Here is an 83,700-nt window from a genome sequence, read left to right as displayed (position 1 = left end):
TGATCTCGGCATTGTCATCGGCCTTGGCCTGATCGATGTACTTGGCCAGTTTGTCAAAGGACCCTTCGTGGATCACAGCGGTGATAAAATTGCCCATGTCCTCCGGGGAACCCGGTTTGTTGAAGGAGGCGATGTCCTTTTTGACCAGTTCCAGAATCTCATCGGCAGTGGACTTTGGCAGGTACACCCGTGATGCCGCACTACATTTCTGTCCCTGGAACTCAAAGGCCCCACGGCTGATGGCCGTGGCCACTTGTTGCGGTTTGGCCGTCGGGTGCCCGATAATGAAATCCTTCCCGCCGGTCTCGCCTACGATCCGCGGATAAGTTTTGTACTTATGGATGTTGTTCCCGATCTGCTTCCAAAGGTTCTTGAACACGTTGGTGGAACCGGTAAAATGTATGCCCGTAAAGTCGGGGCTGTCCAGAACGGTATCGGATATCATAACGGGGTCCCCGTAGACCACGTTGATCACGCCGTCGGGCAGTCCTGCCTCCTTGAAGACATCGACGATCACCTTGGCGGAATAGATCTGGCTGTCGCTGGGCTTCCAGACCACCACGTTGCCCATCATGGCCGCACTTGCGGGAAGGTTCCCCGCAATGGCGGTAAAGTTGAACGGGGTGATGGCATATACGAAACCTTCCAATGGACGGTACTCGACCCTGTTCCATATCCCTTCGGAGGATTCCGGCTGTTCGCCATAGATCTGTGCCATGTACTCAACGTTGAACCGTAGAAAGTCCACGATCTCACAAGCGGAATCGATTTCGGCCTGATAAATGTTTTTGGACTGGGCCAGCATGGTGGCGGCGTTCATCTTTTGGCGGTATGGCCCCGCGATGAGCTCGGCGGCCTTAAGGAAGATGGCGCATCGCTGTTCCCAAGTGATGTTCGCCCAGGCTTCCCTGGCTTCCAGACAGTTGGCGATGGCCTGTTCCACGTGGGTCTTCTCGGCCAAGTGGTAGTGTCCCAGAATGTGCTTGTGGTCGTGCGGGGGCGACATGGGCCTGGTGTTGCCCGTTCTTATTTCTTCGCTTCCGATGTAAAGCGGGATATCCACTTCACTGTCGTAAAACGCCTTGTATTGTTTTAGTACTTCTTCTCGCTCGGGAGTGCCCGGTGCGTAGCTTTTGACCGGCTCATTTATAGCGGTCGGAACATGAAAAAATCCTTTTCCCATACTTGATTAAATTAATTTTTAAATATTTATTTTACAGTTGAAGCAAAGTTACTAAAAGGGATATCCAAATTAAACTTTATAGGGCATCAATTGAAGGTCAAAGTCTTTATTTTTAGCGGAAAATCGGGGATGCAATGAATTTATTTTGTAATTTGTTGGTGTAATAAATTATGACAGTAAAAACCTTTCAATTGATTGGCCTCAATTGGTTTTTTCGGTCAGGGTAAATCGAAATCAAACTAAATATGACACTGCAGAAAAACACCACCTAAGAATATTCTTTTACTTAGGGTATTCAAATTTTAAAAAATAAAGGTTTAGATGTCACAATACTTATGTATTGATGAATCATTACTTGGTGCTTTGTACCTCCGTATTGCATCAAGTTTGCAATGCCGATGTTCGGTACTTGGTAACTTGTGAAAAATTTTAAAAAACCAACCAAAATTCAACCTTATCAAATGAAAAATCAATTTTTGATATTGCTCTGTATGGCAATATCCTTTTCGTCCTTTGGACAACGAAAAAAGCCGGGCAGCGGTATAAATGAGCGCCTCTACGAGTCGATGGAATATAGAAATATTGGGCCCTTCCGTGGAGGAAGAGCAACAACGATAGAAGGCATTCCCGACGACATATTCACCTATTACATGGGGGCCACTGGAGGTGGTGTATGGAAAACCGAGGATGGTGGCGAAACTTGGGGTAACATTTCCGATGGCTACTTCAATACTACCGGAATCGGTGATATTACCGTAGCTCCATCTGACCATAATATAATCTATGTAGGAACGGGTGAATCCTGTATTCGGGGTGTAAAAACATCTCATGGAGATGGTATGTACAAATCCTTGGACGCGGGAAAAACATGGGAACATATTGGCCTTAAAGAGACACGGCATATTGGAGAAGTTTATGTTCACCCTACCAATCCGGACAAAGTTTATGTCGCCGCACAAGGTAATCCATGGGGAACGGATGAATATCGGGGATTGTACCTATCAGAAGATGGCGGGAAGTCCTGGGAAAAAATTCTGTATGTTGATGATCATTCAGGAATTGTGGATATGACGGTTAGTGAATCCGACCCCAATTTTATGATGGTAACCTCTTGGGATTTCCAAAGAAAACCTTGGGTTGTACAGAGTGGCGGCGCTGGAAGTAAAGTTTTTAAAACTACCGATGGTGGCAAAACTTGGAAGGAAATCAATAAAGGATTGCCAAAGCTCAAGGGAAAAATGGGCATCGATATTAGTCCGGCCAATCCAAACGTGGTATACATGGCCATTGAGGCTAAAGAACGCGAAGGTGGGGTGTATCGCTCCAACGATGCAGGTGAAACATTTACGCAGACCACGAACGATGCAACTACCTATGCCAGGGCATGGTACTACATGCACATAATTGCCGACCCCAATGATGAGGATGAGCTATGGGTAATGAACAGTCATGCCATGAAATCCATTGATGGGGGTAAAACCTTTACTGGTAACCCGGGGAGCCATGTAGACCATCACGATATGTGGATCAACCCAAACAACAGCGCCGTGATGGCCAATGCCAATGATGGTGGAGCATCCATAACTTTCAATGGGGGAAAAACCTGGTCTACCGTAATGAATCAACCCACTGGACAATTTTACAGGGCCATAACGGATAATGGTTATCCTTATAGGGTATATTCAGGGCAACAGGACAATAGTACCATTGCCATTGACAGTCGTGTTATGGACAATGGTATTGGACAGATGCACTGGGATATTATGCGAGCGGGTGAATCGGCCACTGTAGCGTTGGACCCGAACAATCCACGTTACGTGTACTCAACCTATTTTGCAAGTAATTTTGTGGAATGGGACCGTGATATCGACAATACACGGATGGTTCGCCCGTATCCGGAAAGAATAAGCGGGGAACAGCCCAAAAACCTTAAACTTAGGGCCAATTGGAATGGACCGGTAATGGTTTCTCCCCACAATCCAAATGTAATTTATTATGGTTCCCAATACATTATGAAATCCACCGATAGGGGGGTAACATGGGAAACCGTAAGTGAAGATCTTACCAGAAACAATAAGGACCATCAAGGAAAAGGTGGAATACCCATTTCCAACGAACAGATTACCGCGGAGAGCTATAACAATATATTCAATATTGAAGAATCTCCTGTTAGGGAAGGTGTGGTCTGGGCAGGTTCCGATTGTGGCCTGGTGCACGTAACCCAAGATGGGGGCGCTACATGGACCAATGTCACGCCAAAAGGTTTGGAGGAAGGTATCATAAATGTAGTGGAACCCTCGCCTCACGATGCCGGCACAGCTTATTTTGCTATGGCCGGTTATAAGATGAACAATTTTACCCCACAGATATATAAAACTACTGACTACGGAGCATCCTGGGAAAAAATTGTAAATGGAATCCCGGAGGACACTTTTGCCAGAACGGTTAGAGAGGATCCGGACAGAAAAGGATTGCTGTATGCTGGCACGGAAACAGGAATGTTCGTGTCCTTTAACGATGGTAAACAATGGCATTCGCTACAGAACAACCTCCCAGAAGTACCTATAACCGATTTGAGGGTACAACGTAAGGATTTGGTGGTCACCACACAAGGTAGGGCCATTTGGATTTTGGACGACCTTACACCCTTGCATCAAATTTCTGAAGATATGGCCACCGCAGATCACTTTTTGTACCGACCCAACGATACCCACGCCGAATTATCGGTTGCTTATAGTTCCGATGGCAGTGGTCAAAACCCTCCAAAAGGAGTTCAAATCCATTACGTGAACAACAAAGAAGTTTCTGCGGATACAAAAATGTCCTTGGAGATACTGGACAGCAAAGGCAAGGTAATCCATGCTGAATTCACCAATGTTGAAAGAACTGAATGCGAGAGCCTGATTAAGCCACAATTAAAAAAGTCAATCGGAACACACCGATATAAGTGGAACATGCGGAAAGGAATGTTCGATTGCCTAACTGAACTGTATACCACCAATCGAGATTTAAGTGCTTATGATGCGGCTCCCGGTGATTATAAAGTAAGATTGACCATTGGTGATGTTGTTATGACCCAAGATTTTGCCATCACTATTGACCCACGAATAAAGATGAGTATTGATAATGTGGAAGAGGCATATGTGGAACGCGACGGAATTTTCAAATCAATTTATAGAGCAGGTACCGAAATGACCCAAGGGGTAAGGGACCTAAGAAAGGTAAAGCAACAGTTGAAATTTGTGATGGAAGAATCGGATTCGCCGGAATTAAATGCCAAAGGAAAACTCCTCGAAGAGCGAATTGATGACTGGATAGCGAAAATCCTGCAAAAGGAAATGCGGACCTATCAAAGCAATTATATGTTCGAGGCCAGATTGTTGATCAAATACAAAGACTTTCTAAACCGTATTGGGAAAGGAAACCTGCCCGTTACCGAAGGGGTTAGAGATGTGACTAAAGATTATCTTGATCAATGGAACAAACTAAAAACCGATTTACAGTTTATAAAGAGCAAAGAAGTTGCTGAATTCAACCAGCTTATTGCAAATACAGGGCTTCCCCAGATTTATACCCCTTAATCAATTTTTGCTTCATAGTTGTGTGTTTAGTCGAGAAGGCCCCTTTGTTGGGCCTTCTTTTTTGTTTTGTATACATTCTGATGATTGTTTTGGATAGAATGGAATGTTTTGATAAGGTTATTAAACCAGTTTAAGTAAAATCTGTTGCGATAACCGTAATTTTGAATAAAAGGTTATTGGAATGGAAAACAAGCAAAAAGTTGTGGTCGTAGGAGGGGGATTTGCAGGTCTTGAACTTATCAAGGGATTGGGCAATTCCAAAAAATACGATGTCATTTTGGTGGACGTAAACAACTACAATTTTTTTCCTCCATTGATTTATCAAGTATCAACAGGTTTCATGGAACCTTCCGCAATAAGTTATCCGTTTCGAAGAATCCTTCGAGATAAAAAAAATGTTCGTTTTCGATTGGGCAGTTTGGAAAAAGTAGTGCCTTTGGAGAACAAAATAATCTTGAGCAATGGCGAGTTGCATTATGATATTCTGGTGATGGCCACTGGGGCGGAAAGCAACTTCTTTGGAAACAGGAATATCGAAAAATATAGTCTTCCGATGAAGACTATCAGCGATGCATTATCCTTACGTAATACTATTCTAACACGATTAGATCGTGCCACCCGTTTGCAAAAAGCAGAGGCGCGTAAACATTTGTTGACCTTTGTAATTGCAGGGGCAGGCCCTACGGGTGTTGAATTATCAGGAATTTTAGCTGAGATGAGTTCTTCAATCCTAAAAAAAGACTATCCTGAACTAGATAGGGAAGATCTAGGAGGTATTTATTTGATCGATGGTCAAAACGCAGTATTATCGGCTATGTCCATCAAATCACAGAAATACACGCATAAAAAGCTTGAACAATATGGAGTTAAAATTAAATTGAACACCTTCGTAAAAGACTTTGACAATGAAAAAGTATTGTTGTCCGACGATACAGAAATCTTTACCAAGAACCTGATTTGGGCCGCAGGAGTCTCCGCAAAGACTTTTGATGGATTCCACAAAGAAAGTTATGGCAAGGGCAATCGTTTAAAAACAAATGGGATCAATCTGGTAGAAGGCTATACAAACGTTTATGCTTTGGGAGACTGTGCGCTAGTATCGGGCGACGAGGCATTTCCTAATGGACATCCGCAATTGGCGCAACCAGCAATACAACAGGCCGAAAACTTGGCCAAGAACTTGGAAAGGAAAGATGGGAGTTGGCAGAATTTTACCTATAAGGATAAGGGGTCTTTGGCCATTATAGGCAGAAACAAGGCCGTTTTGGACATTCCTGGTCAAAATTATTCCGTCAAAGGATTTTTGGCTTGGCTTATTTGGATATTTGTCCATATCATGGGCTTGGTCAATTTTAAGAACCGAATGCGTGCGTTTGTTGACTGGATCGGATATTATATCCACAGAGATCAATACTTCAGAATGATCATTAAACCTAAGGAGCGAGAAGTTTAAAAGTCGCATAGCATTTAAAATGCTTTCGCTTAGTGCTCGAGCCAAGGGGTCTTAATTCATCATACGGTACTCATTGGGCGAGTATCCTACCTTGTTCTTAAACAAGCGAGAGAAATGTTGAGGATGTTTAAACCCGAGTTCGTAAGCAATCTCACTTACTGTTTTTGAAGGATCAAAAATACGTTCCTTGGCCACTTCGATTAACTTGGCCTGGATTATCTCCAAAGCACTTTTGCCCGTTTCCTTTTTGATGAGGTCTCCAAAATAATTCGGGGATAGGTGCTGCTCTTTGGCAAAGTAGCCAACAGACGGGCATCCCAATTCTCGGGCTTTACCTGAATGGATGTAGTTGTGCAGGGACTTTTTAAATTGATAAACCACACCATCGTTCACCGCATCACGGGTGATAAATTGGCGGTCATAAAAGCGTGAACAGTAGCGAAGAAACAGTTCAATGTTGGATACGATAAGTTCTTTGCTATGCTTATCTATATCTCTTTCCAGTTCAAATCGGATTTTTTCCAGGCAGTCGATAATAATTTGACGCTCTCGTTGAGATAAGTGGAGCGCCTCGCTCAATTCGTAAGAAAAGAAAGAGTATTTAGAAATGAATTGTCCAAGATTGGTTTTGAGCAATAAATCGGGATGGAACAATAGGGCATGGCCAGATGGTGTATAATCATCACTATTTTCAATTTGGACAATCTGACCGGGACCTATGAACACCAAAGTGCCTTCTTGAAAATCATAATACTTTCTACCGTACTTTAGAATACAATCGGGGTTTTGCTTTAAGAATATCCCATAAAAATTAAAGCGAAGGGCCTCTATCCCATGCTGGGAGTTTCTTACTAGGTCGTGGAGATTCATAACACTGACCAATGGATGTTGGGAGACTTGATTGAAGCGATTGCAATAATCGTTCACTGTTTCCAAATTGATGACCTTGCTCATAGCCTAACAATGTAGGCAAAACAACCAATAGAAACAATGGTTCTCTTACATCAGATGAGTGAAACCGTAAAAAAGGTAGGCGTTTCTGTAAAATGGGTAAGAGCAGATGCTTTTCTACTGAATATCTTTGAGGTGAGCGGTGGAAAGACAAACGAAAAAATGTGGATGATGATTAAAGCTGAAAACGAAGCCGTATTTTAGATTAAAACAAAATATATTTTATTGAAGACAATGAACATTTTTGAAAGAATGATGCAAGGAGAGGAGATTCTCATGAACGACCCTGATTATACAAAAATTGGCATTGAGGTCAACAATACCATTGCGTTGTCCACAAAATTGAACGCTTCTCAGAATGTAAACGAAACTAGAGAAATATTGAGCAAGATTATTGGTTCTCCTGTTGATGCGAGTACCACGTTGTTCACACCTTTTTATACCAACTATGGAAAGAACATTTCATTGGGAAAAAATGTGTTTATCAACCATGCCTGCAGTTTTTTGGACCTTGGGGGAATTACTATAGAAGATGACGTTATGATCGGCCCGCGTGTAAGCATCACTTCGGAAAACCATCCAACCGACATCAAAACCAGAAAGACCATGGTGCCGAGCTCCGTTCTGATTAAAAGGAATGTTTGGATAGGAGCAAGCGCCACGATTCTCCCAGGCGTAACCGTTGGAGAAAATTCCGTAGTGGCAGCAGGAGCGTTGGTCAATAAGGATGTGCCTCCCAATACAGTTGTTGCCGGAATCCCAGCTAAAGTTATCAAGCATTTGGATAATTAACAGTACCTAAAGTGAAAACGTAATCTTTAATTACTATTTTCAAGAAAATAAGGCCAGTCAAGACATGTTAAGGGATTGATTGGCCGTATAAACCTTTAAAAACTATACCATGGCTACTACCAGTACTCAAATGAACAGACGTTTATTCTTAAAATCATCCACTTTGGCCGGAGGTGGATTGATGATGGGTTTTAGCTGGATAATGTCTTGCAAGGACCAAAAGAAGGCGGTAGGACAGCTAATGCCCGAGGATTGGATAGAGGTTAACGGGTATATTAAAATAGCAGAGAACGGTATGGTCACCATAATGTCCCCCAACCCCGAAGGCGGCCAAAATGTGAAGACTTCCATGCCCATGATCGTGGCAGATGAGTTGGATGCCGATTGGGATATGGTAGTGGTAGAACAGGCTCCCTTGGATACGGATAAGTATACCCGTCAGTTTATCGGGGGTAGTCAGGCCATTCACCAAAGTTGGAAAACTTTGAGACAGGCAGGGGCATCGGCCAAATATATGTTGATACAGGCCGCCGCGGAAAGCTGGGGAGTACCCTTTGATGAAATAGTGACCTCAAAAGGACAATTGTCCCATTCCGGAAGTGGTAAAAAGGCAAGTTATGGGGAGTTTGCCACGGCGGCATCACAGTTGGAAGTTCCCGACCCCGAGACCATCACACTAAAACAGTTATCCGATTTCACCATAATAGGTACCTCTAAAAAGAATGTGGACACCCAAAAAATTATCACGGGAAAACCATTGTTCGGACTGGACCATATTCAAGAAGGTATACTCTCGGCCATGATAGTACACCCGCCTGCCTTTGGTTTAATGTTAAAGGATTTTGATGCGTCTTCTGTCAAAAATATGCCAGGTATAAAAGATGTTTTTGCCATCAATACCTATACGGACGATTACGAATGGCAGTTTTTTGATACCAATTCGTTTTTGGATTTGGTCGTCGTGGTTGGTGACTCCACTTGGGAGGTGATGAACGCAAAAAAAGCATTGGTCCCTAAAATTGAATGGGAATCTAGACCTGATTTGGAAGTGGCACAAGACATGTTTGGTCGCAAGACCTCTACAAAGTTTCCTGCAGGCTTGGAAAGCACCTCGGACCATGACAGAAAGATGAAGGAGATGTCCAATCAAAAAGGAAACGAACGTAGAAAGGACGGTAATCCTGAAAAGGCATTGCGAGAAGCGAGCCATGTTCTGGAACGTTCGTACACAGCACCTTTTCTGGCCCACAACTGTATGGAACCGATGAACTTTTTTGCACACGTGACTCGAGAGAAAGCAGAGTTTGCAGGGCCATTGCAAAAACCGGAATTCACTGAAAAAACATTGTCCGCCAGATTGGATATTCCCTTGGAGAAGATTGATATAAAAATGACCCGTTTGGGCGGGGGATATGGACGCAGATCATACGCCCACTGGTTGGTCGAGGCCGGGATAATTTCCCAAAAGATGAACGCACCGGTAAAACTGATGTATAGCCGGGAAGATGATATGACTTCAGGAATTTATAGACCGGCCTACAGGGCTACTTACAAGGCAGCTTTGGATGCCGACAAAAACCTTACCGGACTGCATTTGAACGCAGGCGGGGTTCCGCAAAGCCCCTTGTATGCCGATAGATTTCCGGCAGGGGCCTTGGATAATTATCTGGCCGAAGATTGGACGATACCTTCCAATATTACAGTGGGTTCTTTTAGGGCTCCCAGCTCCAATTTTATGGCCTGTGCGGAGCAGTCGTTTTTGGACGAACTTGCAGAAGAAATGGACCAAGACCCTATTGAAATGCGATTGGAACTGTTAAGAAGGGCCGAGAAAGGCCCCGTTGGCGATAGAAACGATTACGACCCCACAAGGTACAAAGGAGTTTTGGAGTTGGTCAGGGATAAATCGAATTGGGGCGAGGAAAAACCTGGTATCCATAGGGGAGTGGCAGCATATTTTTGCCATAATTCCTATGTGGCCCAAGTTCTCGATCTGGTGATGGAGGACGGAAAACCAAAAGTGGAAAAAGTATATTGTGCCGTGGATTGTGGCATTGTTATCAATCCCGATGCTGCCAAGAACCTCTTGGAAGGTGCAGTTGTGGATGGGATAGGAAATGCAATGTTCGGTTCCCTGAGCTTTGAGAACGGTAAACCCAACAAGGAAAATTTTGATGACTACCGGATGATTCGAATGAGCGAAGCACCCAAAGATATAGAGGTGTATTTTGTGGACAATCAAGCGGATCCGACAGGGTTGGGCGAACCTGCCTTTCCGCCAATTTTTCCGGCCTTGGCCAATGCAATGTACAAAGCGACGGGAAAACGCTATTACGACCAACCTTTTTTGTAGTTCAAAATATAGCTGCATTTACGATTGGTCAAAATAAAATGATGTGGCTTGATTTGAATTTCTTAATTTTGTCCCATGCAAACAAAAACAGAGAGATCCGTATCCCCGTTCAATCAAGAGCTGAAATTGAAAGGTTTCAATGTATTTAAGATTGAAGAGGACAGTAGTGCTACCAAAATCTACAGCCGTAAGGATTTCTACAAGATATGTTTGACGACCGGGAAAAGTATCATTAACTATTCGGATAGAAGTTTTGAACAGGAAGGCACCATTTTATTTTTTGGGAATCCACATATCCCATATTCTTGGGAGACCATTTCAACCACCTATATTGGTTATACTTGTTTGTTCTCGGAGGAGTTTTTAAATATGTCGGAACGTTCCGATAGTATCCTTAAATCCCCTCTTTTTAGTCTTGGTGGTACACCTGTTTTAAAAATAACTGAAGATCAAAGGTTATTTTTGAATAGTATTTTTGATAAAATGATGGAGGAACAACATACTGATTATTCCTTTAAGGATGATTTGATTAGAAACTATATACACCTGATTCTTCACGAAGCCCTTAAGATGCAGCCGTCCGAAAAATATACGCAGCATCAAAGTGCAGCATCTCGTTTGACCAATGTATTCTTGGAACTATTGGAAAGACAATTCCCTATTGAAACAGCGGATAATCCATTGCGGTTAAGAAGTCCTCAAGACTATGCGGACAATCTTTCTGTACACGTAAATTATCTCAATAAATCCATTAAGGAAGTAACGGGCAAATCTACAAGTGCGCACATTTCCGAAAGAATAGTCACCGAGGCCAAAGCTTTGTTACAGCATACCAATTGGAACGTAAGTGAAATCGCATATGCCCTAGGATTTGACTACCCGACCTACTTTAATAACTACTTTAAAAGATTAACAGGGACAACTCCCAAAGCTATTCGATCATAATATTTGATTTTCTTAATTTTTGATGTGATTATCGTTATTCGAGGAGTCAACCCTCTCAATACCTTTGTGCCATATTCTTTAAACAATAAAGAAAATGAAACGCATATTATTTTTTTCAATCACAGCGATGCTTGTGTTCGGCACGGTGGTCGGTCAATCAAGATCAAATCAAAAATCAAGTAAAATGAGTGGAATAGCAGAAGAATATACCTTTGAGTTGAGCGATAAGGTATCTAGACAAAGTGTAACATTTACCAATCGTTACGGGATAGCACTAGCAGGAGATTTATACGTTCCCAAGGCTTCGGAAAGTAAAAAGTTGCCTGCCTTGGCCATTAGTGGTCCATTTGGAGCAGTAAAAGAACAGGCGTCTGGATTATATGCCAATCAAATGGCGGAAAGAGGGTTTGTGGTTTTGGCATTCGACCCTTCTTACACTGGAGAAAGCGGTGGTGAGCCAAGGCATGTGGCATCGCCCGACATTAATACGGAAGACTTTAGTGCCGCCATCGACTTTTTAGGACTACAGGAAAATGTAGACCGTGAAAAGGTGGGAATCATCGGAATCTGTGGTTTTGGTGGTTTTGCCTTGAACGCAACAGCAGTGGACAAACGTGTAAAGGCCGTTGCTACGACCAGTATGTACGATATGTCCAGAGTGAACACCAAAGGCTATTTTGATTCCACCACACAGGAAGAACGTACACAAATGTTGGAGCAAATGAGCCAACAACGCTGGATAGATGCCGAAAATGGAACACCAACGCTTTCAGGAGCAGGTTTGCCGAATGAAATCAACGGAGATGAACCAGAATTTGTACAAGGCTACTTTGATTATTATAAAACCGATAGAGGCTTTCACCCAAGGTCAATTAACTCCAATAGTTCATGGACAGTTACAACTCCGATTTCTTTAATGAATATGCCCATAATGTCGTATATTAAAGAGATTTCACCACGACCTATATTGATCATTGCCGGAGAGAACGCCCACTCCAAATATTTTAGTGAGGATGCGTATGAAGCTGCTAGTGAACCTAAGGAACTGATGATTATTCCAGGAAAGGTCCATACAGATTTATATGATCAATTGGATGTAATTCCTTTTGATAAATTGGATACATTTTTTTCAGAAAACTTATAATTTGAAAAGGGATTGGTTGCTGGTGCCACGGTCGGGTTTATACCGTGGCACTTATTCGCATTCAAACCAGTATCACACGGGCCATTCTATAAAAAATGAATTAAAGAAACATGAAAATATTCTTTATTACAGCAATTGTTTTGGTTTTTGGATGGATGTACTGGTTGTCAATCGATTCTAACAAATCAACAATTAAAGCACAGGATCAAATTATGGATACGAAATTGAAAATATCATTTGGCGAAACCCAACTTACCGCCACTTTGTTCGATAACCCCACATCACGGGATTTTATCTCCATGCTTCCTATTACCACGGAATTGGAGGACTACGCCAGTAATGAGAAGATATTTTATCCAGAACATAAATTGGCAGATAGTGGGGCTCCGGCCGGATACAATCCTTCCAAGGGAGATATCACCTATTATGCCCCATGGGGAGATGTAGCTATTTTCTATAAAGATTTTAGTTATTCAACTGGACTCATTAGCCTAGGGAAGATTGATGAAAATGGTGTTGATAAACTAAAAAATGCGGATGGCCCAGTGACCTTTGCTTTGATGCAAGAATAGTATTTAGGTCAAAACTTTATCCAAACCGGCTAAACTCATTAAAAGAAGAATACTAATTTTAAAGGTAAAGTAGTTTAAAAACAAGTCCTTATGAAAAATCTTTTAAAGGTTACAATATGGTCCATAGGTATTGTTTTGATGTTGGTAATGCAACAATCCTGTGGTTTGGATGATGGGACAGACCCAACTATAGAGGGGCCTGAAGGTTCTGAACAGGGAAGTGATGATGAGGAACCGGAAGCTCCAGAGGAAACGTTGGACCCGGTGGAGACCAATGAACCCAATACGGATTATTCACCGGCCTTTGAGGGACAAACACGCGTTTCAGGTGTTCTTACGGAAGCAACGTTTACAACTACGATTTTTGCAACCGGATTGTCCAGTCCTTGGGGGATGGCGAATCTTCCTGATGGTAGAATTTTAGTGACGGAAAAATCAGGAACCATGCGATTGGTATCTGCTTCCGGAACGGTAAGCGGTCCGATTATGGGTGCCCCCGCGGTAAATAGCTCTGGTCAGGGAGGTCTTTTGGATGTGGCAGTAGACCCAGATTTTGAGGAAAATAGAATGGTGTACTGGACATTTTCCCAAAATGGGCCCGATGGTACGGCAACTGCTGTAGCCAAGGGAAGATTATCGGATAGTGAGGACGAACTGGAAAACGTTGAAGTGATCTACACCGCCATTCCAGAATTTGAAAGTACGGCGCATTATGGTTCACGGCTGGCATGGGATGGGCAAGGAAATTTGTTCGTGAGTACAGGCGATAGGTCAAGTGCGGTTACTAGACCAGAAGCACAAGAACTTGATGCTGCTTTGGGCAAGGTGTTACGGATAACCACCAATGGAGAACCCGTTGCCGACAACCCGTTCGTCTCACAAGCTGGAGTTTTACCGGAAATTTATTCTTACGGACATCGAAACGTTCAAGGTCTGGCCATTCACCCTGTAACCGGTGACCTTTGGGAGTCCGAACTCGGACCAAGGGGAGGGGATGAGGTGAACTTGATTGAAGCAGGAGTAAATTACGGTTGGCCGACCATTTCATATGGTTTAGAGTACAACGGTGAAGCTATTGGTTCGGGAATCACCCAGCAAAATGGAATGGAACAGCCTGTCTATTATTGGGACCCTGTGGTATCACCAAGCGGAATCGATTTTTACTCGGGCAATGCAATTCCTGAATGGACAAACAATCTGTTTTTGGGAGCACTCAGCGGTCAGCATATAGTTAGGTTGGTGATAGAGGATAACATTGTGGTAGGTGAAGAGCGACTGCTGGAAGATGAGGGTCAACGGTTTAGAGATGTTCTTGACGGTCCAGATGGTGCACTTTATGCCCTAACCGATGGTGATAATGCAGTGATTTACCGCATAGGTCTCTGATAAAAAACTGAAAAAAATAAATTGTAAAAGGAAAAAGAAGAAATGAAAGTAATTATAATAGGAGCAAACGGGAAAATAGGAAGATTGATAGCGCAAAAAATGAGCGCATCCGATGAATTTGAACCCACAGCTCTTATACGAAAGGAAGAACAGAAAGCATATTTCGATTCGATAGAAGTTCCGGTAATCGTGGAAAGCATAGAAAATTCAGAAGAAAAGATCGCAACGGCCATTAAGGGATTTGATGCTGTAGTATTTTCCGCAGGTTCTGGAGGTTCCACAGGACCCGACAAGACGATAGAGGTTGATTTGTTTGGCGCTGTCAAAACCATTGAGGCTGCCAAAGCGAACAATATCTCACGTTTTGTAATGGTAAGTGCGGCATTATCGGATGATCCTTCAAGCTGGACAGCGCAGGGTATGAAGCCTTACTATATTGCCAAACATATGGCGGACAAAGAGTTGAAGCGAAGCGGTTTGGACTACACGATTCTCCGTCCGGTAATGTTAACGGATTATGAGGATGCAGGTAAAATAACCATTCAATCCGACCCTCATCAGTTAAATAAAGAAATTCCAAGAGCTGCCGTAGCTGAGACAGTTCTTAAAGTTCTTCCTAACAGCAATACCCATTCAAAGATTTTTGAAATGAGCATGGGCTCTTTAGGTATTGGCGAAGCAATAACAGAATTTGTCGCCTAGTCAACCCATATGAATCATGGTGCCCCTGTTGATCCGAAGTTTGATGCTCCTAACTTTTGATTGGATTTTAATGAATCTTTTTAATCGAGGGAGGACATACCCATTGAACTTTGATTTAGGAATACCGGTCCACAATCATGTAAGTCGTTTGAGCAGTTCCTCCTTACGTCTTATTGCGACCTCTATCTGGTTGCCATCGATTAAGGTAATGTGGCCACCTTTCCCCTTACTATAGGACTCAACAAATTTCAAGTTCACCAAATGTGATTTATGAACTCTGAAAAAGTCATTGCCCTCAAGCATTGATTCAAAAAATTTTATGGTTTTGGAAGCGGTTATTTTTTTTCCTGCTGAGGTATATATATTCGTGTAGTTGACATCCGATTGAAGGCGTATGATGTCCTTGGCATCTAGCATGGTATATCCATCAACAGTTGGAATGGCTATTCTTTTGGATGTTTCGCTACCTTCCTTAAAATTATGAAACAGGATATCTATTTTTTTCGATGTATCCTTTAGTCCCTTCTGCTGTCTTAATCTTTGTAGGGAACGTTTTAGGTCATCTTTATCAACGGGTTTCAGGAGATAATCAAGCGCGGAGAATTTAAAGGCTTTTAGGGCATAGTTATCGTAGGAGGTGGTAAAGATGATTTCAAAATCGATTTTTTTTATTGTTGCCAAAAGATCAAAACCTGTCTGGTTTCCTAGTTGAACATCGAGAAAAAGGATATCAGGAGAGTTTTCGGCAATAATTTGTTGTGCGTTTTCAACAGTTTTGCAACAAGCAATTATTTCGATATCGGGCGCTTCGGCCCCCAACTGTTTTTGTAAACGGTTGATGCAATGTTGCTCATCATCCACAATAATGGCCTCTAACATATCTTTTTTAAAATTGGAGCTCTAAAGGAAGCTTTATTTCCACACGGAAACCTTCTGCTTTGTCCATTAGTTCTATAGAGCCTTTAGTGTTCTTTAAATGATTTATTATATCGATCCTACTACTTGTGATCTTGATTCCGTATGAGTCTTTTGTCTTCTTCTCTTCCCTATTTTGTCCTGATCTTCCGACCCCATCATCTTCCACTATGTATTTTAACATTGTCCCGTCTTTTGCGATTCTAATATCAATATTTCCCCCTCCTTTTTTAGGGGCAATGCCGTGCCAGATGCTATTTTCAATAAAGGGTTGTAAAATGAGCGGGGGAACTAGGACATTGTCCGGTTCCAAACTGTTGTCCATGGAGACATGGTACTTTAACTTATTATCGAACCTTAAGCCTTCGATCTGCATGTAGAGTTTCATTAACTCAATGTCCTCCTCAAGTGTAATCCATTTTTTTTCCGAATTTTCAAGTATGGACCGTGTCAATTTGGAAAACTTGACCAAATAGTCATCTGCCTGCTCAATGTCGTTTTTTGATATAAAATCGCTGATTGAGTTCAGGGAGTTAAAAATAAAATGGGGGTTCATTTGAGAACGGAGCGCCTTCAACTCGGTCTCGGCCACTTTTGCATTGAATTCGGCCAATTTTCTCTTTTCCAGTGCATCCCTTCTCCTTTTGTACAGCAAATATCCCATGATTGAGAAGACTAATAAAAGTATGGCTCCGATCAGGTATCCGTTCTTGACCAGTTGTTGTCTTTTGATTTCTTCCTGTGCCACCGCTTGTTGGCGCTCCATTTTAAACTGCATCTCCTTTCGGGTCAATTCCGATTTTTTTTCCTCGTTTACTACACTGTCCCGTAGTTGAACATGCTTTTTGAAGGCATCGAGCGCCTCTGGTAATTTTCTGTTATGCTCATAGACTTCGCTAAGGACTTCCCAAGAGTCGGATTGCCACTCCACAGCATCAATCTCCTTGGAAAGAGCCAATGCTTTATTTGCATTTGTTTCGGCCAGGTCATAGTCATTGAACAAAAGGTATATTTTACCTATGCTATTCAAAGCTGAAGCCTCAATGTATTTACTTTTTATTTGCTCGGCTAATTCGGCAGCTTCCAAATAAAGGGAAAGGGCTTTTTGGTTTTCATCAAGTTTTTTATAGGCCAGAGCAAGATTGTTTGTGATTGCAGCTATAAATAGATCGTTCCCTTCAAGTTTGGATAAGGACAATGCCTTCTCCAAATAGGAAACCCCTTCTTCGAACCTTTCGGTGTCGTTGTAGATTATGGCAATGTTGGAAAGTGCCTTGATCTCATCCGCCCTATTTCCCATTTCCTGTGATGTGGTGAGATAGGAATGATAATTTTCCAAGGCCAGATCATATTCTTTTAGATCAGCGTGTATATTTCCGATGTTGCTCAACAAGCTTGATTGTAGTTGTCGGTCGGTAGTTTTGTGACTAAGGGCCAATGCTTTTTGATATTGATCGAGAGCTTTGATATTATCTCCAAGGACATAATGTAGGTTGCCCATTTGACGATGGGACAAAGCTTCACCCAATGTCCAATCGGTTTTTTCGGAAATTGATATTGCCTCTTCCATAAGTGGAATGGCCTCATTGGGGTCGAAATAAGTTAATTTGTTGGCCAGTTCAATGAGTAGTCCTGCCCGGATTGTATCCATTGTGGAATGTCCCTTCAATTCATTTTTTAGAGAATCGATTTCATTTCCCTGTCCAAATGCTCCAAACGGTATTAAGAGAATAAAGAGTAAGTAGAATGCAATTTTGTTTGGTTGATGCATGTGATGAGGTTAGTTGAAACCAAATTTAAGCCATTTGTTACATTAATCCGCTGTTATGCCCTGTTTTACGGATATTAAAAAAATGGTTACGGAAAAATTTAAAATATGTACGTTAAATAATTGGTCTTGGCATGGTGGCTTGGTTCTATATAGTTTAGAGCTAGCTATATCATCAAACCATTGACTATAATGAAGCATATGTTTTCAATTTTTCTGTACCTCCACTTAATTTTCCTTGTCGTTGGTTGCAGTTCAGATGATGGGAATTCATCAGAGGAAGGTAATCAGAACGAGGTTCAGGGCACCATACGACTATCGGGAGAGGAAACCTCGGAACTTGGGGAATCCTTGAAAGTTGGCAATATCGAAGTAGCCAATGCCACTCTTTCCGGTACGGACAAATCGGTAATATTATTGTCCGAGAATATTACTGTAGTTGATAACGAATTTGTGTACAGCGATGATCAGAATGGATTTGTGATTGTAGCAGCAGATTTTTCCACCGGAGGTTCTCCCGATGTGGACAAGACCGTTTCCATGACCATTGTGAGGAACGGAGAGGAGTTTAGACATGCCTGCACCTCGCCCTATCTCAGTTTTTTTACGGATTGCGGAGAGGGGTTCGCTGTGGATTTTGAAGGGAAAAAGGTCACTTTTGAAAATACGACGGTGATCAATACTGAAGATGAAGCCATACTTACCTTAGATGGTACCGTAACATGGGAGTAAAATTCACAGGACTTAGAAGCGGGATGAAATTCAAGGTGATTGTATGTTTATTCTTGGGTTTGGTGTCCCACGCTTTTGCACAGACAAAAGGTTCTATTGTCTACGTACCGCCTTCTGATGATTTTGTTTCCATCGAGCTCCAAGAATTTAAGGGACTTCCACGGCTGGGCGTTATGGACAACTATGGTGCCCGGAATGTAAACCCAAGGGGAGGCGTGCGTGTAGGGGATAGGAACTCCGCACAGCTTGAAAAAAGCAAAATGGTGGCCGATGGCAGAAATGCTTTTTCACTTCTTGTCAGTTTAAAATACGTAAAGCCATTTATGGGTGATCTGGACAGGCAAAGTTTAACGACGGTAAAAGGCAATATGTCTAAAACAGAGGCTAATTCCGCTTTTCTACAGCGATTTTTATTGAGTCAAGTAGCTCCAAACCTATGCTTGAACGATGATTGCAGAAATACAGGCCGCGGCAACAATGAATTTGAGAGACTTCGAAACTACAAGACTTTTGTAGACAAATTTTTAGAACCGCTTCTAAAGTGGAGCCAGCAGGTTTTTATGAACGGAGAATGGTTGATCTATCATGTTTCCACGCTTAACATTGGTGGTAATTATGACTTTGATAGGGGAGGTTATTGGGTATATCACTCCTTGGTGCTCAATGATATTTTTCCAATGCGGCAAGGTGTGATGAAACGGGTGGTATTTGAACCTTTAAGCCCTTATGAACAAGCACTTGTAAACAAGTTGGAAAATCCTAAGGGCGCTCCGTTTTTTCTACAAATGGATGCGCAAACGGCCGAAGATTTCAAAAAGAAGGGAAACAATCGATTATATCTGGTCAAAAAAATCAAGTTGAGACCTTTGGATAAAGAGTTGGGAGACCCAACAGAGCCAATCGAGTTCGGATACAGCCATGAAACTCCAGACTTAGAAATTTATACGGACCAAGGATTGACCGAGCATTACAGAACACTTCTCATGAATGACCTCACTCTTAAAAATTAATGTATGGAGCAGCGTATATGGATTGTTCTTTTGCTTTTGATACAAATAGTCGTACACGGACAGTCGCCAGAAATGGTGTTTGAGCCACCTTCGCCTGATTTTATATCCCTTTCCTTACAGACGCACGAGGGAGAGCTTCGTTTTGGCAATCAAGATGAATATTTTCTGAAGTCCGATGGAACCTATTTCAAACTTGGGGATGATGGTTATTTTGAAACGGACAAACGCTCCAGCCATAACAGGGCCAGTAGACACGCTTTTGTGGAACTGCTTAAAATGAGGTTTAAAAAGGAAATGTTCAATGCAATGGACAAGACCTATTTTACCGAAAGAAAACAGAATATGTATGAAGAGGAAATTAAATCCCATACCGCCCAACAACATACACTGACCTTGGCCAATGCCCTCTGCAACAAAAAACAATCCATTCGCTTGTTTTGCAATCCAAAGGAGGAGGACTGTACCTCTGCTTTTCCAAAGGATGGGTATTATAATGAACCGAGGAATATTAAAGGGTGGGGAGGAAGAGGTGCTTCGGAATTTCAAAAATTAAGGGCATATACCACATTTGTTGAAGAGTTGTTCCCATCCGTGGAACAATGGGCGGATACTTTGTATCCGGATAATACATTGGAAGGGTATTATGTGGTAAAGGTGCAATTGGAACAATACGATTTTAAGGCTGGAGGATATTGGTTTCACACCCACCAATTTCATAACCGAGGTTTTTTGTTGTCATGGTATGATCTACAACCGGCCAATTCTTCCGAACGTAAATTGCTGCATCCCAATGGTTCTTCCCTATTGTTGCCAATGGCACCGGACAAGGCAGAGGATTTTTCCGAAAAGCACCAGCAAATTTTTCTAGTGTTCAAGGTATCCGTATCCCTAAATGGGTTAGAAAATTATCGTGCCGACCAACTCAAAACCACTTTTAGTTTAAGCAGCCCGGTAATTACAATATACTCTGATGATGCCCTTACAAAGAAAGTGGCCGAAATGGATATTGGTTCGGTGGAGATTAAAACACGATAATTTGCAGATATGAAAAGATTAAGAATACACATGATTCTGGTGATGGGACTTGGTTGCATGATAATGCCCATATCCCTTCAAGGTCAGTTTTTAAAAAAGCTGAAGAAAAAGGTAGAGGACAAGATTGTCAATAAAGCCAGTGAAAAAACCGATGAACTTTTAAATGGGGAAGGTGCCCGGAATGATTCGGGCAATGTCAAAAATACCAAGGAGACAGAAAACGGCACTATTGGGGATAATGCATCGGCAAATGGTTCAAAGCCCACTATCCAAGACAATAATATTATCACCCATAAAGCCCCGAACAAAGACTTTATTGATATTGTGATACAGTCTCACAAGGGATTGCCCAGATACGGCGACGTCTATTATTTGAGAGGTAAGACGGCATCTACCAATAGCAAAGCCTATAAAGCTTTACTGGAGCTGAAATATATGAAGGAATTATTGGAGCAGATGGACAAGTCCAAGTTAACAACGTACAACTATGCGCAAGATGATACAAAGATCAAGTATTCCAATAAAGCACAACATCATTTGTTGATGCTCGGTAAGGATGTGCTTTCCGATGAACGTCTGCAAGAATACTTTTGTGATGCTGAGGCCAAATCGCCCTGTAACTTCTACAATACCTCTGGAGAAAGAAGCTTGGTGCCCAGTTGGGGAGGTACAAGAAACAACGAATTTGCTCAAAACCGAAGTTATACGGCATTCATACAAAACCATCTTGAAGCCTTGGAAGCATGGAGCAATACGTTTTTCCCCAATGATGAGCAAATCGCCTATTTTGTTGCGCGGGGCGCTGTCAATGGAAAGTATGATTTTAAGAATAAGGGGTATTGGATACAAAACATATTTTCCATCGGGGGTGATTTTATTTTGCACAATACCAATTTTATGCCCTATACTGAAAATGAGAAAACTTTAAGGCACAGTTCCAAAAGTCTCTTCTTACCGGTAGAACCTTCAAAAGCAAAAGAGTATGCCCTTACCCATGTTTCTCCTGTTTTTGTGGCTTTTAAAGTGAAGGTCTTCCCAAAAATTATTGCACCGGACCAAATACAATGGGAATTCCAATTGGAAGATAGCAATGTGGAATTTTATAAGGATGGTCTCCTAAGTCAAAAATTAGGTGAGGTTGATATGAAAACTGTAACATTTAAGGATTAGAAGATGAAAATTATTCGTTCCAAACAAATTCGACCGTTGATGGTGATGGCATTCATACTGGCAATGCCACAGTGTACCAATGCCCAGTTTTTTAAAAAATTGAAAAAGCAGGCCGAAGAAAAAATAATGAAAAAGGCCGATAAAAAAGTTGATGATCTATTCAATGGTAACAAGAAAAGCGAAGATCAGGAGGTAGGGCATCAATCTGGAAATGTGGACAACGGGAGCAAAGGGGGGAATGCACAAGAAGCGAACAAACCGGAAGAAAAAATCTTGTACGACCATTCAGATTACCTTGTTTACAAATCGCCAAATCCTGCGGCGTTCAAGGATATAGTGATTCAAAAATTTAAAGAGCTTCCAAGATTCGGGGCCATTGATTCATATATGGACAGGGACAATCCCAAAAAAGTGGATCTCTCCAAAGATGCTGCGGATAAAAGAAATCTCACAGGTTTGGGGTATTCCGGATTCCACCACTTGGTACGTATCCATATGTTAAAAGAACATTTTAAGGTTATGGATAGGACCGCGCTTACTGTTCGTACCAAAGGGAAAACCATAGAAAAGGAGGCAAAATCCAGTTTGGCCCAAAAAGTATTAAAGGAGTTTGCCTTTACCATGGGTACGGATGCCCTTAAAAAGGAATACTTTATGAACGATTGGAGCGGAACCGGAAAAAGTGCTTTGGTGAGGGAATGGGGAGGCCATCAGGCTGATGATTTTACCGAAAACGAACGATATGTCGATTTTGTAGAAAAGTATTTGGATGAAATATTGGAATGGAGTTCGGATTTTTTTTCTGATGGTTCACAGGATTTTCAATTGGTGCATGCCATTAAGTTTTATGGTCAATACGATTTTGACAAAGGAGGGTTCTGGGTACAGCTTCCCATTGAACGACAGTCCTTGGAAGTTTCGTCCTTGGGCTATTTCAACGAGTTTTCTCCCAAGACATCTTACGGGAACCAAATAGCGAACACTATGGCCCAAGTAGAATATATCAATGGATACGTATTGTTTAAAATGGACCCCGGCAAGGCCGAGGCCCTCATCAACGACAAAAGTGTACTTCTTCAACTCACCATGAAGGTTCGGTCGGTATTTAAAGCATTTGAAACAAGCAATCCATTTGTTTATGGAGCCGATTATACCTATCATTTCTTGGATCCGACCTTAGAATTGTACTCAGATGCATTATTGACAAAGAAGATAGGCGAAATAGACCTGGAGAACTTGATTTACAAAGAACCTGATTGAGTTAACTCCAGAAATATTTCAAAACCACGAAAGCACAATTATTTACCATTTCTTGTTATATACCTCGGTTAAGATTTCGGCCAATTTTTCTTCGAATACTGGTTTTACAACATATCCGGTTATTTCTTCAAAATTCTGAGCCCTTTTCAAGTCACTGGGATCGTCGGAAGACGTTACCATAAATATATCCACATTTTGACTGGGAAGTGATGGTTTCATTTTTTTAAATTCCGCTAAAAATCCCCATCCGTCTAAAAAGGGCATGTTTATATCCAATAGGATTACCTCGGGCAAGGGTACGTTTTCCTTTAGGCACATAGAAATGTATTCAATGGCCTGTTCCCCGTCCGTAAATGTGTTTATGGCAATTTCCTCTGATAAATTGCTCAATATCTTTTTGGTTACAAATAGATAGACTTCATCATCATCGACTAATAAAATTCTAGGTTTTTTCATATCCTTTTAAATGTAATTTTAAACGTTGTTCCCACGCCTTCTTCACTTTCTACCTCCAATGTGGCGTCCATGGCCTCTAATTGGGATTTTATTAAAAATAGCCCCATTCCCTTGCCAGAGATATTCCGGTGGAACCTTTTATAGAGCTTAAAAATATTTTCCCCGTGTCTATCTAGATCAATACCGAGGCCATTGTCCTTTACATAAAGCACTTTGTGGTCGTTTTCCCAACTGCTTTCAAAGATTATATGGGATGGGGCGTCTGGTTTTCTATACTTAATGGCATTGGACAGGAAATTCTGTAAGATGCTCTTCATATAAAATTTGGATGATTTGATGGAATGCCATGCATCCAGCTTGTAAACGGTCTCAAAATTTTGTGCTTCATTATCCAAAAGGGTTTCCACAAAATCTTTCTTGACCTCTTGTAGCAATAAAAGGAGGTTTACATTTTCTACCTGTAATTCCTTATTGTTCAAAATAGAAATATAAGTGCTTACATCCTCTGTAAGTGTATTGATGTTATTGGAAATGGTTTGCAACTTGGGAAAAAGTTCCATAAAGGTTTGCTGATTTTTGGATTTGCTCAACAGATCTACAATTATGGACATGCTGGTTACCGGTGCTTTTAGATTATGGGCCACAACATAGCTGAAATCTTCCAGTTGTCGGTTACGTACCTGAAGACGTTCATTGGAAAGCTTTACAAGCTCATTGGTAGATTTTAACTGGGCCTGACTGCTCAATAATTGTTTGTTTTTTTGCTGAAGTTGGGTGACGAAATTCTTTTTTTCTCTCTGAGTTCGGGAATAAATAAAAGCAATCAAGGTGATTACGATTAAGGTAAGGATGTTGAATAGAATCAGATTCTTTCTAATGGTCTGCAATCTGCTTCTTATATAAGAAGGAGGGATTTCCTGAATTATGGCCCAATCGTTATCGGTAACAATCTCTGCCATATCGGTGTAGCGGTTCATTCCAACATCCTTTTCAAACCCCGTTCTTACATTTTGATGTACCCATAAACTGCCATTTTCCATAAAGAAAGTATCTCTCGGAAAAATCAATTTTTTGAGTTCTAGTTTCTTTTTGATTACGGAATCTACATGGCTCATACTGGCCTGATGAGGTAAAACATTATCAGAAAGATTGGTGGTGATTATGTTTCTATTATTATCCAGTAGATAAAAATTGTCGCCGGAAATCCTGGTCTTAAGTAAATCAAAAATTTTGTTCATGTTAAAATTGATTACTGCCAGACCAACTTGGGCATTGTTGATGTCATATATAGGGGTCACTCCTCGAATAACTGGTTTATGTGGAGTTTCCAAGACACCATTTTCCCTGTTGAGTTCTATGGATGAAACATATACTTGCCCCTTTCTTAAAGAAAGCCCTGCCTGAAAATAACCTCTATCCACTTTATTTTGCAGGTCGGAAGGGGCCATACTATCTTGGTCTACTTTTTCATACCTCACTAGTTCGTTGCCATGAAGGTCGATTAGCCGGAACTGTTCGTACACATCCAACCCCTGCATGGTTCTTATGTAATTATTTAAAAAATCAGGGTTTAATTGGTTTTTATTAGAGAAGGATGCTGGAAATGTAACACCCGACCAAAAAGAGGTGATATCTATCAAAACCATGCTTTGATCTATCAAATTATAGCTTTTGCTCAATATATTTCGTTGCTGTATTTGGCCCATATTGGCAATGAGGCTTTTCTTTTGGAGATTGCCCCAAACAAGTGTAAATATTAAGAGGGGGATATAAAGTGCCGCGGCTGTTTTAATAATCCTATTCCACATAAGAAGGTATTTTAAACAAATTGATCAAATCAACTCATTGAGGTGTTGTATTTGTAAAAATTTATCTATGTTTTTTGTAGGAGAACTATAATCAAGATACATAGATTTTATCTTATACTAAAATTTCACGGATATATTTGGTTTTAAAATGAAGTTGTTTCAAGTATTTCGAAAGAACCGATATAGTCTATTTTTATTTGCGATTACCTATTGCCGTTGAGGTAGGCTATAATTGGAATTGGTGATGCCCAAAGTGGTATTTGATGTTTTTTTATACTGATATCCAAGATTTCCCAATGCAGGTCATCGAATCTTTCTTTTGTTCATCCACTTCAATTAGAAACATTATGCTAAACCAAGCACCTTTAAGTAAGTACATTGATTTACTTTAATTCCAGTTTAACATTTTATTATACAACGTTTTGGTGAGGGAATCTGTTCCTTTGTATATTTTCGATTCATAATACATTTAGCGTATGACGGTTTGGATTATCTTCCTGTTGGGCATTCTTGTTTTTTTAGCTTTGGATTTGGGAGTTTTCAATAAAAATGCCCACGTGATAAGCGTTAGGGAGGCATCAATATGGACTGCGGTCTGGGTTTCTTTGTCCATGCTGTTCTCGGGAGTTATCTATTGGCTATACAATACCGGTAAAATAGATAATGTTGATGGCCTCGAACCTATGGAAGCCACAATAGATTACATTACCGGTTACCTTATTGAACTTTCCTTGAGCATTGACAACATTTTTGTTATTGCTGTAATTTTCACTTCTTTTCAAATACCACAAAAATATCAGCATCGTGTTTTGTTCTGGGGAATTCTGGGTGCCATAGTTTTTAGGGCCCTAATGATATTTTTTGGAGTGGCGCTCATCAAAAAATTCAGTTTCACGACCTATATTTTTGGAGCGTTTTTAATATTTACGGCCATAAGAATGGTTACTTCCAAAGAAAAACCTTTCGAACCCAAAAAATCTTTCCTCTATCGGAATCTTCGAAAAATTATGCCCATCACTTCACACATGGATGGACAAAAGTTTTTTGTTAAACTACGACACATTACGGCGGCCACCCCGTTGTTCATGGCATTGATAATTATTGAATTTACTGATGTTTTGTTCGCCTTGGACAGTGTTCCGGCTATATTGGCCATTACGTCCGATCCTTTTTTGGTATTCAGTTCAAATATATTTGCCATTTTGGGTCTTAGGTCCATGTACTTCTTTTTGGCTCACATAATCAATAAGTTCCAATACCTTAAATATAGTTTGGTCGCTATCTTAAGTTTTGTGGGGATTAAAATGATTTTGGCGCACCATGTTAAATTTTCTCAATGGATTTCATTAGGGTTTATAGGAGTTGCTTTGGGACTGGGGATTTTGGTTTCTTTCCTAAGGGAAGATAGGGCAGATTAAAAAGGTCTTTTTAAGAGATTGAGCACAAAAAAGCCCCCAAATAAATTTGAGGGCATGTCTCAAGAATAATTGAAAACGGTTATAGTCTTTCTATTTCCTTTTTCAAAGCTTCTTTGGAATTTCCTGTCTTTTCCTGAAGTTTTCCCAACATTTGGTCAAACTTTCCTTCGGAATATTTCAGGTCGTCATCGGTAAGCTCACCATATTTTTCTTTGAACTTTCCTTTTACCTGTTTCCACTTGCCTTCTAATTGATCATTGTTCATATCTGTATAATTTTAAATTAATAATTATACATCCAATGTATTTCTTTCCATCGCGGGAGATCGCCCCGGAAACTTAAAATATTGACGCAAAAAAAAGTTTAGCTTTTCTACTGTTACTAAAAGGCTGATGATGTCTTTAAAGACAATAAAAAAGTCAAATGGGGCAAGCGTAACGCCTTGATTTTTTAAATTTTGAAGAGGCGGGATATGAAATCTTACAACAAATCAAAAATTAGTGTTATGCCAAATCCACAAATAAAAAATGAAGAACAATATGAAGCTCTGAGGGATAAGGGTTATAGTAAAGAAAAGTCGGCCCGAATCGCAAATACACCAGATGCCGGAAAAAAAGGGGGCAAAGCAAACCCTTATGAAGAATGGACCAAGCAAGAGCTTTATAAAAAAGCCAAGATGATAGGTATAGAAGGCCGTTCAAAAATGTCGAAGAAAGAGCTCATAGGTGCTTTGAGAAACCACTGATAAAAGCGATTTCAATTTAAATAAGTTTATGAATTATATCCACCCAAAAATAATCCGCCAGATTTTTATTCTCCTTTTAATTATATTGATTGGAGGATTGATCATGTTGGAAATGGCGCCCTATTTTTCGGGAGTGCTCGGAACCATAACTTTGTTCGTATTGTTGAAAAAGCCCATGAAAAAAATGGTGGACAAAGGATGGAATCCAGTACTGTCTGCCAGTTTATTAATGGTAATGTCCTTTTTCATTATACTATTACCGATTTCGGGAGCCTTGCTCATGTTGGGAAACAAAATCAGCAAGGCGTTGGATAATTCGGAAAAGCTCACATCCATCATAAAATCGCAAATACAGTATTTTGAAAATTTAGTGGGGTACAAATTCAGCTCACAAGTAGATGCTTCCGCTGTATCCGAATGGCTATCGGGAAGCCTACAAGGTTTGGTGGGCGGCACGTTCAATACCGCAATCGCCATATCCATAATGTACTTTCTCCTTTTTTATATGCTCACCAATCAGAAAAAATTATATAAAACTCTTTACGATTATATTCCGATAAGCAATAAAAACTTAAAGGTAATAGGGTGCGAGATAAGGGATATCGTTAGGGCAAATACATTGGGTATCCCGTTGGTGGCATTGGCCCAAGGGTTAGTTGCTTTGATAGGTTTTTTGATATTTGGAATCGAAAACCCATTTTTTTGGGCTCTCATGGTAACCATTGGCTCCATGATTCCCTTTGTAGGTAATTTTTTAGGAACCCTTCCGGTCTTTATACTCTCCCTGAGCAATGGGGAAACCTTTCAAGCTTGGGGGATTCTGATATATGGGATTGTTGTGGTAGGCTTAACGGATAACCTCATTAGATTGTACGTGCTCAAAAAACTGGACGATGTGCATCCACTGATTACCTTGATAGGGGTTATTGTGGGAATACCGCTGTTTGGATTCATAGGCCTGGTTTTTGGCCCTTTGCTGATCAATCTGTTTTTAGTGATCGTAAGGATATACAAAAGGGAGTATGGCAAAGAAAATCTTTGATAAAGTGTAAGTTAAAAATCAGAAAATTCACGATTCCTCATAAAAAACGATGGGAGTTCTTAAACGCAATAGCGTCAAAATAATAAGGTTTAGCAACAACCGATTTGAATTGATAAAAGTATACTTAAATAAAAAAAGAGCAATGAAAAAAGAATTGGAACAAATCAGACTAGGTAACATAGCGGATACCAATCACGAAATTTTTGCTTTGCTAAAGCAAAGATACAGCCCCAGAACATTTAGGGAGGAGAAAATTAAAAAAGGCCAATTGAATCAACTTTTTGAAGCTGCACGATGGTCCGCCAGTTCAAATAATTTGCAACCATGGCGATTCATTTATGCCGAAAAAGGGGCCGAAGCTTTTGACAAGATTGTGGACTGCTTAAGTGATTTTAACAAGAAATGGGCTCCAGAAGCCCCTTTGCTAATGTTGGCCATTTACAAAGAAACAACGGATGAAGGAAAAGAAAACTTCCATGCGCTGCACGATTTGGGGCTTTGTTTGGGAAGTATGTCCGTACAAGCCCAATATTTGGATATAGGACTGCACCACATGGCCGGTGTGGATTGGAAAAAAGCCGAGAAAGAATTCAATGTACCGGACGGATACCATGTTTCATCCGCTATTGCTGTAGGATATTATGGTGGACAACTGGATAAGCTGCCCAAAAAACTTCAGGAAAGCGAGCAGGCCGACCGACAAAGAATACCTCAAGAAGATTTTGCATTTAAAGAGGTTTGGGAAAGTTGAATCCAGGTTAAGCCGCCCAAAAGTAAAACGTTATACCAGTACAATGCCTAGGCAGCAAAGTCCGGTGTTTCAAAAAAGAGCCCCGAAAGAACAATTCCAAATATGATGAGTATGAGTATAGCCAATATGATTACAAATCCTAGCTTGGTAATACCGCTTTTTTGGAAAATATAGTTTCGTTTGGGGCTGTTTTCATCTTTAACCAGTTCCGTATTTTCTTGAGGCTGTTTTTGATCTTTCTTATTCATAATGAGTCATCTTAAAGTTGATGGCTAGGTTATTCCAATAAAAATCATTGGTAGGGTGAAGCTATATGTTTTTGTTTTTTTGCCTTAGCATATTCAAAAAAAATATTGACTCAAAAAGAGGAGAGCAACTCAGTGTTCTTCCATTGAAAGGCAGTAAAAAGTGTATTTTGGTGTTCTTTGTACGGATATTCTGATTAAATGGGTCAACAATCATTTTTTCTGAGATAGTCTCCGAACTTTATTTTGAAGTATCTTTAGTTAAAAGGATGAATTCTTGCTCCCCCCGATAAAGCCATCCCTAAATCTTAAAATCAAAAGGAAATGGACTATTCGCAATTACTGGGGAAGAAACTTAATGATCTTCTGGAAAAAATATACGGAGCCGAAAACGGATTCGAAAGAGTAGGGAAATTGGCCGATAGTCCCTCTTTAAAAAACTTTTTTTTAGAAAAGGCGAAGGAACGCTGTCATTTTGGGCATGAGCTGAAAATAGAGATGATGAAGTTCAATCAAGAAATAAAGGAAAACGTAGGGTCTGCAGGAACATTGCAACAGGGATGGATGGATTTTTCCATGAACAGAAATGAGTCTGTTTTTGGGGAAGCGATATTGGCTGAGGGAGCAGCACTTGATTGTTATAGGGAAGTATTGCAGGAAATAGATTTGCCTTCCAGCCTAGAGGCAATTATTCGGCAACAAATGAACAAAATCTCCAATGACCTAAACATCATAAAAAGATTGGGGAAGATTGCACAATCATAAAAATCGCATAAGAAAGGTTAAATCAAAATGGTAAAATTATTTTGAATGGCCATTTTTGACCTGAGTGTGGTATTCTTTTGGTGTGATATTGTACTTTTCCTTAAAGAGCTTGGAAAGATAGCTTCTGGAATTTATCCCTACCTTATAACTTATTTCAGTAATGTTCATATCGGTATTTTCCAGATATTCTTTGGTCTTTTCAATCCTGTAATTTCGGATGTATTCGTTTACCGATGCATTGTAAAGCCGTTTGAACCCAAGCTGTAATGTGGTTTGGTTTAGTCCCACTCTTTTTGCCAAACTGACAATATTGTCCATTCTGTTGAGTTCATCATGGATTATTTCCGCAGCTTTTTCAATTTTGGCCAAGGTGGCCTGCCTTAGTATTTTATGTTCCCCAGACCCGTTCAGATCATCTAGATATTGTTGTAACTGATGTGAAAGTATTTCATATGCCTTGCCTTCCTGATATACAGTCTTCATAAAATCAGTTAGATCACACTCTGTAAATTCTTCCATAAACTTTGCAATTTCCAGACTGTAATGGGACTTGTGATAAAACAGTTGGGTACCGTTCAGGTCACGGAAGAGATCCATCAAATCTGTATTCATTTCGGAAAGAAATTCACTGATCTTATCCTCAAAAAGTTTCCTGTTGATCTCCAAACTATAAACACAAATGGGTTGATTGGCAGGAAAACGGAATATATGGTTGTTGTGTGGCGTGCTCGATAAAATAGCGTTCTCCAATCGTTGTATTTCATGCTCACCATCGGTTCCTTCAAACTTATGCAGAATTGGGCACTCTCTGTTAAAAATCAATTTTAAAGGGTGTACCAATCCTTTTTTTAATTCCAGTACCAGCTCTTTTTTTAGGCGGAAATCAAATTCCAAAACACCCACTCCGTTTTCAAAACAAGTACCCTTAATAAATCCGGAACCCAATTTGGACGGTAACCGTATACAGTGTTCGTTGTTTTCTTCCTCGACCCCTATTTTAAGATTATCGGCCAGGTCGTTGATGAATTCTTTGGTGTCCGTATCACGTATTTCAAATGTAACGCTCATTGCTATAATCTGTATGGCTAGGCTATGGCCGGGCTATTATCAACTTGTAAAAAGAAGATTGCCAAAGACACTATTATTTAGTTTTAAACTGTTAATTACGTATATTTTTCAATTATGTGCCAATTTTATTTTTTAAATGGGTCAAGAATGTTAGTTTCTGTGTCAACTAAAATAGTTGTATTTTCTCATATTTGATGAAAATGACATGAGGTATGGAAAATGAAAACGCAAAACATGAAAAGGATTATATAAAAGCATATCAGGAAAAGGGATATACTGCCAATTTTAGGTTCGAGGAAGGAAAATTGATTGCTTCCGATTCCAAAACAACCTATTCACCGAATGACATCCATATTGTTGCTGATCATCGTTATGAAGGAATGAGCAACCCTTCGGATATGTCGATTTTATATGTTTTGGAAACCAATGATGGAAAAAAGGGTACCCATTTATTAGGGTATGGCCCCAATGCCGATCTGGATGCTGCTGAATTCTTCAAGGCTATCCCTGAAGAGAATGTTTCCGATAAGGCAAGCATTGATTTCTAAACCCCTCATTTAACTATAATAGTGTATCATCAAAACCTTCCCATAATACGTTACCATACTTACACTACTTATTTTTCTTCTAAAATGTATGGTGTGAACATTAGTTCCGATGAACAGATGTATTTTCAGTAAACATAGTGTATTAAATTATTAAATAGGACTTCAAGACATCTTCCCTCCCTCTATACGGTAAGTTCAATATTGGCCAAAAACACCGCAATTGTGTTAAATAATTATTTAAATTTAGTCTATACTTGCAATGGCTTGCCCTGGCCTTAAAGAGACTTTGCCAAATTATGCAAGAGAAAGATGAAAATTAGTGTCAAATATGATTTAAATATCACTTGTAAAACCATTTTAAAGGAGCAATTGGATAAATTGAATATTCCTCACGTGCTTCATGGTACAGGTGAGATAGAGATAAAGCGGGCAATTTCCGATGAAGAGATGCAGGAATTGTTCAATAATTTGAATGCATATGGTATTTATGTCCTGAACGACCAGAAAACAGCCTTGGTGCAACGAATAAAAAATACCATAAACGAAATGTTGGAAGATGATCGGTTGAAATCGCAAAAGGTTTCCGAGTATCTTGCCGATAAATTGAACTATTCCTATACCTATCTCTCCAATCTTTTTTCTGAAACAACCTATACATCAATAGAGAATTTTGTGATTCTCAGAAAAGTTGACCATGCCAAAGACCTTATGGCCGACACCGACCTAACATTAACAGAAATAGCCTATCGTTTAAACTATAGTAGTGTAGCGCACTTGTCCGGACAGTTTAAGAAAATAACGGGATTGACACCTACCAAGTTTCAAGAAATATTGGAAAGACGAAGGGGTACTAGAATACAACAAACTATATGAATAAAATTCCTGCCAATTCAGGCAAACAGATTTTAAATGTAGCCCTTGCCGATGATGATGAGGACGACCGCTTGTTTTTCCAAGAAGCTATTGAGGATATTTCCATCCGGACAAAACTATCATTATTGAGCGATGGACAGGAATTGATGGACTATCTGAACCTTCCGAACATTATTCTACCGAATTTGATTTTTTTGGACTTGAACATGCCCATAAAAAATGGAATGCAGTGTTTAAAGGAGATTCGTTCAAATCCAAAACTCAATGATGTGTGCATTGCCATATATTCAACTTCATGTTCCGAAAACGATATTGAGGAAACTTTTGTCAATGGAGCCAATGTTTATTTGAACAAGCCCAATAACTTTAGTAAATTGAGGGATTCCATAGAGAAGGTTTTGCAGATCAATTGGCAGTACCATACCTCTAACCTCAATCGGGATAATTTTTTGTTGCGATTGTGATCAAAATTGAGCAGCATATGTTTTAATTATATGCTACTTATAATAAAACCTTAAAATAGGTTACTGCAACTACTAATGGATTTTAAGATTTTTCGTCGCATAGCCCAATCACCCGTAGTGGACAGAATCGCCTTGGCATTGGCCATAGTATTGCTTCTTTTTATTACCACCGTATTGTTCAAACAGATAAGGGATTTGGAGGTTTCCGCAGAGATGGTATCCCATTCCTTAACGGTGGACAAAGAAGTAAATAAGTTGTTCACCCAATATGACTTGATGGAGTCTGCAGAGTTCAGATCTGTGATTTTAAAGGATTCAACTTTTGAAGAATCATACATAGACCATAAGTTGCAGAATGATAGAACCTTTGATAGGTTGTATGGACTGGTCAAGGAGATGCCCTACCATCGGAGAAATTTGGATACGGTCTCAAAGTTAAAGGATAGCCTACATACGACCCTGACTGCATTACACGGTAAGGTAAAACCAATGGAGGCAGATTCAACCGCCATGGTGTATGTGGAGAGAGCAGCTTCCATCCTAAAAAAGCTTAGGGGATTCAAGAGGAATATGCTGGCGAATAACGAGAACTTTCTTCAGGACAAATTGGTGACCTATAGGAGGCTTACCTTTCTTACGCCGCTAACCACATTGTTCCTTGCCCTGTTTTCCATTGTTATGTTCACTATAGCATTTTTCAGGTTACGGAGGCATAAAAATAAAATTCAAACCTCTGAGGCTTTGTTGCAGAACATTGTTCAGAGTACCGATAACATCATGAACTATTATGAGCCCATTTACGATTCCAATGCAAAGGTAATCGATTTTAGGGTAGCCTTTGCCAATATATGCAACAGGGACTATTTGAACCTAGAACCAGATGAACTTCTCGGAAAGCCGATAACCGAGGTTTTTCCGTTTATTCTCAAGAACAACGAACTGCATCGAATGATAGATTGTTTTCTTGAAAACAAGACCATAGATTTCGAACGTCAGGTTACTGTGGAGGGCCAACAATTTTGGTTCCACACCTTTGTTAGGGCAATGGATGGGGGAATATTGGAAGTAGTGCGAAACAATACAGAGGAGTACAATGCCAAGGAAAAACTACTAAGGGCCAACCAAGAACTGGAAGTTCAGAACTTTATTATGTCCGAGGCCAAGAAGGTGGCAAAAATTGGAAGTTATACATGGTATTTAGATACAGGGGAGGCAGAAATATCCGAAAACTACTACCGAATATTGGGGTGCGAACCAAACGAGTTTAAACCATCACTGGAACGATACAGGAGTTTTGTGCATCCGGACGATTTGAAGCAATATGATGAATACGGGGAATGGCATAGGGCAAAAAAAGAACCACGGGACCATACATACAGAATCATATCTAAAAGCGGAGAAGTAAAACACATACGTACCAAGGGCCAGTTTATACAAAAGGATGGTAGAACTGTAATGATCGGTGTAGTACAGGACGTATCCGACCAGATAGCTGCAGAAAATACATTGCGGATAAAGAATTTTGAACTAGAGCGTAGCAATGTGGAGCTGGAGTCATTCAATAGGGTGGTAAGCCATGATTTACAGGAGCCCTTGCGAAAAATCCAAATGTTTATATCCCGTATTGATGGGGAGGAAAAAAATAAATTGTCCGAGAGGGGAAGAGTATATTTTGATAGAATAGACAAAGTAGCGGCCAGGATGCAATCCTTGATCCGTAACCTATTGAACTATTCTCGAATAGATAGTACCCACGATGATTTTGAGGTAGTCGACCTGAACAGTGTTATGAAAAAGGTCAGCGAAGAAAATGCAGAACGTATTAAGGCTGAGGATGCAGAAATTGTTTGGGATAATCTGCCCATGGTACATGGAGTAGGCTTCCAACTTGAGCAACTTTTCGGCAATTTGGTGTCCAATTCCTTAAAATATCGAAATCCCAAAGTGGCTCCCAAGATAAGGGTTGCATCTGAAATGGTTGGCAATGACCAGATTGCTGAAGAGTTCTTGAAACCTTCCAAATATTGCTTTAAAATAACTTTTTCCGATAATGGGATAGGCTTCGATGACACCAATGCAAAGAAAATATTTGAAGTGTTTCAACGTCTTCACTCCAAAAACCAATATTCCGGCACGGGCATAGGATTGGCCATTTGTAAAAAAATAGTCGAAAACCACCATGGCTATATCCAAGCCTCAGGTGAGAAAGGCAAAGGCTGCGTTTTTACCATCTACCTGCCTGTTTAGTCTGAAACACATTCAAAAACTCTATCAAAAAACTTGTTTAAGAGCTTTTTAACACTATTTCCGGGCATATCAAAAAGTTCTATAACAGAATCCAAAAGTTGTATAAAATAGTTTGTGGCTTGGTTGATGATCTTTACAAAACAAGATTTTTCATTATCAATCAGTAATAGAAAAAAACAACCTAAAACACAATAAGCCATGAAAACGATATCCCTAAAAACAGCAAAAATCCATCAAGTATTCGAACAATTGCAAGCAGATTTTGCAGGTAACCTAACACATGATGCGGAGGAGCATATTCTCGAAATAGACAATCCATTAGGGCAAGGTCTCATAAAAGGCATTTCTTTTAAAGGAGGCATATCCTACATGGAGTTTGACATGGAATTCACGGAAGATGTTATGTTAGTGGCCAGTTCTACCCAATATACCCCAATTTGTTTTGCCTATTGCTCACAAGGTCAAGTGTCGCACAGCTTTGGACCCAATGGCGAAAGACATGAATTGGAAAATTTTCAGACAGGTATCCTAACAAGCAAAACGTTACAGGACAATGTTCTCTATTTTGAGAAGGACATGCGCCTTAAAATGATACTTGTTATTGTGAGTCCTACCAAAAGAGCGGGAAACGAAAATCATTTAAACCATGAGCTACAAAAACTGTTCTTTAAGAATAATGTTGTGGACAATTTTGCATACATAGGTTCTTACAACCTAAAAGTAGCGGAAAAGGTACGTCAAATAAACACCGTATCCGTGACCGGAATTGCAAGAAAACTAATGATTGAAGGATTGGTGCATTTAATCTTGGCCCTAGAGATTCAGCAGCATTCCGATGACCTTAAGAATGCGACGGTACAAGAATCTTCATTGACCAAAAAGGAAAGAGAGGTTGTAAGGGAATTGTCCGTCTTTATCAACAACTATCCCGAAAAACAACTATCTGTAGCATATCTCTGTAAAAAAGGAGGTTTATCGCCTTCCAAATTGCAAGAGGGCTTTAAAATGATGCACGGAACCACGGTAACGGACTATATAAGGGATGTTAGGGTACGATTGGCAGAGAATCTAATCAAGACCACCGATATGAACATCTCCGAGGTTGTTTACAGCATTGGTTTTATCAGTAGAAGTTATTTTTCAAAAATCTTTAAAGCAAAATATAACTGTAGTCCCAAAGAGTATAAGGACAAACAGAGAAGCTTTGCTATTTCAGCATAAAATAATTACAACATTAATGTTGTATCTCTATATATTCATAACATAACTATGTTATCCATTTATTATTAAAGTATCCTTGCGGGACTTATTACCATTAAAAAAAGCTCTCTTTACGAGAGCTTTTTTCTTAACCTACTAACAGTTATTTTTATTATTCTTTATTCTGCTGTTTTTTAATAGTATTCTCATCAATATCAAATTTGTTCGTATCGATATTGGTGTTACCAGTAGGGTTTGTTGGATTATTCTGTTTTACTTTTCGTTTAAATTTTCTTTTATCTGCAATACTCATAACTATTTTTTTAAAGGTTAAAAATTCATTTGGATAGTACCGCTTCCCAGTACCGTTCATCATTAATATAAAGCACAGACGACGGACTTTTTGACGTTACTGATTGAAAGATTGCCGTATATGGTGGATGTATGTCGGCAAAATCATGAATGTGAACACATTGAATCGAGAATGGGAATATCGCGATTTAATTGATTACGTCCAACATCTTATCTAAAGAGCAAAGCCAACAGTTGTATTTCGGTTAGATTTATGAAATTATCCATATACAATGACCAAACTAAAGTTTAGGATGATGGTCGGAGCAAGGCCAGTAAAAGAAAATATGATAAAAACACTTTTTGGCCGGATGATATAACTGAATCAATAATACATAAAAACAAAAACTATGAACAAGAGAAATTATATGAAGAATGAGGAAGGCCTCCGAAAAGTACGGACTTTGATAGATGAACAGAAAACTGTGATGATGGCCAGTAATTTAAATACCATACCATTTTCGGTATGCCCGATGACCGTTCAACAAATGGATGAAAAAGGAGATCTTTGGTTCTTTGTTTCCAAGGATAGTGGACTTTTTATGGATATCGAGGAAGACAACCGTGTTCAGATAATCTATAACGATGATAACAAGCAGCAATACTTGTCCATTTTTGGAAATGCCACACATATTATATCCGAACAAAAAAAAGAAGAATTATGGAACCATCATTTGCTCAATTGGTTCGAAGGTAAGGAAGACCCCGACCTTACACTTATTAGTGTTAATATGGAAAATGCCTTTTTTTGGGATAACGAGAACAGTAAGTTAGTACCTTTCTTTAATGCCGAGGAAAGCAATGTGTCCTCCAGTTCCGGTGAAAAAGGATTTGTGAACTTATAGAACGTATATTCGGATGCCAAGATCAAACCATAAGTTTGATTCTAGGTAAAAAAAAGGTCGGTAGAAATACCGACCTTTTTTGATAGCTATGTGTTACATCCTATTGAAAAGGAACATATTCAAATTTCTGCCCACCGATAGAGGCATCTGCCATAAGTCCCGCTTTAGGCATGGCAAATACGACCACGCCATCGTCATAATCTGCGTTTTTGGAAACTCCGGATTTTACAGCAATGGCAGAAAGGTCGCCCGAAAAAGCATAGCTTCCGGTTTTAAACTCGTTTAAAGCGTCTTCTGTTTCAAAAAAGATAACTTCGGTCAAAGCCTGGCCTCCTGCTTGGAGCCCGACATCAATCTTTTTCATGTCGGCCATTCCTACTTTCTTCCCGTTCTCATATACCACTCCGTTTCCCGAAGCACCTCCTAAGATAAATCCACCTTCACCAACATTTGGGAAAATTACATACCCTGTGGATGTCTCAAAGAACTTTTTAAGTCCAGCATCTTTTGCAATGAGCTGTTTTTTAGCCTTTTTGGCATCTTCAATAATTTGTTTGTCCTTGCTGTTTTGGGCAAAAGTTCCGAAAGCAACTAAAAAAGCTGCCAATACGGTTATTGTTTTCAAAGTTTTCATAATGTGTTTTTTTATTAATATTTCATTTAAAATAAAACTGGAAACATCCAGCTCTTGTTACCGTTTCAAGGTACTGGAGATTGAAAGGGAATAGTTGCTTTTTCCAAGAAAAAATTGATTCATTTCTAATTGATTAACAGTAGTTTATATGTTCATTTGAATCAAGATAATTTTCGAACGGATAACAACCATGTTCAAGAGAAAGACATATTATTTTTCTGTAGAATCCTAAAAAACAAAATGATGAAAAAGTATGGTTTATTGCTCGCATTATCCATTTTGATGGCTCTTGCCACTTCCTGCCGGGAAAAAAAATTGAATCACCCAAAACAGGGAGAGGAGCTAAGGGAGGTCAAAGAAAGTCAAACCGAAAGAATGGAAAAGTACAAGGAGTGGTCCGAATCCGATAAAGCAACAGATAGTACCGCCATAAAGACTGATTCCACGAATCAAGACTCCATTGATTAAATGGCAACCTGTTTACCCCAAAAAGTGGTTGTTACGCTTTATGCCGTGCTGTTTGTTTTATTGATTAGAGGAGACTATTTCCCCAGTATCATTACGTTTGGAGACTTTACTGGCAACAATACTGATGATGAAAATCTGTGTCACGTGAAAAAGCATCAACGGCAATAAAATTATCCCTATCGAAAAAGAAGCGGGAAACAAGATACTCGAGAAAACGGTTCCATGTACCAAGGATTTTTTGGTGCCGCAAAACTGTGCTGTAATGGTGTCCTCTGTAGAAAACTTAAGTAGTTTGGAAGCCCGGCCTATGACAAAGTAAATCAAGAAGAATAGGACAAGTACACCTGAGTAGATTAGGACCAGTTGCTCCAATTTCACCGAGTCAAATATTCCATCTTCAAAAGAGTGCACAAAACTTTTATATATGATCAATAGAATCACCAACTTATCAAAAAGGGTCAGATAACCATTATATCGTGTAGCAAACCCGCCCAAATATCGATGTAGTAACAATCCAAGAAATACGGGTAATAGAATCTGTAATATCAAACTGGTATAGACATCCAATAGGCTAAAATCACCTGATTGATGTTCCAAGAAAATGCCCATCCACAGTGGCGTTACCACAATGCCGATCAATCCTGATATGCTTGCATTGAAAATTGCCGCAGGAATATTCCCCTTTGCAATGGAAACCATCACCACCGAGGAGGAAACGGTAGAGGGGAGTGCGGCCATAAACAAGAAGGCAAGCCAGATATGTAAATAATCACTCGACTTGAACAGTGGGTAGAAAATAATCACCAATAATGGGAAAATTAGGAAAACGAAGGATTGCACCATAATGTGCAAACGCCAATTTTTTAATCCGTGCCTTATTTTTTCGGGATTGAGTTTTAGTCCATAAAAAAAGAAAATGAGCGATATCCCGATTCCTGAAATAGTATCTAAGGGAACTGCACTTTCCCTATTGGCAAGACCAGGGAAAAAGTAGGCTAGTAGTATTGCGAGGATTATACCTACCACAAATTTGTCAATTTTGATCAATCTTTTCATACGTTCTCTTTGGAATGCCGGCTATTGATGCTTGTTTTTTAATGGTTGGTTTCAGTATACGTTATAAAGAAGGAAAGCTATTCATGGCCAAAAAACTACAATGAAGATGATGTTTTGGCAATTACGGCATTTTCGTTAATGTCCTTCATAATCTCAGCGAACAATCTTGCCGATTTTATACGGTCATCGCTATCATACATCATGGAAGAGACAATTACTTCATCGACCTGGGTTTGCCCAATAAATTTTTCTACCTGCTTTTTTACGGTTTCCTTGCTTCCAACAAAACTGTAGCGAGTCATTTGCATAATGGCAGGATGCTGTCGTACCTCCTGTAAACTAGTGCTCATCTCCGTAGGAGGTTCTATAAACTGCGTTTGCGTGCCGGACAATATATTTATGACCATTCTTAGAGCCGAAGTGTATAAACGCTCGGCTTCCTCATCCGTATCGGCGACCACTGCATTGATCCCAGCAATAACGTAAGGTTTTTGCAAGGCTTCGGAAGGTTGAAACTGGTCTCTGTAAATTTCAAGCGCATTGAAGAGCTGTGCCGTGGCAAAATGACTCGCAAAGGCATAGGGTAATCCTTTTTGGGCGGCCAATCGGGCGCTACTGGTACTTGAGCCTAAAATATAAATGGGTACATCCATTCCCTCGGCCAGCGGAACCCTAATTTTTGAATCTTTGTTGGAGGGCGAAAAATACTGTTGAATCTGTTCAATATCTTTTGGAAACGAATGGGTGGCCTCTATAAACCCTGTATTTATGGCTCTCGCGGTAGGCTGGTCGGTCCCTGGAGCCCTTCCCAGGCCAAGGTCAATACGGTTTGGAAATAAATTGGCCAAGGTGCCAAAGCGTTCGGAAACCACAAAAGGGGAGTGGTTGGGTAGCATTACTCCACCAGAACCTAAACGTAAGGATGTGGTGGCCTGCGCCACGTGTCCAATCAATATTTCGGGAGAACTACTGGTGATAGCGGGCATATTATGATGTTCGGCAAACCACATTCTTTCATAGCCCAACCCTTCCGCTTTTTGGGCCAATGCCACCGTATTTTTATATACTTGGTTAATGGTGCTTCCTTTTGGGAGAACAGCCAATTCTAAAATAGAATACGCAATTTTTTTTGAATCCATATATTTATATGTATCGATATATTTTTGAAATAAAAATTATAGCTTTTTGAGTGATGACAAATAACTTTCCATAACCTCATGGTTTAGGGTATAAAAGTAGAACCTACCTTCTTTTTGGGGCTCTATCAAATCGGCATCTACCAATTTTTTTATGTGATGGCTTACGGATGGCTGCGATAGGTTCAAAGAGGCGGTGATAGTACTGCATTCCAGTTTGCCATCGCAAGACTGGATGGCCTGGACAATTTTTAAGCGATTAACATCACTGAGCGCTTTCGAAATCCGTTCTATTTGTTTTAAGTTCAAAATGCTATAATATATTGAAACATGTAAATGTATCAATAAGTTGAAAAGCAACAAACCTTAGTTAAGGTTTTTAGTATAAAAATAACTTTTGGTGAAGACAATAGGCTAATCCAAACAATGATAAAACAATCCGAGATACCAATGAAAAACTATCCTATTGCCTCCTTTTTCTTTCCAAAAGATGGTGGGGAAATTATTTTATACCAATTTCATTTTAAGGGGATCCCAGTGCATAATCTTCTTATCAAAATAGCTGGTATTGCAGGCTAGGGCAGGTGCAGCGGCCCTAAAACCAAACTCCGCGTCTTCCACCACCTTTTTACCGTCTCTTATGGCATCAAAGAAATTGGTAAAATGATCTAAATGGTCGCTATAGCCATCTGGCGCTTTGTGGATAACGTCGCCTTTTGGATGTCTTTTTTGCTGTGCTTCCGTCCATTTGGCGTTATATTCGGCCTTCATGCGCTCTTGCATAGCTTCCGGAAAGGTGAATACGGAATCGTATCCTCCAAAACCTGGAGCCTCGGGCATTTTGCTGTAACTGACAATAATATCATTACGGTCTATGGTGATGGTGCCTTCGGAGCCTATCAATTGGATAACTTCTTGACCTCCCGTACCACTGATAAAGTTTACCCGTAGGTTTAATTGAAACGCCGGGTGCTCTTCGCTTTTTGGGTATTGCATTACACCGGACATCACATCGGGCATGTTCCTACCATCGTTCCAATAGCTGAACTGTCCGGTACTGTAGATATCTTCCGGTCCTTTGGAATTAGTGATGAAATGTGTGCCGCTCAATAAATGAATGTAGAGGTCACCGGCCACACCTGTTCCAAATTCTTTATATGCTCTCCACCAGAAGAATTTTTTTGCATCGAACTCCATTTTTTCCGTAACCTCTGTGAATGTATCCCAATCTGTGGTTTCCGCACTGGCATCATCCGGGATGGTGTATTCCCAAGACCCTATGGAACTTTGGCGGTCCCAGGCAGCTTGTACCATATTTAGGTCGCCAATTTCACCGGCCGCCAAAAGCTCTTTGGCCTTTGCATAGCCCACGCTGCTCACTCGTTGGCTCCCCACCTGAAAAACTTTACCGGATTTGTCCGCGGCTTTCATCATTGGGTAACCTTCCTCAATTTTGTGCATCATCGGTTTTTCCAAGTAAATGTGCTTGCCTTTGGCAAGGGCATCCAATGTAATTTGGGAGTGCCATACATCGGTAGTACAGATAAGAACGGCATCAATATCTTCCTTGTCCAAAAGGTCCTTGTAGCTTCTAGTGACAAATAGGTCCTTTCCGAACTCTTCTTGGGCCCGTACCAATCTACTTTTATAAATATCGCAGATACCGGCAAGTTCAACACCGGGAACCTGTAGGGCAGTTCTTAGATCAAAATGGCCCTGTACACCGTATCCGATAACACCGATTCGTACCGTATCGTTATTGGAAAATGTTCGGTCATATCTTAAAATGCGTTCCTCAGCTTTAGCCTTTGCCGCAAAGGATGCAAATGGTGTGGCTGCTGAGGCCAAAGTTGTGGCCCCGATTTGCCGTAAAAATTTTCGTCGTTTGTTTTGATTGTTGTTTTTCATGTGCTTTGATAATTAGAGGTTTTTTAGTTGACGGAATAGCTTACAAAGGCCAATTTTTTGCTGTCTGGACTCCAAGAGGGGACATTTATGGTGCCTTGTCCACCAAAGAAAACCGGTGTAATATCCTTTATGTCCTTTGTTTCAACGTTCATCAACCTTAGTTTGACCTGCTTTCCAAATAGATGGTTTTGTTTTTGGTCAGAAGTGTATGCAATATACACAATCCATTTTCCATCAGGAGATGGGTGCGGGAACCAATTTGAGTTTTCGTCAAAGGTCAACTGCTCCTGTTTTTTGCCATTGGTGTTCATGCGCCATATCTGCATATGACCAGATTTGTAGGAGTTGTAGTAGATGTACTTTCCATCGGGCGAATAGTCCGGGCCATCGTCCAAACCTTCGGCCGTGGTCAATCTTTTTTCTTTGCCGCCATCAACGCTTATGGAATACACATCGTAATTACCGTTTCGCTCGGCACAATAGGCCAATCGTTTTCCATCGGGCGACCAACCGTGCCAAAAGGACATTACTTCCGAGGTGACCCTTCTAGGTTTACCACCTTCAATAGACAGCACATAAATAGCCGACTTATAAGCCTTTGGCGAGGGGTCGTTTACATCGTTGTGGCTAATGGCCAACCATTGGTTGTCTGGGGAAATTCCATGATCGTTATTGCTCTGGTCGGCAAAATCGGTGTCCAATTGTTGTAAATCCTTTGTCTCGAGGTCCAAGGTGTACAATTTCCCTTTGCTGTTAACAATCAAATAATTATCAGGATGCCAGTTAGGTGCTTCAAAGTGATTGTTTATAGTGAGAACCGTCTCTATTCTACCGGTTTCAATATCCACTGTTTGAATATAACTGGTGGTGTCGATTTTGTTTTCTGGTGGATGATTGTAAAAGTGGTTCGACTGTCCTACCAACTTCCAATCGCCATCAAATTTTTCCAAAAACCGTACTTCATTGGAAAGGGTCTCCTTACCATCTGTACCGACCAAAACTTCATCGTGTGCTACCCAGGCAATATTTTTGTCAATTCGCATTTTGTGATTGGTATGGAAGGCAAACCCGCCCTTGCCCAGCATTTCCGATGGTGGGTCTATAATCGTTTTTGTGGGAACATCGATTGTACGTCCATCCGCAGTGGATACCAATATACGGCTGTAAGGTCGCTCCCTCCAACAATCGGCATGGGCCTCCTTGTCGCCCATACGCCAGGTAAGCCCTTCTTTTTCAAGTAGCTTGATGATGGCAATGGAATCGTTCTGGGCATAGATGGATGAACAGAGGAAAAGTCCAAGAAAAAACAGGGAATACTTTTGGAACAGATGCAGTATATTGCCCAAAGTGTATTCCTGAAGTTGAAAAAAGTGCTTCATGATTACTTTGTTTAGTTTTGTGTGCATGATAAATATACATTTTATTTTCTAAATAAAAGATAATAGGTTTAAATTGTGATAGTGTAGCATCGTTATGCCGCATAACTAATAGTACTTTTGTATATGTACAGGCTGCCTCAATAGCATAATTATGGATAAGTTTCGAACAGGGGATTATATTGCACAACTATCGATTGACTGTGTGATCTTTGGGTATAAAAACAAAGAATTAAAGGTGTTGATCTCCAAGCTAAGTTATGGAAAGGATTTATGGAGCCTTCCTGGGGGCTACATTCTCCAAACAGAAAGTATCGATCAGGCCGCTTCGCGAATCCTAATGGAAAGGACGGGATTGGACAATATTTATTTAGAGCAGTTTAGGGCCTTCGGAGGTCCTGATAGGATCATTGGAAGTGGGTATAGGGAAATGGTAAGGGCCGGACTAAAGGATTTTGATCCTAAAAAATTCGATGATGAGGCCATTGATTGGGTAACAAATCGTTTTGTTTGTATTGGCTATTACGCCTTGGTGGATTTGAACAGGGTGGACCCTAAAATAGGAGAGTTTGAGGAATTTCTAAAGTGGGTGAGCATAGAGGACTTGCCAGAAATGACGCATGATCATAATGAGATTGTTGGTGAGGCCCATAAATCCCTTCGACAAAACCTTGATGAGAAATTGATCGGTTTCAATCTTCTTCCTGATGAATTTACCATGCGGGAAGTAAAGGAACTTTATGAAGCCGTTTATGACAAGGAATTCCCCATGAACAATTTTCAAAAGAAAATATTGGGCCTTGATGTATTGGAACGACTGGGCAAAAAATATACAGGAGCCCAGAATAGGGCTCCTTATATTTATAGATTCAAAAGTTAGTGCAGTTACTTTTGCAATAGATACTTCTTTTAATTTTCTTTCGTAATCAAAGTGTTTTTAGCTTCGTTTTTTGGACATCGCCAAGAACAGCACGCCGCACAATAACCAAGCGGGCAAGGTCATAAAGGATAAAAAGACATCAAAGGTCACCGAGATAAAATAACATAGTCCAAAACTGATGGCCCAGGCCCAGAATACGGCCCTGTTAAATTTTACGTTCATTTTTTCGGCATAATCTATTATGATGTTGGCCTTTTCTCCGTAGAAGTGCTCAAACACAATTATGGCTCCCATAGGTGCCAATATAAACCCGTAAAGCGCTACAAAATCCAATAGTTTCATGGCAAAGGCAGGGAATAGTCCGGCCAACGTGGCCACACTGCCCGCAATGATGGTTACCCAAAATGTGGATGTTTTTGGTATAATGGCCTGGAAAGCCAGACCGGCCCGATAAATGGTCGGATTGGCCGTTGTCCATCCTGCCAAGACCACGGCAATGGCACCAAAAATTCCCAAGGCGTTGTAGGCCAATGGGCCGGGTGCAACATTGGGAGCACTTCCTCCGGCCAATGCGGCCTGAGCTTCTGGGGATTTAAGGTAAACGGCGTACAGCAATGCGGCTGCGATCCACGCCATATAATGCCCTACGTACATACCAGCTGCGGTGGTCCAACCCGAGCTGGCCTTTTTCGCAAACCTAAATACCGAAAGGTCGGACATGCCTACGTGCATCGCAGCATTGGCAAACCAAGACCAAATGGTAACATGCCAAAAAGTATATTTTATCTGCCCGGGAAAAGGTTCTCCACCTTCGCCCCAAATGTTCCAAAAGTCGGAAAAGCTGTTTACATCAAGGTTACGCAACGCCACGATGCCACTGGCCAAGAATGCCAATACAATGATAGGGGACATATAGTTGGCCGCTTTTGAAACGGTCTCGTATCCTTTTGCTGCAATTAACGAAATTACGGCCCCTATGACCAATACGATAACGACCCATGTAATACCGTTGGGCATGGTGTCCGTCAATTTTGGCATTTCCATGTCAAAGGGAATTCCAACGGCCGTGGCCGAAACGGTGATCATGGCGCCGGCAAGAAAACAGAAGAGAATCCCATTGGCCAGATTATATCCAATGACCAATTTTTTTCCAACAATCTTTTCCAATTGATAGTATAGGGTAAGACGATACTTTACGGCTATTTCTGCCGTCAAGAACCTCCAACTGAGCACGGCCAGAAGATTTCCTAAAAGCAGTCCCACAATAAGGTCAAAAGCACTTACCCCCGTGGTCAAAAACAAAGGGCCAATCACGAATTCGGTACCTGCGGCATGCTCACCGGCATACATGCCCAAGAAGCTTTTCCAACTTTTTAATTTGGATTGTGGAACGGGCTGTCTTTCATATTCTCCACCAGCTATTTCTTCAACTTCTTCATCGATGTTATATTGGCTCATATAGGTTTGGTTTGTTCGTTAATTTTTATGTGCAAGTTTGTTAGATCAGGTGCTTGTGCAGGTCTTCAATGTTCTCGCAACACAATTGATCCATAATTTGTTGTAGTTGTACCTTAAGGATGGTCATGGTATGGTCGCCTCCTTTGTTTCCCATGGCTGCGGCACCGTACATGAAAGAACGCCCCATGAACGTGAATTCCGCTCCCCGTGCAAGGCAACGTGCCATATCGGGGCCTGAGCGCATACCGCTATCCATCATTATGGTTATTTGATCTTTATATTTTTCAGCTATTCGCGTCAAAGGGGCAATGGTGGATTCACCGGCATCCAACTGTCTTCCCCCATGGTTGGAAACAATGATGCCATCAAACCCTAAACGGATGGCCTGTTCGGTATCCTCTTCGGATGCCACACCTTTCAGGACCAATTTTCCTTTCCATCTATCCCTTATCGGTTTAATACGCTCCTCGTTCAAACGACCTGAAAAAGTTTTGTCCATAAATTTGCCCAATTGCTTAAGATTCAGTCCTTCTGGGGTATATGGTTTTAGTGTCTCAAAAGTGGGAATGCCATATTTTAAGGTCTGCATGGCCCAACTGGGCTTGCCCAAAACCTGTAGAATATTGGCCATGGTCATTTTAGGTGGCAATGCCAATCCGTTTTTAAAGTCACGCGGGCGGTACCCAAAAGTGGGGACGTCGCACAGCAATACCAAAACGGGGCAACCGGATGCAGCGGCCCTGTCGATGATATCGAACCTTACGGCATCTTCCGCCGGATTGTAAAGTTGAAACCAGGCTTTGCCCTCGGTCAGCTCACTGGCCCTTTCAATGTCCATGGTGGTCACGGTGCTCAATATAAAGGGTACGTTATGCTTATGTGCAGCTTTAGCAAGGATTTCTGGTGAATTTGGCCACATTAATCCCTGCAGACCAACCGGGGCCACGCCAAATGGGGCATCGTACTCATGTCCGAAAAGTTTGGTCTTGATGGAGGCACCCTTAAAGTCCTTAATGTAGGTAGGTTTTAGGGTTATGTCCCTAATCTCAGAGGTGTTGCGCTTAATGTTCACATCCTCGTTGCAGCCACCATCCAAATACTCAAAAGCAAAACGCGGGATTCTTTTCTTGGCTTTTTCCCTAAGGTCATCGACGGAAGGGTACCGGGTATCGAAACTTTGGGCCATATTAATTTGTGATTAGGGGTCTATGTTTTTTTAATGCGTAATTCTTTTTTAGGAATTTTTGGTCCAGTTCCACATTGGATATGACAATGGCCGCGCCAAGCGCCGAACCTAGGGAGGCATCGGTGGTTTTCACCTTCATATGGTTAAAACCCTGTGCCAATAGTTCCACAAAAATTCTATTGTTGGCAAACCCTCCATCAATGTACAATTGCTCAATAGCCTCCTCTCCGATAGCCCTTTGGATACTATCTATCTGCAACTCCACCAGCTCCATCAGTAATTGGTGATAGGCTTCTTCATAGGAATTAAAGTCAAATGGAACGAGATTTTCCAAAGCGCCAACATCAAGACTGGACCATTGGAATTTATGAGAAAAATTCTCCTTGAGACGGTGGTACAATTCAGAATCAAAATCAACCGATTTGTGATAATCCTCTACAACCCCGTAGAGCTCCGATAGTTCCTTTATTTTGATGTTGTACTCGTTCCCTAAAAATAAACGGGCGGCCTTAACGGGCTCTCCGTTTATCCGCATGTAATTGATGCAATTGGAACGGGTGTCCGTTTCCGTTAAAGGTTCTTTTGAAAATGGGTTTAGGGATATGCTCCATGTGCCTGTGGAGAGCAATAGGAATTTTTTATCGATACTTCTTATATACGGCAAAAGGGCCGATGAGCTATCGTGAATTCCGACGCCGACCTTTATTTGGTGGCCCATCAAGTAGGTGTTGATACTGGTCCCCGTATCTACAATGGAAGGAAGTACCCTGTGCAACTTCTCTTTATAGACCCAATCGTGATAATCTTGTTTTTCGTAGTTCCAAAGGGCGGTATGGCACCCAACACTGGTATATTCACTGACCGGAATTCCTGTAAACAAATAGCTTAGATATTGTGGTAGATGAAGCGAATATTTGATTTTTGAAAAAACGTCCGGTTTATGGTGTTTTAACCAATACAATTGGATGCCGGAATTAAGCATACCTTCCTTTGTAGTTCCTGTTGCCCTGCAAATTTCTATTTCCGGACCGTAGGTATCGTAAAATTGTTCGATAACTTCTTCCGGAATGGGTTTTGTATAATTATAGAGTGGGGTAACCACTTTGCCTATATCGTCCAAGTGCACAAAACTGGCACCATAAGATGAAAAATTAACGGCACTTACTTTATAATCCTTGGATTCTAAGATGTTATGAAAAGTAGTTTTTATCCATTCTTGGAGTTTTACAACATCTTCTGTTGGGTGGCCATCCTCATCTTCAATAGGTTCCAAATAGGTGTAATCCCGATGGACCTCCTTAAAGTCAAGGTCAAAAAGAAAGAATTTTTTATTGGTCTTTCCTATATCAAAAATCGCGATTACCTCTTTAGCCATAGATAAAAGTATGAATTACAATCCTGTTGCCATGGTGTGTTTGCCTCTCTCGTCAATCAATTGTTTGCGGATATCAAGATATCTGTACGTGTCCAATGGATTTAGAGCGCCTCCTTTTGAAATCCGGGCACGTTCCAATAATGGTCTTACATCGGTATGGTAGGCATCTTGGAGAATCTCTTGACATTGTGAGACATCATGATTCTTTTGTGCTTCACGAAGTGATTTTTGGTCCACAAGAAGTGCCTTTGCATAGGAAGACCTGATGGCTTCCAACGATTGCATTAAATCTTCCAAAGGATCTTTTAGGTTATGGCTGGCATCGATCATCCAGGCGGGGTACGGGTTTTGTGGATTGTTCTCCATACCGTAGACCAGTTCGTTAAAGATCAAGAACAGGGAATAAGGCTTTATGCTTCCAACGGTAAGATCGTCGTCCCCATATTTGCTGTCGTTGAAATGGAATCCTCCCAATTTGCCCTTCATCATTAAAGTGGCCACGATCTGTTCTATGTTGGTATTGGGCAAATGATGTCCCAGATCTACCAAGGTATAGGCCTTTGGACCACATTCGTTGGCCAACATAAAGGAAGTTCCCCAATCTTGGATCACCGTGCTGTAAAAATAAGGTTCGTAAGGTTTGTACTCGATAAAGAGCTTCCAGTCCTCGGGCAATGTCTTGTAGATTTGCTGTAGACTGTCCTGTGTGTTCTTGAGTACGGTCTGGAAATTGTTCTGTCCCGGAAAACTGGAACCGTCCGCCAACCATACGGTAAGACTTTTGGAGCCCAATTTCTCCCCTAATCGGATGACATCTATATTGTGCTGTATGGCCTGCTGACGTGCATTTTCGTCGGTGCTGCAAAGTGAACCGAATTTATACGAATGCTCCTGATCGGGCTGGTCCTGGAAGGTATTGGAGTTCATTGCATCGAACTTAAGATCCAAGACGTTGGCCAGTTTTTTAACTTTTTCAGCATCTTCAGGAACATCCCAAGGAATATGAAGGGAAATGGCCCCTGCCGACTGCGTAAGGGCATGGAGCATTCCAACATCTTCGATTTTTTGTTCCAAGGTGCCAGGTTCCCCATGGTAGGAGAATCTACCAAAACGTGTTCCACCGGCCCCTAAGGCCCAACTCGGAATGGCTACTTGAAAGTCGCTGATTTTCTTTAATATATGTTCAACATCGTACCCTTTTTTGGACAGCTGGTTGGCCAAAAAATCAAAACTTTGATCATGGTTGTCAAAGTTGTTCTGGTTGTGTGATGCGATTTGTTCTTTATTGATAATCATAGGATGATTTAATCTTTAAAAACCGCAGGCCCATGTGATGACCTGCGGATAATTTGAATTAAAAATAACTAAACTCAAAACCTATCTAGTGAAGGCATTTGCCATGCCGCCATCCACATTGATAATGTTTCCAGTACTTTTATCCAGAAGCCCTACAAAGGCGAACACACCGTTTGCGATGTCTTCTGGATATATAATTTCGTTGAGCAAATTTCTTTTGGCGTAATGCGCAGGAAGGTCTTCAACTTTAATGCCGTAGGCTTTGGCCCTTCCTTCGGCCCAATCGCCTTCCCAAATTTTGCTGCCCACGATGACCCCATCAGGGTTTACCGTGTTCACACGGATTCCTTTGCCGCCAAGTTCTGCGGCCAATAATCGAACCATGTGCTGTTGCGCTGCTTTTGCAGTTCCGTATCCCACGTTGTTAGGCCCGGATACCAGTCCATTTTTACTTGCAATACTGATGATGTCCCCACCAAGGTCCTGTTTTTCCATAATGGCAACACCTTGCTTATAGAGTTCAAATTGACCTTTTACCAGTACATTTTGAAGCAGGTCCCAATCTTTTTCGGTGGTCTCTCCCAAAGGTTTGGAAATGGCCAATCCAGCACTGTGGATCACAAGGTCCACACCGCCAAACTCCAAACATGCGCTTTTATAGGCATTTTCGATGGACTCCGAACTTGTTACATCACAAACAGCGTAGCTGGCCACGTCTCTTGGGTAGGTTTCAACGGCTTCTTTCAATCTGTCCTCGGCAATGTCCGTCAATACCACATTGGCCCCATGCTCCGCAAGTTTGTCCGCAATGGCTTTACCGATTCCTCCACCTGCACCGGTGACCAAGGCAACTTTTCTTGATAACGGTTGTTCCTTGGGCATACGCTGTAACTTGGCCTCTTCCAATAGCCAATATTCAATATCAAAAGCCTCTTGTCTAGGCAATGAAGTGTAGGCGGAAATGGCCTCTGCTCCACGCATCACATTGATGGCGTTGATGTAGAATTCACTGGCTACCCGGGTTGTCTGCTTGTTTTTCGAGAAACTGAACATACCCACCCCTGGGTAAATGATGATGACGGGGTTGGGATCCCTCATTGCAGGACTGTTATCATGCTTACAGTTCTCGTAGTATTCCTTGTATTCTTTTCGGTATTGCTCAAAGGCAGGCTCCAATTTTTTAAGTACTTCCTCTGCATTGGATACATCTTCTGAGGCATCCAAAGTCAATACCAACGGTTGTATTTTGGTTCTCAAAAAGTGATCCGGGCAAGAGGTCCCCATTGGGGCCAATTTTTCCAAATCGTTGCTATTGATGTATTCCATGACCACATCTGCATCTGTAAAATGGCCGATCATGCGGTTTTCAGAAGAACATAGTCCACGAAGAAGCGGCATCAACTGTGCTGCTTTCTCTTTTCTATCTTTAGCGGGAAGCGACTCTACTTTTTGACCGCCAAATACCTCGCCCTGTTCCTTGATTTTCTTTTCAATATAATCTGAAGCTGTTTCAATAACCTCCAAACTGTTGATGTAGCATTCGTATGAAGTGTCCCCCCAAGTAAAAAGGCCATGGCTTCCTAGCACAATACCTCGTATGCCAGGGTTTTCGTCAAGGCATTTTTCCAATTGAAGGCCCAGGTCGAAACCAGGTCTTTGCCATGGTACCCAGCCCATGGTGTCGCCCCAAATTTCCTTGGTCACTTTTTCACTGTCCTTGGCTGCTGCCACTGCGATAAGTGCATCCGGGTGAAGGTGGTCTATATGTTTAAATGGGAGCAATCCATGAAGGGGAGTATCAATGGATGGGGCCCTACTGTCCAGATCATAGATGCAATGGTTGAAAAGGCCTACCATTCTATCTTCGTCGTGCAATCCCTTATAGACTTTTTTCAGGTTTCTCAATCTTTCAGTGTAAAGACTGGCAATTCCTGAACGGGTCAAGGTTCCAATATCTCCTCCGGATCCCTTGATCCACATTACCTCAACTTCCTCATTGGTAAGAGGGTCTTTTTCAATTGTCTTGCAACTTGTATTTCCCCCACCATAGTTGGTAATCCTTAAATCGGAGCCCAAAATATTGGACCTATATAGGAATAAGGCCACTTGGTCGTCGCCAAGTTCCAAGGCCTTTTTTTGGTCCCATAGATAATCCACGTGTTTAAAAGTCTTAATCCCCATCAGGTATTTTTTTTATTATTGTTGTCGGTAAATGTACTTACCCAATTTCTATTAAGTGTTCTGTACTGTACCGTAAAAGTTAATAAAATGCTGGAATTGATAGATATAAAGGAGGAATCAAAGGTTCCAAAGTACAAACAAATCGTTGATTCCATTTTAGCGGCCATTGAAAATGGCAAGCTCAAATTGGACGACAGGTTGCCTTCCGTGAATGAGTTACTAATAGAATTTGATATATCCCGCGATACTGTGGTAAGGGCTTACGACCACTTAAAGAAGAACAAAATTATAGAGTCCGTACCTGGAAAAGGCTATTATGTAAAGAAAGATGGGTTGGCCTTGAAAGCAAAAGTTTTTCTTCTTTTTAATAAGTTAAGTGCACATAAAAAGATTATTTATGATGCTTTTGCCAGAACTTTGGGGGACAATGCTACCATAGACTTTTTTATCTATGAAAATAATTACAGACATTTTAAGGAACTTATCTTGGAGTCCAAGAAAAGGTCTTACACCTACACACATTATGTTGTGATCAGTCATTTTGAAGAAGGTGGCGATGATGTAATCAACTTTATTAAAGATGAAATTCCTTTGGAAAAACTGATCGTGCTCGATAAAAGATTGGATGGTCTGGCCAATACCGTGTCCAGCATTTATCAGGATTTTGAACAGGATATATATTCAGCATTGGTTGCACTTAACCCTAAACTCAAAAAATATCGACAGATTAAACTCTTATTAAGAAAGAAAACGTACCATCCAATCGAGATCAAAAAAGGCTTCATAAAGTTTTGCGCTCAGTTTGCTTACGAATTTGGAATCATCGAAGAAATTGAATCCAGTGAAATTGAAAAAGAAACAGTCTACATTAACCTAAAGGAAAGCGACCTGGTCATTCTGATCAAGAAAATAAAGGAGACCCATTATGTGTTGGGACAAGATGTCGGTATCATATCCTATAATGAGACTCCTTTAAAAGAAGTTCTATTGGATGGTATTACGGTAATTTCAACCGATTTTGAGAACCTTGGGAAAAAAGCTGCTGAAATTGTCTTGAAGAACCAGACCATCTACACGGAAAACCCTTTCCATGTAATTCAAAGGAGCTCCCTGTAGTCCAATGGGTGGCCTAACCTCTTTATCAGAACAGTACAGAACGGGATAGTTTTCTTTAGACCTTATCTTATCGTTGCATTGGGCCTGAGATATGGGAACGTATGGTTTGTTTTTACTGGATTCAAAATACATAGGCCTCGGGATACTTGCACAAATCATTTATATTTAAAATATGAGAAGATTTCTACCACTACTTATTTTATGTACTACTTTAGTTTCAATGGCCCAACGGAGACCCAGTACAGAACCGGAATGGACGGCAAATTGGATAACTATGCCAAAAATAGATACTCAAGCTGCAGGCTCTTTCCTTTTTAGAAAAGACTTTGCTCTGGAATCCGTACCAAGCGAGTTCACAATACGTATTTCAGCTGATAACAGATATAAGCTTTTTGTGAATGGAACCTTGGTTTCTGTAGGCCCCAATTGGGGAGATATTAAGCATTGGAACTATCACACTTTGGATATTGCCGAGCATTTAAGGGCAGGTGGAAATATTTTGGCAATAAAAGTTTGGAATGAAGCCGAAATGCGAGCGGTGGCACAATTTTCTTATAAAACTGCATTATTTGTACAAGGTGAGGGCGATTTGGAAAAAATAGTGGATACAGATGGCAGTTGGAAAGTCACCAGGGATCAAAGTTATACCCCTTTAAAACAGGATATAAGAGGATACTATGCAGCCGGTGCCGGGGATTTTATAGATATGAACAAGGCGTTGACGGGCTGGAAGTCTCAGAGCTTTGATGATAGCTCTTGGCAATCTCCCGATACTGTTTTTGAGGCGGTGCAAAGGGGAGGTGGAATTAGGTATCAAGAAGGTTGGCAGTTGACCCCTACAATCTTACCGGAAATGGAATTGACCACGGAACGTTTGGCAACGGTCAGGAAGGCTGAGGGTGTGAAAGTCCCGTCATCTTTTCCGGCAAAATCTGAGGATATTAAGGTGAAGGCCAATTCCCATGTCAAAATACTATTGGATCAAGAATACTTGACCAATGCATATCTAACCTTGCTTTTTAGCGGAGGCAAGAACAGTGTGGTTACCCTTTCCTACGCCGAAGCACTTTACGACAACGTGGGTTCCAAAGGGAATCGTAACCAGATTGAGAGAAAGGTAATGAAGGGGAGAAAGGACAGTATTGTTTCCAATGGAATGGAAGGTCAGGAGTACACTTCATTGACCTACAGGACCTACCGATACGTAGAATTAGAGGTGGAGACCAGAGACGAGCCTTTGGTAATCAATGATATTCATGGGACTTTTACAGGATATCCGTTCCAGATGAAGGCCAATTTGTTCACTGATAGAAAAGAACTTTCTGATATGATGGAAATAGGATGGAGAACGGCCCGGCTTTGTGCGGTGGACACGTATATGGATTGCCCTTATTATGAAAGACTGCAGTATGTGGGGGATACCAGAATCCAGCATTTTGTATCCTTTTATAACAGCGGGGATGATCGGTTGATCAAAAATGCCATCAATCTAATCGATTATTCAAGGCAACCGGACGGATTTACCTTGAGTAGGTACCCGGACAGACAGGATCAAGTGATACCTACCTACTCCCTTTGGTATGTAGCCCTTCTGTACGATTATATGATGTATGGCAGTGACACTGAATTTATTGAAGAGAAATTAATGGGTTCTCGACAGGTACTCAATTATTTCATCACATATTTGGATGAAGATGGTTCTTTGAAGAATGTTCCCGGATGGAATTTTACAGACTGGGTCCCGGAATGGGAAGGAGGAGTGGCCCCGATGGCCAAAGACGGTTCATCGGCCGCCTTGGATTTACAAATGCTCCATGCCCTACAATATGGTGTCGCTTTGGAGAAGGAATTGGGGAAGCCCGAATTTGTGATCTTATACACGACAATGGTCGATCAGCTTACGGAGACCATCAAAAATAAATATTGGGATGCGGACAAGAAGATGTTTGCCGATACCCCGGAAAAGAACTCGTATTCACAGCACACCAATTCTTTGGCCATTCTTGCGGATATAGTGGATGCCGACCAAAAAAAGGCTATTGGAAAATCACTGTTGGAGGATGATTCCTTGGCTCCAGCCTCCATTTATTTCAGCTATTATCTCCATCTGGCTCTTAACGAGGCCGGGTACGGCAACGAGTATCTGGATTGGTTGGATGTCTGGAGGAAAAACATAGCGTTGGGGCTGACCACTTGGGCGGAGATTTCCCAGGTGGAGACTACGCGATCTGATTGCCATGCTTGGGGATCTAGTCCCAACATTGAATTTTTCAGAATTATTTTGGGTATAGAAAGTGCTTCACCAAACTTTAAAACGGTTAAGATAGCACCAAATTTGGGAGATATAGAAAGGATTGGTGGTGAAATGCCACATCCGGCGGGAATGATATCCGTAGATTATGAAAAGACAGGTAGGAAGCTAAAGGCAACCATTACATTGCCTGAAGGTGTTTATGGTGAATTTATTTGGCAAGGTAAATCGGCCAAAATAAAATCTGGAACTAACAATTTCAACATTTAAATAACCATATTTTAAGTTACGAAACGAACAACAACTGTTAATAGGAGTTAAACCCCATGATTGGTAGGAAAGCCAAAACAAATAAAGATAGATAATCATGGCCTCCGAGGCATTGACCAACACGCTTTTTGTCAAGACCAATCCTTTTTATGTTCTAGAGTGAAATCCATTGTATAGGAAGGAGCAATCTTCATAACAGTACAGGATGGTTATGTGGACGTTCTTTATTATTCTTGTATTTGATCTTTGGGTACTCTAATACTAGGTTTCTGTCCAATAAACAAGCGTAAGGCAATATTGCCTATTAATCATATCAGGTTTTTTTAATATGAAGATTGCATTATTTCATCATTTAACAAGGCAAGTCTTTTGTTCGCTCACCATTTGTCTTCTCATTGGAATTGGGGCAAGGGCCCAGCAAGTGGATAAAATAAATGAGAGATTGTTGACCTCTTGGGAAGCCAACTGGATTACCCATCCAGATATAGCCGGAAATGAGTACGGTGTGTATTTCTTTAAGAGAACCTTTACACGGGTCGGAGATATTCCAGAGGAATTTATTGTACACCTGAGTGCGGACAACAGGTACAAATTTTATGTGAACGGAACATACGTGGCCAGCGGACCGGCCCGAGGGGACCAGTTGAACTGGCGTTTTGAATCCTTAAATATTGCACCTTACCTAAAAAACGGAGAGAATACGTTGTCGGCAGTGGTCTGGAACTTTTCTGATTATCGACCCCTGGCACAGCATACGGTAAAAACAGGCTTTATTCTTCAAGGAAATGGAGATGCTGAAGAAGAGGTAAACACGGATGAAAAATGGTCCGTAATGCAAAGTAGAGCACATGAACCAACGCAAATAGACCAAAGAATCTATCTGATTACTGGTGCAGGGGAAGGCTTTGATTCAAGCGAGTATCCATGGGGATGGATGACTGAGGGATTTAAATCGGAAGAATTTGTACCGGCGAAAAGTATTTCCAAAGGAACTCCTAAAAATGGAGTTGCTGGATATGGCATAGTTCCATCGCATATACTTGTTCCAAGGAATATTCCATTAATGGAGGAAAAGTTTCAACGTTTTGAATCTATTAGAAGGACTTCGATGCAGAAGTCGGTGCCCGATTTTATATCAGGAAAAGAAAAACTTATCGTTCCTTCCCATACCAAAATTACTGTTTTGTTGGACCAAGGACATTTAACCAATGCCTATCCAATTGTAAGCTTTTCAAAAGGAAGTGGTTCACAAATCGACATCACTTACGCTGAGGCTCTCTATGATGCTCAGAGGCAAAAAGGGAACCGAAATGAAATAGAAGGCAAAAGCATCGAGGGCAATATCGATATCATACGTCCAGACGGTCAGGAAGGACGGGTTTATGAACCGCTTTGGTGGCGAACGTTCCGGTATGTGCAATTGGATATCGAGACCAAGGAACAACCATTGGTTTTGGATGATTTTGCATCGCGGTTCACGGGATATCCCTTTAAGCAAGTTGCAGAGTTCGGAACCAAGAATCCTTTATTGGATAAGATATGGGACGTAAGCTGGAGAACACAGCGTTTATGTTCGGGCGAGAATTATTTTGACTGCCCCTACTACGAGCAATTGCAGTACATCGGGGATACCCGTATACAAAGCTTGGTTACTACCTATGTTTCCGGTGATTCAAGACTTTATAAAAATGCTTTGGAATCCTTCCAGCACTCACAGGAATCTTTCGGTCTCACCCAGAGCCGTTACCCTAGCAACGAGACACAGTTCATACCAACCTTCTCCCTCATATGGATAACTATGCTGCACGATTATTGGATGCTTCTGCCAGATGAAGAATTTGTTGGCAAAATGATGCCCAATGTACTCAATATTCTCAACTGGTTCGAAAAGAGAACTGGGGAATCCGGGCTAGTGGAACAGAACGAATGGTGGATGTTCGTTGACTGGGTGGATACGCATGATTGGGTTCGAGGGGTGCCTCCCGGTGGCGAAAAAGGAAACTCAATACTTATCAACCTGCAATATGCCTATACCCTTCAATATGCCATCGAAATGTTGGAAGTTTTTGGTCATACGGGGCAGGCCGATGTCTATCGAAGTAGATTGGAAAACATAAGGGCTAAAGTAAAGGAACTCGCTTGGGATGAACAAAAGGAATTGTTCAGTGATACTCCGAAGGGTGAAAAATTCAGTCAGCATACCAATATTATGGCCATACTTGCGAATGTTTTATCTGGTGAAGAGGCCACTTCTTTAATGAAAAAGGTGCTAGAAGATGAGTCCTTAGCAAAAACCAGCTATTATTTTTCCTTTTATTTGACCGAGGCACTTAGGCATACCGGAATGGAAGAGAACTATCTTAATCTTATGGGCAGGTGGGAAGAAATGCTCGACAATGGCCTCACCACATTTGCGGAAAAGCAAGAACCTACCCGTTCGGACTGCCATGCCTGGAGCGCCTCCCCAATGTATCATTTTCTGTCAATGGTCTGTGGAATTCAACCCGCTGCGCCGGGATTTCAGAAGATACATGTAGAGCCTCATTTAGGAAAATTAGAAGAGGTCAATGGTAAAGTGCCGCACCATTTGGGCGAAATAGAATTTGATCTTAAAAAAAGAGGGCAAAATGGTCTCAAGGGCAAGATTGAGCTTCCAAAGGGGCTAGATGGCACCTTGATCTGGAATGGTCGTAACCTGGCACTTAAAGAAGGTAAGAACGACATCCAAATCGATTGATTATTTCAATATGACTTTATTTTAAAATTATCTATTTCCTGTCTGACAGGAAAGTTCCTGACGAATTTTATTACCTGACACCTCAGGATGCTTAACCAAGTCACTGCTGTTACCTTAGCACGAAAGTTTCAATTTTTACTCATTTAAGAGTCTTTGGATTTTGAAACTGTTGACGAGAACGTAACGTAAAGATATAAGCATATGAGATTAAGTAAAGTATTATGGCCGGAAGCACTAAAACTAGGAATGATGATGTTGGGCATGGTTGTTTTTGTAGGGTGCAACAGTAATGGAGGCAATCTTGAAGATGATGATGTTCAATCCGATATTGGCAAGCAGAACGAAGATGTTAATGAAGAAGATTCACTAAGCTCCGTTGAATTTGTAAAGGACACTGGGTTCGCTAATGGTATTCGCTTGCTCGGTACCGATACCTCTGACATTAAAGCCTTGGATTTTATCTACCCCTATTCAACAGGAACGGAGACAGCTAGTTGGAAACTTGCCGAATGGGGCAGTAACCATGCCTTTGGCAATGTGGAACAAGAGGTGAAGGGAGATTCAATAATCTATGCCAATAAAGCAAAGCGGGTAGTATTCATAAAGGAGAAAGCTCAGGATAAACCACATGTACTTTTGGAAGTAATAGCTTCCGAAGATTATACTTCTGTTCGTAAAGATGGAGAAGATTGGCCCCATTTATTATTAGAGCAGACCATGGCAGATGAAATAGCCCTAGAGGATATGGAGTCCCTTGAATTGAACATGGGCCTTTCGCTTGTGTATGACAAGATGATGATGGACCCTGCTGAGTTTGACGAAAGTCTTCATACCTCTCAGGTTTCACTTTATTTGACCATCAGTGATTCGACCGACTTTTTTTGGTTTGGAGTACCTGTATTTGACCACAGGAATCCGGACGGAATTCCACTGTATGCTGCTCAAGATTTGGGTAAGGATGATGCAAGTAAAAAATTCATTGTGAGTATAGCGAGTGAAGAATTTTTCCCAGGAAGTTTGCAAAATTCCGGAAGTATAGATGTAGACAAAGATATATTGCCGTACATTAAAAACGCTTTTGAAAGAGCCAAGAGACAAGGATATTTAAAAGATGCGCACTGGTCGGATATGTTTATTTCCAGCTTTAATTTTGGATGGGAAACCACAGGGACTTTCGATTCCGGTATGTTGGTACGTGAACTTCAACTTACGGGCAGGTATCGTGCCGGAAACTAGTTTACAGTAGGGTGCAGGATGGTACTGCAGGGACTTTAAAATAGTTTTGTAACTGGACTGTTGCCGTAGCGGTACTTATCTAACCGCCACTTATAAAATAGAAATGTAAATCAAGTACTTATGAAAATTAATTCAATTAAATATAACATTCTGATTTTGTTGGTAATATCTGCTTTTAACTTCCAGTTGTCAGCTCAGGAATACCCAACACTATGGAATGAAATCGTAGATTTTAAGGAGTTGGACGCTTCAGACTCGATATCAAAAAATCGAATACTTTTCGTCGGAAGTAGTTCCTTTAAGTTCTGGAAAGATGTCAATGACTACTTTCCAAATCATCAAATTATAAATAGAGGATTTGGAGGGTCCACCTTGGTTGACGTAACTAGATATTTTTATGACATCATTGTTCCGTACAACCCAGACCAGGTCGTTATCTATTGTGGTGAAAATGATTTTGCTTTTGACAGCGACCTTTCGGTAGAAGAGTTTTTTTTGCGTTTTGAGACCTTATACGGCATGATCCGTGTAAACTTCCCAAGAGCCACAATAAACTATTTATCCATTAAGCCAAGCCCTTCTCGGATGAATATCTTGGATAAATCCATTAAGGCAAATAAAATGATAGCCGATTATTTGGATAATAAGACAAATGCATCATACATCGACATATTTTACCCAATGTTGGACGAAAGAAGAAATATCAAAGAGGAAATCTTTTTGGAAGATCGTCTTCATATGAATGCCAAGGGCTATCAGATTTGGCAAAAGGTTATGGCGCCTTACTTAAAATAATAGTCTATTGGTCAGATTTCAATATATGCTGGTCCATATAAACACAGGCGTCTAGCGCCTGGACAACTTCCCGGGATGTGGGGGGTGTGGTGTGCGGTGAGGGCTTCTACCGCATAGGAGCAAAATACTTCTCCTATCAATCTATGCTGTACCATAAGGTTAAACATTGGCGCCTTGGTTGGTCATTATCCCGGGTTTTCTTCTTTTTTTTGATTTTTCTCCAACAATATCTCGATTATTTGAATCTATTCAATGCTTTTGCTAAACCAGTTCAGATAAACTGTTGGTTTTACCTACAATTACGCGCCGTACAGGCACTGTTCTTTATTTGGAATCTTTCTATTCTTACCACCTTATATCTCGATATTTGAAGTAGTTTTTTTCCTACTAAATCTTTCGTAACGCTTGTGTTAAAAGCGTTGGGACAGAGTGACATTGACGCCTATGAAATAAGGTCAAAAACTCTTTTATCCCATTTGTTTAAAGGGAACAGGATGGGGCAGGATACTTGGTCTATTCCCATTATATAGATTTGGATCAACTTTTTTGAACAATTCACAATTAATGCAATATGAAAATACTAAAAACAACATTCTGCTGTCTGTTCATTGTAATTTTAGCAATACAAGCAGCAACAGCACAAGAACGAATTGAGGTTAATGGTAAAGTCATCTCAGAAAGTGAAGGCTTACCGCTATTAGGGGTGAATGTTGTGGTAGAAGGAACCACGAACGGAGCCGTTACCGATTTTGATGGTGAATTCACCATAACAATGGATCCCGAAGGGACGTTGGTGTTTTCTTACATGGGTTTCTCTACTAAAAAGGTCCCGGTGTCGGGAAGGCAATCAATTACCGTTGAGCTATCTGAAAATCAGAATAGATTGGATGAGGTTGTGGTAATTGGGTATGGTCAACAAAAAAGAGCTGATGTGACCGGTTCCATTTCCAGTGTAAAGGCGGAAGAAATTTCCCAAAGTAAAGTATTGTCTTTCCAAGAGGCTATACAGGGTAGACTTGCCGGGGTGCAGGTTTCGTCTTCCTCCGGTGAACCAGGGGCAGCCATGAATATTAGCATTCGTGGTGCCAATACGGTATTTGGTAGCTCTGCACCACTTTATGTTATAGATGGAGTTCCCTATGATGTCAATAACGGAGAGGTTGCCGATGCCAGTGTTGGTAACGGTACATCTTCTAACCCATTGGCGACATTGAACCCATCTTCCATAGAGTCGGTTGAAGTACTTAAGGATGCTTCTGCAACCGCCATTTATGGAGCTCGTGGAGCAAACGGTGTCATTATAATTACAACAAAATCAGGAAAAGCAGGTGATACCAAGATAACCTATGATGGTTTCGTTAGTTTGGGTACTGTAACACGAAAACTACCCGTGCTTAATGCCGAAAGATACATCGAGTATAGGGCCGCACTCAATCCTGAGACCTTTTTGTTTTATACGGATAGTAATCAAGATGGATTGTACAATTCGGATGATATTCCAAGGGATCCTTATGAGCTGCCCATGCATGATTGGCAAGACGAGATGTTGAGGACCGCTGTTTCCCATAGCCACAATATTTCAATTTCCGGTGGGGATAACAAGGGAACCACTTTTTCTGGTGGGATTGGAGTGTTAGATCAGGAAGCGATCATAATCAACAATAACTTCCAACGATACACCATGAGGCTCAACCTTGACGATCAGCATAGCGATAAGTTAAAGATGGGGTTGAATTTCAATATGGGTTATTCGGAACTAAACGGCGCCACACAGAGTGGTGGAGGTTCAGGAATATTCAATGGAGTTGTTCAAAATCTTGTGATATCAAGACCATTGGAATTTTTCGCCCCCAATTGGGATACCGATGGAAGATATATCAATCCTTTATCGATGATCGATAATGCGGAGAAAAATGTTTCTTCATTGAGGAACAACCTATATGCCTATTTGGAATATGCATTGATGAAGGACCTAAAAATCCATGTCTCGGGAGGTGGTTTTCTCTCCAGCTCCAAGGGAAAGGAATTCTATAGTAAGTATACCAACTGGGGTAATTTGGACAATGGTCGTGCTATGGTGCAAGAGGCCAGGGCAAATTCATGGAACGTTACCAGCAGGTTGAATTATACCTTAAGACCCAACCAAGATCATTTGCTGACGGCCATGGTGGCTTTTGAAGCAAATAGATATAGCTGGGAGAATATGTTCATGGAGGTCGCCGATTTTGCCGATGAATCGACAGGGGTTCACGACATCAGCAAAGGGAGGAGGATTAAAAGTAATTCTACGGGTAAGGACATTATAAACAGGATGTCTTATTTCGGAAGGTTTAACTATCAGTTTAAAGGAAAACACTTATTGACGGCTACTTTTAGAGCCGATGGGTCAGATAAATTAGGCCCAAGTAATCGTTTCGGATACTTTCCATCCTTCGCCTATGGTTGGCAGTTGCATAAGGAGCCATTTCTATCCAATGTAGATGACTTGAGCAACTTAAAGCTCCGTTTGAGTTACGGTATTACGGGTAATGATAGGATTCCTTCCTTTAGGTACTTAGCACGAATGGTGAACACCGATTATGGGGGAGATTTGGGGCTTGCACCAGACTCCAGGGCCAATTATGGTCTAAAGTGGGAAGAGACCTCACAGTTCAACGCAGGTTTCGACCTTGGACTGGTGAACGATAGAATTAGCATTACATGGGATTATTACTATAAAGTTACTACAGATATGTTGATTGCCGCATTGGTGCCTAAAAGAAGTGGTTTCCAGCAGCAATGGCAAAACCTTGGTAGGGTAGACAATGATGGTACCGAACTTCAGATTTCGACCAGAAATATTGAAGGAGGAGATTTTAGATGGAAGACCGATTTCAATATCAGTAGCAATAGAAATATAGTGAAAGATCTTGGAGGCGTAGATTTTATTCCTGTTAATATTGGAGGAGGTTGGATTACCAACGCAGGTAGGGTAATCGAAGGGGAATCCTTGGGTAACGCTTATGGCTATGAGTTTGATGGTGTGTATCAGATATCAGATTTTAACTGGCAGAACGATAGCGATGCGACAATTCCGCACGAGCAACGTGATTATGTCCTGAACGAAGGTGTTGTTACCGTAGACGGGATAAATGTACAGCCTGGATCATTTAAGTTCAAAGATCTAAACGGAGATGGAACTATTGATGTGGACAATGACAGGACATCTATAAGTAGAAGCTTCCCCAAGCACTTTGGAGGTATCAACAACACCTTTAATTACAAAAACTTTGACCTTTCCGTAATGTTCAACTGGTCTTATGGAAATGAAATATTCAACGAAGCCAAATATAGGCTAGAGGGAGGGGTGTCAAATACCTGGATGAATATTTCGGAAGACTTTTTTAGTAACAGGTGGACGCCTGAGAACCCAACAAATCAGTACGGTACTTTTGCCGACGACCTTTGGAACAGAACTTCTTTGCTGGCTTCTAGCTATTATGTCGAGGATGCTTCATGGTTAAGGCTTCAAAACATTTCCTTCGGATATGCCCTTCCTGGAAAATGGATCAAGGAAATGGGTATAGATTACGCCCGTATATACTTTACCGGAACCAATCTGTACACGTGGACCAACTACTCTGGATTTGATCCAGAAATCCATTCAGGAAACTCGCTTTTGCCCGGGTATGATAGATTGACCTATCCAAGGACCAAAACATTCACTTTTGGAGCCAGTTTCACATTTTAATAACAGCAAAAAAATTCAATAGAGATGAAAAATAGAATACTAAAGAATATTGTTGTCTTAACCTTCATCGGTATTTATTGTAGTTCGTGCAGTAACGATTTTTTGGATACCAAGCCACTATCCTTTACTACGGTGGAGAATTTCTATCAAACAGCGGATGATGCGGAATCGGCACTTATAGGTTGCTATAGTGCGCTCAATGCCCAATCTGTACAAGGCGTTTGGCGAGGTAATTTCAATTCAAGTATGACATTTATGTTAAGTGCAGGGACGGATGAATTGGTTACCAGAGATGGATTAACGGCAATTGGTTATGCCCCCTTCGGTAATTTGGCTGTTACAAGCCAGACACCAACAATCGAGGAGCACTTTTTTACCATGTTCGTTGGAATCAATAGATGTAACTATCTCTTGGATGCCATAGAGGATACAGAAATGGGAGAACAGCGTAAAGCGGAAATTATCGGGGAAGCACATTTCCTAAGAGGCCTTTATTATATGTATTTGGCCCAAATGTATGGAGGTGTGCCAGTATATACCACAGGGGAGCATGATGAAAATGCCTTGCGGGAGCCTTTGGAAGTAGTTTACGCTCAGATTATATCCGATTTTGAAACTGCCTATTCCAATCTGCCAAACAGAGCGGATATTCAGGGAAGGGCAAATAGATGGTCAGCCGCAGGTTTCCTTGCGAAAGTATATACCTATTTGGCCAGTTGTAAGACAAATGGAGTTGGTGCTGATTTGGGATTTGATCTAAATAGCTTTGACTGGGTGGATGCTGATGACTTTTATATCCGTGCAAGAGATATAACTAACGGAATCATTGCACAAAGTGGATATGAGCTGATAGACAATTATGATTATTTGTTCAGGGAGACCACTAATCAATTTCAAATGGAGGAATCCTTGTTCTCTTCCGTGTCAAGTAGTAGCTCAATTATAGGGAACTACCATGTTTGGGTCCAATGGATGGTGCCACCGGGGAACACTACTACCATGGGGGGCGGTTATGGTTGGTTCCGCCCAACAGGAGAGATGTTCTATAGGTACAATGCTTTGGACATAAGAAGAGCGCACAACCTTTCCAATTCATTTTCCGGTTCTTCCGTTACCGAAACTATTGAGGGAGAAACGTATTACGTGCCCGACCCTGCAGACGGTGTAACCGCAGGTTTCTATTCTGTGGCGAAATACCGTTATGTGGACCCCTCGAGCAAACCGATAGACATTAGCCAATCCATGGGCAACTATCCTTTGTTGAGGTATGCGGATATTTTGCTGCTCAACGCCGAAGCACTTTACATGACAGGGGATGAGGCAAGCGCACGTGAAAGGCTTACAGAGGTGAGGACTAGGTCTGTGAGTGACGCATCTCAGGTCGATATCTTGGACGATGCTTACTTTAAGGCTGATTTTTTGGAAGAACTTTTGGATGAAAGATCTAGGGAATTTGCCTTTGAAAGTCAACGAAGAATTGATTTGATAAGGTTCGGCAAATTTTCCGAAGCCATTATGGGCCTTGATGAAAATGGAGGAAGATGGAACGTTGCAGTTCCCATTATGCAGGCGAATTTGGAACCCTATAAAATATGGTTCCCTATTCCGTTGACCGAAATAGAATTGAGCCCAATAGAGCAAAACCCTGGTTACTAGGGAAGGACATATTTAAACAAAAGATTCATAAGCAATAACATTATTATCATGATTCAATCTAAAGCTTCAATATTATTATGTTTGTTGGCCTTTGTCACCTTGGTTTCCTGTGATTCCGATGATGTGGTAGAAGATCTTAGGGTCGACAGTGTAATGCCGCCCCAGGCTATGATAGGGGATACTATTACCATTCGGGGAAACGGTTTTAAAGGACTAAATACCACCGTAGTAGGTTTTGAAGGAGGAATGTTGGGACAGGTGGTCGCAGCCGCTCCTACGGAAATAGATGTAATCGTGCCCATGGGAGCACGGGACGGTGATATTCAGGTGAGAACTGGTAAAACCGCTATTGTAAGTACTGCATTCGAGCTTATTCCCTCTCCGCCATTTATTTCAGATTTGGCACCTTCACAAGGACGTGCAGGCTCAAGTTTCACTATTTTAGGAGACTTCTTGGCCAATAATTTGCTTGTTTCGGACAGTATCCAACATATCGAAGAGGTCTCTGTACTTTTTGGAGGGCAAGAACTGGAAATCGATAGTCTTAGTTTTCAGAGTGTATGGGTAAAGGTGCCAATAGATGCTGCCGACGGAGAGTTTATGGTCCAGGTGGAGCGCGATGGGCTTTCTTCGAACCAAGTTACTTTTGAAGTGGGAATACCGGCCATAATCGATGATTTTAACCGACCCACTACAGAATGGGCCGACTTGGAAACCATACCAAACCCTATTGGTTCCAACTGGGTGATAGGAAGTGGAGAGTGGATGATCGAAGGACCTGGTGGAGACAACTTTATTTCAGCTAGAAGAGTTGTAGCAGGTGATAACCTTATGGTGAACATGCCTTCGGTGACCTCAAACCAAAACGGTATGAGCTATAGCCTTGGTGCAGATATTTATATACCTACAACAACAGATTCCACGCTTGGAGGAATTGCCTTCCACGTTCAAAGTGAAGATGATTACTATGCATTCCGTATTGGAGGAGGAGGACTGCTCCAGTTGATCAGGGTAATAGATGGAAATGCCAGTGCAGTATTGTCCACTTCTGGTTTTGCTGCGCAATTACCGGGCAATAATACCTATAGGTTAGAGGTCAGCTCCAGTGCTCCATATACTTTTGATTTAAGAGTGCTTACGGCAGAAGGAGGGGTAATCGTTGAAGGAACAGTTGTAGATGATCAAAGTACCTTTGTTGGTGGTGTAGCTGGTTTCTACTCTACTTATTTAAGTTATCACGATAATTATTATTTTCTTTCCGAGGAATAGGATTAGCAGGAATTATGGGGCCGAAAGGTTTGTAATCCTTCCCCGGTTAATTTTGAGTTGTGTATAAAATACCGCTCTGGGAGGTTTTCTTCCAGGGCGGTATTTTTTATGTCTTGTTGATATCGCTATAAATTCATTGGCGAAGTAGAATATATGAAGTAGGAGTGGTTCTTTCGTTATAGAGGGGCATATTCTGACATACTTAAATCATTGCACGGGATTCCAATTTTTCGGTTTTTGTAGGAGAATGATTTTCTTGGTGCTGGTTAAATCAGTGGTCTTTTGAAGGCAAAAAAAAGCACCCTGCCATGGGTGCCTTTTTTTTGGAAATGATATTCAGGAGATCAATTGTCCATTTTCTCAAAACGTTCCATGATTTCTTTCCAGTTGGTAAAGATGATGTCTTCTTCTTCCAAAAACTCTACCACAGCTGGGTCAGCGAACATTTGGGCTTCCCAGCCCCGTTGCTGCCAAGAGTCGGTAATGTTCTTTAAGTTTTCCGTAGGTTCTGATGGATGAAAAATGATTTCGGTAAGCCCGATAGGAAAGGAAAGAATCGTTTGTTTGAACGCCTCTATTTTTTCTTCGTAGGTTGGGGCACCAGGAACATATCCGAAGAAATCAAGTTTGGGTAAATCATAATCCTTAATCAATTGAATCATTTGATCGTCAATTGGGTAGCCCATATCTCTAAAATGTTGGGCAACTTTAGGTTGTGTCAGGTCAATGGCATTAGCTGGAATCCCATACTCCATGGCTAACCTAAGAAATGCTTCAGTGTAATCTTTATCGGCATATAAAGTTCCCATATGGGTGTCTATGTGGGTCGGCCTGTGTCCCCATTCGATTGATTTTTCAATCTGTGCCCGAATCTCGGTTTCAACTTCTTTGGCGGTGGCATGTTGCACTACTTCTGGAACGGAACGCCAAAAGTTACCGGTCTGGTCCATTAAACCTTTAACGGAATCTTTAGGACTTACCGGACCCCATCTATGTGTTTCCCATTCGCTTGTTAGGGTAAGGTGAAGACCAATGTCCAATGTTGGCTGTCCTTGTACCCAGTGAATAAACTCCTGTGAATTGGGGCAAGGTATCATAACTGCCGCGGATTGAATTTGTCCTTCTGTAAGCATTGGTTTTACCGAAAGGTTCGCTTCTGGGCACATGCCAATATCATCAGCATGTAGTACCAAAACCTTTTTACCTGCCGGCCAACCAAGTTTTTCGGCCCAGGTTTGTGGTTCTTTGATCTCTTTGGCCTGTATCCCAGGTTCTTTGTTATCTTGATTTTTGTCTTTACATGCTAGGGTCAACATGCCCAAAGACAGGAATGTTGCCATCAGCGGAAGTTTGCGTTGTATCATTTTTATGTTGCTGGATTAAATTATTTTGATTTCTTCATTTTCTGGTTTCTGCCTGCGAATAAACATGACAATAAGATGGTCAAGTGGACTTTCTGTTTATAAAATAGAAAGGGTTTTTCACGCTTTCGAACTTATTGTCCAAAATCATGTCTGCAGCAGTCTCTCCCATTTTAGCGAAGTCGGTTGAAACTGCCGTGATGCCCAAAAGTTCTTTAAGTGGAGTGTCGTTATAGCAGATGATACCAACATCCTTGCCCAACTCCAACGAGCTTTTACGGACTAATTTGATCAGGCTCACCAAGTCCGATTCTTCAATGGAAATATAAAGGTCTCCGGCTTTAAGTTCCATATCCTCATAGACCTCATTGATTATCTCGTATTCAAATCCATATTGAATGCAGAATTGCTTAAAGCCCCTTGTAATTCTCATGGGGTATGGGTAAAGGGAATTCTCGGGATATATAAGAATCAGGTTTTCATATTTCTGGATGATTTCAAGGCCATCCACCAGGGCTTCAAAAAGATCTTCTTGAAAATTTTGATATATTTTTGCAGCATTTTCCTTGGGATTGGACTTAATATTGTCCATTATAATCAATTTATTTTCAGGAATTCTATTGACAGCTTCGAGTGTTTTTTCCGTAAAACTTACATGTTTTAGGTCATCCGTCTTAAAATGCGGCATGATTACAAAATAATCATAAGCGTCAATGTTTTTGTCCAGAAGGTTTAGGAACATGGTTTCATCGCAATGATATACATTAAGGTCAATATGGGCTTGGTTGCCCATCCTATCAATGAACGATTGATATACCTTGAGCTTATAGGAACTCAATTTGTTGATCAGAAAAAACACGTTGATCTTGGATACAAGTTCCGTACTTGAAATATAGGAACCCTTACCTGGGATAGAGGAAATCACTTTTTTGCTCTTCAGCAGGTTATAGGCCTTTTCTACCGTATCTCGTGATAGATAAAATTCTTCGCTCAACTCGTTGATAGAGGGAATTCGGTCGTTCACACTAAAGTTCCCGTTGGCAATGTTCGTTAAAATGGAATTTACGATTTGTTTGTACTTGGGGATTCTAGAGTTCTGTTTTACCTCTATGTAACTCAATACTTTTTTGGATGTCATCGGTATTCTAGGGGGAATTTAAGGTTAATTGCAACGTTTTTATGTCGACTTTGAGAGTGATGGCAAACTTTGTGTTCATTAGACTTTGGATTTGTAAAATACTTATTTTGTTCAAAAAAGATGGCTGAACATTTAATTTTTTGAATCCAAAAATTGTTGTATTGAAATAAACAAAAGATTAGCAATGTTTTGCATTCCCTTATCCCCAGGATGGATTCCTATCCCATCTACCTTCCAATCATTTTTTCCTTTTGGATAATCAGTTTCATTTTTTGCGTAGTTCTCGGGATCAATCAATGTCAAATGGGAAAGGTCGACCAAATCAATGCCCGTTGCCATGGCGGCATCCTGTATTATTTTATTCTTCTCCAGTGAAGGAAAGAATGGAGTGGTAGCGATAATATGTCTCTGGCTATCCGATTTGAACGAATCAATCAGTTTGATATATTGTTTTCCGAAGAGTTCTAATACCGAAGCATTTGCCCCATCCACATTTTCACCCAATTGAAAAACCACAATATCTGGATTATAGTCTTGGAGTTCCTTTACTGTCTGAGCATTCCAGCCCTTGGGCTCCCTTTCAAACGTGGCAAAGTTGGATATCCTCATGCAGACCTTATGATTGGGACGCTTTACCTGAATAGATTGAAATAGTTGATGGGCATAGTCGTTTTCCTTTTTGGAAGCGGCCATTCCGCTATTATGGTGCCATCCGATTCCGGGCGCAATTCCATGATAGGAAAGACTGTTCCCTATGATCAGCAGTTTGAGTTCATTGCCTGTACCGGTGTTACAAGTATCGATATAAGAGGGAATAAAAACATTGTTCATTTGCCCTAACATCTCTTCTTGCCTTTTTTTTGAAGTGTTCGTAACATCTTTTGGCTTTATGGCACAGCTCCAATTAAATAATATGGTTAGTAGGATGATTGCTGTTGGACTTTTCAATTTAGATTGTAGCATGTATTTATGTATTGAACGTTCTCGTAGCGTTCATTCTCTAGAAGTTCGACTTTGATAGTTCTACCGATGCTTCTGATATCCCTCAGATTACTTTCACCCGTAAATTTACCAGACTATTTTTTTTTAAGTGTTCTGTACTGTTAGGTATAATTGCCAAAAGAACCAAGAACTGGACTTGTAACAGAAAAATAAACGATTAGATGAAAGCCATGCCGTTGATTTTGGTTCTGTCTCATTAAATATGAATTAATTTTAGGACTTACCAACAACATTGATTATGTAGGAGGCTTAGCTCATTTTCAAAAACAGGAATATCATATTCATACCGCTGAATCGCTTTACTAAGGTCAAGGAGCTCTACGAGACTGTTTTTATGACAAGGAGTTTCCCATGAAAAGTTTTTAGGAAAAGATATTGGGACTGAATATTCTGGAACGTTTGGGCAAAAATAAACCGACGACCAAAATAGGCCCCCGTACACTTATAAACTCAAGGTATCCACAAAACAAGAAATCGGGATGCTGGCCGATGTCTTTGAAAAATTGTAAGTAAGGAGGAATCTAGCTTTTATAAAAACCGATTTAAAAGGAATCCTAGCCAACAATGAGTGGTTTTTTGGGACAGGATTGTATATTTAATGGATAGCAATCTCTTTGGTCAACAAAGATTGTCCATATGGTATAAACATAACATAAGCACATAAAAATGAAAACAAGATCAATTTTACTAATTGGGGTCTGCCTTATTGGGCAAATCGCAATGGCCCAAACCGAAGTTGTAACCGGAGTAGATGTGGCCGTTACCGATACCGAATCCGGAAAAGTCCGCGGATTTATCCAAAATGGAATATACACTTATAAAGGAATTCCCTACGCGACAGCAGAGCGATTTATGCCTGCAAAAAAAGTAGCATCTTGGGATGGAGTCAGGAGTTCCACTATGTATGGCCCGGTAGCTCCGTTGATGACACCTACCACACAGGTGCAAGATGAATCAGAATTCGTTTTCGACCATGACTGGGGATACACGAGTGAAGATTGCCTTCGGCTTAATGTTTGGACACCTAGCATTGATGATAACAAAAAAAGACCCGTACTTTTTTGGATTCACGGAGGAGGATTTACCGCAGGCTCAAGTCAAGAACTACCATCATACCATGGGGAAAATTTGAGCGCCAAAGGCGATGTGGTCGTGGTTTCTATCAATCATAGATTGAATATTTTGGGCTTTTTAGATCTTTCCGCCTATGGTGATAAGTACAAACATACACCCAATAATAGTATGTTGGATATTGTAGCTGCCTTGGACTGGGTAAAGAACAATATCTCGAACTTTGGTGGAGACCCTAATAATGTGACGATTTTTGGCCAGTCTGGGGGTGGGGCCAAAGTGAATACATTAATGGCCATGCCCAAGGCCAAGGGATTGTTCCATAAAGCAATTAATCAAAGTGGCTCCTTTAGGGGAAGTCTTTCCAAAAAAGAAACAACAAGAGCGATTGCAGCCGAGGTACTAAAGGAACTCTCATTATCGGAGGACCAAGTGGATAGCCTTCTAACTATTCCATTTGATAAATTAAGTGCAGCGGGAAGTGCAGCATTGCAAACAGTGGCCAAACAAATGAAAGCAAAGGGTATTGTTCCCGTGGGAATGAGCCTTAATTGGGGCCCAAGTATGGATGGTACTGTACTTCCTCAAGATTTGATGTCCGATGGGGCATTTGAACTTTCCAAAGACATTCCTTTGATGTTGGGAACTACCAAAAATGAATTTACCCCGTTTATGAACGGACGCTTTTTTGGTGCATCCGAAGAAAAAGTGATGGCACATATCAAAGAAACGTACAAGGACAAGGCGGATGATTACGTATCAGCTGTAAAAAAGGCATATCCAAACGACACAAGACCTTCAGACCTTTTGGATATCGATGCTACTTTCAGACCTGGGGCCGTTTTCCAAGCGAATAAAAAGTCGCAATTGGATAATGGTGCACCTGTGTACATGTTTATGTTCACATGGCAGTCCCCGGTTTTTGATGGGAAATACAAGGCACTACATTGTATGGAACTCCCATTTGTTTTTGATAATGTGGAACGGGCCAGACAAATGACTGGAGGCGGTCAAGAGGCCCATGTTTTAGCCGATAAAATGAGCAGTGCGTGGATAAACTTTGCCAAAAAAGGAAATCCCAATCATGATGGATTACCACAATGGCCGCAATACAATCCTCAGAATACAGTGACCATGTTTTTTGATAACAACTGCGAAGTTAAACCACAACACGACAAGGAATTCTTGGCTTTGATAGCTAAGTTATAAACCGATCCTATATCTAAAAAAACGAAACAATGAAATTATTTTCAAAAACAATTGCTACCCTTATATGGGCGGGTCTTCTTATGTTTATTTCTTGTGGTTCCCCAACTACAGAAATTGAAAATCTCCGGGTGGCCTATGCTGAAAGGCCCTTGGCCGTTGAAGATGAAAATCCATTGTTCGGTTGGCAGATGAAATCCGAGGTAGTGGGGCAGCAGCAGCAAGCTTATCAAATAAAAGTTTCCAAATCTGATGGCAACCAAGTTTGGAATAGTGGAAAGGTCGAGAGCGGTATTTCCAATAACATCTCTTACAAAGGGGAACCTTTGGAGCCAGAGACGGCCTATACTTGGGATTTAACCGTTTGGGATGCCGAAGGGAAAATCTATAATCAAGAATCCAGTTTTGAAACTGGGTTGATGAATCCTGAAATATCCGCCTGGGATGGTGCACAATTTATAGGCACCAATACTTTGACCTTGGATGCCACGTCTGCATTGCTCTTTGATATAGAAACTGATTTTCAGATTATGGAAGGGAATACAGCGTCTCTTATTATTGGAGCCAATGATTTTAGGTTCAATAATAAGTTTCAGAATATCAATAACATGGGAGGTGAAAACTACCTCCGATTGGAAATTGATATTTCAGGGGTGGGCAGTTCCAAGGGTGCACTCTTGAACATCTACCGTGTTGGTTTTGATAAGGACGATTCGGCCAAGAAACCTTATATGACCATTTCCAAGGCCAACTACCCTCAAACCAATATTAATACATTGATTACACCGGGCAACAAATCCCAAATGAACAAACTCAAAATCGGAGTTAATGCTAGCAATATTGTAATCAAAATTAATGGGGAAAGGTTGCTTTTGGAACCTGAAGACCCCAACAACCCCATACCTCCACAATTTAGGGAAGTAGGTTTTTCGGTTACAGGTGCCGGTGGAGGAAACTTTTTGACATATCCTCATATAAATTCAATAGGTTTTGCTGCAGAACCTGGCACAAAGGCAATCTTTAAGGATTACAAAATTTTGAATGCTGGAAAAAGTGATCCAAACAATAGTGAAGTCTTTGGAAAAGATATAGGGGCCACTTATGCCATATTCAAAGATTTTGAAGGTCTTTCCATTAATCAAGACGGTATCATCGAATTAGGGAATACTACTGATACAACCTTGATTCAATATGCAGACCCAAGTCATGGCTCCGCGACCATGTTGCGCTCAGAATTTAATACAGGAAACAAGAATATCGCCAAGGCAAAACTGTATGTTACTTCAATGGGTTCCAACGAGGTATATGTCAATGGTAATCGAATTGGTGAAGATTGGTTTGCACCCGGAGCAACCCAGTTTCGGGAAACTTTGGGGTACTACGCTTACGATGTCACCAAAAACATTAATCAAGGGGAAAATGTGATTGGAGCATTGGTTTTTCCTGGCTGGTACACAGGTTATATGACCTATACACCTGCAAACTTCAATTTTTTTGGAGATACCGAAGCTTTGTTGGCCAAATTGGTCATCACTTATGAGGATGGGAGTGAACAAACTGTGGTTACTGACCCAGATACATGGAAAACATTTACAGAGGGTCCAGTGGAATACGGAAGTTTTTTTCAAGGGGAACGCTACAATGCCCTCAAAGAAGAACACATTGCGGTTGATGGTAAAATAAATGGCTGGGCCACCACGGCATATGATGATTCAAAATGGGCCAACGCAGAAGAAGTACAATCAAGGGATTGGATAGATTTTGAAATCGTGTCCCGTTACGACCGACCTGTACGGGTTGTGGAAGACCTTCAGTCGACGGAGGTAATGAAAGTACACAGTGAAGATGAAAGGACATACACTTACAATATGGGTGTCAACATGGTGGGCGTTCCCTCCATTACCGTTCCCCAAGGATGGCTCAAAAAAGGGGATACCATCATTTTGAGGTATGGGGAACAAGTCTACCCTGGACTAGATGGGGATGAACCTCAGTATATTGATAGGTATGGGTATGAAAATGGTAAGGGTATTGCAGGACGTATCCTCACGGAGAATTACAGAGCTGCCATGGCAACCGATTTTTATATTGCAAAGGATGATGGTCAAGTGGTGATTCAACCAAGAACAACTTTTAGGGGCTACCAATATGTGCAGGTCACTTTGCCCAGTCATACAGGGCCATTGCCATTGGAAAATGTAATAGGACTATCGCTATCTTCGGATGAACTGCCCTCGGGGACTTATGTGGCCACTACTACGGATGGAGCCACAGGGGAATTAGCAAACCAACTCTTTAAAAATATACAGCGTAGTCAATTGGGGAATTTCTTCACATTGCCCACCGATTGCCCACAACGAAACGAGCGTATGGGGTGGACGGGAGATGCACAGGCCTATACAAGAACGGGAACCTATAATTCCGATACCTACAATTTTTTTAGACAATGGATGGTGGCCTTGCGCGATGACCAAGGCGTTGGAAGTGAAACCGAGGCCGCCGGAGGAATCGGAAGTACGGTACCCACCTACAACATGACTGATGATACGAGCTTTGCCAATGGAACCACATGGGCCGCAGCCGTTTGTATGGTGCCTTGGCAGTTATATAGTCAGTACGGCGACACCAAGATCATAGAGGAGAATATGGAAACCATGCGACTTTGGCTGGATGGTATGGATCATTATGATTTTAGTGAAGAATATACCTATCTATCCGCTAAAACCGACGGACTTGCCGATTGGTTGGCCATGGACAACAATACTCCGCCAGAGTTGGTTAACAATGCCATCTATATTTATATGATGGAGGTGACCGCCATTATGGCCGATGCCATTGGAGAAACAGATTACGCCAATGTATTGCGAGACAGGCATCAAAAAGCAAAAGGAGAATGGAACCGATTTTTTGTAGATCCTGTATCGGGAAGGAGCAAGAATCCTGAAGGACTGATAGTGCATTCACAATCTTCATATGCGACCCCGCTTAATTTTAATGTGTTCAATAATCAAAACAAGCCAAAGGCCGAAGCCTATTTGGCAGAACTTGTAAAGGAGCCCTCCACCAGTAATACAAAGCCTGATGGAACTAGGGTAACCTATCCCATGAGGGAAGGCGCCTTGGGTGGTTTTGGCATGAATAGCGAGCAGGTTACCGAAGATTTTCTACCCTACACCATAACCACAGGTTTTTCGGGCACACCGAATATTTTACCATCTTTGAGCCGAGGAGGCAAGGTTGATGAAGCGTACAAATTGTTTTCAAGTACCGATTACACTTCTTGGTTGTATCCCGTTACTAAAGGGGCAACTTCTATTTGGGAGCGTTGGAACGGGTTTAAGGCTGCTTTCAAGGAAAACAACGAAAACAGGATGAATTCCTTCAACCACTTTGCCCTGGGTGCAGTTGGCCAATGGATGTACGAGTTTCAATTGGGCATCACTACCGACCATCAAAATGGAGAGGCTGGTTATAAGCATTTTGTTTTACAGCCACAGGTAGCCGGTACATTCGAATCCCTATCAGGTAGTTATGAATCAAATTATGGGAAAATATATAGCAGTTGGACTTCTGATGGCCAAGGAAACATGATATCTTACAAAGCAACTGTCCCGGCCAATACAAGTGCAACGCTTTATTTGCCAATGGGAACAGAAGGAGAAGATTCCTTTAAACCGATTAAAGGTGTTGAATTTAAAGAAATAGGGCAACGCCATGGAATCAAAGTCGGCACCTATGAGCTTAGTTCCGGTACATTTGAGTTTAATTTGAAGGATGGGGCAGTAAAAGTCAAGACTTTTTAGGATATTCGGATAACCGATCAGGCCAACATTAGTATAAGGTGAATGTGGTAATTTTAATGTATTCACCTTATACGATGTACATATTGAAAGGCTTGGCATACTGACCAAATACATTCCTTTACCAAAAAAAATCTTTAGTAGTAGACCTATTTAAAGATTTTTTTATAATTTGTTAACGTTTTTTGGTACAATTTCAATTGGTTTTTTACTAAATCCAAAAGGTGAAAACAATTCTTCTTTTATAGAGAAGACCTCTTTGGGGGAGGTTTACATCATATGTCACTTTCGCGTTTAAGGTATTCGCTACTTGATTTAGTTTGATCTGTAGCGTTTCTGTGGAGAAATAGAAAAGGCATATAACTAAGTTTATGTTGATTCCTTTTTGCTTTTCCACATTAAAATGAGAGGCGAAAAAATGGACCAAGACAATTTCAAAAATGAATCTTACCTAATTGCGCAGTTAAAGAGTGGCTGCAAAGAGGCCTATGGTCACCTTTTTAAATTGTACCATGGGGAGCTTTGTAATTACATGACAGCGATTTCCGGGAATCCAAAGATTGCGGAAGATATAGCGCAGCAAACCTTCATTAAAATATGGGAGAACAGAAAAAAACTTTCCTTATCCAAAGATAAACTGAAAAGATACCTCTTCAAAGTAGCTTATAATCTGTTCATTGATTCCCAAAGAAGAAAGAAAAAAGAGTTTGAATTGCTCGAAAACCTTAAACAAGAAGCCTATTTAGAACTGGTCGATGCAGATACATCCCTTTTTGAGGAACGACTCAAAAGAGTTGAGATGGAAATAGATAATCTGCCCGAGCAGTGCAAAAAAGTCTTTATCATGAGTAAAAAAGAAGGGCTCAAGTATAGGGAAATTTCCGAGCAGCTGCATATTTCAATTAAAACGGTAGAAGTACATATGGCTAAGGCCATGAAACGCTTGAGAGCACAACTCACCTCATTTTTATAAGACTTTCCCTGCCCAAAATATGCTCGGCATGTAACATCTGTTGTCTAAAAATTCTTCAAAATAGCAGGTTACTTCATATTTAAAATGTTAAAAAAATAAATTTATGTAAGGGTTTTTTGAAAAAGTTGCGTCTCTTCTAAAAGTGACAATATTTTTCAAATGACCAAAATTGATATCAGAAGAATAATTACCAGGTATATCAACCAAGAAGCTTCTCAAGAAGAATTGGCCATTTTATATGAATGGGTAAAGAAGGGAAACAATAAAGAGGTTTTCAAAAAATTAGTACAAGCAGATTTTTTGGTCAACTATGAGGATAAATCTTGGCAAACTGAAGAAGCTTTTGAAGACTTCCTACATACAATCAAGAAAAAGGAAACCGTGAGGGTTCGGCCCTTATATGCCCAAAATCATATATGGAAGTATGCAGCGGTTATAATGATCACTGTCGGCTCCTCATTGTTCTTTTTGTTGAACCAAGAAACAGTTGTTAACGTCCCAGTGGATGATGCCCCTGACCAGATAACACTGCAATTGGACAATGGGGAAGTACTTACCATTGACCCTGAATCCGATGCCACTATACAGAGTAAAAATGGGAACACGGTGGTATCTATGGTGAAGGGTATGCTGTCCCAAAAGCAAGAAAAAGGAAAGAAGGATAAGGTTAGTAACAATACAATCAGGGTGCCATTTGGGAAAAATTTATCCATAACCTTACAAGATGGTTCGGTTGTAATGCTCAATTCAGGGTCTAGTATCACTTATCCATCAAGTTTTGAGGGAACCGATACCAGAGAGGTGAAACTGAATGGCGAGGCATTCTTTGAAGTTGCCAAAAACCCACAAAAACCATTCATCGTAAAAACGGAGGGCATGTATACCCAAGTATTTGGGACTGTTTTCAATGTTTCCGCATATGAGGATGATGGTCCGGCAGAAGTGGTTCTGGTAGAAGGTTCCGTAGGTGTGGGCAATCCGGCCAACTTAAATTCAAGGGATATACAAATGCTCAAACCTTCGCAAAAAGCAACCAGTGTTGTTGGCGGCGACACGGATTTTATGGTCGAAGATGTTGATGTTGCCTCATATATATCATGGACCAAAGGAATTTTAGCATTTGAAAATGAATCCATGGGACAAATCATAAAAAGGCTACAGCGCCAATACAATATAAAAATTTACAATACATACAAGGAGTTGGATGAGCGGAGGTTCACCGGAATGTTCGATGAAGAAAATATAGATCATGTGCTAAGAACCATACAGGCCCATACCCACTTTAGCTATGACAAGAACGATAATGTAATAACAATTAAAAATCCTAATAAACAGTAGTGCCTATGATGTGAAAACCAATTAAACCAAAAAACAATTACTAACTAACTAGACTTTTCAATTATGAAAAAAACCAAAACTAAACCTGCCATTGTACCAAGGCTGGGCAAAAGATTACTGTACGGATTTTTCTTGCTTTTCATGTTCGGCCAAGTAAATGCCGCATCCTGCGCTCAATACGATAAGGTGGAGAAGAGCTTTTACCAAATAAAATTGGGCGAGGTGTTCGAGACCGTTACTGAGTCCACTGGCTATAAATTCTTTTATGAAGCCTCTGAGGTGGATGTTGACCGAAGAGTGACCATAAACGGTAAGAACCTTTGTATACAAGATTTTTTAAAGGAAATATTCAAGGGGACCGACCTGTCATTTGAAATCATCGCTAGGCAGATTGTTATAAAGAAGAACAGAAAGTCACTGCCAAGTTTAACCCCACAGAGCAAGGTAAATGCAGAAAATCCTCAGGCCAATCTTACGGGAACGGTATTGGACGAAGCAGGAATACCGCTTGCCGGGGCCACAATAATAGCCAAAGGCACAAGTGAAGGGACAACCACTGATTTTGATGGAAACTTTGCCATTACACTGCCTGCGGGAGTTACCGTGATCCAAGTGACTTATATTGGCTACAAAGCAAAAGAAGTAAATGTGGCGGGGCAAACATCCATAACCGTGACCATGGAGCAGGATGCTGCTGCCTTGGAAGAAGTTGTGGTAGTAGGTTATGGTACCTTGGCCAAGAAAAAGGTTACAGGTTCCGTAGTTTCCATTACCCCCGAAACCATCACGGAAGTACCAGCACTTACACCGGAAAGTGCACTTATTGGCCAAGTAACAGGGGTACAGGTACAAGAAGTTTCTGGTGAGCCAGGAGCTGCACCGAACATTCGTGTGAGGGGTTCGGGTTCCATATCTGCAGGTAACGACCCATTGTTCGTTGTGGATGGAATCCCAATTTCCCGTAACCTTACCTCTTCAAGTCAATTAGGAGGTATTAATAACAGGAGTGCTGCTTTTCAACCACCGACTATTAATCCATTGGCCACATTGAACCCGAACGATATTGAATCCATTCAGGTTTTAAAAGATGCCAGTGCAGCGGCTATTTATGGTTCCCGTGGTGGTAATGGGGTTCTTTTGATCACCACTAAGAAAGGTTCTAATGGGGAAGAAGGTGTTTTTTCTTTTGACTCTTATGTGAGCATGCAATCCGTGGCCAATAAATTGGATTTGATGAACGCACCTGAATTGATTGATTTTACCAGAGATGCCAGAAACAATGCATATCTCCAGGCAGTAGATGGAGCCTCGGTAGACGACCCTATTGGGCCTGGCGACAGGGGCAACGCCAACTATGAATTGCCAGAATCTTTCTTGAACTGGGATGGGACAGATACTGATTGGCAAGACCTCATGTTTCAAACAGGAATAGTGCAGAGCTATAATTTTTCATATGCTTCGCCTATCAGGAACAAAACAAGCTTCTATGCATCAACAGGGTATTTCTCTCAAACAGGCGTTATTGATAAAGCAAAGTTTGAGCGTTACTCCATATTGTTGAATCTGAATTCCCAATTGACCGAAAGATTGAACTTGGATTTGAGATTGGCGCCGACCGTTACCGAGAACCAAAGGGTACCTGCCAACTCTCCATATTTTGGAACGCCTCCGGGAATTGTTTATTCGGGAATAGTCCATTCGCCTACGGTTAGCCCGTACAATCCAGATGGAACCATCAACCAATTGAACAACCAATCCTATTTGGGAGGCGGGACCACCACGGCAAGTAACCCATTGGCCATTATTGAGGCAGTGGACGATAAGATTTTCCAATTTCAGACTAGGGGAAACCTTGGGCTAACGTATGATATTCTTCCCGAGCTGAGCTTTAAAACTTTTGGAGGGGTGTACATCAACTTATTCAACCAAGATTTTTACAGGGCCAACACGCTTTTGTTCAGAAACTCGGCGGATGGAAACCCTTATGGTCAGGCCTCTTCCTCAACAGAGACCAATTGGCTTTGGGAAAACACACTTAATTGGACAAAGGAGTTTGGTGATCATTACATAGATGCAGTTTTGGGCTATACCGCCCAGAGGGACAATTTGTCACTACAACGCGTTCTGGCAAACAACTATCCGGATGATCTAGTACCCACAGTTAGCGGGGGGCAAGTATTTGGAGGAACATCTGTTAAGGAGCAATGGTCCTTGTTGTCGTCTCTTTTTAGGGTAAATTATAGTTATAAGGATAAATACCTTTTTACGGGGACGTTCCGTTCCGATAAATCATCAAGATTTGGACAGAACAACCAAACAGGATACTTCCCTTCCTTTTCGGCGGGATGGAGAATGAACGAGGAGGAGTTTTTGGCCGACTCCGAAACCATATCTGAACTTAAACTACGTGTAAGCTGGGGACAAACAGGAAATTTTGAGATTCCAAACTATGGTGCCGTAGGATTATTATCACCTCAGAACTATAACCTTGGAGGAAACGAAATCAATGGACTTGTACAGAGCACAATTCCGAATCCAAACCTTACTTGGGAGAAATCCGAGCAAGTGGATGCAGGTATTGAGTTGGGTCTTTTCAATAACAGAGTATTCCTTTTGGCAGATTATTACGATACAAGAACAAGAGACCTGTTGCTGAATGTGGCCATATCATCAGTGTCTGGATTCGAGACAACTTTGCGAAATTTGGGAGAGGTGAAGAATACAGGTTTGGAGCTTGCATTGAGCACCAAAAACTTTGTAGGTGATAACTTCACTTGGAATACGGATATCAACTTTTCTACCAATAAGAATGAAGTTCTTTCCCTAAATGAGAGCAATGAACCGATTTATTCTTCAGGAAGTGCGGGCGTAAGGCACGTAACACGGGTTGGAGATCCCATAGGTAGTTATTATGGCTATGTAGTGGACGGTATCTATCAATCTCAAGAAGAAATAGATAATGCTCCGTTGGATACCCAAGCGCCCGATCCGGCACCAGGAGATTTTAGATTTAAGGATATTGATGGTGATGGAGAGATAACCCCAGATGATAGAACAGTTACAGGAAGTTACTTCCCAGACTTCACATGGGGAATCAACAACCGATTGACCTTTAAGAATATCGATTTTAGCTTTTTGATACAAGGGGTTGAAGGCAACGAGATTCTTAACCTTACTTCAAGACATATGAAGAACGGAGAGGCCAACTTTAATTCCTATGCAGTTTTCAACGAGCGTTGGAGGTCACCTTCAGAGCCCGGCAATGGATACATACCAAGGGCAGATAGGGAATCTGGAAACCATGGCAACAACAACAGGCCCTCCTCTTTTCAAGTGGAAGACGGATCTTATATACGCTTAAGGAATGTGACCTTGGGCTACACCTTGCCGACCGACAATCTTTTTGGAAGCAAAATCCAAAAACTTAGGTTCTATGTTACGGGAACAAACCTCTTTACCATTACCGATTACCTCGGTTATAACCCAGAGGTCAGTAGCATTACCACGAATAGTTTAACACCTGGAGAGGATTATGGAGCGTTTCCGCTCACCAAGTCTTTCACACTGGGATTAAACCTAAAGTTCTAACCTAAAAACGGAAAAAAATGAAACGAATTCTATATATAATGCTATGTACGGTGCTAGCTACCGGATGTAGTGAAGACTTTACAGATCTCGCACCAATTTCCAATAGAAACGAGGCGGACTTTTACAACGATCCCGAAGATTTTGAAGTGGCCATAAATGCCAGCTATGCTGGATTGCAGAGCACAGGGACTTACGGACGCGGCTATTGGACAATGTTCGAAATGCGAAGCGATAATACCGACCAAGGACCCGATGCCACTGGATTAGCCCGTCAGTACACCGAGATAAACTCCTTTACAGAAGATGCGTTGAACGAGCAGATAACCTCTGCATGGAGCGACTCCTACAGAGTAATCTCCAACTGTAACGTAATCTTGGATCGTATCCCGGAAATAGAAATGGACGCTACTTTAAAGAACCGGGTAACCGGT

At 41.1% G+C, this 83,700-nt stretch carries 66 protein-coding genes (1 of these 66 only partly in view); 42 read left to right on the top strand and 24 right to left on the bottom strand.

Going from position 1 to position 83,700, the window contains the following annotated elements:
- Positions 1 to 1,183 (bottom strand): aldehyde dehydrogenase family protein (locus DCK90_RS01720; protein WP_108244433.1); only part of this gene is annotated, 1,183 nt, incomplete at its 3' end.
- Between the two features lie 461 nt (positions 1,184 to 1,644).
- Between DCK90_RS01720 and DCK90_RS01715 the strand changes: the two genes are divergently transcribed.
- Complete coding sequence (locus DCK90_RS01715) at positions 1,645 to 4,764, top strand: WD40/YVTN/BNR-like repeat-containing protein (protein WP_159075734.1); 3,120 nt, start codon at positions 1,645 to 1,647, stop codon at positions 4,762 to 4,764.
- Positions 4,765 to 4,945: 181 nt separating this feature from the next.
- Positions 4,946 to 6,217: an NAD(P)/FAD-dependent oxidoreductase gene (locus DCK90_RS01710; protein WP_108244431.1), complete on the top strand. Its 1,272-nt coding sequence runs from the start codon at positions 4,946 to 4,948 to the stop codon at positions 6,215 to 6,217.
- A gap of 51 nt (positions 6,218 to 6,268) precedes the next feature.
- On the opposite strand, the gene DCK90_RS01705 is transcribed toward DCK90_RS01710, so the two are convergent.
- Positions 6,269 to 7,171, bottom strand: a complete 903-nt coding sequence (locus DCK90_RS01705) for a helix-turn-helix domain-containing protein (RefSeq protein ID WP_108244430.1) — start codon at positions 7,169 to 7,171, stop codon at positions 6,269 to 6,271.
- Positions 7,172 to 7,207: 36 nt separating this feature from the next.
- Between DCK90_RS01705 and DCK90_RS16930 the strand changes: the two genes are divergently transcribed.
- The 8 genes from DCK90_RS16930 (at position 7,208) to DCK90_RS01670 (ending at position 15,062) form a co-directional block, all read left to right on the top strand.
- Complete coding sequence (locus DCK90_RS16930) at positions 7,208 to 7,372, top strand: hypothetical protein (RefSeq protein WP_159075733.1); 165 nt, start codon at positions 7,208 to 7,210, stop codon at positions 7,370 to 7,372.
- Positions 7,373 to 7,402: 30 nt separating this feature from the next.
- Positions 7,403 to 7,960 (top strand): sugar O-acetyltransferase, encoded by a 558-nt coding sequence (locus DCK90_RS01700; protein ID WP_229418520.1) that lies wholly within the window; start codon positions 7,403 to 7,405, stop codon positions 7,958 to 7,960.
- A 109-nt stretch (positions 7,961 to 8,069) separates the two neighbouring features.
- A complete protein-coding gene (locus DCK90_RS01695; RefSeq protein ID WP_108244429.1) occupies positions 8,070 to 10,313 on the top strand; it encodes a xanthine dehydrogenase family protein molybdopterin-binding subunit in 2,244 nt (747 codons plus the stop codon).
- Between the two features lie 75 nt (positions 10,314 to 10,388).
- A complete protein-coding gene (locus DCK90_RS01690; protein ID WP_108244428.1) occupies positions 10,389 to 11,258 on the top strand; it encodes a helix-turn-helix domain-containing protein in 870 nt (289 codons plus the stop codon).
- Positions 11,259 to 11,442: 184 nt separating this feature from the next.
- Positions 11,443 to 12,402 carry an alpha/beta hydrolase gene (locus DCK90_RS01685; protein ID WP_234414558.1) on the top strand — a complete coding sequence of 320 codons (960 nt, stop codon included), beginning with the start codon at positions 11,443 to 11,445 and terminating at the stop codon, positions 12,400 to 12,402.
- Between the two features lie 212 nt (positions 12,403 to 12,614).
- The gene (locus DCK90_RS01680) at positions 12,615 to 12,974 is read left to right on the top strand and encodes a cyclophilin-like fold protein (RefSeq protein ID WP_108244462.1); all 360 of its coding nucleotides are present in this window, start codon (positions 12,615 to 12,617) and stop codon (positions 12,972 to 12,974) included.
- Between the two features lie 90 nt (positions 12,975 to 13,064).
- Entirely contained in the window at positions 13,065 to 14,360 is a 1,296-nt protein-coding gene (locus tag DCK90_RS01675) for a PQQ-dependent sugar dehydrogenase (protein WP_234414557.1), read from the top strand.
- A gap of 42 nt (positions 14,361 to 14,402) precedes the next feature.
- Positions 14,403 to 15,062 carry an SDR family oxidoreductase gene (locus tag DCK90_RS01670; protein WP_108244426.1) on the top strand — a complete coding sequence of 220 codons (660 nt, stop codon included), beginning with the start codon at positions 14,403 to 14,405 and terminating at the stop codon, positions 15,060 to 15,062.
- 135 nt (positions 15,063 to 15,197) lie between these two features.
- Here DCK90_RS01670 and DCK90_RS01665 read toward each other — a convergent pair whose 3' ends face one another.
- Both DCK90_RS01665 and DCK90_RS01660 read right to left on the bottom strand, forming a co-directional pair.
- Entirely contained in the window at positions 15,198 to 15,941 is a 744-nt protein-coding gene (locus DCK90_RS01665; protein ID WP_108244425.1) for a LytR/AlgR family response regulator transcription factor, read from the bottom strand.
- A gap of 7 nt (positions 15,942 to 15,948) precedes the next feature.
- Complete coding sequence (locus tag DCK90_RS01660; protein ID WP_108244424.1) at positions 15,949 to 17,748, bottom strand: tetratricopeptide repeat-containing sensor histidine kinase; 1,800 nt, start codon at positions 17,746 to 17,748, stop codon at positions 15,949 to 15,951.
- A 189-nt stretch (positions 17,749 to 17,937) separates the two neighbouring features.
- Between DCK90_RS01660 and DCK90_RS01655 the strand changes: the two genes are divergently transcribed.
- From DCK90_RS01655 to DCK90_RS01635, 5 genes are read left to right on the top strand one after another with little or no spacing between them, the layout of a single operon-like run.
- Positions 17,938 to 18,477: a hypothetical protein gene (locus DCK90_RS01655; RefSeq protein ID WP_159075732.1), complete on the top strand. Its 540-nt coding sequence runs from the start codon at positions 17,938 to 17,940 to the stop codon at positions 18,475 to 18,477.
- On the top strand, positions 18,468 to 19,487 hold the full coding sequence (locus tag DCK90_RS01650; protein ID WP_108244422.1) for a hypothetical protein: 1,020 nt from the start codon (positions 18,468 to 18,470) through the stop codon (positions 19,485 to 19,487). Before DCK90_RS01655 ends, DCK90_RS01650 begins: the two co-directional genes overlap by 10 nt.
- Before the next feature lie 3 nt (positions 19,488 to 19,490).
- A complete protein-coding gene (locus DCK90_RS01645; protein ID WP_159075731.1) occupies positions 19,491 to 20,522 on the top strand; it encodes a hypothetical protein in 1,032 nt (343 codons plus the stop codon).
- Positions 20,523 to 20,531: 9 nt separating this feature from the next.
- Complete coding sequence (locus DCK90_RS01640; RefSeq protein ID WP_159075730.1) at positions 20,532 to 21,692, top strand: hypothetical protein; 1,161 nt, start codon at positions 20,532 to 20,534, stop codon at positions 21,690 to 21,692.
- Positions 21,693 to 21,695: 3 nt separating this feature from the next.
- Positions 21,696 to 22,952, top strand: a complete 1,257-nt coding sequence (locus DCK90_RS01635) for a hypothetical protein (RefSeq protein ID WP_108244419.1) — start codon at positions 21,696 to 21,698, stop codon at positions 22,950 to 22,952.
- A 42-nt stretch (positions 22,953 to 22,994) separates the two neighbouring features.
- Here the strand turns inward: DCK90_RS01635 and DCK90_RS01630 are convergent, their stop codons facing one another.
- On the bottom strand, positions 22,995 to 23,408 hold the full coding sequence (locus DCK90_RS01630; RefSeq protein WP_108244418.1) for a response regulator: 414 nt from the start codon (positions 23,406 to 23,408) through the stop codon (positions 22,995 to 22,997).
- On the bottom strand, positions 23,405 to 25,216 hold the full coding sequence (locus DCK90_RS01625) for a sensor histidine kinase (protein ID WP_108244417.1): 1,812 nt from the start codon (positions 25,214 to 25,216) through the stop codon (positions 23,405 to 23,407). The genes DCK90_RS01630 and DCK90_RS01625 overlap by 4 nt, the downstream gene beginning before the upstream one ends.
- 476 nt (positions 25,217 to 25,692) lie before the next feature.
- Between DCK90_RS01625 and DCK90_RS01620 the strand changes: the two genes are divergently transcribed.
- Positions 25,693 to 26,634, top strand: coding sequence for a TerC family protein (locus DCK90_RS01620; RefSeq protein WP_108244416.1), 942 nt, complete (start codon positions 25,693 to 25,695; stop codon positions 26,632 to 26,634).
- Between the two features lie 79 nt (positions 26,635 to 26,713).
- Here the strand turns inward: DCK90_RS01620 and DCK90_RS01615 are convergent, their stop codons facing one another.
- Positions 26,714 to 26,899 carry a CsbD family protein gene (locus DCK90_RS01615; protein ID WP_108244415.1) on the bottom strand — a complete coding sequence of 62 codons (186 nt, stop codon included), beginning with the start codon at positions 26,897 to 26,899 and terminating at the stop codon, positions 26,714 to 26,716.
- 240 nt (positions 26,900 to 27,139) lie between these two features.
- On the opposite strand from DCK90_RS01615, the gene DCK90_RS01610 reads away from it, so the two are divergent.
- The 3 genes from DCK90_RS01610 to DCK90_RS01600 all read left to right on the top strand — a co-directional run bounded on the left by DCK90_RS01610 (position 27,140) and on the right by DCK90_RS01600 (position 29,172).
- Positions 27,140 to 27,379, top strand: coding sequence for a DUF7218 family protein (locus tag DCK90_RS01610; RefSeq protein ID WP_108244460.1), 240 nt, complete (start codon positions 27,140 to 27,142; stop codon positions 27,377 to 27,379).
- Positions 27,380 to 27,407: 28 nt separating this feature from the next.
- A complete protein-coding gene (locus DCK90_RS01605) occupies positions 27,408 to 28,421 on the top strand; it encodes an AI-2E family transporter (protein ID WP_108244414.1) in 1,014 nt (337 codons plus the stop codon).
- 142 nt (positions 28,422 to 28,563) lie between these two features.
- Positions 28,564 to 29,172 carry a nitroreductase family protein gene (locus tag DCK90_RS01600; protein WP_108244413.1) on the top strand — a complete coding sequence of 203 codons (609 nt, stop codon included), beginning with the start codon at positions 28,564 to 28,566 and terminating at the stop codon, positions 29,170 to 29,172.
- A 47-nt stretch (positions 29,173 to 29,219) separates the two neighbouring features.
- On the opposite strand, the gene DCK90_RS01595 is transcribed toward DCK90_RS01600, so the two are convergent.
- A complete protein-coding gene (locus DCK90_RS01595; RefSeq protein WP_108244412.1) occupies positions 29,220 to 29,420 on the bottom strand; it encodes a hypothetical protein in 201 nt (66 codons plus the stop codon).
- Between the two features lie 321 nt (positions 29,421 to 29,741).
- Between DCK90_RS01595 and DCK90_RS01590 the strand changes: the two genes are divergently transcribed.
- Positions 29,742 to 30,182 carry a DUF2383 domain-containing protein gene (locus DCK90_RS01590; RefSeq protein ID WP_108244411.1) on the top strand — a complete coding sequence of 147 codons (441 nt, stop codon included), beginning with the start codon at positions 29,742 to 29,744 and terminating at the stop codon, positions 30,180 to 30,182.
- Between the two features lie 36 nt (positions 30,183 to 30,218).
- Here DCK90_RS01590 and DCK90_RS01585 read toward each other — a convergent pair whose 3' ends face one another.
- On the bottom strand, positions 30,219 to 31,250 hold the full coding sequence (locus DCK90_RS01585; protein WP_108244410.1) for a helix-turn-helix transcriptional regulator: 1,032 nt from the start codon (positions 31,248 to 31,250) through the stop codon (positions 30,219 to 30,221).
- 212 nt (positions 31,251 to 31,462) lie between these two features.
- On the opposite strand from DCK90_RS01585, the gene DCK90_RS01580 reads away from it, so the two are divergent.
- The 5 genes from DCK90_RS01580 to DCK90_RS01555 all read left to right on the top strand — a co-directional run bounded on the left by DCK90_RS01580 (position 31,463) and on the right by DCK90_RS01555 (position 36,603).
- Positions 31,463 to 31,798: a hypothetical protein gene (locus DCK90_RS01580; protein WP_108244409.1), complete on the top strand. Its 336-nt coding sequence runs from the start codon at positions 31,463 to 31,465 to the stop codon at positions 31,796 to 31,798.
- A gap of 309 nt (positions 31,799 to 32,107) precedes the next feature.
- Positions 32,108 to 32,671 (top strand): helix-turn-helix domain-containing protein, encoded by a 564-nt coding sequence (locus DCK90_RS01575; RefSeq protein WP_108244408.1) that lies wholly within the window; start codon positions 32,108 to 32,110, stop codon positions 32,669 to 32,671.
- The gene (locus DCK90_RS01570) at positions 32,668 to 33,135 is read left to right on the top strand and encodes a response regulator (RefSeq protein WP_108244407.1); all 468 of its coding nucleotides are present in this window, start codon (positions 32,668 to 32,670) and stop codon (positions 33,133 to 33,135) included. Before DCK90_RS01575 ends, DCK90_RS01570 begins: the two co-directional genes overlap by 4 nt.
- Positions 33,136 to 33,210: 75 nt before the next feature.
- Positions 33,211 to 35,382: an ATP-binding protein gene (locus DCK90_RS01565; RefSeq protein WP_108244406.1), complete on the top strand. Its 2,172-nt coding sequence runs from the start codon at positions 33,211 to 33,213 to the stop codon at positions 35,380 to 35,382.
- A gap of 198 nt (positions 35,383 to 35,580) precedes the next feature.
- Positions 35,581 to 36,603 (top strand): helix-turn-helix domain-containing protein, encoded by a 1,023-nt coding sequence (locus tag DCK90_RS01555; RefSeq protein ID WP_108244404.1) that lies wholly within the window; start codon positions 35,581 to 35,583, stop codon positions 36,601 to 36,603.
- Positions 36,604 to 36,754: 151 nt separating this feature from the next.
- On the opposite strand, the gene DCK90_RS17035 is transcribed toward DCK90_RS01555, so the two are convergent.
- Positions 36,755 to 36,895 (bottom strand): hypothetical protein, encoded by a 141-nt coding sequence (locus DCK90_RS17035; RefSeq protein ID WP_176621058.1) that lies wholly within the window; start codon positions 36,893 to 36,895, stop codon positions 36,755 to 36,757.
- A gap of 388 nt (positions 36,896 to 37,283) precedes the next feature.
- Between DCK90_RS17035 and DCK90_RS01545 the strand changes: the two genes are divergently transcribed.
- Positions 37,284 to 37,778 carry a pyridoxamine 5'-phosphate oxidase family protein gene (locus DCK90_RS01545; protein WP_108244402.1) on the top strand — a complete coding sequence of 165 codons (495 nt, stop codon included), beginning with the start codon at positions 37,284 to 37,286 and terminating at the stop codon, positions 37,776 to 37,778.
- Between the two features lie 100 nt (positions 37,779 to 37,878).
- Here DCK90_RS01545 and DCK90_RS01540 read toward each other — a convergent pair whose 3' ends face one another.
- Positions 37,879 to 38,412 carry a lipid-binding SYLF domain-containing protein gene (locus DCK90_RS01540; protein WP_108244401.1) on the bottom strand — a complete coding sequence of 178 codons (534 nt, stop codon included), beginning with the start codon at positions 38,410 to 38,412 and terminating at the stop codon, positions 37,879 to 37,881.
- 240 nt (positions 38,413 to 38,652) lie between these two features.
- On the opposite strand from DCK90_RS01540, the gene DCK90_RS01535 reads away from it, so the two are divergent.
- On the top strand, positions 38,653 to 38,880 hold the full coding sequence (locus DCK90_RS01535; RefSeq protein ID WP_159075729.1) for a hypothetical protein: 228 nt from the start codon (positions 38,653 to 38,655) through the stop codon (positions 38,878 to 38,880).
- A gap of 57 nt (positions 38,881 to 38,937) precedes the next feature.
- Here DCK90_RS01535 and DCK90_RS01530 read toward each other — a convergent pair whose 3' ends face one another.
- From DCK90_RS01530 to DCK90_RS01510, 5 genes are all read right to left on the bottom strand, one after another.
- Entirely contained in the window at positions 38,938 to 39,936 is a 999-nt protein-coding gene (locus DCK90_RS01530) for a bile acid:sodium symporter family protein (RefSeq protein WP_108244399.1), read from the bottom strand.
- Between the two features lie 95 nt (positions 39,937 to 40,031).
- Positions 40,032 to 41,075, bottom strand: a complete 1,044-nt coding sequence (locus tag DCK90_RS01525) for an LLM class flavin-dependent oxidoreductase (protein WP_108244398.1) — start codon at positions 41,073 to 41,075, stop codon at positions 40,032 to 40,034.
- A 36-nt stretch (positions 41,076 to 41,111) separates the two neighbouring features.
- Positions 41,112 to 41,381, bottom strand: a complete 270-nt coding sequence (locus DCK90_RS01520; RefSeq protein WP_108244459.1) for an ArsR/SmtB family transcription factor — start codon at positions 41,379 to 41,381, stop codon at positions 41,112 to 41,114.
- A 198-nt stretch (positions 41,382 to 41,579) separates the two neighbouring features.
- Positions 41,580 to 42,980 carry a Gfo/Idh/MocA family protein gene (locus DCK90_RS01515; RefSeq protein ID WP_108244397.1) on the bottom strand — a complete coding sequence of 467 codons (1,401 nt, stop codon included), beginning with the start codon at positions 42,978 to 42,980 and terminating at the stop codon, positions 41,580 to 41,582.
- Between the two features lie 23 nt (positions 42,981 to 43,003).
- Positions 43,004 to 44,359 (bottom strand): TolB family protein, encoded by a 1,356-nt coding sequence (locus DCK90_RS01510; protein WP_108244458.1) that lies wholly within the window; start codon positions 44,357 to 44,359, stop codon positions 43,004 to 43,006.
- Between the two features lie 151 nt (positions 44,360 to 44,510).
- On the opposite strand from DCK90_RS01510, the gene DCK90_RS01505 reads away from it, so the two are divergent.
- Positions 44,511 to 45,236 (top strand): NUDIX hydrolase, encoded by a 726-nt coding sequence (locus DCK90_RS01505; protein WP_108244396.1) that lies wholly within the window; start codon positions 44,511 to 44,513, stop codon positions 45,234 to 45,236.
- Between the two features lie 57 nt (positions 45,237 to 45,293).
- Here DCK90_RS01505 and DCK90_RS16925 read toward each other — a convergent pair whose 3' ends face one another.
- From DCK90_RS16925 to DCK90_RS01475, 5 genes are all read right to left on the bottom strand, one after another.
- On the bottom strand, positions 45,294 to 46,694 hold the full coding sequence (locus tag DCK90_RS16925; protein WP_159075728.1) for a purine-cytosine permease family protein: 1,401 nt from the start codon (positions 46,692 to 46,694) through the stop codon (positions 45,294 to 45,296).
- A 40-nt stretch (positions 46,695 to 46,734) separates the two neighbouring features.
- Positions 46,735 to 47,880 carry an alpha-hydroxy acid oxidase gene (locus DCK90_RS01490; protein ID WP_108244393.1) on the bottom strand — a complete coding sequence of 382 codons (1,146 nt, stop codon included), beginning with the start codon at positions 47,878 to 47,880 and terminating at the stop codon, positions 46,735 to 46,737.
- A 1-nt stretch (position 47,881) separates the two neighbouring features.
- The gene (locus DCK90_RS01485; RefSeq protein ID WP_108244392.1) at positions 47,882 to 49,255 is read right to left on the bottom strand and encodes an FGGY-family carbohydrate kinase; all 1,374 of its coding nucleotides are present in this window, start codon (positions 49,253 to 49,255) and stop codon (positions 47,882 to 47,884) included.
- Between the two features lie 15 nt (positions 49,256 to 49,270).
- Complete coding sequence (locus tag DCK90_RS01480) at positions 49,271 to 50,551, bottom strand: TIM barrel protein (protein WP_108244391.1); 1,281 nt, start codon at positions 50,549 to 50,551, stop codon at positions 49,271 to 49,273.
- An 81-nt stretch (positions 50,552 to 50,632) separates the two neighbouring features.
- A complete protein-coding gene (locus DCK90_RS01475; RefSeq protein WP_108244390.1) occupies positions 50,633 to 52,732 on the bottom strand; it encodes a bifunctional aldolase/short-chain dehydrogenase in 2,100 nt (699 codons plus the stop codon).
- 87 nt (positions 52,733 to 52,819) lie between these two features.
- Here DCK90_RS01475 and DCK90_RS01470 point away from each other — a divergent pair, with 87 nt between their 5' ends.
- The 8 genes from DCK90_RS01470 (at position 52,820) to DCK90_RS01435 (ending at position 67,792) form a co-directional block, all read left to right on the top strand.
- Positions 52,820 to 53,848 carry a GntR family transcriptional regulator gene (locus DCK90_RS01470; RefSeq protein ID WP_108244457.1) on the top strand — a complete coding sequence of 343 codons (1,029 nt, stop codon included), beginning with the start codon at positions 52,820 to 52,822 and terminating at the stop codon, positions 53,846 to 53,848.
- Between the two features lie 274 nt (positions 53,849 to 54,122).
- Complete coding sequence (locus DCK90_RS01465; RefSeq protein WP_234414556.1) at positions 54,123 to 56,369, top strand: alpha-L-rhamnosidase-related protein; 2,247 nt, start codon at positions 54,123 to 54,125, stop codon at positions 56,367 to 56,369.
- Between the two features lie 328 nt (positions 56,370 to 56,697).
- The gene (locus DCK90_RS01460) at positions 56,698 to 59,106 is read left to right on the top strand and encodes an alpha-L-rhamnosidase-related protein (protein ID WP_108244388.1); all 2,409 of its coding nucleotides are present in this window, start codon (positions 56,698 to 56,700) and stop codon (positions 59,104 to 59,106) included.
- A gap of 201 nt (positions 59,107 to 59,307) precedes the next feature.
- On the top strand, positions 59,308 to 60,342 hold the full coding sequence (locus DCK90_RS01455) for a hypothetical protein (protein WP_159075727.1): 1,035 nt from the start codon (positions 59,308 to 59,310) through the stop codon (positions 60,340 to 60,342).
- Between the two features lie 120 nt (positions 60,343 to 60,462).
- Positions 60,463 to 61,137 (top strand): GDSL-type esterase/lipase family protein, encoded by a 675-nt coding sequence (locus DCK90_RS01450; RefSeq protein ID WP_108244386.1) that lies wholly within the window; start codon positions 60,463 to 60,465, stop codon positions 61,135 to 61,137.
- Positions 61,138 to 61,708: 571 nt separating this feature from the next.
- Positions 61,709 to 64,867, top strand: a complete 3,159-nt coding sequence (locus tag DCK90_RS01445; protein ID WP_108244385.1) for a SusC/RagA family TonB-linked outer membrane protein — start codon at positions 61,709 to 61,711, stop codon at positions 64,865 to 64,867.
- Between the two features lie 24 nt (positions 64,868 to 64,891).
- Positions 64,892 to 66,523 carry a RagB/SusD family nutrient uptake outer membrane protein gene (locus tag DCK90_RS01440; RefSeq protein WP_108244384.1) on the top strand — a complete coding sequence of 544 codons (1,632 nt, stop codon included), beginning with the start codon at positions 64,892 to 64,894 and terminating at the stop codon, positions 66,521 to 66,523.
- Positions 66,524 to 66,571: 48 nt separating this feature from the next.
- Positions 66,572 to 67,792: an IPT/TIG domain-containing protein gene (locus DCK90_RS01435; RefSeq protein WP_108244383.1), complete on the top strand. Its 1,221-nt coding sequence runs from the start codon at positions 66,572 to 66,574 to the stop codon at positions 67,790 to 67,792.
- Positions 67,793 to 68,136: 344 nt separating this feature from the next.
- Here the strand turns inward: DCK90_RS01435 and DCK90_RS01430 are convergent, their stop codons facing one another.
- The 3 genes from DCK90_RS01430 to DCK90_RS01420 form a co-directional block, all read right to left on the bottom strand.
- The gene (locus DCK90_RS01430) at positions 68,137 to 69,132 is read right to left on the bottom strand and encodes a polysaccharide deacetylase family protein (protein WP_108244456.1); all 996 of its coding nucleotides are present in this window, start codon (positions 69,130 to 69,132) and stop codon (positions 68,137 to 68,139) included.
- A gap of 103 nt (positions 69,133 to 69,235) precedes the next feature.
- Complete coding sequence (locus DCK90_RS01425) at positions 69,236 to 70,291, bottom strand: GntR family transcriptional regulator (RefSeq protein WP_108244382.1); 1,056 nt, start codon at positions 70,289 to 70,291, stop codon at positions 69,236 to 69,238.
- Between the two features lie 132 nt (positions 70,292 to 70,423).
- Positions 70,424 to 71,254, bottom strand: a complete 831-nt coding sequence (locus tag DCK90_RS01420; RefSeq protein ID WP_159075726.1) for an SGNH/GDSL hydrolase family protein — start codon at positions 71,252 to 71,254, stop codon at positions 70,424 to 70,426.
- 705 nt (positions 71,255 to 71,959) lie between these two features.
- On the opposite strand from DCK90_RS01420, the gene DCK90_RS01415 reads away from it, so the two are divergent.
- The 6 genes from DCK90_RS01415 to DCK90_RS01390 all read left to right on the top strand — a co-directional run.
- Positions 71,960 to 73,573: a carboxylesterase/lipase family protein gene (locus DCK90_RS01415; protein WP_108244380.1), complete on the top strand. Its 1,614-nt coding sequence runs from the start codon at positions 71,960 to 71,962 to the stop codon at positions 73,571 to 73,573.
- A gap of 29 nt (positions 73,574 to 73,602) precedes the next feature.
- Positions 73,603 to 77,373 carry a family 78 glycoside hydrolase catalytic domain gene (locus DCK90_RS01410; RefSeq protein ID WP_108244379.1) on the top strand — a complete coding sequence of 1,257 codons (3,771 nt, stop codon included), beginning with the start codon at positions 73,603 to 73,605 and terminating at the stop codon, positions 77,371 to 77,373.
- A 415-nt stretch (positions 77,374 to 77,788) separates the two neighbouring features.
- Positions 77,789 to 78,343, top strand: coding sequence for an RNA polymerase sigma factor (locus tag DCK90_RS01405; RefSeq protein WP_159075725.1), 555 nt, complete (start codon positions 77,789 to 77,791; stop codon positions 78,341 to 78,343).
- 159 nt (positions 78,344 to 78,502) lie between these two features.
- Complete coding sequence (locus DCK90_RS01400; protein WP_108244377.1) at positions 78,503 to 79,681, top strand: FecR family protein; 1,179 nt, start codon at positions 78,503 to 78,505, stop codon at positions 79,679 to 79,681.
- A 63-nt stretch (positions 79,682 to 79,744) separates the two neighbouring features.
- Positions 79,745 to 83,269: a TonB-dependent receptor gene (locus DCK90_RS01395; protein ID WP_108244376.1), complete on the top strand. Its 3,525-nt coding sequence runs from the start codon at positions 79,745 to 79,747 to the stop codon at positions 83,267 to 83,269.
- A gap of 17 nt (positions 83,270 to 83,286) precedes the next feature.
- Positions 83,287 to 83,700 carry the 5' portion of a RagB/SusD family nutrient uptake outer membrane protein gene (locus tag DCK90_RS01390; RefSeq protein WP_108244375.1) on the top strand. 966 nt of this gene lie beyond the right edge of the window, so only the first 414 of its 1,380 coding nucleotides appear in the window; the start codon lies at positions 83,287 to 83,289; its stop codon lies beyond the right edge, outside the window.

It is taken from the genome of Muricauda brasiliensis (assembly GCF_003057865.1).
GTDB lineage: Bacteria > Bacteroidota > Bacteroidia > Flavobacteriales > Flavobacteriaceae > Flagellimonas > Flagellimonas chongwuensis.
This window is presented reverse-complemented; position numbering and strand designations above follow the sequence as displayed.

What these genes read in the sequence shown, in the direction of transcription:
- DCK90_RS01715 (WP_159075734.1), top strand. Translation starts at nt 1,645, where the DNA reads ATGAAAAATCAATTTTTGATATTGCTCTGTATGGCAATATCCTTTTCG.
- DCK90_RS01710 (WP_108244431.1), top strand. Translation starts at nt 4,946, where the DNA reads ATGGAAAACAAGCAAAAAGTTGTGGTCGTAGGAGGGGGATTTGCAGGT.
- DCK90_RS01705 (WP_108244430.1), bottom strand. Translation starts at nt 7,171, where the DNA reads ATGAGCAAGGTCATCAATTTGGAAACAGTGAACGATTATTGCAATCGC.
- DCK90_RS16930 (WP_159075733.1), top strand. Translation starts at nt 7,208, where the DNA reads ATGGTTCTCTTACATCAGATGAGTGAAACCGTAAAAAAGGTAGGCGTT.
- DCK90_RS01700 (WP_229418520.1), top strand. Translation starts at nt 7,403, where the DNA reads ATGAACATTTTTGAAAGAATGATGCAAGGAGAGGAGATTCTCATGAAC.
- DCK90_RS01695 (WP_108244429.1), top strand. Translation starts at nt 8,070, where the DNA reads ATGGCTACTACCAGTACTCAAATGAACAGACGTTTATTCTTAAAATCA.
- DCK90_RS01690 (WP_108244428.1), top strand. Translation starts at nt 10,389, where the DNA reads ATGCAAACAAAAACAGAGAGATCCGTATCCCCGTTCAATCAAGAGCTG.
- DCK90_RS01685 (WP_234414558.1), top strand. Translation starts at nt 11,443, where the DNA reads ATGAGTGGAATAGCAGAAGAATATACCTTTGAGTTGAGCGATAAGGTA.
- DCK90_RS01680 (WP_108244462.1), top strand. Translation starts at nt 12,615, where the DNA reads ATGGATACGAAATTGAAAATATCATTTGGCGAAACCCAACTTACCGCC.
- DCK90_RS01675 (WP_234414557.1), top strand. Translation starts at nt 13,065, where the DNA reads ATGAAAAATCTTTTAAAGGTTACAATATGGTCCATAGGTATTGTTTTG.
- DCK90_RS01670 (WP_108244426.1), top strand. Translation starts at nt 14,403, where the DNA reads ATGAAAGTAATTATAATAGGAGCAAACGGGAAAATAGGAAGATTGATA.
- DCK90_RS01665 (WP_108244425.1), bottom strand. Translation starts at nt 15,941, where the DNA reads ATGTTAGAGGCCATTATTGTGGATGATGAGCAACATTGCATCAACCGT.
- DCK90_RS01660 (WP_108244424.1), bottom strand. Translation starts at nt 17,748, where the DNA reads ATGCATCAACCAAACAAAATTGCATTCTACTTACTCTTTATTCTCTTA.
- DCK90_RS01655 (WP_159075732.1), top strand. Translation starts at nt 17,938, where the DNA reads ATGAAGCATATGTTTTCAATTTTTCTGTACCTCCACTTAATTTTCCTT.
- DCK90_RS01650 (WP_108244422.1), top strand. Translation starts at nt 18,468, where the DNA reads ATGGGAGTAAAATTCACAGGACTTAGAAGCGGGATGAAATTCAAGGTG.
- DCK90_RS01645 (WP_159075731.1), top strand. Translation starts at nt 19,491, where the DNA reads ATGGAGCAGCGTATATGGATTGTTCTTTTGCTTTTGATACAAATAGTC.
- DCK90_RS01640 (WP_159075730.1), top strand. Translation starts at nt 20,532, where the DNA reads ATGAAAAGATTAAGAATACACATGATTCTGGTGATGGGACTTGGTTGC.
- DCK90_RS01635 (WP_108244419.1), top strand. Translation starts at nt 21,696, where the DNA reads ATGAAAATTATTCGTTCCAAACAAATTCGACCGTTGATGGTGATGGCA.
- DCK90_RS01630 (WP_108244418.1), bottom strand. Translation starts at nt 23,408, where the DNA reads ATGAAAAAACCTAGAATTTTATTAGTCGATGATGATGAAGTCTATCTA.
- DCK90_RS01625 (WP_108244417.1), bottom strand. Translation starts at nt 25,216, where the DNA reads ATGTGGAATAGGATTATTAAAACAGCCGCGGCACTTTATATCCCCCTC.
- DCK90_RS01620 (WP_108244416.1), top strand. Translation starts at nt 25,693, where the DNA reads ATGACGGTTTGGATTATCTTCCTGTTGGGCATTCTTGTTTTTTTAGCT.
- DCK90_RS01615 (WP_108244415.1), bottom strand. Translation starts at nt 26,899, where the DNA reads ATGAACAATGATCAATTAGAAGGCAAGTGGAAACAGGTAAAAGGAAAG.
- DCK90_RS01610 (WP_108244460.1), top strand. Translation starts at nt 27,140, where the DNA reads ATGCCAAATCCACAAATAAAAAATGAAGAACAATATGAAGCTCTGAGG.
- DCK90_RS01605 (WP_108244414.1), top strand. Translation starts at nt 27,408, where the DNA reads ATGAATTATATCCACCCAAAAATAATCCGCCAGATTTTTATTCTCCTT.
- DCK90_RS01600 (WP_108244413.1), top strand. Translation starts at nt 28,564, where the DNA reads ATGAAAAAAGAATTGGAACAAATCAGACTAGGTAACATAGCGGATACC.
- DCK90_RS01595 (WP_108244412.1), bottom strand. Translation starts at nt 29,420, where the DNA reads ATGAATAAGAAAGATCAAAAACAGCCTCAAGAAAATACGGAACTGGTT.
- DCK90_RS01590 (WP_108244411.1), top strand. Translation starts at nt 29,742, where the DNA reads ATGGACTATTCGCAATTACTGGGGAAGAAACTTAATGATCTTCTGGAA.
- DCK90_RS01585 (WP_108244410.1), bottom strand. Translation starts at nt 31,250, where the DNA reads ATGAGCGTTACATTTGAAATACGTGATACGGACACCAAAGAATTCATC.
- DCK90_RS01580 (WP_108244409.1), top strand. Translation starts at nt 31,463, where the DNA reads ATGGAAAATGAAAACGCAAAACATGAAAAGGATTATATAAAAGCATAT.
- DCK90_RS01575 (WP_108244408.1), top strand. Translation starts at nt 32,108, where the DNA reads ATGAAAATTAGTGTCAAATATGATTTAAATATCACTTGTAAAACCATT.
- DCK90_RS01570 (WP_108244407.1), top strand. Translation starts at nt 32,668, where the DNA reads ATGAATAAAATTCCTGCCAATTCAGGCAAACAGATTTTAAATGTAGCC.
- DCK90_RS01565 (WP_108244406.1), top strand. Translation starts at nt 33,211, where the DNA reads ATGGATTTTAAGATTTTTCGTCGCATAGCCCAATCACCCGTAGTGGAC.
- DCK90_RS01555 (WP_108244404.1), top strand. Translation starts at nt 35,581, where the DNA reads ATGAAAACGATATCCCTAAAAACAGCAAAAATCCATCAAGTATTCGAA.
- DCK90_RS17035 (WP_176621058.1), bottom strand. Translation starts at nt 36,895, where the DNA reads ATGAGTATTGCAGATAAAAGAAAATTTAAACGAAAAGTAAAACAGAAT.
- DCK90_RS01545 (WP_108244402.1), top strand. Translation starts at nt 37,284, where the DNA reads ATGAACAAGAGAAATTATATGAAGAATGAGGAAGGCCTCCGAAAAGTA.
- DCK90_RS01540 (WP_108244401.1), bottom strand. Translation starts at nt 38,412, where the DNA reads ATGAAAACTTTGAAAACAATAACCGTATTGGCAGCTTTTTTAGTTGCT.
- DCK90_RS01535 (WP_159075729.1), top strand. Translation starts at nt 38,653, where the DNA reads ATGATGAAAAAGTATGGTTTATTGCTCGCATTATCCATTTTGATGGCT.
- DCK90_RS01530 (WP_108244399.1), bottom strand. Translation starts at nt 39,936, where the DNA reads ATGAAAAGATTGATCAAAATTGACAAATTTGTGGTAGGTATAATCCTC.
- DCK90_RS01525 (WP_108244398.1), bottom strand. Translation starts at nt 41,075, where the DNA reads ATGGATTCAAAAAAAATTGCGTATTCTATTTTAGAATTGGCTGTTCTC.
- DCK90_RS01515 (WP_108244397.1), bottom strand. Translation starts at nt 42,980, where the DNA reads ATGAAAAACAACAATCAAAACAAACGACGAAAATTTTTACGGCAAATC.
- DCK90_RS01510 (WP_108244458.1), bottom strand. Translation starts at nt 44,359, where the DNA reads ATGAAGCACTTTTTTCAACTTCAGGAATACACTTTGGGCAATATACTG.
- DCK90_RS01505 (WP_108244396.1), top strand. Translation starts at nt 44,511, where the DNA reads ATGGATAAGTTTCGAACAGGGGATTATATTGCACAACTATCGATTGAC.
- DCK90_RS16925 (WP_159075728.1), bottom strand. Translation starts at nt 46,694, where the DNA reads ATGAGCCAATATAACATCGATGAAGAAGTTGAAGAAATAGCTGGTGGA.
- DCK90_RS01490 (WP_108244393.1), bottom strand. Translation starts at nt 47,880, where the DNA reads ATGGCCCAAAGTTTCGATACCCGGTACCCTTCCGTCGATGACCTTAGG.
- DCK90_RS01485 (WP_108244392.1), bottom strand. Translation starts at nt 49,255, where the DNA reads ATGGCTAAAGAGGTAATCGCGATTTTTGATATAGGAAAGACCAATAAA.
- DCK90_RS01480 (WP_108244391.1), bottom strand. Translation starts at nt 50,551, where the DNA reads ATGATTATCAATAAAGAACAAATCGCATCACACAACCAGAACAACTTT.
- DCK90_RS01475 (WP_108244390.1), bottom strand. Translation starts at nt 52,732, where the DNA reads ATGGGGATTAAGACTTTTAAACACGTGGATTATCTATGGGACCAAAAA.
- DCK90_RS01470 (WP_108244457.1), top strand. Translation starts at nt 52,820, where the DNA reads ATGCTGGAATTGATAGATATAAAGGAGGAATCAAAGGTTCCAAAGTAC.
- DCK90_RS01465 (WP_234414556.1), top strand. Translation starts at nt 54,123, where the DNA reads ATGCCAAAAATAGATACTCAAGCTGCAGGCTCTTTCCTTTTTAGAAAA.
- DCK90_RS01460 (WP_108244388.1), top strand. Translation starts at nt 56,698, where the DNA reads ATGAAGATTGCATTATTTCATCATTTAACAAGGCAAGTCTTTTGTTCG.
- DCK90_RS01455 (WP_159075727.1), top strand. Translation starts at nt 59,308, where the DNA reads ATGAGATTAAGTAAAGTATTATGGCCGGAAGCACTAAAACTAGGAATG.
- DCK90_RS01450 (WP_108244386.1), top strand. Translation starts at nt 60,463, where the DNA reads ATGAAAATTAATTCAATTAAATATAACATTCTGATTTTGTTGGTAATA.
- DCK90_RS01445 (WP_108244385.1), top strand. Translation starts at nt 61,709, where the DNA reads ATGAAAATACTAAAAACAACATTCTGCTGTCTGTTCATTGTAATTTTA.
- DCK90_RS01440 (WP_108244384.1), top strand. Translation starts at nt 64,892, where the DNA reads ATGAAAAATAGAATACTAAAGAATATTGTTGTCTTAACCTTCATCGGT.
- DCK90_RS01435 (WP_108244383.1), top strand. Translation starts at nt 66,572, where the DNA reads ATGATTCAATCTAAAGCTTCAATATTATTATGTTTGTTGGCCTTTGTC.
- DCK90_RS01430 (WP_108244456.1), bottom strand. Translation starts at nt 69,132, where the DNA reads ATGGCAACATTCCTGTCTTTGGGCATGTTGACCCTAGCATGTAAAGAC.
- DCK90_RS01425 (WP_108244382.1), bottom strand. Translation starts at nt 70,291, where the DNA reads ATGACATCCAAAAAAGTATTGAGTTACATAGAGGTAAAACAGAACTCT.
- DCK90_RS01420 (WP_159075726.1), bottom strand. Translation starts at nt 71,254, where the DNA reads ATGCTACAATCTAAATTGAAAAGTCCAACAGCAATCATCCTACTAACC.
- DCK90_RS01415 (WP_108244380.1), top strand. Translation starts at nt 71,960, where the DNA reads ATGAAAACAAGATCAATTTTACTAATTGGGGTCTGCCTTATTGGGCAA.
- DCK90_RS01410 (WP_108244379.1), top strand. Translation starts at nt 73,603, where the DNA reads ATGAAATTATTTTCAAAAACAATTGCTACCCTTATATGGGCGGGTCTT.
- DCK90_RS01405 (WP_159075725.1), top strand. Translation starts at nt 77,789, where the DNA reads ATGGACCAAGACAATTTCAAAAATGAATCTTACCTAATTGCGCAGTTA.
- DCK90_RS01400 (WP_108244377.1), top strand. Translation starts at nt 78,503, where the DNA reads ATGACCAAAATTGATATCAGAAGAATAATTACCAGGTATATCAACCAA.
- DCK90_RS01395 (WP_108244376.1), top strand. Translation starts at nt 79,745, where the DNA reads ATGAAAAAAACCAAAACTAAACCTGCCATTGTACCAAGGCTGGGCAAA.